General features: G+C 51.8%; 100 protein-coding genes and 1 tRNA gene (2 of these 101 running past the window's edge). 51 read left to right on the forward strand and 50 right to left on the reverse strand.

Annotated elements, in window-relative coordinates; translation table 11 throughout:
- The 3 genes from CWI71_RS02350 to CWI71_RS02360 all read left to right on the forward strand — a co-directional run.
- Nucleotides 1-133: the 3' portion of a sugar MFS transporter gene (locus CWI71_RS02350; protein ID WP_126753653.1), read on the forward strand. The gene continues 1,145 nt to the left of window position 1, outside the view; only the last 133 of its 1,278 coding nucleotides appear in the window; its start codon lies off the left edge, out of view; it ends in the stop codon at nt 131-133.
- A gap of 94 nt (nt 134-227) precedes the next feature.
- The gene (locus CWI71_RS02355) at nt 228-1,370 is read left to right on the forward strand and encodes a GGDEF domain-containing protein (protein ID WP_241967600.1); all 1,143 of its coding nucleotides are present in this window, start codon (nt 228-230) and stop codon (nt 1,368-1,370) included.
- A 9-nt stretch (nt 1,371-1,379) separates the two neighbouring features.
- Nucleotides 1,380-2,936 carry a serine hydrolase gene (locus CWI71_RS02360; RefSeq protein ID WP_241967582.1) on the forward strand — a complete coding sequence of 519 codons (1,557 nt, stop codon included), beginning with the start codon at nt 1,380-1,382 and terminating at the stop codon, nt 2,934-2,936.
- Nucleotides 2,937-2,941: 5 nt separating this feature from the next.
- Here CWI71_RS02360 and CWI71_RS02365 read toward each other — a convergent pair whose 3' ends face one another.
- Together CWI71_RS02365 and CWI71_RS02370 are read right to left on the reverse strand one after the other, a co-directional pair.
- The gene (locus CWI71_RS02365; RefSeq protein ID WP_126753655.1) at nt 2,942-3,406 is read right to left on the reverse strand and encodes an ion channel; all 465 of its coding nucleotides are present in this window, start codon (nt 3,404-3,406) and stop codon (nt 2,942-2,944) included.
- An 11-nt stretch (nt 3,407-3,417) separates the two neighbouring features.
- Nucleotides 3,418-5,001 (reverse strand): leucyl aminopeptidase family protein, encoded by a 1,584-nt coding sequence (locus tag CWI71_RS02370; protein ID WP_241967583.1) that lies wholly within the window; start codon nt 4,999-5,001, stop codon nt 3,418-3,420.
- 162 nt (nt 5,002-5,163) lie between these two features.
- On the opposite strand from CWI71_RS02370, the gene CWI71_RS02375 reads away from it, so the two are divergent.
- The 6 genes from CWI71_RS02375 (at nt 5,164) to CWI71_RS02400 (ending at nt 10,284) form a co-directional block, all read left to right on the forward strand.
- Nucleotides 5,164-5,240 (forward strand) — tRNA-Arg (locus CWI71_RS02375).
- A gap of 332 nt (nt 5,241-5,572) precedes the next feature.
- Nucleotides 5,573-5,827: a helix-turn-helix domain-containing protein gene (locus CWI71_RS02380; RefSeq protein WP_126753656.1), complete on the forward strand. Its 255-nt coding sequence runs from the start codon at nt 5,573-5,575 to the stop codon at nt 5,825-5,827.
- Nucleotides 5,828-5,830: 3 nt separating this feature from the next.
- Nucleotides 5,831-7,018 carry a type II toxin-antitoxin system HipA family toxin gene (locus tag CWI71_RS02385; protein WP_126753657.1) on the forward strand — a complete coding sequence of 396 codons (1,188 nt, stop codon included), beginning with the start codon at nt 5,831-5,833 and terminating at the stop codon, nt 7,016-7,018.
- 127 nt (nt 7,019-7,145) lie between these two features.
- Nucleotides 7,146-8,645 (forward strand): IS21 family transposase, encoded by a 1,500-nt coding sequence (istA, locus tag CWI71_RS02390; protein WP_241967584.1) that lies wholly within the window; start codon nt 7,146-7,148, stop codon nt 8,643-8,645.
- Nucleotides 8,642-9,385 carry an IS21-like element helper ATPase IstB gene (gene istB / locus CWI71_RS02395; protein WP_126753658.1) on the forward strand — a complete coding sequence of 248 codons (744 nt, stop codon included), beginning with the start codon at nt 8,642-8,644 and terminating at the stop codon, nt 9,383-9,385. The genes istA and istB overlap by 4 nt, the downstream gene beginning before the upstream one ends.
- Before the next feature lie 365 nt (nt 9,386-9,750).
- Nucleotides 9,751-10,284, forward strand: a complete 534-nt coding sequence (locus CWI71_RS02400; RefSeq protein WP_126753659.1) for a PepSY-associated TM helix domain-containing protein — start codon at nt 9,751-9,753, stop codon at nt 10,282-10,284.
- On the opposite strand, the gene CWI71_RS02405 is transcribed toward CWI71_RS02400, so the two are convergent.
- Nucleotides 10,267-12,216 carry a TonB-dependent receptor domain-containing protein gene (locus CWI71_RS02405; protein WP_126753660.1) on the reverse strand — a complete coding sequence of 650 codons (1,950 nt, stop codon included), beginning with the start codon at nt 12,214-12,216 and terminating at the stop codon, nt 10,267-10,269. The two genes, CWI71_RS02400 and CWI71_RS02405, sit on opposite strands and share 18 nt — an antisense overlap.
- Nucleotides 12,217-12,247: 31 nt before the next feature.
- Nucleotides 12,248-15,514, reverse strand: coding sequence for a VPS10 domain-containing protein (locus CWI71_RS02410; RefSeq protein WP_126753661.1), 3,267 nt, complete (start codon nt 15,512-15,514; stop codon nt 12,248-12,250).
- A gap of 670 nt (nt 15,515-16,184) precedes the next feature.
- On the opposite strand from CWI71_RS02410, the gene CWI71_RS02415 reads away from it, so the two are divergent.
- Complete coding sequence (locus CWI71_RS02415; protein ID WP_126753662.1) at nt 16,185-18,281, forward strand: TonB-dependent receptor; 2,097 nt, start codon at nt 16,185-16,187, stop codon at nt 18,279-18,281.
- A gap of 56 nt (nt 18,282-18,337) precedes the next feature.
- Here CWI71_RS02415 and CWI71_RS02420 read toward each other — a convergent pair whose 3' ends face one another.
- The 4 genes from CWI71_RS02420 to coxB form a co-directional block, all read right to left on the reverse strand.
- Complete coding sequence (locus CWI71_RS02420; RefSeq protein WP_126753663.1) at nt 18,338-19,387, reverse strand: isopenicillin N synthase family dioxygenase; 1,050 nt, start codon at nt 19,385-19,387, stop codon at nt 18,338-18,340.
- Between the two features lie 90 nt (nt 19,388-19,477).
- A complete protein-coding gene (locus CWI71_RS02425; RefSeq protein ID WP_241967585.1) occupies nt 19,478-20,281 on the reverse strand; it encodes a cytochrome c oxidase assembly protein in 804 nt (267 codons plus the stop codon).
- Nucleotides 20,278-22,779 carry a cytochrome c oxidase subunit I gene (ctaD, locus tag CWI71_RS02430; protein ID WP_126753664.1) on the reverse strand — a complete coding sequence of 834 codons (2,502 nt, stop codon included), beginning with the start codon at nt 22,777-22,779 and terminating at the stop codon, nt 20,278-20,280. Before ctaD ends, CWI71_RS02425 begins: the two co-directional genes overlap by 4 nt.
- Nucleotides 22,772-23,482 carry a cytochrome c oxidase subunit II gene (gene coxB / locus CWI71_RS02435; protein ID WP_126753665.1) on the reverse strand — a complete coding sequence of 237 codons (711 nt, stop codon included), beginning with the start codon at nt 23,480-23,482 and terminating at the stop codon, nt 22,772-22,774. The genes ctaD and coxB overlap by 8 nt, the downstream gene beginning before the upstream one ends.
- A gap of 333 nt (nt 23,483-23,815) precedes the next feature.
- Here coxB and CWI71_RS02440 point away from each other — a divergent pair, with 333 nt between their 5' ends.
- Together CWI71_RS02440 and katG are read left to right on the forward strand one after the other, a co-directional pair.
- Complete coding sequence (locus CWI71_RS02440; RefSeq protein WP_126753666.1) at nt 23,816-25,087, forward strand: sensor domain-containing diguanylate cyclase; 1,272 nt, start codon at nt 23,816-23,818, stop codon at nt 25,085-25,087.
- 99 nt (nt 25,088-25,186) lie between these two features.
- Nucleotides 25,187-27,385, forward strand: coding sequence for a catalase/peroxidase HPI (gene katG, locus CWI71_RS02445; RefSeq protein ID WP_126753667.1), 2,199 nt, complete (start codon nt 25,187-25,189; stop codon nt 27,383-27,385).
- A gap of 43 nt (nt 27,386-27,428) precedes the next feature.
- Here katG and CWI71_RS12050 read toward each other — a convergent pair whose 3' ends face one another.
- Together CWI71_RS12050 and CWI71_RS12055 are read right to left on the reverse strand one after the other, a co-directional pair.
- The gene (locus tag CWI71_RS12050) at nt 27,429-28,250 is read right to left on the reverse strand and encodes a putative bifunctional diguanylate cyclase/phosphodiesterase (RefSeq protein ID WP_198678710.1); all 822 of its coding nucleotides are present in this window, start codon (nt 28,248-28,250) and stop codon (nt 27,429-27,431) included.
- A gap of 90 nt (nt 28,251-28,340) precedes the next feature.
- On the reverse strand, nt 28,341-29,177 hold the full coding sequence (locus tag CWI71_RS12055; RefSeq protein WP_198678711.1) for a GAF domain-containing protein: 837 nt from the start codon (nt 29,175-29,177) through the stop codon (nt 28,341-28,343).
- 152 nt (nt 29,178-29,329) lie between these two features.
- Between CWI71_RS12055 and CWI71_RS02455 the strand changes: the two genes are divergently transcribed.
- On the forward strand, nt 29,330-30,343 hold the full coding sequence (locus CWI71_RS02455) for a zinc-dependent alcohol dehydrogenase family protein (protein WP_126753668.1): 1,014 nt from the start codon (nt 29,330-29,332) through the stop codon (nt 30,341-30,343).
- Nucleotides 30,344-30,491: 148 nt separating this feature from the next.
- Nucleotides 30,492-32,285, forward strand: a complete 1,794-nt coding sequence (locus CWI71_RS02460) for a bifunctional diguanylate cyclase/phosphodiesterase (protein ID WP_126753669.1) — start codon at nt 30,492-30,494, stop codon at nt 32,283-32,285.
- On the opposite strand, the gene CWI71_RS02465 is transcribed toward CWI71_RS02460, so the two are convergent.
- Nucleotides 32,209-33,798 carry an ABC-F family ATPase gene (locus tag CWI71_RS02465; protein WP_126753670.1) on the reverse strand — a complete coding sequence of 530 codons (1,590 nt, stop codon included), beginning with the start codon at nt 33,796-33,798 and terminating at the stop codon, nt 32,209-32,211. The genes CWI71_RS02460 and CWI71_RS02465 overlap by 77 nt on opposite strands.
- Before the next feature lie 264 nt (nt 33,799-34,062).
- On the opposite strand from CWI71_RS02465, the gene CWI71_RS02470 reads away from it, so the two are divergent.
- Nucleotides 34,063-35,469, forward strand: a complete 1,407-nt coding sequence (locus tag CWI71_RS02470) for an alpha/beta hydrolase (RefSeq protein WP_126753671.1) — start codon at nt 34,063-34,065, stop codon at nt 35,467-35,469.
- Here CWI71_RS02470 and CWI71_RS02475 read toward each other — a convergent pair.
- The 4 genes from CWI71_RS02475 to CWI71_RS02490 all read right to left on the reverse strand — a co-directional run bounded on the left by CWI71_RS02475 (nt 35,435) and on the right by CWI71_RS02490 (nt 39,874).
- Entirely contained in the window at nt 35,435-36,661 is a 1,227-nt protein-coding gene (locus tag CWI71_RS02475) for a PepSY-associated TM helix domain-containing protein (protein WP_126753672.1), read from the reverse strand. The two genes, CWI71_RS02470 and CWI71_RS02475, sit on opposite strands and share 35 nt — an antisense overlap.
- Nucleotides 36,662-36,673: 12 nt before the next feature.
- Nucleotides 36,674-38,821, reverse strand: coding sequence for a TonB-dependent siderophore receptor (locus tag CWI71_RS02480; RefSeq protein WP_126753673.1), 2,148 nt, complete (start codon nt 38,819-38,821; stop codon nt 36,674-36,676).
- A 172-nt stretch (nt 38,822-38,993) separates the two neighbouring features.
- Nucleotides 38,994-39,191, reverse strand: a complete 198-nt coding sequence (locus tag CWI71_RS02485) for a hypothetical protein (RefSeq protein ID WP_126753674.1) — start codon at nt 39,189-39,191, stop codon at nt 38,994-38,996.
- Between the two features lie 92 nt (nt 39,192-39,283).
- Nucleotides 39,284-39,874, reverse strand: a complete 591-nt coding sequence (locus CWI71_RS02490) for a membrane-associated protein (protein WP_126753675.1) — start codon at nt 39,872-39,874, stop codon at nt 39,284-39,286.
- A gap of 122 nt (nt 39,875-39,996) precedes the next feature.
- Here CWI71_RS02490 and CWI71_RS02495 point away from each other — a divergent pair, with 122 nt between their 5' ends.
- Together CWI71_RS02495 and CWI71_RS02500 are read left to right on the forward strand one after the other, a co-directional pair.
- Nucleotides 39,997-42,006, forward strand: a complete 2,010-nt coding sequence (locus CWI71_RS02495; RefSeq protein WP_126753676.1) for an acetyl-CoA hydrolase/transferase C-terminal domain-containing protein — start codon at nt 39,997-39,999, stop codon at nt 42,004-42,006.
- Nucleotides 42,007-42,099: 93 nt separating this feature from the next.
- A complete protein-coding gene (locus tag CWI71_RS02500; RefSeq protein ID WP_126753677.1) occupies nt 42,100-42,387 on the forward strand; it encodes a sll1863 family stress response protein in 288 nt (95 codons plus the stop codon).
- 36 nt (nt 42,388-42,423) lie between these two features.
- Here CWI71_RS02500 and CWI71_RS02505 read toward each other — a convergent pair whose 3' ends face one another.
- A complete protein-coding gene (locus CWI71_RS02505; protein ID WP_126753678.1) occupies nt 42,424-42,777 on the reverse strand; it encodes a SpoIIAA family protein in 354 nt (117 codons plus the stop codon).
- Between the two features lie 169 nt (nt 42,778-42,946).
- Between CWI71_RS02505 and egtB the strand changes: the two genes are divergently transcribed.
- The 8 genes from egtB to ligD (CWI71_RS02545) all read left to right on the forward strand — a co-directional run bounded on the left by egtB (nt 42,947) and on the right by ligD (CWI71_RS02545) (nt 50,107).
- Nucleotides 42,947-44,227: an ergothioneine biosynthesis protein EgtB gene (egtB, locus tag CWI71_RS02510; RefSeq protein WP_126753679.1), complete on the forward strand. Its 1,281-nt coding sequence runs from the start codon at nt 42,947-42,949 to the stop codon at nt 44,225-44,227.
- A 19-nt stretch (nt 44,228-44,246) separates the two neighbouring features.
- Complete coding sequence (gene egtD, locus CWI71_RS02515) at nt 44,247-45,185, forward strand: L-histidine N(alpha)-methyltransferase (protein WP_157981032.1); 939 nt, start codon at nt 44,247-44,249, stop codon at nt 45,183-45,185.
- Between the two features lies 1 nt (nt 45,186).
- Nucleotides 45,187-46,521: a mechanosensitive ion channel family protein gene (locus tag CWI71_RS02520; protein ID WP_126753681.1), complete on the forward strand. Its 1,335-nt coding sequence runs from the start codon at nt 45,187-45,189 to the stop codon at nt 46,519-46,521.
- A 56-nt stretch (nt 46,522-46,577) separates the two neighbouring features.
- Nucleotides 46,578-46,907, forward strand: a complete 330-nt coding sequence (locus CWI71_RS02525) for a zinc ribbon domain-containing protein (protein WP_126753682.1) — start codon at nt 46,578-46,580, stop codon at nt 46,905-46,907.
- A 123-nt stretch (nt 46,908-47,030) separates the two neighbouring features.
- Nucleotides 47,031-47,453: a CBS domain-containing protein gene (locus CWI71_RS02530; protein WP_126753683.1), complete on the forward strand. Its 423-nt coding sequence runs from the start codon at nt 47,031-47,033 to the stop codon at nt 47,451-47,453.
- A gap of 88 nt (nt 47,454-47,541) precedes the next feature.
- A complete protein-coding gene (locus tag CWI71_RS02535) occupies nt 47,542-48,156 on the forward strand; it encodes a DNA polymerase ligase N-terminal domain-containing protein (protein WP_126753684.1) in 615 nt (204 codons plus the stop codon).
- Nucleotides 48,149-49,174: a non-homologous end-joining DNA ligase gene (gene ligD, locus CWI71_RS02540; protein ID WP_126753685.1), complete on the forward strand. Its 1,026-nt coding sequence runs from the start codon at nt 48,149-48,151 to the stop codon at nt 49,172-49,174. Before CWI71_RS02535 ends, ligD (CWI71_RS02540) begins: the two co-directional genes overlap by 8 nt.
- A gap of 15 nt (nt 49,175-49,189) precedes the next feature.
- Nucleotides 49,190-50,107, forward strand: coding sequence for a non-homologous end-joining DNA ligase (gene ligD, locus CWI71_RS02545; protein ID WP_126753686.1), 918 nt, complete (start codon nt 49,190-49,192; stop codon nt 50,105-50,107).
- Here ligD (CWI71_RS02545) and CWI71_RS02550 read toward each other — a convergent pair.
- Nucleotides 50,081-51,025 (reverse strand): DMT family transporter, encoded by a 945-nt coding sequence (locus CWI71_RS02550; RefSeq protein ID WP_126753687.1) that lies wholly within the window; start codon nt 51,023-51,025, stop codon nt 50,081-50,083. The genes ligD (CWI71_RS02545) and CWI71_RS02550 overlap by 27 nt on opposite strands.
- A 60-nt stretch (nt 51,026-51,085) precedes the next feature.
- Here CWI71_RS02550 and CWI71_RS02555 point away from each other — a divergent pair, with 60 nt between their 5' ends.
- Complete coding sequence (locus tag CWI71_RS02555; RefSeq protein WP_126753688.1) at nt 51,086-51,601, forward strand: macro domain-containing protein; 516 nt, start codon at nt 51,086-51,088, stop codon at nt 51,599-51,601.
- On the opposite strand, the gene CWI71_RS02560 is transcribed toward CWI71_RS02555, so the two are convergent.
- Nucleotides 51,593-52,702, reverse strand: coding sequence for a threonine aldolase family protein (locus CWI71_RS02560; protein ID WP_126753689.1), 1,110 nt, complete (start codon nt 52,700-52,702; stop codon nt 51,593-51,595). The two genes, CWI71_RS02555 and CWI71_RS02560, sit on opposite strands and share 9 nt — an antisense overlap.
- Nucleotides 52,703-52,818: 116 nt before the next feature.
- Between CWI71_RS02560 and CWI71_RS02565 the strand changes: the two genes are divergently transcribed.
- Complete coding sequence (locus CWI71_RS02565; protein WP_126753690.1) at nt 52,819-53,463, forward strand: hypothetical protein; 645 nt, start codon at nt 52,819-52,821, stop codon at nt 53,461-53,463.
- Nucleotides 53,464-53,619: 156 nt separating this feature from the next.
- Nucleotides 53,620-54,615, forward strand: coding sequence for a branched-chain amino acid aminotransferase (locus CWI71_RS02570; RefSeq protein WP_126753691.1), 996 nt, complete (start codon nt 53,620-53,622; stop codon nt 54,613-54,615).
- 3 nt (nt 54,616-54,618) lie between these two features.
- On the opposite strand, the gene CWI71_RS02575 is transcribed toward CWI71_RS02570, so the two are convergent.
- The 3 genes from CWI71_RS02575 to CWI71_RS02585 all read right to left on the reverse strand — a co-directional run bounded on the left by CWI71_RS02575 (nt 54,619) and on the right by CWI71_RS02585 (nt 56,658).
- The gene (locus tag CWI71_RS02575) at nt 54,619-54,876 is read right to left on the reverse strand and encodes a TFIIB-type zinc ribbon-containing protein (protein ID WP_126753692.1); all 258 of its coding nucleotides are present in this window, start codon (nt 54,874-54,876) and stop codon (nt 54,619-54,621) included.
- Between the two features lie 77 nt (nt 54,877-54,953).
- Nucleotides 54,954-56,327, reverse strand: a complete 1,374-nt coding sequence (locus CWI71_RS02580) for a permease prefix domain 1-containing protein (protein WP_126753693.1) — start codon at nt 56,325-56,327, stop codon at nt 54,954-54,956.
- A complete protein-coding gene (locus tag CWI71_RS02585) occupies nt 56,308-56,658 on the reverse strand; it encodes a PadR family transcriptional regulator (RefSeq protein WP_126753694.1) in 351 nt (116 codons plus the stop codon). Before CWI71_RS02585 ends, CWI71_RS02580 begins: the two co-directional genes overlap by 20 nt.
- 114 nt (nt 56,659-56,772) lie before the next feature.
- Between CWI71_RS02585 and CWI71_RS02590 the strand changes: the two genes are divergently transcribed.
- Nucleotides 56,773-57,027 carry a hypothetical protein gene (locus CWI71_RS02590; protein ID WP_126753695.1) on the forward strand — a complete coding sequence of 85 codons (255 nt, stop codon included), beginning with the start codon at nt 56,773-56,775 and terminating at the stop codon, nt 57,025-57,027.
- The gene (locus CWI71_RS02595) at nt 57,024-57,689 is read left to right on the forward strand and encodes a class I SAM-dependent methyltransferase (RefSeq protein ID WP_126753696.1); all 666 of its coding nucleotides are present in this window, start codon (nt 57,024-57,026) and stop codon (nt 57,687-57,689) included. The genes CWI71_RS02590 and CWI71_RS02595 overlap by 4 nt, the downstream gene beginning before the upstream one ends.
- Here the strand turns inward: CWI71_RS02595 and CWI71_RS02600 are convergent.
- Nucleotides 57,649-58,920 carry a winged helix-turn-helix domain-containing protein gene (locus CWI71_RS02600; RefSeq protein ID WP_126753697.1) on the reverse strand — a complete coding sequence of 424 codons (1,272 nt, stop codon included), beginning with the start codon at nt 58,918-58,920 and terminating at the stop codon, nt 57,649-57,651. The two genes, CWI71_RS02595 and CWI71_RS02600, sit on opposite strands and share 41 nt — an antisense overlap.
- A 117-nt stretch (nt 58,921-59,037) precedes the next feature.
- Here CWI71_RS02600 and CWI71_RS02605 point away from each other — a divergent pair, with 117 nt between their 5' ends.
- On the forward strand, nt 59,038-60,336 hold the full coding sequence (locus CWI71_RS02605; protein ID WP_157981033.1) for a S41 family peptidase: 1,299 nt from the start codon (nt 59,038-59,040) through the stop codon (nt 60,334-60,336).
- Here the strand turns inward: CWI71_RS02605 and CWI71_RS02610 are convergent.
- The 3 genes from CWI71_RS02610 to CWI71_RS12020 all read right to left on the reverse strand — a co-directional run bounded on the left by CWI71_RS02610 (nt 60,333) and on the right by CWI71_RS12020 (nt 63,269).
- Complete coding sequence (locus CWI71_RS02610) at nt 60,333-61,547, reverse strand: alginate export family protein (RefSeq protein ID WP_126753699.1); 1,215 nt, start codon at nt 61,545-61,547, stop codon at nt 60,333-60,335. The two genes, CWI71_RS02605 and CWI71_RS02610, sit on opposite strands and share 4 nt — an antisense overlap.
- A gap of 90 nt (nt 61,548-61,637) precedes the next feature.
- Nucleotides 61,638-63,014 (reverse strand): peptidoglycan DD-metalloendopeptidase family protein, encoded by a 1,377-nt coding sequence (locus CWI71_RS02615; RefSeq protein ID WP_157981034.1) that lies wholly within the window; start codon nt 63,012-63,014, stop codon nt 61,638-61,640.
- A 78-nt stretch (nt 63,015-63,092) separates the two neighbouring features.
- A complete protein-coding gene (locus CWI71_RS12020) occupies nt 63,093-63,269 on the reverse strand; it encodes a hypothetical protein (RefSeq protein ID WP_157981035.1) in 177 nt (58 codons plus the stop codon).
- A 196-nt stretch (nt 63,270-63,465) separates the two neighbouring features.
- On the opposite strand from CWI71_RS12020, the gene CWI71_RS02620 reads away from it, so the two are divergent.
- Together CWI71_RS02620 and CWI71_RS02625 are read left to right on the forward strand one after the other, a co-directional pair.
- Nucleotides 63,466-64,038 (forward strand): SOUL family heme-binding protein, encoded by a 573-nt coding sequence (locus CWI71_RS02620; RefSeq protein ID WP_241967590.1) that lies wholly within the window; start codon nt 63,466-63,468, stop codon nt 64,036-64,038.
- 12 nt (nt 64,039-64,050) lie between these two features.
- Nucleotides 64,051-64,857, forward strand: a complete 807-nt coding sequence (locus CWI71_RS02625) for an SDR family oxidoreductase (RefSeq protein WP_126753702.1) — start codon at nt 64,051-64,053, stop codon at nt 64,855-64,857.
- 2 nt (nt 64,858-64,859) lie between these two features.
- Here CWI71_RS02625 and CWI71_RS02630 read toward each other — a convergent pair whose 3' ends face one another.
- On the reverse strand, nt 64,860-65,567 hold the full coding sequence (locus CWI71_RS02630) for an SGNH/GDSL hydrolase family protein (protein ID WP_126753703.1): 708 nt from the start codon (nt 65,565-65,567) through the stop codon (nt 64,860-64,862).
- A gap of 61 nt (nt 65,568-65,628) precedes the next feature.
- Between CWI71_RS02630 and CWI71_RS02635 the strand changes: the two genes are divergently transcribed.
- Both CWI71_RS02635 and CWI71_RS02640 read left to right on the forward strand, forming a co-directional pair.
- Nucleotides 65,629-66,075, forward strand: a complete 447-nt coding sequence (locus CWI71_RS02635) for a YaiI/YqxD family protein (RefSeq protein WP_126753704.1) — start codon at nt 65,629-65,631, stop codon at nt 66,073-66,075.
- A 36-nt stretch (nt 66,076-66,111) separates the two neighbouring features.
- The gene (locus CWI71_RS02640; RefSeq protein ID WP_126753705.1) at nt 66,112-66,762 is read left to right on the forward strand and encodes a DUF3047 domain-containing protein; all 651 of its coding nucleotides are present in this window, start codon (nt 66,112-66,114) and stop codon (nt 66,760-66,762) included.
- A gap of 30 nt (nt 66,763-66,792) precedes the next feature.
- On the opposite strand, the gene CWI71_RS02645 is transcribed toward CWI71_RS02640, so the two are convergent.
- A complete protein-coding gene (locus CWI71_RS02645; RefSeq protein ID WP_241967592.1) occupies nt 66,793-69,222 on the reverse strand; it encodes a S9 family peptidase in 2,430 nt (809 codons plus the stop codon).
- A gap of 138 nt (nt 69,223-69,360) precedes the next feature.
- Between CWI71_RS02645 and CWI71_RS02650 the strand changes: the two genes are divergently transcribed.
- Both CWI71_RS02650 and CWI71_RS02655 read left to right on the forward strand, forming a co-directional pair.
- Nucleotides 69,361-70,758: an amidase gene (locus CWI71_RS02650; RefSeq protein WP_126753706.1), complete on the forward strand. Its 1,398-nt coding sequence runs from the start codon at nt 69,361-69,363 to the stop codon at nt 70,756-70,758.
- Nucleotides 70,759-70,815: 57 nt separating this feature from the next.
- Nucleotides 70,816-71,511 carry an SDR family oxidoreductase gene (locus CWI71_RS02655; RefSeq protein ID WP_126753707.1) on the forward strand — a complete coding sequence of 232 codons (696 nt, stop codon included), beginning with the start codon at nt 70,816-70,818 and terminating at the stop codon, nt 71,509-71,511.
- On the opposite strand, the gene CWI71_RS02660 is transcribed toward CWI71_RS02655, so the two are convergent.
- Nucleotides 71,508-72,194: a dUTP diphosphatase gene (locus CWI71_RS02660; RefSeq protein ID WP_126753708.1), complete on the reverse strand. Its 687-nt coding sequence runs from the start codon at nt 72,192-72,194 to the stop codon at nt 71,508-71,510. The genes CWI71_RS02655 and CWI71_RS02660 overlap by 4 nt on opposite strands.
- 167 nt (nt 72,195-72,361) lie before the next feature.
- Here CWI71_RS02660 and trxC point away from each other — a divergent pair, with 167 nt between their 5' ends.
- Entirely contained in the window at nt 72,362-72,793 is a 432-nt protein-coding gene (trxC, locus tag CWI71_RS02665; protein ID WP_126753709.1) for a thioredoxin TrxC, read from the forward strand.
- Between the two features lie 9 nt (nt 72,794-72,802).
- On the opposite strand, the gene CWI71_RS02670 is transcribed toward trxC, so the two are convergent.
- Nucleotides 72,803-73,561: a DsbA family protein gene (locus tag CWI71_RS02670; RefSeq protein WP_157981036.1), complete on the reverse strand. Its 759-nt coding sequence runs from the start codon at nt 73,559-73,561 to the stop codon at nt 72,803-72,805.
- A gap of 147 nt (nt 73,562-73,708) precedes the next feature.
- Between CWI71_RS02670 and CWI71_RS02675 the strand changes: the two genes are divergently transcribed.
- From CWI71_RS02675 to CWI71_RS02685, 3 genes are read left to right on the forward strand one after another with little or no spacing between them, the layout of a single operon-like run.
- Nucleotides 73,709-74,464: a hypothetical protein gene (locus tag CWI71_RS02675; RefSeq protein WP_126753711.1), complete on the forward strand. Its 756-nt coding sequence runs from the start codon at nt 73,709-73,711 to the stop codon at nt 74,462-74,464.
- A 30-nt stretch (nt 74,465-74,494) separates the two neighbouring features.
- Nucleotides 74,495-75,496 (forward strand): META domain-containing protein, encoded by a 1,002-nt coding sequence (locus CWI71_RS02680; RefSeq protein ID WP_126753712.1) that lies wholly within the window; start codon nt 74,495-74,497, stop codon nt 75,494-75,496.
- Between the two features lie 10 nt (nt 75,497-75,506).
- The gene (locus tag CWI71_RS02685) at nt 75,507-76,124 is read left to right on the forward strand and encodes a glutathione S-transferase family protein (protein ID WP_126753713.1); all 618 of its coding nucleotides are present in this window, start codon (nt 75,507-75,509) and stop codon (nt 76,122-76,124) included.
- Between the two features lie 6 nt (nt 76,125-76,130).
- Here the strand turns inward: CWI71_RS02685 and CWI71_RS02690 are convergent, their stop codons facing one another.
- From CWI71_RS02690 to CWI71_RS02715, 6 genes are all read right to left on the reverse strand, one after another.
- Nucleotides 76,131-76,997 carry a DUF4434 domain-containing protein gene (locus tag CWI71_RS02690; protein ID WP_157981038.1) on the reverse strand — a complete coding sequence of 289 codons (867 nt, stop codon included), beginning with the start codon at nt 76,995-76,997 and terminating at the stop codon, nt 76,131-76,133.
- Between the two features lie 35 nt (nt 76,998-77,032).
- Nucleotides 77,033-80,053, reverse strand: a complete 3,021-nt coding sequence (locus tag CWI71_RS02695; protein WP_126753715.1) for an NfrA family protein — start codon at nt 80,051-80,053, stop codon at nt 77,033-77,035.
- Entirely contained in the window at nt 80,041-82,254 is a 2,214-nt protein-coding gene (locus CWI71_RS02700) for a glycosyl transferase family protein (protein ID WP_126753716.1), read from the reverse strand. The genes CWI71_RS02695 and CWI71_RS02700 overlap by 13 nt, the downstream gene beginning before the upstream one ends.
- Before the next feature lie 116 nt (nt 82,255-82,370).
- On the reverse strand, nt 82,371-83,150 hold the full coding sequence (locus CWI71_RS02705) for an EAL domain-containing protein (protein ID WP_126753717.1): 780 nt from the start codon (nt 83,148-83,150) through the stop codon (nt 82,371-82,373).
- Between the two features lie 21 nt (nt 83,151-83,171).
- The gene (locus CWI71_RS02710; protein WP_126753718.1) at nt 83,172-84,098 is read right to left on the reverse strand and encodes a YeiH family protein; all 927 of its coding nucleotides are present in this window, start codon (nt 84,096-84,098) and stop codon (nt 83,172-83,174) included.
- 7 nt (nt 84,099-84,105) lie between these two features.
- On the reverse strand, nt 84,106-84,981 hold the full coding sequence (locus CWI71_RS02715) for an MBL fold metallo-hydrolase (protein ID WP_126753719.1): 876 nt from the start codon (nt 84,979-84,981) through the stop codon (nt 84,106-84,108).
- Nucleotides 84,982-85,112: 131 nt separating this feature from the next.
- Between CWI71_RS02715 and CWI71_RS02720 the strand changes: the two genes are divergently transcribed.
- Nucleotides 85,113-85,829, forward strand: coding sequence for a YebC/PmpR family DNA-binding transcriptional regulator (locus CWI71_RS02720; RefSeq protein ID WP_126753720.1), 717 nt, complete (start codon nt 85,113-85,115; stop codon nt 85,827-85,829).
- 38 nt (nt 85,830-85,867) lie between these two features.
- Here CWI71_RS02720 and CWI71_RS02725 read toward each other — a convergent pair whose 3' ends face one another.
- Nucleotides 85,868-88,030, reverse strand: coding sequence for a S9 family peptidase (locus tag CWI71_RS02725; protein ID WP_126753721.1), 2,163 nt, complete (start codon nt 88,028-88,030; stop codon nt 85,868-85,870).
- Between the two features lie 319 nt (nt 88,031-88,349).
- Here CWI71_RS02725 and CWI71_RS02730 point away from each other — a divergent pair, with 319 nt between their 5' ends.
- Complete coding sequence (locus CWI71_RS02730; RefSeq protein ID WP_198678712.1) at nt 88,350-90,347, forward strand: tetratricopeptide repeat-containing diguanylate cyclase; 1,998 nt, start codon at nt 88,350-88,352, stop codon at nt 90,345-90,347.
- A gap of 71 nt (nt 90,348-90,418) precedes the next feature.
- Nucleotides 90,419-91,894, forward strand: coding sequence for a tetratricopeptide repeat protein (locus CWI71_RS02735; protein ID WP_126753723.1), 1,476 nt, complete (start codon nt 90,419-90,421; stop codon nt 91,892-91,894).
- On the opposite strand, the gene CWI71_RS02740 is transcribed toward CWI71_RS02735, so the two are convergent.
- The 5 genes from CWI71_RS02740 to CWI71_RS02760 all read right to left on the reverse strand — a co-directional run bounded on the left by CWI71_RS02740 (nt 91,891) and on the right by CWI71_RS02760 (nt 100,195).
- Nucleotides 91,891-93,078, reverse strand: coding sequence for an amidohydrolase family protein (locus CWI71_RS02740; protein ID WP_126753724.1), 1,188 nt, complete (start codon nt 93,076-93,078; stop codon nt 91,891-91,893). The genes CWI71_RS02735 and CWI71_RS02740 overlap by 4 nt on opposite strands.
- 11 nt (nt 93,079-93,089) lie before the next feature.
- Nucleotides 93,090-94,175: an efflux RND transporter periplasmic adaptor subunit gene (locus tag CWI71_RS02745; RefSeq protein ID WP_126753725.1), complete on the reverse strand. Its 1,086-nt coding sequence runs from the start codon at nt 94,173-94,175 to the stop codon at nt 93,090-93,092.
- Nucleotides 94,162-97,266, reverse strand: coding sequence for an efflux RND transporter permease subunit (locus CWI71_RS02750; RefSeq protein WP_126753726.1), 3,105 nt, complete (start codon nt 97,264-97,266; stop codon nt 94,162-94,164). The genes CWI71_RS02745 and CWI71_RS02750 overlap by 14 nt, the downstream gene beginning before the upstream one ends.
- A gap of 179 nt (nt 97,267-97,445) precedes the next feature.
- Entirely contained in the window at nt 97,446-99,611 is a 2,166-nt protein-coding gene (locus tag CWI71_RS02755) for a prolyl oligopeptidase family serine peptidase (RefSeq protein ID WP_126753727.1), read from the reverse strand.
- A 23-nt stretch (nt 99,612-99,634) separates the two neighbouring features.
- A complete protein-coding gene (locus tag CWI71_RS02760) occupies nt 99,635-100,195 on the reverse strand; it encodes a glutathione S-transferase family protein (protein WP_126753728.1) in 561 nt (186 codons plus the stop codon).
- Nucleotides 100,196-100,246: 51 nt separating this feature from the next.
- Here CWI71_RS02760 and CWI71_RS02765 point away from each other — a divergent pair, with 51 nt between their 5' ends.
- Nucleotides 100,247-100,855: a DUF502 domain-containing protein gene (locus CWI71_RS02765; protein ID WP_126753729.1), complete on the forward strand. Its 609-nt coding sequence runs from the start codon at nt 100,247-100,249 to the stop codon at nt 100,853-100,855.
- Nucleotides 100,856-101,512 carry an alpha/beta hydrolase gene (locus CWI71_RS02770; RefSeq protein WP_126753730.1) on the forward strand — a complete coding sequence of 219 codons (657 nt, stop codon included), beginning with the start codon at nt 100,856-100,858 and terminating at the stop codon, nt 101,510-101,512.
- Here CWI71_RS02770 and CWI71_RS02775 read toward each other — a convergent pair.
- Genes CWI71_RS02775 through CWI71_RS02790 form a run of 4 tightly spaced genes read right to left on the reverse strand, consistent with a single transcriptional unit; the run spans nt 101,495 to nt 105,284 of the window.
- Entirely contained in the window at nt 101,495-102,580 is a 1,086-nt protein-coding gene (locus tag CWI71_RS02775) for an ATP-grasp domain-containing protein (RefSeq protein ID WP_126753731.1), read from the reverse strand. The two genes, CWI71_RS02770 and CWI71_RS02775, sit on opposite strands and share 18 nt — an antisense overlap.
- The gene (gene purE / locus CWI71_RS02780) at nt 102,577-103,071 is read right to left on the reverse strand and encodes a 5-(carboxyamino)imidazole ribonucleotide mutase (protein WP_126753732.1); all 495 of its coding nucleotides are present in this window, start codon (nt 103,069-103,071) and stop codon (nt 102,577-102,579) included. The genes CWI71_RS02775 and purE overlap by 4 nt, the downstream gene beginning before the upstream one ends.
- 57 nt (nt 103,072-103,128) lie before the next feature.
- Nucleotides 103,129-104,142, reverse strand: a complete 1,014-nt coding sequence (locus tag CWI71_RS02785) for a GGDEF domain-containing protein (protein ID WP_126753733.1) — start codon at nt 104,140-104,142, stop codon at nt 103,129-103,131.
- A 56-nt stretch (nt 104,143-104,198) separates the two neighbouring features.
- Nucleotides 104,199-105,284, reverse strand: coding sequence for a GGDEF domain-containing protein (locus CWI71_RS02790; protein ID WP_157981039.1), 1,086 nt, complete (start codon nt 105,282-105,284; stop codon nt 104,199-104,201).
- A gap of 111 nt (nt 105,285-105,395) precedes the next feature.
- Between CWI71_RS02790 and CWI71_RS02795 the strand changes: the two genes are divergently transcribed.
- A complete protein-coding gene (locus tag CWI71_RS02795) occupies nt 105,396-105,944 on the forward strand; it encodes a hydrolase (protein WP_126753735.1) in 549 nt (182 codons plus the stop codon).
- 198 nt (nt 105,945-106,142) lie between these two features.
- On the forward strand, nt 106,143-106,349 hold the full coding sequence (locus tag CWI71_RS02800; protein WP_026861200.1) for a cold-shock protein: 207 nt from the start codon (nt 106,143-106,145) through the stop codon (nt 106,347-106,349).
- Nucleotides 106,350-106,418: 69 nt separating this feature from the next.
- On the opposite strand, the gene cysE is transcribed toward CWI71_RS02800, so the two are convergent.
- A complete protein-coding gene (cysE, locus tag CWI71_RS02805) occupies nt 106,419-107,216 on the reverse strand; it encodes a serine O-acetyltransferase (protein ID WP_126753736.1) in 798 nt (265 codons plus the stop codon).
- 165 nt (nt 107,217-107,381) lie between these two features.
- Between cysE and CWI71_RS02810 the strand changes: the two genes are divergently transcribed.
- On the forward strand, nt 107,382-108,689 hold the full coding sequence (locus tag CWI71_RS02810) for a metal-dependent hydrolase family protein (protein ID WP_126753737.1): 1,308 nt from the start codon (nt 107,382-107,384) through the stop codon (nt 108,687-108,689).
- Here CWI71_RS02810 and CWI71_RS02815 read toward each other — a convergent pair.
- From CWI71_RS02815 to CWI71_RS02825, 3 genes are all read right to left on the reverse strand, one after another.
- Nucleotides 108,682-109,140, reverse strand: a complete 459-nt coding sequence (locus CWI71_RS02815; protein WP_241967595.1) for a DUF2489 domain-containing protein — start codon at nt 109,138-109,140, stop codon at nt 108,682-108,684. The two genes, CWI71_RS02810 and CWI71_RS02815, sit on opposite strands and share 8 nt — an antisense overlap.
- A complete protein-coding gene (yihI, locus tag CWI71_RS02820; RefSeq protein WP_126753739.1) occupies nt 109,133-109,618 on the reverse strand; it encodes a Der GTPase-activating protein YihI in 486 nt (161 codons plus the stop codon). The genes CWI71_RS02815 and yihI overlap by 8 nt, the downstream gene beginning before the upstream one ends.
- 527 nt (nt 109,619-110,145) lie before the next feature.
- Entirely contained in the window at nt 110,146-110,772 is a 627-nt protein-coding gene (locus CWI71_RS02825; protein ID WP_126753740.1) for a c-type cytochrome, read from the reverse strand.
- Nucleotides 110,773-110,885: 113 nt separating this feature from the next.
- Between CWI71_RS02825 and yihA the strand changes: the two genes are divergently transcribed.
- Together yihA and CWI71_RS02835 are read left to right on the forward strand one after the other, a co-directional pair.
- Nucleotides 110,886-111,500: a ribosome biogenesis GTP-binding protein YihA/YsxC gene (gene yihA / locus CWI71_RS02830; protein WP_126753741.1), complete on the forward strand. Its 615-nt coding sequence runs from the start codon at nt 110,886-110,888 to the stop codon at nt 111,498-111,500.
- The gene (locus CWI71_RS02835; protein WP_126753742.1) at nt 111,490-112,392 is read left to right on the forward strand and encodes a DMT family transporter; all 903 of its coding nucleotides are present in this window, start codon (nt 111,490-111,492) and stop codon (nt 112,390-112,392) included. The genes yihA and CWI71_RS02835 overlap by 11 nt, the downstream gene beginning before the upstream one ends.
- Nucleotides 112,393-112,579: 187 nt before the next feature.
- On the opposite strand, the gene polA is transcribed toward CWI71_RS02835, so the two are convergent.
- Nucleotides 112,580-115,343, reverse strand: the 3' portion of a protein-coding gene (gene polA, locus CWI71_RS02840) for a DNA polymerase I (RefSeq protein WP_126753743.1). The gene runs 20 nt beyond the window's last position; the window shows 2,764 of its 2,784 coding nt (coding positions 21-2,784); the start codon falls outside the window, past its right edge; it ends in the stop codon at nt 112,580-112,582.

Raw genomic sequence — 115,343 nt, forward strand, 5'->3', positions numbered from 1 at the left:
CGCGATTTTACCCCTGGTTTATGGTGCTTTGGCGGACGCTTTCAGCAGCAAAAGTGCCTACGCATTCTTGCTGGTCGGTTATGTCATCATCGGCTGGTATGGCTTGCAGGGACACAAGAAACGGAGCTGGTAAAAAGATCTTCCGTGGTAGGCTTTGTGCTATCCGGCGTTTCAGGCTATCCTGAATAAAAAATAAGAAGTAGAACAAGAGTCCGTGCGCCGTGGAAATGCATCTTCCCACCCTGATTATTACGATCATTGCACTCAACTTAATGTTGTGTGGGGTGATGTTGATCATTTATCAGGTCCGGCGTACCCAGAAAAGCTTTCTGACCTGGGCGTTATCATGTGTGATATTCGCCATGGCTATCATGTTTTCCAGCGCACGGATCCTGGTCGAAGACCAGTTATGGCTGACTATTTTTGTTGCCAATCTTGCCTTTATTTTTGCGCCGTTACTGGCATTGCATGGTCTGCGACAGTATCAGGTACAGGGGCCCGTTTCCTTAAAGCTGGTCGCCTTGGTCATGAGCTATAGTGCGCTGCCACTGGTCTACCTTTACACGTCGCCCTTGCATGCACATACCTTAACCGCCGTTATCTGCGCCGCCATTTATTTATTTGCCGCGGCCTTTATGCTGACCATACGTCAGGCTCCGGCGCTCTCGCGCAATGTATTGTTTCTACTCTTCTTACTACATGGGGCGCTGATGCTCGGTATGGCCGGCATGCTGGTTGAGAATCTGGGGGCAAGCCAGTTTATTACTGTGCAGCCTATTCTTAAACTAATGCTGATCACGCATCTGTTACTCACCACCGGTACTGTGACGTTATTCCCGGTGTTTGCATTCGCCATGAGCGAGCGACGCTTGCTCGAGCTCGTCAACTTTGACGAGCTGACACGCTTGTTGAACCGACGCGCGTTCTTTGAGCGCGCGAGTATGATGCTGGCAAAAAACCGTGTTTTACGACGGCCTTTTTGTGTACTGGTGGTCGATCTCGACGAATTAAAGCGCATCAACGATCGCTATGGCTATGAAGCCGGCGACGCTTGTCTAAAAGCCGTCGCTGACGTTATCCGCGACACAATTCGCGACCAGGACGTGGCAGCGCGCATCGGGGGTGAGGAGTTTGCCGTGGCACTGAGCGATGCCGACCGTAATCAGGTTGAACTGCTTAGTTATCGCTTATGTCAGCGGGTCGAGCAGCAAGCATTTAGCTTTCAGGGTGAGCCGATTGAGCTGACGGTGAGTATTGGCGGTATTTTCAGTATTGCCAGCCGCCGCGAGCTAAATGACCTGCTTAACGCTGCGGACACCGCACTTAACCAGGCCAAAACCAGTGGCCGTAATCAGTTCAAATTCGCTTAGGGACTACTTATGATGTTGCATCACTACTTTGCTAAAGGCCTGCTCGTTAGCGCCTGCATTAGCGCGGCACTGACGTTCTCCAACCCGGTGCAGGCACAGACCGCCGACTCCATCCGTAATACCGCCACCGAAGTACTCGACGCTTTTAATATTCCCGGCCTGGCGGTGGTTGCCGTAAAAGACGGTGAAATTATTCTGGCGGAAGGCTTTGGCGTTCGCGATATTGCCACCCAAGCTCCGGTGAACGCTGACACCCTGTTTGGCATCGCCTCAAACACCAAAGCGTTTACCAGCGCGGCGATCGGCACCTTGGTTGAGCAGGGAAAACTGCACTGGGACGATAAAGTCATCGAGTATATCCCCGAGTTCCGTCTGGCCGACGCGCAGCTTACCCGTGAGCTGACGATACGCGACCTGCTGAGCCACCGCTCAGGGCTTGGCCTTGGCGCCGGCGACCTGATGATCTGGCCGAATACCGATAAGGACATCCACTCGTTACTGGCCGGGCTGGCTTATGTACCGGTGCAACGCGGATTACGCGAACGCTTTGCCTACAACAACCTGATGTTTGTGACCGCCGGAGAGGTCATCGCTCGCGTTAGCGGCATGCCGTACGCTGACTATATCGCGCAGACCTTTCTTGAGCCTCTCAATATGAGCAATACGCGTGTGGGTTTTTCTACTATTCCGGAAAGCACCACGAATCTGGCGACAGGCACCATTGAAAAAGAGGGTGAGCTGTACCGTTTTCCTCTTGATTATCTGGAGGATTTCAGCGCAGCAGGCGCGATGGCCAGCAGCGTCAATGACTTAAGCCAGTGGCTGCTCACCCAATTACAAGGTGGCGTAGCGCCCTCAGGTGAGCGCGTCTTCAGCGAAGCCACGCAACATGAAGTCTGGCAGGTGGCAATGCCACTGGGCGTACCTGCGGACGCGGCGAAAACCGGAACACACTTTCGCGGTGTGGGTATGGGCTGGTTCCTGAAAGACTATTATGGTGTAAAACATATTTCGCACAGCGGTGGTATTTTAGGCATGCTGTCGTTGACCACACTCATACCGGAGAAGAACTTTGGTATGGTGGTTTTAAGCAATCAGCAGGCCTTTGGTGGCCTGACCGCCATTACCGAAGAAGCATTGGAAGACCTGTTGGACTTACCTGATCGGGACTGGGTGGCCGAAGAACAGGCTGAATACCAGGCCTTTATGCAGCGCAAAGCCGAGTTTCAGCTCAGCCAGCCCGAACTGGTACGCGACGCATTGCCGCTCCTTGCCTACAGCGGCACCTACAATGACCCATGGTATGGCGACATTAAGGTGACCTTTGCGGACGATCAGTTACGCCTTGATTTTACGCATACTGAGCTGCTGAAAGGTCGGCTTGAGCATTACAACGGCGATACTTTTGTCGTGCGCTGGGACGAGGCATTACTTGAAGCCGATGCCTTTATTGAATTTAACGTGACGCGTGACAACGAAGTGCAAGGCGCCCGTATGGAAGCCGTGGCACCTTTTACCGATTTCAGCTTTGACTTTCACAACTTGCGTCTGCTGAAATTGCGGTGAAGCAGCTACTTCTCCTGCTCCATGTTCTGCCAGTGATGCTGCATTTCAAGAAAGGATAACGACGCTGACCAGGTGATCATCATAAAGCCCAACAGGCCCTCGGTGCCGTATAAAAAGCGCAGAGGGCCCATCGGGTAGGCGTCAGCAAAGCCGACGGTGGTGTAGCTGGCAAGGGATAAAAATACAAAATCAAATAAATCAGGATTCGCCAGCGCACCAATACCACCCGAGGGCGCCAGATCCGCATAATTAAATAATAACCACCCGCCCACACCAAATAACCACACTTCCCCAATGTGGGCGAAGAACAGTCCGATGAGCAGAACCATGATACGCGCCGGACGCCGTAGCGAACGATTTCGCTGCAGCATCCGACGCAACCGGAACGACGCTTCGTAATGCATAAGAATAACAAGCAGCACCAGCACTAAGGTGGCTGCTGCGACAATCCAATGATCACCAACCAGCATCGTTCCCCACCTTAGTTACTGCCTGCCGCGCTTGCTGACGTCGTTGCGTTGTAGTTTTCCACCCACTCACTCAGCAAGCGCACGCCATAACCGTTGCCCCCTGCCGGGTGGATACCACTGGCACTGGTAGCGTAGGCGTTGCCCGCCATGTCGATGTGGATCCAGGGCGTGTCTTTGGCGAAGTGCTGCAGCAAACGGGCACCCGCTTGCGCGCCCGGTGAACCGACGTTCTGAATATCGGCCAGCCAGCTATCGATAATGCCATCATAGGGCCCCAGCGGTAACTGCCAGACCAGTTCGCCAGTGGTTTCTCCGGCCGCTTTCATGGTGCTAATCAGGGCGTCATCGTCTGAAAAGATAGCGGCATAATCGGTACCAACTGCCCGCACTTTCGAGCCTGTTAGCGTCGCGATATCGGCAATAGCCCGTGCTTTTAACTTATCCCGCGCGTACCAAATGCCGTCCGCCAGAATCAGGCGGCCTTCAGCGTCAGTGTTGACCACTTCAATGCGAGTACCATCTGCCGCATGCAGAACGTCGCCCGGTAAAATTGCGCTGCCTGAGATCAGGTTATGCGATAACGGCACGACGCCGGCCACATTAAGCTCTGCCTCTTTACCGGCAAGCGCCATAACGGCACCCAACACAGCCGCACCGCCGGCTTTGTCGGTTTGCATACGCACAATGGAGCTGCCTGAGGTTTTCAGGTTATAACCACCGGTGTCAAAGGTATTGCCTTTTCCCACCAGCGCAATTGGCGCTTCATCGCCGCCACCTTGATACTCGACCACTAACAGGTGGGCCTTATGCTGGCTACCCTGGCTTACACCGTAAAGCGCGCCCATGCCCATCTCTTTTACTTGCTCGGGGGTGTAAACCGTCGCTTTAATGTCGTAATTACTTACCGCAGTTTGGGCAAGTTCTGCGATTGCTTTGGGATAGCCGTCACTACCAGGTAGGTTAATGATGTCCCGCGCCACAAATACGCCATGCGCTAAAGGCTGTGTGTCAGCATAAGTGTCGGCCGCGGCGTTGCTATTATCGCTATGCCAGTTAATCGTATAGTCAGGTCGTGCGGCGGGCTCGCTCTTATAGCGGTCAAAGCGATAATTGCGTAAGTCCATACCATGTGCCATTGCAGCGACCTGCTTAGCACTCAATCCCTTCGCGTGCATAACGACAGTTTCTGTCGCCTCGCCTAACTGCGCCGCTACCTGGGCGCCCAGCTTCTCGGCGTCGGCGCGCGTCATATCAATACCGGTGCCGACCACCCATAAACGTTTCGCGTAAAAACCAGGTAGTGCCAGCAGCTCGACCTGTTGCCCGTGTTTACCGGTGAAATCTTCCATTGCCAGAGCATTCTGAACAATATTGCGTACTTGAGCGTCCCACATTTGTGGCAACGCAACCGTGCCGTCTTCCGTTTCGGAAGCAAGGAACACCAGCACGTCGGCATTATTTTTGTGTTCATGCGCAAACTGATGCTGGGTCTTTACGTAATCACTAAACGCGGCTTGCGCCTGAACATCTGTGCTGAGCGCCGCGCCACCTGCCAAAACAGTAGTCAACAGCACCGCCATTATGTTTTTTTTCATCTTCGGGTTTACTCCATTTTTTTACCTATTTACTAAGTGTAAACATCCAGCAGCGAGAATGCTAAAACAAGTGATTAATCGTTGAAGTGGGTAGACAATGCGGCGGTTTTTCCCTAGAATTCCCGCCTGCTTGTTTGCAAGCAAACACTTCTTAGTAAATGCGCACCCGTAGCTCAGCTGGATAGAGCGCTGCCCTCCGGAGGCAGAGGTCACAGGTTCGACTCCTGTCGGGTGCGCCATATCTAGCGTGTTCCAGCGAAAGTATTTACGTACTAACATTTTCTTTGTGCCCAAATTGGGAGCAAAATTTACGTTACCCTGCTTTTTTACTTCAGTCTTGATCTTTAGCTGCATCGCCACTTCGCAGAACGATTGACCGACGCTTCGTTGTAGCTCGCCTGAACATCCCAGCTTGAAGAAACCTAAATTACGTCGTGGCGTAAAATTATTGCTTTTGCGCCAAAGCGTATATTGACATCTTTTCCGCTCTAGCGTATATTGCGAAATATTACGCTATGGCGTATAGTCATCAGATTCGCTATGGAACGAAACATTTCGGAGCAATCGAATCATGAATATCACCCGACCCGAGCAGCTGAGTGCATTAGTTAAAGACTACCGAAATAAACAAGGTCTCACGCAGGCAAATATTGCTGAGCTTGTCGGCATCCGTACTGCTACTGTTTCGAACTTCGAAAATAACCCTGAGACGTGTAAGTTAGAAACCGTTTTCAAAATTCTGGCGGCTCTCAATCTAAAAATTGATATAACGACCCGTAACCAAGTACAAAACGAAAACGCCTCCCAATGGAATGAAGGATGGTAGCCCATGGACAAGCTTGATGTTTATATGAACGGCATTAAGGTTGGCGAATATACCCGAACGCGAAGCGGAGCGAATCAGTTCACCTATGACAAAAACTGGTTGGTATCACCCGGACGACGCAGCATTTCCATGTCATTACCACTTCAAAGCACCCGGCACGAGGGGCCAGAAGTTTATAACTTTTTTGACAATCTTATTCCTGACTCTCGTGAAATTCGTGAGCGCATTGTCGCGCGTTTCCAGGCTAATTCGACCGAGCCATTTGATATCCTGGCACAAATCGGACGTGATTGCGTTGGCGCCATTCAGCTGATTCCCCACCACTCTCCAGCACCCAATATTAAACGTATTGAAGCCAGCCCACTCAGCGACAAACAAGTTGGCAAAATCCTGAGGGGATATCAATCTAAAACCCCGCTAGGCATGTTAAAGGACGAGCGGGACTTCCGTATATCACTTGCCGGGGCGCAAGAAAAAACGGCATTAATGTTTCGCGACGGACAATGGCATTTACCGCATAACGCGACGCCAACAACTCATATTATCAAGTTACCCATTGGCGAAATTCAGTCCCATGACCGCGTCATCGACATGAAGCACAGCGTTGAAAATGAATATTTGTGCTTAAAAATCGCCAAAGCCTACGGATTTGACGCGGCAAATTGCGAGATCATCACACCCGACGGCATGAAAGCACTCGCCGTGGAACGCTTTGACCGCAAGCTCAGCGCAGATGGCTCTTGGATTATGCGCCTTCCCCAAGAAGACTTCTGCCAGGTCATAGGTACCTCGCCAGCCAGAAAATATGAAACCGATGGCGGCCCAGCAATCGCAACAATCATGAAGGAACTGCTGGGCTCAGCGAATCCCATGGAAGGCCGCCATGTGTTTATGCGCGCCCAGGTTTTATTTTTGTTATTGGGTGCTACGGACGGTCATGCGAAGAACTTTTCAATTTTTATCGAGCGAGGAAGCCAATATCGTCTCACACCTCTCTATGACATCTTGTCAGCCTTTCCCGCCATTAGTAAAAAGGGCTTACACGAAAAAGATCTCAAGCTGGCCATGTCTCTCAAAGGTCGTCGGGGAAGAAAGTACGAATGTCGTATGATTCGTCGCGAGCACTTTCTGGCAACAGCTAAAGACGTCGACTTCAGTGAAGATTCCATGAATGGAATATTGGATTGTTAATGGCCAACTAAACTGACCCACTTTCGGCCATTAATTTTGATCCACTTCTCGTGGCTTCGGCCACATTTTTCTGTACCGTTTCCCGTTCAACTAGAAACGCGGGGGCGGCACATTGAAGGAGTGGACAGTGATACACAAAATAAAATCGATGTACGACAACGGCCAGGGACTCTCGATCCGCGCCATTAGCCGAGAGTTGAACATCTCGCGAAACACCGTGAAAAAATACTTAACGATGGACGTTCAAGGCATCAGCGTTATGATGGAAGATACCTCGCGACAAAAGTGGCTTGATGGCTATCGCGATTACCTGATTAACCAGCTCAAAGACTACCCCAAGTTGTCCGCAGTGAAGCTCATGCGCCGATTATGTCGCAAGGTAGGCAAGCTGCCCATCTCCGAGCGCAGCATGCGCCGTTACGTGCAAAACTTAAAAGCAGAGGTTGCTGTCGGACAGTATCGGTATTATGAACCCATCATCGAAACTGTTCCCGGTGTGCAGTGCCAGGTCGATCCCGGCGAGCTTCGTGGCGTACTTATAAATGGTAAGCCACACACGGTTTACTTTGTTGCATTCGTGCTCTCATACAGCCGCCTCATTTATGTAGGCTTTTCCTTGCAGCCCCTGAATACGCAGCGCTTTATTGAGATGCATGACGAAGCGTTTCGCTACTTCGGAGGCGTGACTGAAGAGTGCGTTTATGACCAAACCAAGTTGGTCGTACTGAGCGAAGAATATCGCGAGCTCAAACTCAATCAACGCTTTGCGCAATACGCTACGGCGGCATCATTTCATATTCATGCTTGCGAAGGCTTTGATCCGGAGAGCAAAGGCAAGGTTGAAGCAGCAGTTAAGTACGTCAAACAAGACTGCCTGTATGGTGAGTCGTTCCGCAGTGAAGCAGAGCTTCGTGCTTACACGCTTGATTGGCTAAATGACGTCGCCAACATCCGAGTGCATGGCACCACCAAAGAGCAGCCGCAGAGCCATTATGACCGCTCGGAGCGGTCACACATGAACCACTATAACGTAGCGATGGGCAGTTTAGACAACACGCCCATGCAAACACGTAAAGTCGACAAAACGGGGTTGATATCCTGGGCCTCGAACAAGTACTCAGTGCCTATGGAATGGCAACAAAGCCGGGTTGGTGTCAGTGAGGCCAATGGCCAATTACTCTTACTCGCCCCTGCCACCGGTGAGCTTATTGGTCAACACACGGTCAGTCTTGATAAAGGCCTTATTATCAAAAACCGCGACCATTACCGCGACAAAACTCAGGCGGTAGAAGCGCTTGAAACATGCCTCAATGAGCGTCTTGGTGTCGATGTTGGCCGTGCGATTGCGGCACAGTTCAAAGTAACCATGCCCCGGTTTTATAAAGACCAACTGCGCGGAGCTCTGGATGTATTAAAGCACTACGGTGAGCTACCAGCGGCACTTACAGGCCACTTGCTTGAGCGAGAAGAGTTAACGGCGAGCAAGATGCGTGAGCATATCGATGCATGGTTCAGTGCCGAGCAGCGCGGACGTAGGGTCGATGACGAGGATGATAGATCGGTAACCATCGATTTAAGCATGTACCGCCGTATCAGTCACGTTAACGCGCAACGGAGCCTATCATGAACCAGTTAGACAATGTCGCTAAACAGCTTCGCACCTTACGCTTAGGTGCAACCGCGAGCCAGTTGGCCACTCTGGTGGCCACGGCTGAAGCCAATGAAGAATCCTACTTAAGCTTCGCTGAATCGTTGGTGTCACATGAAATCACTCAACGCAACGTGAACCGAATAAAACGCCACTACAAACAGGCACAGTTCCCAAATGAAAAACGTCTCGACTTGTTCGATTATCGCCACCAGACCACGGTAACTAAGCGCCAAATCAATGGGTTACTCGATTTTAGTTTTATCGATGAACGCCAAAATGTGATTTTTATCGGCCCGCCGGGCGTGGGCAAGACCCACCTGGCCATTGGGATCGGTCATGAAGCAGTCCAGGCCGGATACAAAGTTCTGTTCAGAAACGCATTGACGCTCGTTGAGGAACTAGAGCTTGCCGAAATGAAGGGAGAGCTGAAAAAACGGCTCACACAGCTAAGCAAATACGACCTCATTATCATTGATGAGTTGGGTTACTTACCCATGTCGCGGCAGTCTCGTTACAACTTGTTCCAGCTTATCAATAACCTGTACGAATATCGGTCTATCATCCTGACCACGAACAAGGATTTTACCAGTTGGGGTGAGTTCTTCCATGATGACAATGTGGCGGTACCGATCATCGATCGTATCATCCATCACTCACACATATTTATGCTCGGAGGAGAAAGCTATCGACTGAAGGAAAAAGTTAGCAAAACCTGATCGCAGGTGGGTCAATTTTATTGGCCAAAAGTGGATCAATTTTAATGGCCATTGACATGGATGAAATGGCTACGCGAACGGAAGATGTCATACAAACAGTTGCGAGTGAATTACCCGCTACGTTCCCCAGCTTTATTGCTGATCCGATCTTCGATGGCATGCGCAGATATGCACAGCGGCTTGCGCGGTAGGTGTACTGCGTAGACAGCGCTGCAGCGGTCAAGAATTCACTTCCTTTAAGGCCTCAATTCATTCTGCGATTGGTTCTAAAAATGGGGGGATTACAATCTAAGCTTAGTCGCACTTTACCGTTTATTGTGATGTGATTTTTTAGTATCTTCGCTTCTCAACTGGGAGTTTTTAGAATGTCAGCATCACTTCGTAGAGTAAGCCGCTCACTTCATTTGTGGATATCGCTAGGTATCTTCATTCCTGTGGTTATCGTTATTGGTAGCGGGTTATTGCTGCAAGTTAAAAAAGAAGTGGACTGGATCCAACCTCCCACACAAAAAATGGCAAAAGGCGCACCGACACTTAGTTTTGCTGAAATTATCGACGCAGTTGCCCAAGTCCCTCAGGCAGAGGTTAGCAGCTGGGATGATATCGATAGGCTTGATGTAAGACCAAGCAAAGGGATTGTTAAAGTCCGCGGGAATAACCACTGGGAAGTACAGCTAGACGCAAAGAGCGGTGATGTATTACAAGTCGCCTACCGCCGCGCCGACACGATTGAAGCCATTCATGATGGCAGTTGGTTCTTTGAAGGTGCCAAGCTGTACGTTTTCTTACCCGCTGCTATTTTGCTGTTCGTGTTATGGATAACCGGGCTGGTCATGTTAGTCACAACCCTGAAAAGCAAATACCGTAAACACTATTATCAATCAAAGCGCCATAGATAAGTTGAGTTGCACACTCCTGCCGTGGGCAAACGCCGCTTGTTCATCTGCGCTCACATAATAGAGTTCATCGGTTACATTACGAATGCTCGTGCTCAACACGGTGTGCTCAGTCAGTTGCCACGAAGCGCCAGCATCAACGAGAAACACACTCTCTAATGCACGCTCACCAGCCGCCGAGCGTGTTTTGTCTGCCCGGTACTGCAAGGTAGAAAACAAGCGCATGGCATCAAATTGGTAGGTAAGCTCCATGCGTTGCGTATTGGCGGGGATATCAGCAACGGTATTTCCCTCCTCGTCTACGCCCCTTACCCAGGCACCACTTAAGGCAAAATTGAAGTGACTGTGGCGAGGTTGCCAGCTGAAATGATAAGTCGCGCCTTTCACTGTAGCGCGATCGAGATTGGCATACTGCAACAGGTCATTACTGAGCGATACCCGTTCAATGTAGTTATCAATGCGTTGATAAAACACACTGATATCGCCACTGAATTGCGTACTGTTATAAGCTACTCCACCTTGTAGGTTCATGGCTTGTTCAGTAGCTAAGTTTACGTCACCCCGCACGGTTCCGCGTGGTGTTTCGCCCGAGAAGAAACGCTCGGTCAATGTAGGGTTTCTATACGCACTCGAAATATACAGGTTAGCTGACCAATGTGGCGTGAACGCATAGTTAGCTCCGGCAAAGCCACTGATATTGGTGTTGGTGCTATGTTGGCCCTTATTCTCTTGTCGCAGCCAGTCGAGTCGCACACCAGCTGCGAGCGCAACATTTCCAATGCGACGTGATGTATCCACGACACCCGCCAACCCCAGTTCATCTGCAGTAAGCGATTGCACACGATACACCTCTTGTGCTGCCAGGGTTAATTCGCGTTCATCAATGACGACATTTTCGCGACCGTTCAGTTGCAGTTGCCAATTCATTTGCCATTGGGCTAGTTGTGCTTTACTGCCCATATCTGCACCAAAGTTGAGGGCTTGATTGCTGCTTTGATTAATGCGACGACCGGGGCGCAGCGTGTTGCTATCTAATTGCGATTGATGCCACCACAAATTACCGGTAACCGCAGCGCCGTTATCGCTTGCCAATACATTATCGAAGGCAAAATTGAGCTTGCCAAGCCAGTGTCGATTGGTTGGGTACGTGGTGATTTTACTCTGAGGAAAGTCGCTACTTGATTTACCCACATCTTGACTGTCTGAGTAGAGTGTCCACGCTTCTTTCAGACCCGCTTTTTCTGGTCGATGACGTACAAAAAATGCCGTCTGCTCGTATTGGTCGAAGAGCGCCCTGCCGTTTGCATCCTTACCATTACCTGCGTTGCGATACGCGACTTTCCAATCGGTATTTCGATGAAAGCCGGTATAGCTGTAATCTTGACCTCCCTGATTACTATTCCAGCCGACTTGTAGCTGGTGTCCAAATGGCTCTTTCATGCGCAAATTCACCGCGCCACCAATAGCGCCTGAGCCTAAGTAGGTCGAGGCAGCGCCTGGAATAACCGCTACCGAGCTAATAAACGAAGGGGGAATAAAATCGACACTCGCCCCCGCTCGGCGATCACTTAGAATCGGGACACCGTCGATCAAGGACTGAATCCGCCAGCGAGAAAACCCGCGGATACTGATGTTCTGTAGTTGTCCGCCCTGACCATTGAGGCTGATTAATGGCGACTGTGTGAGCAAATCATTTAGATGTGTGGGGGCCACCAAGTTTGCTTGATCATAGTCGTATTGTGTGAAGATTCGTGACAGTGTTTCGTGATAATACGGATGCTGCCCAGTTACCGTAACCCGCTCTACTTGCTGTGCAGTCGAGCTCGGCACTAGCACGCAGCCGAATGCGAGGAAGCCAGAAACTCTCAGTAGCAATGAAGAATTGAAATTCATGATATCCAGCAGCAAAAATAAAAACGGCAGTGCAAGCAGCACCGCCGTTTGAACTGAAATAAAAGCCGTACGTTTATTCCGTAATCACAGGTAACCCTGGTGTCCATGGGCCACCAGCATCAACCACTTGCCGTTGTAGGCTAGGCACTTTCGTTTCCTGTAACGCTTTCACGCGTTGGCTCACGTCATCCAAGCCTTCATTGGCATAACCTAACTGGTCGCGGTGCTGCTGCGTAGGGCCATAAGAAGAGCCCACGGCAGAGCTTGCATAGCCCAAACGACTCATGATGTTCGCTGGCTTAGCACCTTTGCGATCACGCGACGCTAGTCCATAAAGCGCTTGATTTACCGCATTAATCTCGGCTTGAAGTTCACCATAGTGCGTTTCAAGTTGCGCTATATCTCCCGGCGTGCGATCAATTGCCTGACGTAATAACGTCATGGTCTCTTTCACGTTATTGAGTACCGTTGTGGTCGTCGTTGCTTGCTTCCGCGCTGCGACGACTGCTCTGTCATACTCAGCACGCACCTCTGCAGAGGCTCCTTCGAGTGCGCCCTCGTAGATAGATTCCAAGACAAAGTCTACCGGTTCGGTAAGTTGTGTAACGGTGGTTCCTTCGCGCTTAAATAAAGTTGCCGAGTACGCGCCGGGCAATGCCAGCAATGTGCCTCGCGAACGTCGGCTTTCTTGACCAACAATCGCTGCGGTGTTCGCGTAGTTCATATCCCAAGTGACACGGTGAAGTCCTTTTTTCGTGCTTCCCTCAACTCGGTCAACGAACTCACCATTAGCATCTGTGATTTCAAGATACACAGCAGGCGCAGGCTCTTGGTTTTCTGCCTCCACCGCTTCCCAACTTGGATATTTAGGATACTCGTTGTTCTCCTCAAGCGCTTTTTTCTCAGCTGCCTGACGCTGCTCTTTACTGGTTAACAAGCTATCTTTTAGATAATAAGTGAGCGTGGCGCCATGAGCTGGGTTGTTAGCGATGAACGCATCATTACCATCAGTATCACTGTGGTTGCCATCAAGCTGGAACCACTTGACTGGGCGACTCGGCGCAAATAGCAATGCGTCTTCCTGCATGCTGCGCTCGGTCAAACCTCGCAGCGGTGCATAGTCATCGAGTATGTAGATTCCGCGACCAAATGTTCCGGCCACTAAGTCGTTCTCACGACGCTGAATTTTCACGTCACGGGTAGAAATCGTTGGAATCCCACCATCAAGTTCAACCCACTCTTTACCACCATCAACGGTAAAGAAGACGCCAAACTCGGTACCGATGAACATAAGGTTCTTGTTAACGTGATCTTGTACAAAACGCCAAACAAGATGTTTTTCAGGTAAGTCACCGGCTAACGACGTCCAACTCCGACCTAAATTCGTCGACTTGATCAGGTAAGGTTTGTAATCACCGTATTTGTGGTTATCCAGTGCGACATAAACCGTATTGGCGTCAAAGAGGTCAGCGCGAATATCATTTACGTAGGCGGTTGCTGGCACACCTTGGATGTCATTTAGATCGATTTCTTTCCAGTTTTTACCACCATCAGTAGTAACTTGGATTAAACCGTCATCGGTCCCAGCCCAAAGAATATCTTCATCTACCGGACTCTCCGCAAAGTTGGCAATAGTGTGGTATTCCGACATGGCATAGAGATCCCATCCCGCTTCTACCGACCAAGTACGGCCCATCATGGGCATATGCATGCGGTTGCCATCTTTGGTTAAATCACCAGATATCGGCGTCCAGCTATCACCCCGGTCATCTGAACGCCAGACACGTTGCGAGGCAAAGTAGATACGCTTCGGATCGTGGGCTGAGACGTTAATTGGGGCGTCCCAGTTAAAACGCTCTGCTGGATCGCCAGGTAAAGGTTGTGGCTTGATATAAACGCCTTCTTTGGTGGTCATATCAACTCGAGTTAGATTACCCTGCTGCCACTGAGAATAGACGATATCCGGATTGCCAGGCTCAACCGCTGGTTGGTGGCCATCGCCGCCCAGCGTTAAGAACCAATCCTTATTTTTGATTCCATCTTTACGAGCAGTACGCGATGGACCGCCCTGCGTGGAGTTATCTTGCGACCCGCCATAAACGTTATAAAACGGTTTCGAATCATCTGGCGCTACTTTATAGAACTGAGTGATCGGCAGATTCGCCATAAACCGCCAAGTTTCCATGCGGTCGTGCGACATATAGATACCGCCATCAGACCCGATTAACACAAAGTCGGGGTCAGTGGGATGAAAGGCCATGGCGTGGTCATCGACATGCTTATGAGTGGTATCGATCGGCGTCCAGGTTTTGCCACCATCATCAGACACCTTGCTGTAATTACTTGCGATGTAGACCCGGTCGAATTGATGCTGATCGACAAAAATTTCCTGATAATAATGAGGTCCTGTTCCGCCACCGACTTCATCTGACATCTTCTTCCAGCTCGCGCCTTGATCTGCTGAACGATAGAAGCCGCCTTCACGGTTGTCGATTTCGACTGTGGCGTATAAAACATCAGGGTTCATAGGTGAGATGGCCATACCTATCTTACCCATATTACCGGTTGGCAAGCCGGTTTTTAATTCGGTCCAGGTATCACCGCCATCGTCTGAGGTATAGATGCCAGCGCCAGGTCCTGTGCCTACATACGCAGCCACCGTGCGCTGGCGCGACCACGTCGCCGCATACAGTTTATCTGGGTTCCGCGGGTCAATCAGTAGCGAGGTAACCCCCGTCCATTCATCCTCTGGGGTCAGGACTTGTTTCCAGCTCGTACCGCCATCGGTAGTTTTATATAAACCGCGTTCACCACCCTTGGTCCATAAAGGACCTTGCGCAGAGACCCAGACAATATCAGGATTCGTTGGGTGAATGATGATGTCAGAAATATGCTCCGACTGCTCCAACCCCATATTTTTCCACGTTTTACCGCCATCTAGCGATTTGTAGACGCCGTCGCCGAAGCTGATATGGCGACCACCGTTGTTTTCGCCAGTACCGACCCAAATGATATTTGAGTTGCTTGGCGCAATGGTCACGTCACCGGTCGAGTAAACCGCTTGATTATCGAATATAGGGGTCCATGTAGTGCCCGCGTTAGTTGTTTTCCACACACCACCAGAGCCGACGGCGGTGTACCAAGTCGATGGATTATTTTGGTCGACAGCAATATCTGCTATGCGCCCTGACATGTAGGCTGGGCCTATGCCTCGTAACGCCATGGTCTTGAAGGTATTGCTATTAAAGATACCCTCGTCGTTATCTGACTGATCCGCGAGAGCCGGCGCGCAAGAAAGCGCCATAGTGACAGCTACTGCAGCTTTTAGGATTGTTCTCATTATTATTACCTAGGTTGAGGTCGTTAATTTGTCTAAACTATAGATTAGCGTGTCGCGATTCAATGGAATAAGCGACTAATGCACAAGTTTAGGAGGCCAATGCGGCCATAAACAACACAGGTAAAAAGCGATCAGATTCAAGCGCTTAATTGACCTTGGTGTCAGCTGAGCTATGGCTTGATTTGCTGTCGAGCGGCACAGTGGTGCTTTTGCGTCACGTGTGGATGCGAACGCAAGCGCCCTTTCAAGACGTTAGTGCCAACGTCGGTCCGGATGCCCGCCCGCATCAAGCCGGCCGGCAGTCCTTTCACTGCCCACGGCTTTATAGCCACGAAAATGAAAAGCCAACTTCACTTGCCGCGTAACGCAACCCTGCCCATACAGAAGCCACAATGTAAGGAATACCGCCCAGCAGAACCAGATCATAAAGCCATGTAAGTAGGCGCAAACCATCGGGTAGCGCTAAAAATAGCGGGTTCTCACTATCCCAACACAACCAAATAGCTAATGGCCCATCTCTAATTCAGGTATTTTTGAATCCCACCTATTGCAATTACGAATGATTCGCATTAACCTTGCCGTGATTCGCTGACCCGTGGTCAACCGACTGACCCGGCCCTGCTCAAAAGTTTTTGAAATCTTTAAGATTAACTCAATTGGAGATCCTAACGTGAAATTCAGACTTACAACGATCGCCGCTGCGATTTTACTAAGCCAAACAGCAACAGCGCAAAACAGTGAAGAAGTTGAACTAATCAAGGTAAAAGGCCAGCATTTGTCGGTTAGTGAGTCGAACTCAGTAAAAACGCCTACTCCAATTATTGATGTGCCACAAAGTTTGACAATTGTCACCGCTGAAGAGATTTCTGCGCGCGGTATCACAAGTATTGGTGAGATTATTGACTACACGCCCGGAGTGAACACAACTCAGGGCGAAGGCCATCGCGATGCAGTCGTCTTCCGCGGTGTTCGCTCGACAGCTGACTTCTACCTCGATGGTAACCGGGATGACGTGCAATACTATCGTGCGCTTTATAACATTGAACAAGTCGAAATTTTGCGTGGCCCTAACGCTTTACTGTTCGGCCGTGGCGGCACCGGCGGCATTTTAAACCGAGTCTCAAAGAAAGCTGATATTGGCGGTGAATTTACCGACTATACGGCATCACTCAATTCTTTCGGTGGCTTGTACACCGCCATCGATACTAATGTTACCGCAAGCCACAAATCTGCGGTTCGCATTAACGCCATGTATGAGCGCTTAGATAACCACCGCGACTTTTACGACGGCGAACGCTACGGCTTTAACCCTACTGCACGGATTGAATTGACCGACGACACTACTTTGGATCTCTCTTATGAATACATAAATCATGAGCGCTTCATTGACCGGGGTATTCCAACGGATGCCGATGGCCGACCAGTTGAAGCATTCGAAGATATCGTATTCGCCGATCCTCAGAACAACTATAGCGAAATTGAAGCTCATGTCTTCCGCGTGGCAGCAGAACATAAGTTCAGTGCAGCGGTAAAAGGTAACTTTAGTGCGTTTTACGGCGATTATGACAAAGTCTACTCAAACTTCTATGCCAGCGACTACGACCCTGCTAATGACCTTGTAGAGCTCGACGGTTATATTGATCATACGTTGCGCGATAACTTGATCCTCTCAGGTAACATTGTCGGAGAATTTGAAACCGGTAGTATTGGTCATACACTGATTGTCGGCACAGAGTTGATTTCTACGAATTCTGATCAAAACCGTTATAACCCAGTTTTTAGCACCAGTGGAGCTGATCGCGAACTCTTTACTGTGCAGCGCCCCATTCGCCTTAACGGTCTTTCTGGTGTGAATGCTAACGGCGAGAATTTCACTGTAAGCTTTAGCGACTTGAATGATGACACGCGCGTCAATTTAGAAGTCTTCTCGTTTTATGTACAAGATGAAATTGCGTTGTCAGAACACTTCGATGTCGTGCTTGGTGCTCGTTTTGATCAGTTTGACATCGAAGTCTTTAACGCCGACCCCGCGGTATTAGAAACCCGCAGTCGCACCGATAACGAGATTTCCCCGCGCGCAGGTATCATCTACAAGCCGATGGAAAATATCTCGTTGTACGCAAGCTACAGCCGTTCATTTTTACCGCGCAGTGGCGAGCAATATGCAGATATTAATGGAGCCAATGATAAGCTCGATCCAAACACATTCAGCAACCGTGAAATCGGTCTGAAATGGGACTTAGCTCCGCGCATGAGTTTCACCGCAGCGGTTTTTGAGAACGAACAAAGCTCGCCTCAGGTCGCGGATAACGACCCATCAACACTGGACGTCATCGACTCTGACATCAGCGGTTTCGAGCTTCAGTTTAAAGGTGAACTCACCCGCGATTGGCATTTCATGGCTAACTACAGCAATCTGGATGGTGAGATTGTGAGCCGGACAGGCCCTACTGGCCGCACTCCACGGGAATTACCGGAGCAAACTTTCTCGGCCTGGAACACGTATCAGCTAAGCGATAACTTCGGGGTTGGGCTGGGTGTTACCTATCAAGATGAAAGCTTTATCAACAACAGTAATACCGCTGTCTTGCCAAGTTATACACGCGTAGATGCATCTGCGTATTACGAGATTTCTGACACTATGCGAGTGCAGGTAAATATTGACAACCTGACCAATGAGCTTTACTTCCCAAATGCTCATTCGACTCATCAGGTAACAGTGGGAGCACCACTTAATGCATCGGTGTCGTTAGTAGGAACGTTCTAATACGTTTAGCAGAAAAATGAGAAAGGCCGAGTCGGATAACGCCTCGGCCTTTTTTATTAAACCCGACACTCATCACACATGTCTGCCGTTAACATGTGTGCGAAGTTTTTCGCTAACAGAGACCTTAACGAATTATCGCAGTAATGCTTCTTAGTTACATGCGGATGCGAGCGCAAGCGTCCCTTGAGTACATTGTTGCCAACATCGTTTAGTAAAGGGTTATTGGGGTCAGTTGATGGTCCTGTTGCGCGCGCTTTCAGCTCTGGCGGCAAAGCCAATACCGGCACGGTTGCTGACAATTGGGCTGCCATGAAGAACGCAATCGAATAGCGTTCTATGCCATTTGTGGGGCTTTCCACTTTGTGGTTTGTGGCTTTTAACAAGCCGTTGGAGGCCAGCTCTAACAGCTCACCAATGTTCACGACCAGTGCGCCCGGAATCGGCTCAACGTCCACCCACTCGCTACCACGCTCAACTTTAAGTCCGCTTTGTTGGTCCTGCATTACCAAAGTGAGGTAGCCTGGGTCTTTATGCGCTCCGACGCCTTGCTGCACGGCATCTTGCGCGGGGTAACGGATGAGTTTGGCATGGGTATAAGGCTGCTCGCCAATAGTCGCATCAAGCGCATTGCGCTCAACACCCAAAGACTGACAGAGCTTCTGCAACAGAGTAACCGTTATGTCACTCAACTCGCGTTGCAAGGTCAAAAGAGCGGGCTTCAGGCTCGGCATCGCAGTCGGCCACAAATTTGGACCGATGAGTTTTTGCCAAGGCTGTTGCAGTTGTTCTGGAGCGAGCGAGAGTTCTTCATTCATCCAGTCAAATTGCTCGCGCGCATCAAGCAGGCCGGCAGTCATTTCATTGCCGACGGCGTTATAACCACGAAAATGAGGCGAATGACTCATATCCACTTCTTGCTTATCTTCAGCAGATAGCTGAAAGAAGTGCTTACTTAGGGCTAAATAATGTCGCTGCGCGTCGCTTTCTATGCCATGGTCGACAAGATAGAAAAAGCCGACTTCACTTGCCGCATAACGCAACTGCGCTAGGCCTTCGTTGGTATTAAGCGATGTCATAGAAATGATCGGTAGTGTCGCAGCGTTCATAGGCGCTCCATAAATCGTATAACGAAGCTGACTATAAGTCGCTGCGTATAATTTATGAACGAACCAATCTGTCTAAGTTAGATTGTTTCGCTATAGCCAACGCCGATTCAGATGCTTGTACCAACGGTTTCCGGCCCACATGGAAGCGACGATATAGGGAATACCACCCAGCACCCACATGATCAGGCCCGCAAGCTGCTGATCCTGCAAGTGACGGGCTTCGCCGTACAAAGGTTCACCGGCGAAGGTAAGCAGGGCGCCTAAAAAGCCGGTGTGCATCAAGGTGAAAAGCAGCGCCAGCAGCGCGAAGGGAACATTACGTGCGTTTGCGTGCAGCACCGCCCACCAGAACCAGACTGCAGTAATTAAGAAGCAGGCATGTTCGAACACATGCACCCAGGGGTCATCCACTGCCAGCATATAAAAGACTGGTACGTGCCAGAACCAGATCATAAAGCCATGCAAATAAGCGCAGAGCATGGGATAGCGGGTGATTTTGAACGCGTAACTCCAGAAACTGCGGCCGTAACGGCCAAACGCCACAAAAAGTTGTGGCAGCGGCTTACACAGCGCGAAAAATGGCGCGATGACCACCATCATAAACATGTGCTGGGTCATATGCGCCGCGGCACTTGTTTCCGCCCATTCATCCAGCGGCCCTAAAATAGTAAAAAGGGTAATCACTGCGGTGCCATGAAACAGCCAGCGCCGCCATACCCGGGTCGGGCTGCGCCTGGCGCCTATCACATACATCAGCCAGAAGGCCGCCACCACCAGCGCTGTGAGACCTGAAGCAAGCCTGTCCTGGCCATCACTGGTAATGGGGTTGTGCGCCTCAGCGGCAGCAGTCCAGAGTGCTGCCAGCAAAAGCCCCAGGACTTTCCACGCCCTCACGCAACGCCCCACGCCATGGGTAATAATAAGAACGAAGCTACGCTGCACCAGAATATGGCCAGACTAAACAGCCACAGAGGTTTTAATACTACCGGCTCATAAGGCAAACGTTCGCTGACATAACCATAGCGCACTCGTAATGCTTGCAGTGCAGTTGCGATCACGCTCAGACCGCTATGGAAAATAAGAAACGCGAGCATGACAAATAGCACCGCATCGTGAGCCGTTTCGGTTACTTTCAGTGGCGAAGTAACGATGATTGCTATCAGCACCCCGAGGTGTATCGCACCGAGCAGCGTGACGATCCAGAATTCCTCCTGCAGCCTGGCAACGTTACCTCGTTTTAGTTTTTTCACCGAGCCAGCAAACCACCAGGTTGCGCCCGTTAAGAAAAGTCCACTTAACGCCATGGCAGGCAGTGAAATAACAAGTTCTTCCGGCAGCGTCCAATTGGGTGCTACCGCCCATAAGTACAGCCAACCAAATAACAGCGCCAGATAGAGCGCACCGTCTGCGAGCAAAGTAACCACCATGCCCCAAAGGCCAGAACCGTCCGTAGTGCGTGAATGCAACAGTGCCTCTTCGGGTTCTTTGTCACCTAGTGGGGCGGCTTTTGGGTGGCCGCCGTTTTCCCAGCTCCAGCGAAACAGCACAATCGCAGCCAAAACGGCCGCCACCACGGCTATCGAATAACTGCGTACCAGCAGGCTCACACACACCACTGCAAGGAAACTTGCGGCAATAAGCGGTAGCCATGAATTGGTCGGCAGCAACATCACTTCTTTTAGCTTGCCGGTCACAGGGTCACTACCAAAGGTTTCTCGCCTACCGTGCTCAATTTGCGTTAAGCCATGCTCCCCTGCGGGAATGGTTTTCATCAGCTCGGGCTGGTCCCACAGCGGGTGACGGCTTTTAATTTCAGGTAAGCTGGCGAAATTATACATACGCGGCGGCATACCCGCGGCCCACTCCAATGTATCGGCGTTCCAGGGGTTGTCAGGCGCCTTACGGCCAAAACGAAAGTGCAGCACCACGTCAATAATAATAATCGCAACACCAGCAGCAATGATGAAACTTCCTACCGAAGAAAGCAGATTGAGGCCGTCCCAGCCGACACCCTCGCTAAAGGTATACACGCGCCGCGGCATACCTAGCAGCCCAGTCAGATGCATCAGGAAAAACGTGGCGTTAAACCCAATGAAGACCAGCCAGAAACCCCAGCGGCCCAGACGCTCTGAGGACATACGCCCGGAAATAAGGGGCAACCAGTAATACAAGCCGCCAATGAGCGGAAATAACATACCGCCAATCAACACATAATGCAGATGAGCCACCACAAAGTGAGTGTCATGGACCTGCCAGTTAAACGGCACCAACGCCAGCATTACGCCAGTCAAACCGCCCAGGACGAAGACAAACAGAAAGCCAAACACCCATAACATTGGCAGACTGAATACGACGCGCCCGACCCATAAAGTGGCCAGCCAGGCAAACACCTGAATGGCGGTGGGAATAGCCACCAACATACTTGCCAGCGAGAAGAACGCCTGCGCCATGCCTGGAATACCGACGGTAAACATGTGGTGCGCCCAGAGTCCAAAGCTAATGAAGCCGGTCAGAATCACTGCCATCACAATCCATCGGTAGCCGACAATCGGGCGGCCGGTAAACACCGGCAGCAGCGTCGAGACAATGCCCGCTGCGGGCAGAAATATAATGTACACTTCGGGGTGCCCGAACAGCCAGAACAAGTGTTGCCATAAAATCGGATCGCCACCAGCGGCCACGTCAAAAAACGGCATGCCGGCAGCACGTTCCAGTTCCAGTAAAATACTACCCAGAATAAGCGGCGGAAAGCCGAACACGATCATGAATGCGGTAACCAGAATATACCAACACAGAATGGGCATTTTGCTGAGTGTCATTCCCGGAGTACGCGATCGTAATATGGCCACCACCAGCTCGATGCCCGCTGAAACCGACGATATTTCCACGAAGGTAATACCCAGCAGCCAGAAGTCAGAGCCTGGCCCCGGTGAATAATCAGCGCTGCTTAGCGGGGTATACATGAACCAGCCGGCACTCGGCGCTATTCCCATAAACAGACTTGAAAGTACGATAATGCCGCCAAAAAGATAGCAGTAGTAACCGAAGGCACTGAGGCGCGGGAAAATCAGATCCCGCGCGCCAATCATTTTAGGAATCAGATAGACAGCCGCGCCTTCCAGAATAGGGATGGCGAACAGGAACATCATCACCGTGCCATGCATGGTAAATACCTGACTATATAAATCAGGATTTAAGATTTCTTGGTCCGGTAGCGCTAACTGCGTACGAATAAGAAGCGCCAGCAACCCGCCTATCAAGAAGAAAATAGCGCCGGTCACCATAAACCGGCGCCCTACCGTCGTATGATTTACTGCCGCCAAAGTGCCCCAGCCTGGCAGATTCGACCAGACCTTCATAAAGCGCTGATGTAATGTCTGCGATTCAGTCATTATTTTGCCCGCCCTCCTTTTGCAGCCATTGTTCAAAGTCTTCAGCGCTATGCGCAATGACTTTGAACTGCATTATGGTATGCCCTTGCCCGCAGTATTCGGTGCATAGCCCCCGGTACTCACCCGCTTCGTCGGCCTCAAGCCTCAATACGTTGGTATGCCCGGGAATCGCGTCGATCTTGCCGCCCAGCCGAGGCAACCAGAACGAGTGAATGACATCCTGACTGGTAATATGGAAATCAATGGGTGTGTTAATTGGAATATGAATTTCATCGACCAGTTGAATGCTGGTATCGGGGTAAGAAATACGCCAAAACCACTGATAGGCTTTCACGTCGACTCTCATTGCTTCGCCTTCATCAAGAGGCAAAGGTAACATCTTATGGCCCACCGGGGCGCCAAACAAGAGCAGCAGCGCCAGAGCTACCGTGGGTAGTACAATTCCACCGCCAATGATCCATTTATTCTGCAGCCGCTGCGCGTCTTCATCACTCAGGTCTTGCCGGTTACGGCGTATTGCATACAACCAAAGCAGAATAAGTCCGAAGAAAATTGCCAGAGCGACGCTGACCATGGTCCAGGTTAGCGGCAGAACCGAACGCGCTGCGGGCCCGGCAGGGTCGAGCGTTGAAAATGGACCGCTGCAACCGCTTATCAGCAACGAGGTGGCAGCGACTGTTACTCCTGCTATTCTAATTCTCATAACATGTCCCAATCTGAACAGAAGGATAGATTTGCGCTATGCCCACTGCGAAAATTGAAAGTCGCGCAGCCCAGTATAAAACCGCTATGATATGAAGCATTAACAACCATATCACGTCCGACTACTCCTTTCGCTTGAGCCCTTGTTATCGTTTTTTCTTATGATGACGCAGCGAATTGACATTGCACAAGCCAGTAATCAGCTTTGCAGGCAGAGCCTATTTTTGCAAGGTAACGCTCTGGTTTATCGTTTATTTTTTTGACTTTATATATCATTATCCATCTTCATCACCTCGTGCTAGAGTGTAAATATTCCAACTTCTGGGGGGGCAAAATGGATTCTCAGGTAAGCCAAAGGTTGTTTGAACTAGCGGTCGAACAAGCGTATGACTCCGTTTTGATCACGACCGCTGAACTTGATTTGCCCGGCCCTCAAATAGTCTACGCCAACGATGCTTTCTGTAGAACAACAGGCTACTCTCGAGACGAGGTGATTGGTAAGACCCCCCGTATTCTGCAAGGTCCATTAACCGACCGCGCTGTTTTGAGCCGGCTTCGTCACAACCTCGAGCATGGCACCCGCTTTGAGGATGCCGCGGTGAACTATCGCAAGGATGGCTCAACCTATGTCGTGCATTGGAGTATCAGTCCTATGCGTAATAACGAGGGCGTCATTACGCACTTTGTGTCGGTACAACGTGACATCACTCACGAGACGCAGCTGGAACACTTTAACCAACGGCTGTTAGAGCACTTGGCAGATGGCGTGATCGGTATCGATCATAAGGGACAATGCACCTTTGTGAATCCATCTGCGCTTTCTATTCTGGGTTATTCAAACGACACTGAGTTGATTGGTCGCTGTAGCCACAGCTTAATTCACCATTCCCATGCTGACGGCGAGGCTTATCCCAGGGACGACTGCCCGATTCACCAGATGCTGAAAACAGGCGAGGCGCCTGAGCCCTGGCGTGACTATTTCTGGACCAAAGCAGGCAATTCTATTCCCGTTGAAGTATCGGCTACTCCCATGCGGTACAGCAGTGACCCGGTATTTGGCGGCGTATTTATATTCCGTGATATTTCTGAACAACTTGAGCTTGAGCGCCAGCTCCACAAAGCGGCCAGCCATGACCAGTTAACCGGCGCCTATAACCGCCGTTTCGGTGACCATGTTCTGAAAAAAGAGCATGCGAAAGTCAAACGTAAGGAAAGTGGAGTCGCATTAATTCTGGCTGATATTGATCACTTTAAAGCCATCAATGATGAACTCGGCCATCTGGTAGGCGACCAGGTCTTAAAAGAGTTCGTCGAAGTACTGCAGTCGCGTTTACGCGAAATGGACTCGCTTATTCGCTGGGGCGGCGAGGAATTTTTGATCGTACTGCCGGATACCGATCTTAAAGGCGCACAAAAACTTGCAGAAGACTTATGTCTGGCTACTGAGCATCACCCTTTCGACGCCGAAATTGACCGGCTGACTGCCTCGTTCGGTGTCAGCATTTTGCGCTCTGCAGAGTCCATTGAGGCGGCAATCAAACATACCGACGACGCGCTGTATGATGCTAAACAAAGCGGCCGCAATTGTGTCATTAGTCAATTCTAATGGCGTGATTGGCCAGCGATCTGATCTCTGTCTATAGTTAGTTGCGTATCTGTTTCGACTACATACTTACCACAAGACTTTAAGTCCAAGGAGGCAACTGTGTCTGATCCAAAGCCGAAAAGACAAGAATGGGGCGCACGCACCACACATCGTTTACAAGGTAACGAACATTGGTGGCCCGACCAACTTAACCTCAGCATTTTGCGTCAGAAACACCCCGACGCCAGCCCTTTTGGTCCCGACTTCAGTTATGCCGATGCTTTTTCGCAAATTGATGTTGATGAGCTCTCTGCCGACGTCGATGCACTGATGACCGACTCGAAAGACTGGTGGCCTGCTGACTGGGGTCATTATGGTCCATTTTTTATTCGCATGTCATGGCATGCCGCAGGTACTTACCGTGCGGTGGACGGCCGCGGCGGCGGTGGCACTGGTGCGCAACGCTTCGCGCCGCTCAACAGTTGGCCCGACAATGGCAACCTGGACAAGGCACGCCGTCTGCTATGGCCGATTAAGCAAAAGTACGGTGAAAAAATATCCTGGGCTGATCTGATGGTCTTTGCCGGCAACCGGGCACTGGAAACCATGGGCTTTCGTACCTTTGGCTTCGGCTTTGGCCGCGCGGATATCTGGGCGCCCGAGGACGATATTTACTGGGGTCCTGAAACCGAGTGGCTGGCCACCAAAGACGAGCGTTATACCGGCAGCTTTGAAGACGGCAACCGCATCTTAGATAACCCGCTGGCAGCGGTGCAAATGGGTCTGATTTATGTTAACCCGGAAGGTCCAAACGGTGTACCTGACGCACTGAAATCAGCGCAAGACGTGCGCGAAACCTTTGCCCGTATGGGTATGAATGATCGTGAAACCGTGGCGCTGACCGTTGGCGGTCACACCTTCGGTAAAATGCACGGCAGAGGCAAGGCAGAGTTGGTGGGTGAAGCTCCCGAGGGTGCGAAAATTCACGAACAGGGGTTTGGCTGGGCCAACAAGAACGAAACAGGCCTTGGTGAATACACGGTAACGTCAGGACTTGAAGGTGCCTGGACGCCCACCCCGACCAAGTGGGATAACTCTTACCTTGAGACAATTTTTGCGCATCAGTGGGAGGTGAAGAAGTCTCCTGCCGGCGCGAATCAGTGGGAGCCTGTCAAGGTGAAAGACGGCTTTTGGGTGCCCGATGCTCATGTCAAAGGCAAGAAAAATCCGCCAGTGATGACGACGGCCGATATGGCAATGATCACTGATCCCGACTATCTGGAAATCTCGAAAGAGTATCATGAGAATCCAGACGTGCTCGCCGATGAGTTTGCGCGCGCATGGTTTAAGTTACTGCATCGCGATATGGGTCCACGCGATCGTTACCTCGGGCCGCAGGTGCCCGACGAAGTGCTGATCTGGCAGGACCCGGTGCCTGAACACGAGGGTCCACGGGTCAATGATGAGCAAATTTCCAAACTTAAACAGCAAATAGCGGATTCAGGGTTGAGTGCTAAGCAACTGGTAACTACCGCCTGGGCCTCAGCAGTGACCTACCGACAGACCGATCATCGCGGTGGCGCCAACGGTGCACGTATTCGGCTTGAGCCGCAAACCGGTTGGGACGTAAACCAAAAGTCAGGCGTGGCCGAGGTCATTGACCGCCTGAACGAACTGAAGGATGCATCCGACGCCAATATTTCACTTGCCGACATGATCGTATTAGCCGGCAGTGTAGGTATTGAAATGGCAGCCAAAGCAGCCGGTCATGACCTCGAAGTGCCGTTTACGCCCGGTCGCACTGACGCCAGTCAGGATATGACTGAAGTTGACACCCATGCTTACCTGGAACCACGCCACGATGCGTTTCGTAACTATATTCAAGAGCAAACCACTTCAATTCCAGCCGAACACTTAATGGTCGACCGCGCTTTCTTGCTGAATTTGAGTGTGCCGCAAATGACCGCACTACTTGGCGGTATGCGCGCCATTGGTGCCAACGCTGGCAACAATGAAGACGGCATTCTCACCGATCGGGTGGGTCAATTAACCAATGACTTTTTCGTCAACCTGGTCGACATGGGCACCGTGTGGGAACCTTTAGACAACAGCGAAGCCCGCTTTGAAGGGCGGGAACGCGCCTCCGGTGAGAAAAAGTGGACGGCGACGCGAGTCGATTTGGTTTTCGGCTCGAACTCACAGCTACGCGCGATTGCCGAAGAGTTTGCGGCCAATGGCGGTGAAGAAAAGATGCTCGACCATTTCGTTAAAGGCTGGGTCAAGGTCATGGAAAACGACCGCTTTGACTTACACCGTTAAATTGCAAAGCAACGGCGAGGCTTTCGGGCCTCGCCCTTACCCTTCAGGCACCCTCTAACCAGCGCTCGAACTCTTTTTGCTTCATGGGTCGTCCAAACAAGTACCCTTGCACCTCGTCACAGCCAAAATTTTTCAGTAAACGATGGGCAGCCTCAGTTTCAATGCCCTCGGCCACCACTCGATAGCCAAGCTCCTGGGTCATCGAGATCATGGCGCGCACCAGCACCTGTTTGCGATCATTGTTTTCAATGCCATCTATAAATGCGCGATCAATTTTCACCACTCGTGCAGGAATGTTTTGCAAGTAGGCCAAGCTACTATAGCCAGTACCAAAGTCGTCGATGGCTAGCGAGAGGCCACTGCTCGCAATACAGTGTAATTGCTCCGATGCGGCTTTGTTATTGTTCATCAAGCTGCTCTCGGTAAGCTCTAATTCAACGGCATTGCGCTGCAGACCTGCCTGCTTGAGATAATGCAGCAAGCGATCACAAAAGTTTTCCTCTTCAAGGTTTGCTGCCGCTATATTAACGGATATCTGTAACTCATTGCCTTGCTCTCGCCATTGGGCTGCCTGCCTGACTGCATTCCTTATTACCCAGTCGGTAAGTTCGCGAGCAAGCGGTGTTCTTTCAATCAGCGGCACGAACTCCATCGGCGATACTGCACCCAAGGTTGGATGATTCCAGCGTATGAGAGCCTCAGCGCCAATGTACTCACCAGACACCATGTCGAGACGTGGCTGATAGACCAAATACAGTTCATCATTTGCCTGCAGTGCGTCAGTGAAATTCGCGATAAGACCAAACCGCCGCTGATGCGACTGGTCAGAAGCCTCGTTATACCAGCCCACCGCCTGCTCGTTCATACGAGCATCCCGCGACGCGCTATGTGCTGTTCGCAAGACATTTCCTGGCGGATTCACCCCCAGCTGAAACGCAGCGACGCCGACCACCGGTCACAGCATAAAAGGCGAACTCTCTTTTAGACGAATTTTCATCAGCGCGCCGTGTAGCTCATGCGCCTGTTGCATAACGCTTTGCTGCGAGCCCGTCACAATATGCGTAAACTGACAGGGGCCAATATGGTAAATCCGCTTTTTCTCGCCAAGCACACTTTGCATCACCTGGCTTCCGATCCCAGACAGGTCCTCAAGATAAGAAGGTCCCATAACCCGTTGCAGCGTGCTGGCTTCACTCAAGTCCACCAGTTCAGTGCTTAATGCATAGTAGGTTTCTTCAGGGTGATCGCGGGCGAGGTCTTCTAAATCTTCTACAAACTGCAAGTAATTTGGCAAGCCAGTGCCAGAATCAAGACGGCCTACAGCGTGTTGTAACTCAATCTGTGACATGACCATTTTTGAGAGGTCTTGCAGCGCGGCAAGCTCTTGTTCGGTCGCTTCACGTGGTTCGGTCCCTAACACGCACATAGCGCCCAGAGAGTAGCCATCCCGGGTCATCAGCGGCGCTCCGGCATAGAAACGTATGCCCGACTCGGCTAATAAGCTATCTTTGTAAAAATCAGACGCCAGCAGATCATTAACCACTAATACGCCGGCGGTATCTGCCACTCCACCACAACAAGCTTTTTCCCGCGGTATTTCCCAATGTTCGACGCCGACACGCGACTTGAACCATTGCCGGTCTTCATCAGTCAATGAAACTGCAGCAATAGGCAGATCAAAAATTTGACTGGCCATACGCGTTATACGGTCAAAACTTTCATTTGGCGGCGTATCGAGCAAGTCTAATCCACGTAGTCGTTTAAGACGCGCCTTTTCATATTCAGTTGTCATTCGCTATCCCTCAGCTGACTTACTACACTACTTAGTCTAGTCAATCATATGCTGCGTGCCATTACCATGTAGCGCAGTTTATCGACGGCTCAGAAACGTTCAACCGATATAAAACGAACCGGTTAACAGGTTTTTTCGATGGAGGTGCAACAATGAAAGCGATAACTCTGAAAGCTCCCGGTGGACTGGAGACTATCGAGGTCTCGGAGATCAGCGATCCGGGGAAACCGGGGAAAGGCGAGATCCGCGTTGCCATCAAAGCGGGATCGCTTAACTTTCACGACCTGATGATTGCCTCTGGCAAGTCGGACACCGAAGATGGCCGTATCCTACTTTCCGATGGTGCTGGCATTGTTGAGGAGGTTGGCGAAGGCGTGGACGACTTTAAAGTGGGGGACCACGTCGTCTCCACGTTCTTTCCGCTTTGGACCTCGGGTAAACCCGCAGCGGTGGCCGGTAACTTCTCACATACCCCAGGCGATGGTATTGACGGCATGGCGTGTGAGTTTGTGGTACGCCAGCAAAGTGCCTTTACCCATGCACCGCAAGGCTGGAAGCATACCGAGTCAGCGACCATCCCGACAGCGGGGTTGACGGCTTGGCGCACACTAGTGACCGACGGTCAGTTGAAGGCCGGTGAAACCGTTCTGGTACAGGGCACCGGCGGTGTTTCGATTGCCGCACTGCAAATTGCCAAGGCGATGGGCGCGAAGGTGATTGCCACTTCATCATCCGATGATAAGCTTGCCCTCGTTAAAGATCTCGGCGCCGATGAAATGATTAACTACAAAGCCACCCCAGAATGGGGTGACAAAGTGCTGGAGCTGACCGATGGAGAGGGCGTTGATCACGTTATCGAAGTGGGCGGACCTGACACCATTAACGAATCACTGAAAGCGGTGAAAGTTGGAGGACACATTGCCCAGATTGGGGTACTGTCAGGCACCAAAGCATCGCTCTCTATTCCCTCTATTCTCGGTAAGCAAGTCACAATAAAGGGCGTTATTGTTGCCAGTCGACAAGATCAGATCGACTATGTAAAAGCACTCGAAACTACCGGAATTCGGCCGGTGATTGATAAGGTTTTCCACTATGACGACCTAGCCGCTGCATTTGAACGCGAGCAGGAAGGCGCGCACATCGGAAAGATTTGTGTCGAGTTCTAAGCTTACTTTTATCTGCTTTTAGGCATAAACTAGCCGGCATCATAAGTATCTTTCCTCTTATTGACGCCGGCTACGGCGAGCATTCGCAGTCATAAAGCTGTCATAAGATGTCGATATAGTCCTTGTATTCTCCGCAAGGTCTATTGGCATGTCATTAATTGAGCTTTTGAATAATCACGCGCTAACGTCCGTTTTTCAACCCATTGTCGATACGTATCGCTCGAGCCTTATTGGCTATGAGAGCCTGATCCGCGGCCCTGAAGGTCATCCTCTTGAGCGCCCACTTCAGCTTTTTGCAGAAGCTGAAGCATTGCAGCTCAGGCAGGTCCTTGAACAGTACTGTATAAGGATCGCCGCAAAAAGTTTTGATATGCGCCAGTTTGCAGGCGCGCTCTTCATCAATATCGACCCCAATTTGCTTTCGTGCTCAAACTGCCTGAATGAACTCACGAACTTGCCTACCACTACAGCAGCAACTGTGGTGCTGGAACTTAGTGAACATTATGAAATTTCCGATATTTCGCAGTTAAAGACACAGATGCACCGCCTTCGCGCTATTGGCTATCGTTTTGCCATTGATGACTTAGGCGCCGGCCACTCCAGCTTTAAGTTATGGGCAGAAGTGCGGCCCGACTTTGTTAAACTCGATCGTTATTTTATCAGTGATATCAACAATAGCCCTTACAAGCGCGAGTTTGTACAACACATTGTGACGTTGGCAAAAAATCTGCATGCCACGGTCATAGCCGAAGGTATTGAGACGCAGGAGGAACTGCGCCAGTTACAGAAGCTCGGCGTTTTTGCTATGCAGGGCTTTCTTATTGGCAAGCCATCGAGAACCCCTCTTCCGCGGCACGCATTAACCGAGCTATTTGGCGCTGAAACCGGCCGTGAGCGTTACGACTCTTTGGGTAGTCTACTTGAGGACACCACGGTGGTAAGCAGTGATAGAAACGTTTCTGACGTGCTTGATTACTTTCAACAAAATAAACGCCTGATTGCTATTCCGGTCGTTGACGATCAGAGTGTAGTAGGAATTATCCGCCGCGGTCAGTTCATGGAGTTAATGTCGACTCCTTTCGGTCGACCGCTTTTTGCCGCTAAGCCAGCACGTATGGTCATGCAGACAAATTTTCTGGATATTGATGTAAGAGCGCCACTGGAACAAGCTAGTGCTTTACTGACTGAACATGAAGACACCATTGAGCAGCAAATTCTACTCATCGTCGATAAAGACAAGTATGCCGGTGTCATTGCGGTACCGAGTTTGCTGCGCCGTATTACCGAATTGAAAATTCAAAATGCCCGCTACGCCAATCCACTTACGTTGTTACCCGGTAACGTACCTATCAATCAGACGATCGACCAGCACGTAAGTGATGGCGAGGCGTTTTCCGTAATGTATTTTGACTTAAATTACTTCAAGCCTTTCAACGACGAGTACGGGTATCATCGTGGTGATGCCGTATTGCAGTGGTTTGCCAGTCTGCTGGAGGAGTATTTTCCGAAAAGCTCGCATTTTGTTGGCCACGTTGGCGGTGACGATTTCATTGTTATTTGCCGCGGACAACAAAATGATCTTTCCACTTTAAAGCAGTTAAAACGTGCCTTTAAAGAAGGAATTCGGTCGTTTTATAAAGCTGAACATCTGAACGAAAACGGTATTCTCGGGCGCGCGCGGGATGGCCGCTATCAACGTTTTCCCTTGCTCGACTTCTGTGTCGCGATTCTTGCTGTACCTCCTGGCGCTACTTTCTCTCATCAGGACATTGCGAGCGCCGCCACCAAGCTAAAAGGTAAGGCGAAGCAAGCCAACGACGGCATTGCGCTTCACCCTACCCTGAATTACGACCAAATGTTCAAAATTATGCCGACTGTTGACGCAAGTAATCGTCGTATGACCCGGCAAAATCGCGCATGCCAGTGTCAGTCAGCTCAATAATGCGTGAGGCCAGCGACGAGACAAACTCACGGTCATGACTGACAAAAATCAACGTGCCGTCGTAGTGCTCAAGGGCAAGGTTGAGTGCTTCAATGGACTCCATATCCAGGTGGTTGGTCGGTTCATCCATGATGAGTACGTTTGGACGTTGCATAATCAGCTTGCCGAAAATCATGCGGCCTTTCTCGCCACCTGACAAAATAGTTACTGGCTTTTTAATATCATCCTGCGAAAACAACAGGCGACCTAACACACCGCGCACTGCTTGTTCATCGTGATGCGGCTGTTTCCACTGGCTCATCCACTCAAACACGCTAATTTTTTCTTTAAACCAATCGGCATGGTCTTGCGCATAGTAACCAATATTCACATTTTCGGACCATTTGATCAGACCACTGTCGAGCTGGTGCTGGTCCATCAGGCATTTCAACAAGGTTGTTTTGCCGATACCGTTGGCACCAAGTATTGCCACTTTCTCGCCGACTTCAATCATTCCGCGCAGATTTTTGAGTACCTGTAATTCGTCGAAAGATTTATGCACACCTTCCATCTCGAGCGCCAGGCGATAAAGCTTTTTCTCTTGCTCGAAACGAATGTAAGGACTCACTCGGCTTGAGGCCTTTACTTCGGCTAACTGAATTTTTTCAATTTGTTTAGCGCGCGAAGTTGCTTGTTTGGCTTTTGAGGCATTGGCAGAAAAGCGACTGACAAATTGCTGTAATTCAGCGATTTTTTCTTTCTTCTTAGCGTTTTCATGCAGCAGTTGCTCGCGCGCCTGCGTGGCCGCAAACATGTACTGGTCATAATTACCCGGATAAACCCGCAGCTCGCCGTAGTCAATATCAGCCATGTGGGTACATACGCTGTTCAGGAAGTGGCGGTCATGCGAAATAATAATCATGGTGGCCTGGCGCTCGTTCAGCACGTTCTCCAGCCAGCGTATAGTGTTAATGTCGAGGTTGTTGGTTGGCTCATCAAGCAGCATGATGTCTGGATCAGAAAACAGTACCTGTGCCAGCAGCACCCGCAATTTCAAACCAGGCGCCAGCTCGCTCATTAAGCCAAAATGGGCTTCCAGCGGAATACCCACGCCAAGTAACAGTTCACCGGCCCGCGACTCCGCGGTATAGCCATCCATTTCGGCAAAAGCGACCTCCAGATCAGCAACGCGCATGCCCTCTTCTTCGCTCATTTCGGCTAAAGCATAAATGCGATCACGTTCAGCCTTTACCTGCCACAGCTCTTCATGGCCCATAAGTACTGTATCGACCACACTGTACTGCTCGTAAGCAAACTGGTCCTGACGCAATTTACCGACGCGCATGTTCGGCTCAATTGAGACGTTGCCCGCAGAGGGCTCTTGCTCCCCGCCCAGAATTCGCATAAAGGTCGACTTGCCGCAGCCATTCGCTCCAATCAGACCGTAGCGATTGCCCTCACCGAACTTAACCGAAATATTTTCAAACAGAGGTTTTGCACCAAATTGCATGGTGACGTTTGCAGCAGAAATCACGATAGTACACCCGACTAAAAAATAGGCGCGTAATCTACGCTTTCTGGCGTCAAATTACAAAGGAAGTTAGTACTATTTTTCACCGGTTAGACGCGAGGCGTTGCCGTTATTGGCTAAAAGTTAGTGTAAACACGCAACCTCTTAAAACATGATGACCTCTGATACCGCCGTTTTTGGCGCTGAAAGGCTTGGCACAGTTTTTGCTTTATTGCTTGTAAACGTCAGGTATTCACAGCAAATAGTCATCAGCCACTGGAAATTACTATGAAATCACGCTTTAGCTTTGCCTTACTGTTAGTTGTACTCTGCAGCACCCTTTCCTTGTCTGCCGCGGCCACCCCTTCTCGTGAGACCTGGGCAGGCTCGGCAACTTTGCCAGACGGTGGTAGCTTACCGCTGGAGCTGGAGGTCTTCACCGAGCCCTATGGTAAGACCGCGAATGTTCGCAGCCCGGCGCAAGGCGTGCAAAATATACCGGTGACAGAATTAACGTCCGATGGGCAGCACATTGCAATGACACTACCTACTTTAGGTGCGCAACTGACACTTAACCATGACGGCCGCGGGTGCCTGAAGGGTGAACTTAAACAAGGCATTGCTTTGCCTGTCGAGCTTTGCCCGGTAGCAGGGTTAAGTACAGATGATTACCTGGCTGACCTGTCCGATAGTATTGAGGCGCAACCCGATTTAGCATTCAGATCAGCTGATGGCACCTGGTTGTCAGGCACTCTTTATCGCAACATGACGAAGCCCCTGCAAACAGTGGCGATTATCGCGCAAGGCAGCGGACCAGTCGATCGTGACGGTTCCTTTGGCCCCCACAAACTTTACCGAAATTTTGCGCTGAATATGGCAACGCAAGGCATTGCAGTATTTGTCTTCGATAAGCGCGGCGTTCGTCGCTCAGGTGGTGATTACGCGTCGGCGCAGGTTGAAGACTTTGCTGCGGATCTGACTGCTGCCTATGACTATATTCAGCAACAGCTCAGCCCAGCCCATCTTGGCCTGATTGGACACAGTGAAGGTGCCACCGTGGTCGCTATCACCGCAAGCGAGACACAGCCAGCGTTCGTTATCGCCCTTGGAGGGGTCGGACTTAACGGCATTGACGCCATTGTGCTGCAGGATAAAACTGAGTCACTGGCAAAAGGCGCATCGCCCACCGAAGCGGCTCAGCTTCAAGCGATAGCCCGCGACTATTATCGCATCGTAGTGGAGTCGGAAAGTGCCGATCAGCGCCGCAAGCGTGGTGAGCAACTTCTTGCCAGCCTTTCACCAGAGCAACAGGAAGTTTATCAACGCTTCGGTGCAGCCACTTATACCTTAGCGCTCGAAAACATTAATGATGCCACGCTCTACTCGATTTTAGCGACGGATCCAACGTTATACTGGCAATCCGTTTGTGCGCCCGCTTTAATTCTAAACGGTGATCAGGACGTACAAGTTCCTGCCGCTGAAAATACGGGCGGCTTGGCCGTCGCTATCGATGCGTGTGAGCACCCGCTCTCAAAAGTTCAGGTGCTCAAGAACTACAATCATATGTTTCAGCGTACCGACGACGGTAATGTCGAACTCTACCATCAATTACCTGATGGTTTAGGTCAGGATGTCAGCGAGATCATCGCACGCTGGATTTTCAGCCTTCAGCCTCAGAGTTCTGTGTCTCACTAAGTTGCGGTGAGAGCGAGGTTGACGTGTTACTGTAGTCAGCAAACACCATGGTCGTATAAATCAGCGCCACAATACTAATTAGCACAGAGAAGCTCCCGGATAGCCCCAGCCATCTGGCAAGGTTCGGGTCGCGTTTTTGTGTACGCAAATAATGCATTCGCATGCCGGTTGCGACCAGCGCTGTCAGCATTAACCCAAAAATACCGTAGATAAGCTTGACCGTCAGACCTGAGAAGTTACCAAAGTGAAGCGGGTCTGCGGTATCTGCGATACGTGCCACGACATCGAGCTCAGCTGCGTACTGTGTCGCCAGAACTTTCCCGGAAACAGGATCGATATAAACCCGGTTGGCGCGGTCCCTGACCAGCACTGAATTATTCTGCCCCACAAATGACATCGGTTGATGGTGGCGATGCGGATAAAAAAACCCAGTAATATCCATATCAGGGCGAGCTGCCTGCGCCCTTGCAACGAGATGTGACAATGGTAAGGCGCGTTGCGTTTGCTCTATCTCGGTATGCTCCAGGGCTGGCGCGGACGGATAATGTTTCACGTCGAAACTGAACATGGTCTGTTCTATCAGGTACCATAACCCCGTCACTGTCATAATCGCCACGAACCACCAAGCCCAAAGCCCCATCCACTTATGCCAGGCGGACCAGTCAATACGCTTTTTCCAGTGCAGTATGCCGGGGTTAGCCAAGAATCCTTGCCACCATTTACGGTAGACATAAAAGCTTGAGACCAACGAGATCAGTAACAGAATACTGGTAAGCGTCACAAGGTATTTGCCCACGCCACCGATTGACAAGTACATATGGATGTCACGCAAAAAACGAGATACTTGGCCCCAGCCACCCTCGCCAAGCAAACTACCCGTTGCAGGATCGAAATAAACGAAACGGAAACCTTGCGGCGTCATTAAACGTACTTCGCCTGCCAGATAATCCTGCTGATGGACCTTACCGCCAAGAATGTGGCTCTCAGGATAATCAGCAGCAAGGTTAGACTCAAGCTGCGACCAGGCAACGGGCCCCTCACGGTCATTTAGCGCCCGGTACTTTTTATCACTCAAATATTGAATTTCGTAGCTTAATGTCGCCAAAACACCAGTGGCACAAATCAGCAGCAAGAGACCGGCAAAGGCGAACCCAGCCCAAGAGTGAAGTGTGAACCACTGGCGATTTGTCATCGGCTAAATCCCTTAAAAACGATATTTGATAGAGGTATAGATACGACGTGGCTCGCCCGGAAAGTGTCCGGTACGACTTAAGAAACCACTCGTCGCATAAACTTTGTCAAAGACATTTTTGACATTTATTTGGAACAACCACTGCTCAAACTCCGTCTGCCAGCTTAGATCAAAGACAGTGTATGGCTTTACACGCTGTCCGGAGAAGCTAATTTGGTCACTGACATAGTCCATTCCACCGCTGATAGACGAATTAATCGCGGCGAGTTCGAAGCGAGTCCAGATACCCAGCTGGTGCAACGGAGCATTGACAAACCGATCACCCACGGCATTGGTAATGCCCTGACCAGGAGCTGTTTCCACAACGCGAGCATCATTGTACGCGTAATTTGCGTTGATCACCCAACGGTCGGTCAAATCACCTAACACGTCGATCTCAAAACCGCGGCTACGCACTTTACCGACGTTGCCCAAAATGGTCCGGCCGTCATCTGAAATTTCATCGGTTGCCTGCAAGATATTCTCACGATTAATTTCATAAACGGCTGTGTTAATCCGAATCGCATCATCTGCCAGTGACCAGCGCGCACCGAGTTCGATAATGTCAGACTGCTCAGGTTCAAATGGACCACCTACCGCAGGATCTTGTTGCGAGGCTGACTGCGGAAGAAAGCCTGTCCCGTACAAGGCGTAGGCGCGAACCCAATCCGTAAATTGGTAAGTGCCGCCAACCCGATAAGTTACGTCGCCATCGTCAAACTGCGTGGCTCCCGATTCGTCGTCAAACTGGTCGTAACGAACACCGACAAGAATATTCGCTTTTTCATTCAGAGATATTTGATCCTGAATGTAAAAACCGTCACGTTGGGTATCTGACGTACGAGGCGTCGCAGTCTCAAGGTCGGTTGAGTATGGACCAGACGTCAAGCCGTAGACCGGATTTACAATCTCCAGGAAGGGTACTTCCCCGGGGTTGGCATTGCTGCCGATAAAGGTATTTTCTGCACTATAGGTTTCGGCACCGACTAGAAGGGTATGTTCGATACCACCGACAGTAACATCGCCAATGAGATTGGCTGTCACACTCGTCGCTTGGTTGTCGCGATACTGATTACGGAACTGACGAGCCGTATAAACAGCGTCTGCCGGATTACTTACCAAATTGTAATTGGCATCCACCAGGCCACGCGGTTCGTGATAATTCTGGCGCTCAATATTATCGTAGTGACGCATCGTCAGGTCACCACGCCAATTTAATGAAAACTCATGATTGATGCGCGCTTGATATACCTTGGCATTTAATGTCTGGAAGTCTGACGCTTCATTGTGATTCCATTCTCGCTCAGTAACGAAGTTACCGTCATTATCGACAGGTACACCCCGTAAACGTGCGCCTTGGTAATCTTGTTCATAATCAGTGAACTGAAGTATAACTTCGGTCAAATCACCGACGTCAAAAGCGTATCCTAAGTCGAGAATTTTGTTGGTTTGCTCAGTGTTGTAACGGAAAGGTTTTTCGTTATCGTAATAGTAAGCAGCGCGATAACGCTGTGACGCAGCGTCATTAAGCGGACCGCTCAACTCAACTGAGCCTTGCAGATAATCATAATTACCGGCGCCAAGTTTAATAGCGCGCTCGGCTACAGCAGTAGGTTTCTTAGTGACGTAATTAATGATCCCGCCAGGTTGGCCACTACCGAACATTGCACCACTTGGGCCTTTTAACACCTGTATTTGTTCAATGTTAAACAGTTGCGGAACAGCAAAACCGTTAAAGGGGTCACCACGCACGCCATCATATAAAATTTCATCCTGACGGAATCCGCGGAAAGTGACGCCGGAATAACTGAATGAATTTACGCCACTAATGCTACGATAAAGATCGGTTATTTGACGCGCCGCCTGGTCATTAATCAGTTCTTCGTTCAGAATCTGAACGCTCTGCGGAATCTCTTCGATAGGCGTGTTAGTTCGCGTTGCGACACCGCTTTCACGCTCACGGTAGAGCGTCTGTGCGCGGCCATGAATAACGATACGCTCGACAGCTTCCTCAGCTTCTTGCGTGTTCTCGTTGGCGGTTTGCTGCGGTAATAAAGCGAAGGCAGGTGCACTGCTGATCCCAGCGAATGCTAAAGCGATACAACATTTTGTCAGCTTCATTTTGTGATCCCCACGGTAAAAGATGGCGGGATCCTAAATGATAACAATTCGCATTTCAATATTGCTTCGACGAATTCTGCCGGTAATGGCTAATAAACGCGCTCAACCGAGGATATCGGCGCGGTTAAGCGCGTTTACAGGCTGTTTGCCAGAAGTTAGCAAACGAGTTTAATTATCTATCGTCTTGCCCGCGTTGCTCGGGTGCAATCTGCTTGTCTTTTTGTGAATGATGGCCGTGGCTGGAGTCAGGGCGACTCTGATCTTCGCGGCGCTGATTTTCTTTATCTTGCTGCGATTGCAGCTTACGCTTTTCTTCTTCGCTCAGGTTCTGGCCTTGCTTGTTCACTTTCGGATTTTTTGGCCCAGTCATAAAGCCTCCTACATCGTTCAAAGTGTTTAGGCGTACTCATTTTCTTGTCACTACTAAGTGTAGCAAAGATGGCGCATTTCTAAAGGTGCGTTTTAGTGCGGCGGGAAAAACCGCTTAAATACAAAGTGCGATGGGGTATAGACCAACACGATAAAGCCGACCAGAAGCAAGGTCAAATACAGTAACGGTGGCAAAGTGGTGCGCTCGTCAGCCAGTCCATAAACCCAGTTGATGTTCTTTTCCGGCTCTGTGATGAGATAGGTGACTGGCACTACTACCAGTGCAATAGCAATCTGTAACGGATAGGCGCGTTTATCGTAGCCGTATTTATACAACATAAGCAGTAGAATCGGGGGCAAGGCCAGATGGAAAAGGCCGGACAACAAATTGACCGGCCATTCATTCTCATCAGTGAACATGTAAAGCGCAACCTCGGTCAGGTTACCGCCGGAGAGAAAGTCCGCGATCCAGGCCAGCTCCAGGAAGAGCACGGCGACCGCCATTGTACTGGCAGTTAAGCGATGCTCAAGCCATAGTGCCGGTACCATTAAAATCAGCGCAATATCAGAAAACCATAAGAAATTTTTGGGCCCTAACTCCACCCAGTAGACGGGCAGAATGACCGCCACCATGATTGTATAGGCGATTTTCAGCCACAATGGAATGCGCTTTTCAAGCTTCAAGGTTCGCTCTCCTCCTTGACGGTTTGCGTCATTGCTATCCGATAACTATCTTTATAATTACTAGTCAGCCGCGATGCAGATTGCAAGCGAAGCAGGAAACCTTGCTGAGGAGACAATGACTTATGGCAACCACGGACCGGCCACGACGCGTGTCAACCGCCAGTGTTAGCGTAGATGAGGTCATTCAGCGGGTCGGTAAAGACATTGTCCTGGGTTTGCCCTTGGGCCTGGGTAAGCCTATCCACTTTACCAATGCGTTGTACCAACGCGCGATGAAAGATCCGTCTATTCAGTTGCATATCGTCACGGCGCTGTCTCTGGTACCACCTAAGTTAAAAAAGGGCGCGGCAACAGAGCTGGAGTACCGTTTCAAATTACCAATTATCGAACGTTTGTACGCGGACATTCCGGAGCTCGATTATGCCCGCGATGTTCGTGACCGCGCCTTACCTGATAACGTAAAGGTTTCGGAATTTTTCTTTCAGGCAGGCGACTTTTTGCATCATGACGAGCAGCAGCGCCGCTACATCTGTACCAATTACACCCATGCTTTGCGCGACTTACAGGCGCTTGGCATTAATGTCGTCGCACAACTGCTAGCAAGCCCGGAAGCGCACCCCAGTGAGGAGCCACCGGCGCAGTTCAGTCTCAGTTGCAATCCTGATCTGTCGCTTGACCTGTTCCGTGCGTTGCGTGCTGCGGAAACTAAAGGTAATCCCGTCGCGCTGGTAGGCGAAGTCAACCAACACTTACCGTTTTTTGGTCATGACGCAGCGCTGCCTGCAGAGACATTTGATGTAGTGCTGCAACAGCCAGAAGACGACTATGCGCTGTTCCCAGTGCCACAGAATGCGATTAGCGCGCAGGATCATCTGATTGGTTTTTACGCCAGCACCCTGCTTAAAGATGGTGGCACATTGCAGGTCGGTATTGGCTCGCTGGGGTCAGCGCTTATTTATAGCACCTGCCTGCGCCACCAGGATAATCACGCCTGGCAGACATTGTTTCGCGCCCTTCGGGTTGATGAACGGTTTCCGGTGGTAGGTCGTATCGGTGGTAACAAGCCTTTCAAAAACGGCCTTTATGGCTGTAGCGAAATGATGGTTGATGGTTTTATCTACCTGCTTGAAGCGGGCATTTTAAAGCGCAAAGTCTACCCTGATGCGGTGCTCCAGGAGCAGATAAATGCGGGTGAACTTGAACCCCAGTCAGACGATGACCCACGCCTGCAACAAGGTGTGGTGATGCATGGCGGTTTTTTTCTTGGGCCCGCGCGCTTTTACGAGAAGTTAAACGAGCTCAGTGACGAACAGCGCCAGCTGATTTGCATGACCAGCGTTAATTTTATCAATAACCTTACCAATCATCGCTTTGGTGACCAGCGCCTGAAAGTGGCACAGCGTCAACATAGCCGCTTTATTAATTCTGCCATGCAGTGCACTTTAAATGGCGCCGTCGTTTCTGACGGACTTGAAGATGGCCGGGTACTCAGCGGCGTGGGCGGTCAATATAATTTTGTATCAATGGCGCATGAACTGCCTGGCGCGCGCTCGATCATTACCCTGCGCGCAACCCGAACCTCGCATGGTAAAACCCGCTCGACAATTGTATTCTCTTACGGACATTGCACAATTCCACGGCACCTGCGCGACATCGTTATTACAGAATATGGCATTGCCGATCTGCGTGGTAAAAATGATGAGCAGGTTTATCTTGAGCTCATCCGTATTGCTGACTCCAGGTTTCAGTCCGACCTGCTGAAGCAGGCTCAGGATGCGGGCAAGGTCGCACCTGATTTTCGCTTGCCACAGGATTGGCAAAACAATACACCGCAAGCGGTACAAGGCGCGCTGCAAGCGCTGCAAACAAAAGGCTTATTCCCGGCGTTCCCTTATGGTACCGAGCTGAACGATACCGAGCGTACGCTCAAACCCGCCTTAGAGTATGTACAATCCCTTGCCGCGACAATCAGGGGTAAGCTTAAATTGCTAGGCCAGGCTTTGTTAGCAGGTGGCGCTCGTCCTGCCGATAGGGTATTGCTGCAGCGCATGCAACTGGAACATCCGCGCAGTCCGGCTTCGTGGTTTGCCCGACGGCTATTACGCGCTGCTTTAAAACACACCGGCCACTAAACTGGTTACGCTACAACGCAGCTTGATTGTTTTCTGGTTCTTGACCATGCTTTTAATTCCGCTGTTTTTAACACGACGTAAGGAGTATGGAAAATGGCCAGTAAAGAAGCAGTCGAAAAGAAACAGGAAGCTAAAATTGAAGAAATGAAGGCCGAAATTGATCGTCTGAAAGCTAAAGCCAAGCAGTCAGGCGCTGAGTCGCAGATCAAATACGAAGAGAAAATGGAAGAAATAGAGGCGCTGAAAGATTCAGCCGAGGACAAACTCGATAAGCTTAAAAGCGCCAGCGGGGACGCCTGGTCCGACATACAGACCGGACTTGAGTCGGCAACCCAATCGTTGTCGACAGCGTTAAAGTCGGCGAAGCAGGAGTTCGATTAAGAGCGAAGCACTTCTCTTGCTACTTTGTTGTGCAGGTCAAATGCCTATCCAGGCTTTGGCCTGCACAATCTCTTCAAGGGGAAAGTACTTTACCTCTGAGTCGGTCACCAGATCCGTCGCTTGCGCAACCTTCTCCAGCCATTCCTTATCACCAACAAACGCCATTTTGCCATAATCAGAATGGTGTTTGGCGTCGACTTTTATATCCTCCCACAAACCTTTTGGCGTGTAGCCTTCAAATTCGTGGAATTCGAAGTAAAAATCTACCTGGTCATGGTGTTCTAAAATTTCGTCCATCCGCTCATGAAGCGTTTCAATGTCAGACTGTGACAGTTTATCGGTCAGACGTAGTGCGATTAAATTGTCTTTGGTTGTCTCGAGAAAATCCATTTGTGACGAACCTCCGCAGGTGAATGGAGCTGAGTTGTCGCATCATTTTTGAACGTAGCGTTAAGGTTAGTTCATCCGTCGGGTTTTGCCAAAAGGTGAATCACCTCTTCAAAAGTGCCATACTGGACAAGTAACCAACCCACTACTTGAGTAACAGGAGACCCAGCACATGCCGAGTGTCGCACTGTCAAACGAGAGTGAAAGTCAGGCCAGTGAACCTTTGTCGCAGCAGTACCGGCAGGTACGTTCGCAAACCATGGCGTTAGTAGCGCCATTAACCGCCGAGGATATGCTGCTGCAATCAATGCCCGATGCCAGCCCGACCAAATGGCATCTGGCTCATACTACCTGGTTTTTTGAGACCTTTTTGTTGCAGCCGCATCTGAGCGGTTATCAGCCCTTTGATAAAGCTTATCAGTACCTTTTCAATTCCTACTATGACACCGTGGGCGAGCGTCATCCACGTCCACAGCGTGGATTACTATCCCGCCCTGCACTGACCGAGGTGATCGCTTACCGTGAGCACGTTGATGCGGCGATGCTGCAACTTTTGAGCGAGCCCGCGCCCGACATTGCCGCGGCGGTTACCATTGGGCTGCATCACGAAATGCAGCATCAGGAGCTGATCCAAACCGATATCAAGCATGCGTTATCGCTGAATAGCTACGCACAGCCGAAAGCCTCGCCAGACCGACCCGACGCCGCCAACACCGCGACTCATGACGAACCAGAGTTTGTTTGTTTCGCCGGCGGACTCGTTGAGGTAGGCACCAATGCCGAAAATGGGTTTGCCTATGACTGTGAGCAACCGCGCCATAAAGTTTTTGTTCCGGAGTTCAGTCTTTGTGAGCGCCTGGTCACCAACGCTGAATGGTTGGAGTTTATTGAAGATGATGGTTATAAGCGTCCGGAATTCTGGCTTTCTGATGGCTGGGCGACCGTCCAGGAAGAACATTGGCGGGCCCCGCTTTATTGGCACCGTGAAGGTCGCCAGTGGTTTACCCGCACGCAGAGCCAGCGACTGCCAGTCGATCCAAATGCGCCGGTTTGTCATATTAGTTACTACGAAGCCGATGCGTTTGCTCGCTGGCGCGGCTGTCGCTTACCTACCGAATTTGAGTGGGAACACGCCGCGTCGAAGCTGCCCCTGGAGGGCAACTTTCTTGAGTCTGGCGTGGCCTTGCCGCAGTCCGCGCAAGGAGCTGAAGGTAGTTTAAAGCAAATGTTTGGCGATGCATGGGAATGGACGCAAAGCCCGTTCCTACCCTACCCTGGCTTTACCCCGCCGGAGGGAGCGCTGAGTGAATACAACGGCAAGTTTATGGCCAATCAATGGGTATTGCGGGGCGGCTCTTGTGCAACCGCGAAACAGCAGATGCGCGTCTCGTACCGTAATTTTTTCTATGCACACCAGCGCTGGCAGTTCAGCAGTCTGCGCCTGGCAAAATAACAATAAAAAAGGATGCAAAATGGACAACGAGTTCAAAGAGGACGTTCTGGCAGGGCTTCGACTAACGCAAAAAGCGCTGTCACCGAAATATTTCTACGACGCACAGGGTTCGAAATACTTCGACCAGATCTGTCAGCTAGAGGAGTATTACCCTTATCGTACTGAGCTAAGTCTGCTGCCGGAAGTGGCGCGTGAGCTGCAGGATTACTTCCACCAGCAATCTGTTGACAGTATTCAGCTGGTCGAGTTTGGCGCCGGCTCGCTACACAAGGTAAAGCCGGTGTTGCAAGAGCTGAAAATGGTAAAAGAGTTCATCGCTATCGACATTTCGGGCGCGCATTTGCAGGCGGCGTCAGAGGAGCTGGCCGAAGCATTTCCTGATCTTCCCATTAAAGCGGCGCAGGGTGATTTCACCAAGCCGATTGAGCTCGCGCCGAGCGACGCCACGCCAATGGGTTTTTTCCCCGGCTCCACCATTGGCAACTTCGACCCCGGGGAAGCGCTGGATTTTCTACGCAACGCCCGCACAACCCTGGGCAAAGACAGTTACCTGTTGCTCGGTGTGGACACCAAAAAAGATCAGCAAATGCTTGAAGATGCCTACGACGATAGCAGCAATGTCACCGCCCGTTTTAATAAAAATATTCTGACGCGTATTAACCGTGAGCTGAACGGCAACTTTGACCTTAGCCAGTTTGAACATGTCGCCATTTACAACGAAGAACTGGGCCGCATTGAGATGCATTTGCGCAGCCTTGTTGATCAGCAAGTGACGGTTGCGGGTGAGACATTTCAGTTTAAGCAAGGTGAAACGATTCATACCGAAAACTCTTACAAATATCACCCTGATGAGTTTGACGAACTCGTAACAGCAGCGGGCTGGAAGCGTGAATGTTTATGGTTGGCCCCGGACGCTATTTTTTCAGTGATGCTACTGCATAGCAAAGAGGATAATTAGTATGACCCGATGGCTGTCTATACTGCTCGTTGTCGCTGCCCTTTTAGGTGCCCTTCCGGTCGCCAATGCAGTACAGGACACAGCGACAGCCGAGCCCGCCGTAAAGGTTATTGATGCGCCGCAGGATGCGGCCATTCAGACCAGGCTAAACGAGATAAAAGCTGCGATCGGTGGCCTGGAAGGGATCACTATTTCGGTCACTGCGGGCGTGGTCACCCTAAGTGGTGAATTTGAAAACGGTAATGCAGCAAATTCACTTATTGCGATTGCCGAGCGTACCGAAGGGGTGGTTTATGTTGAGAACCAACTGACCGAGAGTGTGCAGGTGAGCGCGCGGTTACAACCGCTGACCGACAAGTTTCAGGAACTCGGCGCGACCGCCTTGCAACTGATGCCGCTGTTACTGATTGCAGTTGCTGTGGTGGTCGTGTTCTGGCTGCTCGGCGGCTGGCTCAGCCGGCGTAGCGGTTGGCTGCAACGCTTTGGTCTGTCTGAGCTCGGCGCCCTACTTGGCAAACGCGCGATCCGGCTGCTGGTGACATTAATCGGCCTTATCATTGCGCTCGAAATACTCAATGCCACGACTCTATTCAGCGCCGTACTCGGGGTTGCCGGGGTATTTGGTATTGCGTTGGGTTTTGCATTTCGTAATATCGTTGAGAACTACCTTGCCGGTATTCTGCTAAGCGCGCGTAATCCCTTTCGTATCGGCGATTTGATTCAAATCGGCGAGTTTACCGGAAACGTCGTACGGCTGACATCACGCGACACCGTCCTGATGACGCTTGATGGCAACCATCTGCGCATTCCCAACAGCGTGATTATAACCTCGTCGATGACCAACTTTTCGCTCAATCCACTGCGGCGTTTTGAGTTCCTCGTCGATATTACACCCGATGCTGACTTAGCTGATGCCCGCCAAATCGCACGCAACGTTCTGCAGCAGATGAAAGGCATTCTTGATGAGCCTGCACCGCAGTGCCTGATTCAGGAGCTGGGAGCCAGCACTATCGTGTTGAAAGTACTTGGGTGGGTAGATCAGCGCGAGACCGATGTCTTTAAAGCCCGCAGCGAAGCCATCCGCTTCGTCAAACAGGCCTTTGATGAGGCGGCTATTGAGATGCCCGAACCGACTTATCGACTGCGTATGGGAGCTCCGTTGGCCGAGCAGCTCACCTCTGCGCAGGAGCCCACCGAGGCCCCCAAACAAGCCGTCGAGCCCCATGAAACGCTCGAAGATATCGAGCAAACCGACGTCAGTGCTGACCGCACAATCGATAAGCAGGTGACCGAGGAACTGGAAAGCTCGGATGAGCAAAATCTGCTGAAGCGTTAGCTTTTTCGACTACACTTACTAAGTGTCATTCACCCACAAATCAGATAGGTGCTTCAATGGCTATTGAAAAATGTCCGCAATGTGAAGACCAGGTACTGGATAACAAATACAGTTGCCCTGCTTGTGGCTTTGTAAAGCGCGATAAACCTGAAATACAGCGACACCCTGAAAGAAGCAAGATTACCACTAAAACTACTTCAAAGAGCTTACAAATTCAGGGGGTGGTTTCGTTGCTCCTGTTTATTGCAGGCCTGGTGTGGTTTTACATCAGCGGTGACGAATACGCGCAACGCAATGAACTGAACGTAGTTGCCCTGGTGATGTTCGTCGTCGGTTTTATCTGGTACATATTAGTGCGCTTCTTTATCTGGCGATCGCATGACTGAATTTGCAAGATCGCCACTCAGCTTCTACACTTAATAGTTGCAGTACAGCGAATCTGGCTGCAGTTTCAGACTGCATGTGCAGCCTTAGTTTTGCATTTTTAAGCAACGAAAGGAGGCGTAAGTATGCAAGTTAAAGAAGTTATGACAACGCAACCGCAATATCTGAAAAATGATGTGACGATCCGTGAAGCCGCGCGCACGATGCGCAATAACAAAACCGGCTTCGAGCCTCTCACCGATGCGAATAAAGTCACGGGCGTGATTACTGACCGCGACATTGCTGTTCGTGCCGTCGCTGAAGGTAAAAGCCTTGATGACAAGGCCAGCAGTATTGCCTCCGAGCGTGTTCTTTATACCTATCAGGATGAAGACATTGAATCGGTGGTTCAGAATATGACTGAACAGAAGGTTCAGCGCTTGTTGGTATTAAACAACAGCGAAAACAAGGACTTGGTTGGCATCATCACCTTAGGTGATATCGCTAATCATTGCAAAGATCCTCAGTTGGCCCAGAAAATCGTCAACGCATCACGTACTTATAACTAAGGTACGTACCATTTAGAAAGTCAATCTCCCCTTGAAGCCAGCAGAAATGCTGGCTTTTTTCTCGGTGGTTACTTTCCGGTGGTGAATTATGACATCTGATACGAGTGACTATGAAAGCAAACGCGACTTTCGCAAAACGGATGAGCCAAAGGGAGGCAATGTGAGCTTTGACTGGGCCTCGTCACGCCCTATCTTTGTTATTCAAAAACACGATGCATCAAACCTGCATTATGACTTCCGCATTGAAGTCGATGGTGTGCTCAAGTCATGGGCGGTACCCAAGGGCCCATCGACCGACCCGTCCGAGAAGCGCCTGGCATTACCAACCGAAGATCACCCCATGGATTATGCCGACTTTGAGGGTACGATTCCCGAAAATGAGTATGGCGCCGGAACCGTAATGATTTGGGATCGCGGTTGTTATCGCAACTTAAAAACTGACGACGAAGGCGAGTCTGACAAATCAGTTGCAAAGCAGCTTGAAGACGGGCATGTCAATATTTGGCTGGAAGGTGAGAAACTGGTCGGTGGCTATGCACTCATCCGTACTGACAGTGGCGATGATGAGCGCTGGTTGTTAGTAAAAATGGATGACGATGCGGCCGATGCACGGCGTAATCCTGTTTCCACCGAGACCAAGTCGGTGGCAAGCGATCGCAGCCTGGACGAAATCGCCAAGCAAGCGGATGAAAAGGATGACTGATTTACTGCAGCAGTTGAGCGACGATGATCGTGAACAAGCTAAAGAGTGCAGCATGCCAGACTGGCTTGATCCAATGCTGGCGAAGCTGACCCATGACGCTTTTGCCAGCGAAGACTGGCTTTATGAACGCAAACTTGATGGCGAACGCGTCATTGCTTATATCGATGATGACGGCGAGGTGAGGCTGTGCTCGCGGAATCAAAAACTTCTCAATGACAGTTATCCCGAACTTGAGACGGCACTTGCAGAGCAAGCGCCGCCGGGAAGTATTTTCGATGGCGAAGTCGTGGCGCTGAACGATGACGACGTCAGCGACTTTCAACGCCTGCAGGCCCGCATGAATGTCAGTAATCGCGAGGAGGCCTGCAACAGTAATGTCGCGGTTTACTTTTATCTGTTTGACTGCCTCTACATTGCGGGTCATGACCTTTGCCAATGCACCCTGCGTGGCAGAAAAAAAGTGCTACGCGAGGCTTTGGCGTGGAATGAACCTCTACGTTTTACCCAGCACCGCAACGAACACGGCATCGACTATTTTAAAGACGCCTGCGATAAAGGTTGGGAGGGGCTGATCGCTAAGAAGGCCGATAGCAACTACGCCCACAGTCGTTCCCCGAACTGGTTAAAGTTTAAGTGCTTAATGCAACAGGAGTTTGTCATTTGTGGTTTTACCGAGCCGGAAGGCGAGCGTATTGGCTTTGGCGCGCTGCTGCTGGGCTTTTACCGCGATGACGCGTTAGTTTATGCCGGTCAGGTAGGCACCGGGTTCGACGATGACATGCTCGAGCAGCTCGAGCAAAAATTAACATCTATCGAGCGCAAAAGTTCACCCTTTGATGACGCCGAGCCTGACGATTCCCGGATCACCTTCGTTACGCCGAAATTAGTCTGCGAGGTGGCGTTTACTGAATGGACCTCTGAAGAGAAATTGCGTCACCCACGATTTCAGGGCCTGCGCCGTGATAAAGAGCCAAAAGACGTTCATAAAGAGATTGCCGAGCAAGTCGCCGATCTCTAACGGGAGGAAGCCACCATGCAGCTGGATGGACATGACATCGATATTTCAAAACGCGACAAAGTGTTTTTCCCCGAGGCCGACCTGACCAAGGGCGATCTGATAGATTATTACCAAAACGTAGCACCGGTGATGCTACCGCACATGCGCCATTATGGCGTTAGCATGGAGCGCTTTCCCGACGGCGTGCAGGGCGATAGCTTTTTCAATAAAGATACCCCCGATTATTTTCCCGACTGGATCCCCCGGGTAACTGTCAAAAAGCGGGAAGGCGGTGAATTCAAAGCACCCGTGGTCGACAGCGCCGCCAGTCTGGTTTACCTGGCTGATCAGGGGGTCATTACACCCCATCTGTATCTGGCGCGGACCGACGATTTAGAGCACCCGGACAAGTTAGTCTTTGACCTTGACCCGCCAAGCACCGGCGGCTCTGCCGCTGCTTTACGTCAGGCGGCGCTTGACGTACGCGACTTACTTGCGGAGCTTGATCTAAATGCCTGGGTGCAGACCTCGGGCGCCAACGGCTTTCATATTTTTGTACCGTTGGATCGCAGTGCTGACTTTGATACTACCCGTGACTTTGCCAATGATTGCGCGCGCGTCCTGGTCGAGCGCAAACCTGAACACTACACGCTTGAGCAACGCAAAGAAAAACGTGGCGATAAAATCTTTCTGGACACGCTGCGCAATGCCTACGGCGCCACCTCAGTCGCGCCTTATGCCGTGCGCGCGCAACCAACGGCATCGGTCGCGACGCCTATTGAATGGCAGGAGCTCGAAGACGGTGCCGGCCCGCAGGACTGGACCATTAAGACCCTCCCCCGTCGATTAGCGCAAAAAAAAGACCCATGGCAAAACATGATGCGCCATGCCTATAAGCTGGCAAGTCATCAGCGCCAGCTAAAAAAATTAACGGCGTCGAGCGACGCGTCGTAAACTACTTACCCAGCCGGAATTGGTGAAAACGCTCAGACCGGTGACCGTGATAAGAATCAGCACCATACCGGTTAGTTGCATGGCGTTAAGCCGCTCATTCAGTAATGCGACACCGAAAAGCGAGGCGGTGACCGGTTCAATCATGGCAACGACCGAGGCCACTGCCGGTGCGGTAACGTTCAGGCCTATCACATAGATAACAAATGAAATACCGGCGCCCAGTACGCCCAGTGCAGCAAATAAGAGCCAGTCATTGCTGTTGACGACTTGCACCACTTGCTGTGTATCGGCAAGACCAACCAACAGCAAGGCCAACACCGCGAAAGCTACCACCAGCACCGCTTGCGGGCTGCCGTGCGGCGCGGCATATTTAAAACCAAAAATAAAGAGCGCATAGGAAAGCCCGGATAGCAGACCGGCGACAATACCCCAGGTACTGATCGCGCTTGTTAGCCCTTGATAAACCCCGGTCAGCAAGACAATACCTATCATCACTACCGCAATGGCAAACCACTTGATCCAGGTCGACTTTTCCAGACCGAGTAAAAACGAGACAAGATACACAAAAATGGGTGCGCAATACATCAGTGTTGCCGCTACTGCAACACTGCCGTGTCTGATGCTAATGAAGTAAAAAACAAAGTTTCCGGTCACACCAATGCCCGCCAGCGCCGACCATAGCCATAAGCGTGGATTGACCAGCCCACGTTTTGAGGACGTTAGCGCCAGCCATAGCGCCACAAAGAATAAGCCAATAACGCCGCGATAAAATGCGACCACAAAAGGCTCCCAGCCAGCGGCCAGTAATAGGCCGCCAATGCCCCCTGAAATACCCCAACAAAGCGCTGCCAGGGCAACCAGTAGGGTGCCAAATCGCGTGAGAGGCGCTTGCTGGTCAAGCGTCGAATCTGGCAGCATCAGTTCCACTCATTCTTGCAAGGTGATGGCTAGAGTCTAGACTAAATCTGGAGGTCTTTTATGAACTACGAATGTGTTCAGGGTGATATCACCCAACAAGATGATATTGATGCTATTGTCAATGCCGCCAACGCGCAGCTGAAAAGCGGTGGCGGCGTGGCCGGCGCGATTCATCGCGCGGCCGGTGAGCAGCTTGAGCAAGCGACCCGCTCGCTGGCGCCGATCGAGCCAGGCGAGGCAGTCATTACCAAGGCTTTTGACTTGCCTAACCGCTACGTTATCCATTGCCTCGGACCCGTTTATGGTGAGGACGAACCCAGCGATGAGCTGCTGGCAGACTGTTATCGCAATGCACTGAATGTCGCCGACGAACATGAGCTCGCATCAATTGCCTTTCCGGCATTATCCACCGGTGCCTTCGGCTATCCGTTCGCCGACGCCACCAGGGTTGCCCTGCAGACCGTGAAAGCGCACAGCTCTAAGCTCAAACACGTCGAAACAATACGTTTTGTTTTATTCAGCGACAGTGATTACGAGCACTACCAAAAAGCGCTCAGCGAACACGAGCTAATCTGACGCTTTTAGCGTTGCCAGGCAGGCTGCCAGATGCTCGCGCCAAAACGCCACTGGTTGCGCTAAGGCGTTGCGACCAACACTGATCTCACATACGCTTCGACCTTTCGCGTCGGTGTCTCGCGGCTTTGCCAGTACCAGCACATTGTGTTGACCGGCGTATCTGGTAATGGCGTCCGTCAGATGTTCCGGCCCATGCGCAATATGCAAGTGAAACATGGCGGCTTGCGGTGTGGTCGGAACTAGCTCAACACCTGGCAAGTCAGCCAGCGCCAGCCCTAACTCGCGCGCGTAAACAACTGCCGCGTCCATGCTCGCAAGGTTGTCATCCAGTCCTTGCTCGGCCGCCAGCAGATACGGATAAAATGAAATCAAGTTGCCACCAGCGCGGCGGTTCCAGATTCTTGCCTTGGCGATAAAGTCAGACTCGCCTGCCAATACCGCGCCCGCAATGCCTGCCATATCTTTGTACAGGCTTACATAAACCGAGTCGGCCAATGCGCTGATCTCGGCCAGACTGCGCTGGTAATAGGCCGGACAGTGCCACAGTCGGGCACCATCAAAATGAACGGCGATACCTCGCTCCCGCGCCCAGGCCACCTGTGCTTTTAAGTCATCCCATGACGGCAACTGCCCGCCGATTTCACGCATTGGCAGCTCCAGCAGTAGCGCGCCGAGCGCGTCAGCATTCACGTTGCGCAAGTCCGCGTGGCTAAGTACCCGGTCACGAACACCTAGTAACTGCCCTTTTAGCTGCCACAGTTGCTCATAGCCGTCATGCTCGTGCAATACCAGATGCGACGTCGGGTGTAACCCAACCCCCCACTTCTCTCGTTGATCACAGTGAATGCGTAATGCCATCGGCTGAGCCAGGGTTCCACTGGGCAAAAACAGCGCGGCCGGCTTGCCCAATAAGGTGGCCATGCGCTGCTCAAAGCGCTCAATCAGGTCACCTTTGCCGTACACGTCGGGAGCCGTCTCCTGCTCCGCGCGCGTGGCTAGCAGGCGTAAAGTTTCGGCCATGGTTCGTTGCGGGTGGCGCAGAATTGACCAGCGTGCGTTGCGAGCCGCCCTCTGATAAGCGCTATCTGAATTCGTTGTCATTGCAGTACCCTGTGAAAAGGCGATGGATTCGGTGTTCAACTCATTTGCATTAGTTCGAGCTAATACTATATTTAAGAGTGTCGTATCTATATCTCTCTGACACATAAGGAGGAAATATGTTACGCACTACTTTACTCGCATCAAGTATTATTTTTGCGCTGTCTGGCGCAGCACAAGCGCAAGACGTTAAGTCAATGCCAGACGAAACCTGGGTGTCGATGAGTGGTGAAGTTGCCTCAACTACACCAACCTCATTTATTCTCGATTACGGGAAAGGCCTGATTACCGTCGAAATCGGTAGCTGGCGATGGTTCCAACTCGAAGGACATGCCCTCCTTCCTGGTGATGATGTCACCGTTTACGGCGAAATTGATGATGACTTCGCCGAACGCGCCACGCTCGACGCAACAAGCGTCTATGTCGATAGCCTGGACAGTTACTTTTATGCCGGCACGATCGATGAGGCAAGTGACGAAATAAAAGCTGATTTCGACGTTCTCGCCATGGATACCCTAAGCCCGGTCGATGTCAACGGCACCGTGACCGAGGTGCGCGAGGCAGAACGTGAATTTGTCATCGACAGCGGCATGCAAGCGGTCACTGTCGACACTTCAGATATGTCGGCGAATTTACTCGACGACGAAGGCTTCCAGCAAATTGAAGTTGGCGACTATGTCTCCGTTGCCGGTGAATGGAGTAGCGAGATTGTCGGCTCCCTTGAAATAAAGGCCGATCGCATTGTGTCGGCTGAGGTTTATTAACATCCTATTTTTGGGACTGATGATTTAGCTACGATGATGCAGCTACGATGATTCAGCTACAAGGGGGAGCTCATGCTCCCCTTTTTCATGAAATTGCGCCAGTGCCGCTGGCAACGTAAACTCAGTAGGCACCTACAGATAATTTAAGGTTCAGATATGGCAGCTTTTGGTAGTGTTTTTATGCCGCAGATGGCACTCAGTGAGTTCAGCGGAACCCGCTGGAGTGAACCCGAAATGGTCACCACCGATGCGATCACGTTACATCCCGGCGCGCATGTCTTACATTATGCAAGCACCTGCTTTGAAGGACTTAAAGCATTTCGTCATGACGACGGCTCAATCAATATTTTTCGTATGGACGCGAATATCGCACGCATGCTGCAGAGCAGCCGCTTGCTGGAACTACCGCCTTTTGCGCCTGAGTTGTTACAGGAAATGATTTTACGCACAGTGCGCCTTTTTGCCGACGAAGTGCCACAGCCACCAGGCTCAATGTATATTCGCCCGACACATATTGGTACTGAAGCCGCTATCGGAAAAGCAGCCTCGCCAAGTCTGACCTCCATGCTTTATATTTTATTGTCGCCCGTGGGCGACTACTTTGAAGGTGGTGTGCGCCCGTTGCGACTGCTTTTAGAGGAGCATGGTGCACGCTGTGCGCCACACATGGGCATGGTGAAAAGCGGTGGTAACTATGCCAGCGCATTGCAACCCATTCTGAACGCCCGCAAATCAGTGCAGGCCGATCAGGTATTGTTTTGTCCAAATGGCGACGTGCAGGAAACCGGCGCGGCTAATTTCTTACTCATTGATGGTGACGAGATTATCACCAAAGCCCTGGATAGCTCGTTTTTGCACGGCATTACACGCAGCTCTATTCTTACCCTGGCGCGTGATATGGGTATGACCGTCAGTGAACGCGATCTTACCGTGGACGAGTTGCTTGAGCGGGCCGCGAAACCTACGGCCGAGGCCGCGCTTTCTGGCACTGCCGCAGTACTGACTCCGGTGGGTACACTTATCCATAACGGCAAAGAGCACCGCGTAGGCCAAGGCGAACAAGGCCCGGTGACGGAGCGACTACGCAGTGCACTAAACGCCGTCCAGTGGGGCCGGGAAGCAGACCGTCACGGCTGGTTAACGCGCATTTAACTGCTAAAAATCAAACAGCTCGCCGAGTAGGCTCTTTTTCTTATATTTCTTATGCCCGTAGCCAGAGCCATAGCCCTGACTTCGCACTTGCTCGCTCTGAGGGGGCTGCTGCACAGGCTGCTGAGGCACAGTTCGCTCAATGATTTTATCGAGCTCACCGCGGTCCAGCCAGACACCACGACAACTCGGACAATAATCAATTTCGATGCCTTGGCGATCTGCCATAACCAAGCTTTCATCTTTACACACCGGACATTTCATAACCTAGTATCCTCTTTTGTCAGACAAAGTTCTGTCGCTTTACTTTAGTATAAACTCGCTACTAACTCTCGCTTTCATCAAGAGAAATTAAAAAGAGGCGGAAAGATGAGCACCACCACCGCTGCCCAAAGCGCGTAAACCGGCACGTAACCAGTCTGCCAGCGTTCCAGCGCATAAAAGCCACGTTTATGCGTCACAAACTGATAGTAAAACCAGGCGTAGCCGCTAAGACTGACGAATAAAATGAGGTTTTCACCCAACGCCGCCACCCGGTTGGGGCTTAAGCCCATACTCAAAATGCGATCAGATATTGCCACCAATGCGACCAGGTCGACTATCAGAGCGACAATGATGAGTGCCAGTTGTAAGTAGTCAAACACGCCTACCGGCATTACGGTATCGCGCGAAGATACCGAGTAAAGCACTAGCCCCAGCACCAGAACCAACATCAGATCTAACAGAATCAGTGCCTCACGTTGCACCGCGAACGTCTGCGCACCGAACAGCATAGTCAGCAGGTAAACCATTAAGATAAAGGCGACCAGCGGTGTGAAAATACGTGCCAGCACGGGCGCAATGTTCTCAATCGCACTTTGTTTGGCTTCCACCAGAAACGCCGCGACCACAACTGCGCCCGCCGCACCGCAGGGGATCATCCAGGCTTGCGCTAACCATTCCACGTCATAGCCGATAAAAGCATAAAGCCCCAGGGTAAGACCGGTTAAGGCTGCGCCGCCTAGCGCGATCAACACGTAGTAGATAGCGAACTCACCGGAAAAACGAATGAAGTCCATACGCCGGCTTAGTGAGCGCCAATAGTCGCCGGTGTAAAGCACACCGACAATAAACCACAGCACCAGTGGCAGATGGAGCACGGCTAACACGCCAGTATCACTTTCCGGCACAAGCGGATAGAGATTCAGTAGCAGGCTCACAACCAGCACCGTACCCAGCACCAGCGTCACGCCATAGCCACCTAATTCACGCTTCCAGACCCAGTAAATACCAATAAACGGAAAGGCGAACAGGGTCAGATTGCGCGCATAGAACCAGCCATCACTATCGTCAGTAAGTGACCAGCCGCCGAGCTCGGGTAGTTTCACCATGAGCGCGGCCGCCAGCGCCAGCAGCATTACCATCAGCAGCTCACGATACCCCAGCCAACCAGTACCTGAGCTACCGCTGGCGTCGCTGAACACCAGATGCCGCCACAGACGCTGTGAATGCACTTCGGCGTATTCGCGCGAAACATCGTGCAAACGCCCTAACCGTTTGGTCGCAATTAAAAATGCTTCATCTTGCTGCAATCCACTTTGTGTCAGCGCATCAATGTGATCGCGCAAATGCGACTCCAACTCGTCATGATCGTCGCTATCAAACGCGGCGTGCTTCGCCAAAAAGGCCCGCCACTCAGCAATACGGGCATCCATGTCAAACGAACTGGTAGTCATTTCGATCTCCCCATACCTGACGCAGCGCCTGCGTGATCACCTGCCACTGCTGTTGCTGTTGTTGCAGGGCCTTTTGGCCTTGCTCGGTAATGCGATAGTATTTGCGCTTGCGCTTAGTTTCTTCGGCAACGCGCCAGCGCGAACTTAATAACTGCTGCTGCTCGAGGCGATGCAATAACGGATAAAGCATGCCGTCGGTCCATTCCAGTTGCCCGTTTGACAGTTCGGCAACGCGCTTGACGATTTCATAGCCGTAAGTTTCACCCTCGGCAATGACGCTTAACACCAGCGGCGTCGACGATGCCGCCATTAAATCTTTGGATAAATTCATTCCTACCCCTCATACCTAGCACCATTAGGTATAAGTTATATACCTAGTAGTTCTAGGTAGTCAAGGGACTTTAATCTTAGCTACACTAAGAACTCACTGAAGGAGCCCATGGTTATGCCTTTCGTTATTCAGCAACTTAACTGGCATAAGCGCCGCAAACCCGGTGCCGAGCCGCAGCCGATACACGTTGAAATTGATAATTTTAAAAAAGAGAAAAACCATTTCTGCGCCGTCAGAGTGCTTTTTGACAATGGTGAAGAAGCGGTTTTACAAGGTCGCGTGACCCAAAACCCGGTCACCGGCGAGTGGGCGGTAAATGGCATTAATGCCAAAGGACAAAGCGTTTCGGCGCGCTACGAGGAACCATGATTAACATTGCTACCTGCCCGCTGTGCCATGCTGCCGCGGGTCATTTTGTTGCCGACACGCGGCGCGACTACTATCAGTGCAGCCAATGTGAGCTTGTATTTGCCGACCCCACCGGCCACCTGGAAGCCGATGCCGAGCGCGCTGTATATGATTTGCATGAGAATTTGCCGGACGATGCCGGTTATCGTAACTTTCTGGAGCAGCTAACCGTCCCTTTACTTGCCCGCCTGACACCTGGCATGCAAGGGCTGGATTTTGGCTGCGGTCCTGGTCCCACTTTGCATCTGATGCTCGAAGAACGCGGCATGAACATGCAGCTGTACGACATCTTCTACCAGCCAAACAAACAGCAGCTTCAACGCCAGTACGACTTTGTGACCAGTACCGAGGTTGTTGAGCACTTTTATCAACCAGCGGCTACCTGGCGGCAACTGGTTGACTTAGTAAAGCCTGGCGGCACGTTGGCGATTATGACCTCGCTGTTCACGCGCCAAACACCGGCTGCTTTTTTGGCCTGGCAATATAAAAATGATCCGACCCATGTGAGTTTTTATACGCCATGGACGATGAAATGGCTGGCGCAGGAATACGCGCTGAACTGTGACATTTTAAGCCAGCGCGTTATTTTCTTTCAGCGATTGCCTGTTCACAGTCATAGCTAGCCTGCAGGCGCTGCTGCAGGTCTTCACAGAGGCGCAAGGCACCAGCTTTATCACCAGTTTGCTGAAGTACCACCGCCAAACCCAGCGTCGCCTGTTCATGTAAGGGTGCGAACGTTAATACTCGGCGGTACCAGCTTTCAGCCTGCTGCAAGTCCTGCCGCTGCAGGTACTTGTCGCCGAGCAAGTTGCCAACTTCGGCGTACCACGGGCGGATCTGCACCTCGTGCTCCGTATAACGCGCCGACATTGCCGTAAATGCCCGCTGATAGGCGTCAAGTGCAAGCTCGGTCGCCCCCAAAGCCTCGTGCAATTCGGCTTTATTTAACCAGACCTGCCAGGCGTTCTCGTCAGCCTGCAAGGCACGCTCGTACACTATGATAGCCTCGGCATAATTGCCTTGTGCCGACAAAACAAAACCCAGCGCCTTTAGTGTCGCTGCATTTTCAGGTGCCAGTGAGACAGCCTTTTCAGCCAACACCCGCGCCCGTTGTAATTGCTGCTGCTTCTCAGCGCTTGCCAATTCGCCGGAGCTGACCCGCTGTGTCAGCGTCACCTGCCCGCCCGGCTCAGCATCTGACCAACGTACCACCCGCTGCACCAAAGAGTTAGCCAACCCAGCATACGCGATCGCGGCATCTGGAGTGAGCTCAATCTGTTGTTCATAAAGTGCAATTGCCATCTCGTTATCAGCGAGGCGCATCTGGTGATAATAATCGTCAGCACGTGCCAGTAAATCGGCAGTCGGCTCCGGCTGCGAATTCTCGGGTGTCCACCACCAGAACAAGCTCAGCAGGGCCACCGCCGTTAGTGCGGCGATGCCGAAAAAAAGTACGTGCCTCGAACCTGTTTGACGTTGCCCGACATCTGCTGGTGGTGGCTGCACTGAGTTGACTGTGGCAAGCAATCGGTAACCGCGCTTCGGCAGGGTTTCGATAAGGTTTGGAGCACGCGGGTCATCACCTAAGCTGGCGCGCAACCGCGACAAGGTACGCGCCAGCGTATCATCGCTGGCGTAACTATCGGGCCAGACCGAGGCAATGATCTCTTCTTTGCTCACCAATTGCCCCTGGCGTGCCACGAGTAAAGCCAGCAACTGACATGATTTCGGCTCAAGACGTACCGCCGTCGTCTCCGAAAGCTTGTCGTTAGTCTCCACTGGCGTACAGATGCCGCTGTTAAAATCGACTCGCCAAGGTCCTATCTGCTGAATACCCAACTCTGTTTCATCCATACTTCAACCACTTACGCTTTGTCAGGAATTTGTCAGAACAATCATTTAAGATTGTCAGGACAATTCGCATAGTACTTTTTAGGATTCGGCTCGATGTTATTTCACGGAGCTATTGAAATGTCTTTTAACACTCTTTTTGCGAGCCTGCTCTTACTGGTTAGTCTAAATTGTAGCTATGCCCAGCAGTCGACAACCACCTTCACTCCTGCGCAACTGCGCGAGGATTTCTCACAACTTTACCAGAATCTGCAAAGCGGCAGTTATGATCTTTTTGCTCATTATCCACAAGTCCACTACGACAGGGACTATCAAAACTTCCTCGCCGCCCTGGAGCAACCACTGACAAAGCTTGAGGCGCAGAAATTATTCATGCGTTTCGTCGCGCTGGCCCGCATTGCGCATACGCGTATCGATTTTCCGGTAGCAGATTATCGCAGCTTCCTTGAAAACAGTGGCAAGACACTGCCCTTCGACCTCAGAATTCACACCGAGGGCGTTTTTATTTATGAGGGTGAGCAAGCGGTTTACCGGATGACCCTGCGGGACGCGCAAAGCCAAGAGATCTACACTGTTACCCAACCTACATTAGCACAGAAAGATCAGCTGCAGAGCGTTACGGATGCCAGCACCGCAGAGCGTAAACTACGCGACTATGAAGTCCGCGCTGACGGCATCGGCTATTTGAAACCTGGACCGTTTTACAATATCTACGCCAGCTCTGACGCCGAGGTTTGGGACACGACTGAGTTTCACAGTTTCATTGACGAGGCATTCACCGCATTAAAGCAAGCTGAAGTTACCCGCGTGCTTATCGATTTACGTGGCAACCCTGGTGGAACCAACAGTTTTAGCGACCATATGCTGGCCTGGATTGCAGATCAGCCATTTAAGTTTGCTTCCGACTTTCGCGTGAAAGTCTCGCCTTTAGCTCGGCAGGCCAATCAACAACGCCTACAGGGCAACCCGACAGCGGGTGATACCTCATTACAGCTGGAAGACTTTTACGCCCGGCACCAGGAGGGTGATATTATCTCGTTTCCATTAGCTGACACCCCACCCCATGGCGCGACGAAGTCAATGGCCGGAACCGAAGTTTTTATACTCGTTGACCGTTACTCATTCAGTAATGCCGTGTCAGTCGCTAGTATTGCTCAGGACTACGGCTTTGCCACCGTCATTGGCGAAAAAACGGCAGATTTGGCAACAACTTATGCTGCCATGGAGCACTTTACCTTGCGCCACACAGGCATTGAGGTGGGCTTTCCTAAAGCGCACATCATTCGTCCGAATGGTGATCTGAAAGCTGATGGCGTAACACCCGATATTTCGTTTTCATTCGGCACCGCCAAAAACGGTGCCAAAACCGAGCTGGAGCGTGTGATCGATCTTATCCAGCAAGAGACGCTTAATCATTAGTGTTTATAGCTAAGCATGAACCAAGCCTTATTAGTGTCGACAGCCAGGCTGTCGGCCTGATAGCTGGCCAGTTTCAGTAATAATGAGAGTTGGTGGCTAAAGACATACTGAGCTGTCAGATCCAATTCATCGCCGTAGTCATGCGCGCCGTGGTCGGCACGAAAATCGTGATACGCCAGGCGCCACTTCCACTTATGGTGTTGACCCTTTAGCGCCAGCCAATCGTCGCGTAGACCGTCAGCTGGTGTGTTCAGAAAAATATCGGCAAAACCGTTAAATGCATGCAAAGTCGCCAGCGGTGTCTGCAAGGCTGAGTCACCGTTGCCCGCCAGACGCTCCTGACCCACAGTCAAGGTTGCCGGACCGAAATCCCAATCGATGCTGAGGCGATGGTAGCTATGCGTAAAATTCTGCGTATTTTGATGGGCGTCATCTTGCCGGGCTAAAGTCATCTGGGCCTTCAAGGCCCATGGCGCGGCAAAGGCCAGGCTGTAATCAATTCCGTAAGTACGGCTGCTGCGCTCCTGCCAATCACTGAACTCGAAGTCATAATAAAATGCAGCAGCCTGATGACCGGCCGCGGGCTGCAAGGTAAATAAGGAGGTGTAGAAATTGCCTTTATGATCGGCGCTGCTCCCGTCTGGACCGAAGATACGATTGACATTGTGAAAGTAGCCTACATCGAGCGAGCTGATATTGCTCAGAGCGTGCTGGTACCGGTAGCCGTCAAAAGTTTGCTCGTTCTGACGCCAGCCTACACCACCTAAAAAGCGCTGGTTCAAATAATTCACGCGCTGACGCCCGGCGGTTATGCTGCTTTGCTGGCTAAAGCGGTAACTCAAAAACGCCTGATTGACATCAGTTCCCTCAGGATCGGCAACAACGCTGTAGTCATTATGACCGTTTACTGTGCTGTTAAAACGCTGGCCACCGATGTTGCTCACGTTATCGATCTCCACCAGCGCACTCAGGCCTGACATTGGCGCTACCTGAAACAGGCGCGCGATATCAGTATTAACGGTCATGCGACTACGCAGAGTAGAAGCAAGCGCCCTCTGAAGCGGATTTTCCTGATCGACGTACTCAAGGCGGTATCGGAAATCAAAAGCTACTTCCGTCGCTTGCGGCTCGCTGGCATAAGCTCCAAAAAAGGGTGCGGCGGCAAACCAGGTCAACAGGGTGACAGTAGTTTTCAAACTGGCAGAAGACATTAGCAGAGCTCCATCAATAGTGATGGAGCTTAGTTTACGGCCTGTGTCGGCAAAGAGAATTCCAATGAGGGGTTACCCCAAAGCAGGTACTTAGCGACTCTCGGCCGTGGCTTCGCGGGCTGAGTAGACCGAACTGTCACCGCTGGCTAAGCGCGACAGACGCAGCGTTCGTGCTTCCAGGCCACTGACGTAAGCGTCGAACTGTGCCAATAGCTCCCCGTCCAGACGTACAGTGGATAACTTTTTGAGCGCCAATGGATTGACGCTCTTGCCGTGTTGATAGACTTCGTAGTGAAGATGACGCGCTTGCGATAACCCGGTATTACCCAAAAAGCCAATGATCTGACCCTGGGCGACCTTTACCCCTGGTTGAATGCCGGGCGCGAACCCTTTCAAATGCGCATACAGGGTCTCATAGCCGTCATCATGCTGCAGCACTACGGCATTACCGTACGAGCCGTACCAATCCGCCCGTTTTACCGTGGCGTTGCCTGCGGCCATAATCGGAGTGCCGGCCGGCGCACTAAAGTCGATACCTTTATGCATGCGGGTATAACCAAGCAGCGGGTGCTTACGCTGACCATAATGGGAAGATAAGCGCGCCCCGTTGAGCGGTGTCTTTAACAGAAAGCTCTCTGCCAGACGTCCATCCTCGAGGTAAAAAGAATCGGCAAATCGGTACAGGCGCAGGTCATCCTCTGAGTTTTTAAAGCGCAGATAGGTTGGTTGCAGTGGCGTTTGCTGATGGGCAAATAAGGCTTCATCAGCGGTTACCAATGTGCGTTCAAATACCACCTCAAAGCGGTTGCCCTCATAGACCTGGCGTTGAAAATCGATAAAGTGCGACAGCGCCAGCAACGCACTGTTAATCACGTCACCGGGTACACCCGCGTTGGCAGCGTCGCCGTAAAGGCTGTGGCTGATGGTTACCGCATGCTCTGCAATTTCAGTACGAGTGGGAACATAGCTTTTCGTGACGCGCCAGGTGTCGCCCTCAAGCGTGGCATCAACGCGCTCAGCATACTCACCGGCCAGGCTGATTTGCTTTTGCCCGTCCACCTGATCAAGTGCGAGTACACTTCCGGCTTGCAGCTTATTCAGCGGCACGACGCTTTTTAACGCCAAGGCTAAGGTTGCGATTTCACGGGAGCTAAAGCCCTGACGGGAAAGTAGCGCCGATACCGTCTGTCCACGTTTTAAGGTGATCAGCTGTGCCGCCTCAGACAGCGGCCGAAACGGCTGCTCAGCAGTTGCTTCGGTAGTCTCAGGTCGTAATTTGGGTACCAGCTCACTGGCCAACTGCGTTGGCGCGCTCTTTTGCGGCTTGGCCTCCACCCGTTCTGGTTTTTCGCTGGTCGACGGCGTTGCTTGCTCGGCCGGCTCGGTAGCGGGCACTGCGGTTTGCTCACTGCAACCTTGTTGCAGCAGTGCTGCCACACAGATCAGCGCCCATAGCGTATACTTCATTCGATATCCTGACTGGCATTCGTTAAGCGCCATTCTACCGAAAAAAGTCAGGCTGGCAAAAGTAGGGTTTACCTGAGTTTAACTTTTGTCTACTTTTTGCTCTGCTGTCGATTCCTCTTCTTGCTCTACTTCGCGTGCCGTACTGTAGCTGTAATCAGGACGCCCGGTTTCATTGTCGAGCTCGGCACCGGCACAGGGAGGTTGCGGACCCAGCTCTTCATGCGTGTCCCAGTTGCTTTGTTTTTTCTCACCCACGTTGGTTCCTCCATTACAAAAATGTACTTTATTTAAACGGCAAAACCCCTAATTTGGATCTAGATTAAGCAATAGGATGATCGTGTCAGCAGCGCATGCGTATCTGTAACAAACGGTATAAGGAGAGTTTAGGATGCGTAACTTGACCCGGCCATTTCAATTTCTCTTTTTTCTTTTTGTTTTTACAGGTAGCGCTATGGCAACTGAACAACCCGAATATGAAGTTCTTAAGCAACAGGACGACTTCGAGCTGCGTCGGTATGCGCCCATGATTGTCGCCGAAGTAACGGTCAGTGGTTCTATGGAGCAGGCTTCAAGCCGTGGCTTTCGGGTATTAGCCGATTATATTTTTGGCAATAATCGTGTCGACGGCGCCACCAACACCGAAATAGCCATGACAGCCCCGGTCACCATGGCGCCACGCTCGGAAACGATCGATATGACCACGGCGACCACCATGGAAGCAGATGACGGGCGCTGGCGGGTGCAGTTTGTCATGCCAAGCGAATACTCCATGGCAACGCTGCCAAAGCCCAATAACCCAGATATTGAAATCTTAGACTATGATGAACGTTATTATGCGGTCGTGCGATTCTCCGGGCTTGCCGGTAGTAAGAAAGTAGCCAGCAAAACTGCTGAGCTTCGCACCTGGATGGAACAACAGGGCCTTGAGCCACGAGGCGTGCCCGAGCTGTCGCGTTACGATCCGCCCTGGACGTTACCCTTTTTTCGCCGTAATGAGGTAAAGTTAATCTACCGCGCTGAGTAACAAGGAAAAATCATGGCCAGACTGCAAGATAAAGTTATCGTCATCACCGGCGCCGCTCGTGGTATCGGTGAGGGGGTGGCGCGCACTTTTCATCAGGAAGGCGCCACTGTTATTCTCACAGATATTCTGACCGATGAAGGTAAAGCGGTGGTCGCAGAGCTTGGCGAGCGCGCGCATTTTTACGAGCTTGATGTCTGCCAGGAAAAGCAGTGGCAGGATCTCATGACCTGGATCGAAGAAAAATTTGGCAACCTAAACGGGCTGGTCAATAACGCTGGCATTACCGGTCTGGAAACCACCTCCAATCCACATGATCCGGAACATGCTTCACTCGAAGACTGGCGTCGCGTGCATGAAGTGAATCTTGATGGCACCTTTTTAGGTTGTAAGTACGCAATTCAACTGATGCGACGTACCAAAAGCGCAGGCAGCATCATTAACATGTCGTCACGCTCGGGTCTGGTCGGCATTCCAGCTGCCGCAGCCTATGCTTCATCGAAAGCCGCCATGCGCAACCACACCAAGTCAGTTGCGCTGTACTGTGCGCAGCAAGAACTGCCTATTCGTTGCAACTCGGTGCATCCGGCCGCAATCATGACACATATCTGGGAGCCCATGCTCGGCACCGGCGAACAGCGGGAGCGCAATATTCAAAAAATTGTCGCGGATTGCCCCATGCATCGGTTCGGCGAAGTCAGCGAAGTTGCGGCGGTTTGTGTTCTGCTCGCCTCTGACGAAGCTAATTACATGAACGCTTCAGAGATTACCATTGACGGAGGTGTGCTGGCTGGCAGCTTCAGTGCGGCGCCCACCGAATAATGTTAATCGCGTCGCTGCTGCAGCAATGCTGCGGCCCGCTGCGCCCAAAGTTCTGCAGCAACATGTGACGGGTGATAACCGTCACGCGCGACGAAGCGCGCTTCAAACGGAAAGTCCGGCAGTAACAACTCAGTAGACTGCTGCTGATCGCAGTGCGCCGCCAGCTCGCGGTTTAAGTCGTGGGCCTGGCGCCCTAAAAACCAGCGTAGCGGCTGCGGCAACGCCGGAAAGCGCTCCATTGGCGGTAGCGCCGTATAAAGAATATGCTTGGCGCCAAGACTCTGTAAATAGTCAGTCAGCGCTTCCAGATCGCGTCGCCACTGCACTAATGAAGTACGTTGCGTAACATCGTTGACGCCTACCGAAATCACCACCGTATCCACCTGCGTCAGGCGCAGATCCGTCTCTTTGAGCATAGCCAGAACCTGAGCACAGGTCAGGCTTGAACGCGCCATCAATTGCCAGTGCAACTGATACTTTTCTGCCAGCAACCCAATCAGCCGCCCGCTAAACGCATCCTCCTGAGTTTCACACCCCACCCCAGCGATCGCCGAGTCGCCAATCAGCAATAACCCAAGGGGGGCTGCCCCCCCTTGAGGAATGTTATGGCGGCGGCCTGGCGGCTCAGGTAAGCGTGGGGTTCGCGCGCGTACGACTTTTCCCTGCAGCAGTAACAGGGGGGCGCTAAGGGCGAATAAAAGTTTGCGCATGGGAGTCGGTTCCTGTCGGTGGCATGCTAAGCTTAGTGTAAAACCATAATACGAGTTGCGTATGAAAATCTACGTGGATGCTGACGCCTGCCCCACGGTTATCAAAGACATCTTATTTCGGGCGGCGGAACGTAAGCAGATTCCGCTGTTGCTGGTCGCCAACCAGCCACTGCGCACGCCGCCGTCGAAGTGGATCCGCGCGATGACGGTGGCTTCAGGATTTGACGTGGCCGATGATGAAATTGTCAAACAATGTGAGCTCGGTGACCTGGTGATCACCGCCGACATTCCGCTGGCCGCAGAGATCATCGCAAAAGGCGGCCGGGCCCTTAGTCCGCGCGGCGAGCTTTTTACGCAAGATACCATTCGCGAGCGCTTAAATGTGCGTGACTTCATGGAGACCATGCGCGCCAGCGGTGTACAAAGCGGTGGTCCACCGCCTTTACATCAACGTGATCGGATGGCGTTTGCAAACCAACTGGATCGCTTGCTGGCACAAGTGAAGTAACGACGTTACTGATTCAAATTCAAGGAGGCCAATTGCATGCACCGCCCGCTTCTGGTTGCCTTAGCTATTAGCTGTAGCCTGTTAATGAACAGCAAGGCCCAGCCACAAGAACATGAAAAAACCTTCAGCGCTGCTGAGGTTCTAAAGTGGCAAGAGCGCGAATTTGCAGCGCCGTCCAGCTACCGGCTGTCGGACAATGGCGACTATCTGATTGCCAGTTGCCAACCCGGCCAGGCTTCGGCGCTGTACCTGGAGCAAGCTCTGAAAATCGACGAGACTCCCTACCTGAACTGGCGCTGGCGTATTCCCAAGTCACCACCAAAGCTCGCAGCAGAGCGTAGCAAGCAAGGCGACGATTTCATGGCGCGCATTTACGCCGTCAGCGAACAGGGCATTTTCGGTCTGGCTACCAAGGCGGTGAATTTTGTCTGGGCAGCCGAGCCTGCCATCGGAAGCGCCTGGCCCAACCCATTTACTGATCAGGCGATGATGGTAGTACAACGCAACAGCGAAAGCGCTACCGCCACCTGGCTCACCGAGCAGGTAAACCTGGCGGAGCAGTTTCAGCGTCACTACGATCTGACTCTGGACCATATTGACGGTCTGGCACTGATGGTCGATTGTGATAACTCCGGTGGCCATCGTGAGTTTCACCTTGAACGTATATGGTTTAGTGCACAGCCATAAAAAAACCCGCCGGATGGCGGGTTTTTAACATTACTCGTCAGTTTTCAGGTAAGTGTCCAGCCAGCGGGTTTGTTCCCACAGCATGTGCAACACAGACTCGCGTGCACGGTACCCATGCGACTCGTGTGGCAGCATGACCAATCGCGCGGTGCCGCCTAAGCCCTTAATTGCCTGATAAAGCCGCTCTGACTGCATCGGGAAGGTGCCCGAGTTATTGTCATTACTGCCGTGAATCATCAGCAACGGCTCATCAATTTTGTGCGCATGGAAGAACGGCGACATACCGATGTAGAGATCAGTATCATCCCACACGGTGCGCTCTTCACGCTGGAAACCAAACGGCGTCAGACTGCGGTTATAGGCACCACTGCGTGCAATACCGGTGGTGAAAAGGTCGCTGTGCGCCAGCATATTCGCCGTCATGAACGCACCATAAGAGTGACCGCCTAAAGCGACACGCTCGGGGTCAGTCACACCTAAATCAACGCCTGCCTTAATTGCCGCGCGGCCGTTCATGACCAACTGTTCGATAAAGGTATCATTAGGACGCGCCTCACCCTCACCGACAATCGGCATGGTCGCATTGGCGAGTACCGCGTAGCCCTGGGTCGCCAGGTACTGCGGTCCCCAGTAACTGATACGGACAAACTCGTATGGCGAACCGGACACCTGTGCCGCAGCAGATGAACTCTTATACTCGCGCGGGTAGGCCCAGACCATGGTCGGCAATGGACCATCGCGTTCTTTATCGTAGCCCGCTGGCAAATAAAGCTCGGCCGACATTGCCAGGCCATCTTCACGCGCGTAACTGATCATCTCACGGGTAATGCCTTTGGTATGCGGCATTGGGTGTGGGGTGTCAGTCAGGGCGTTGAGCTCTGCATCATCAAGGTCACGGACAAAGAAATCGGCCGGATCATCGACACTCTCACGCTGGGTAAGGAAGGTCATCGCGTCAGGATCGATCAACGCCAGTGGCCGCTCAAAGTAAGGTGCCTCACTGCGCCATAACCGCTCAGCTTCGTTACTGCCAAGATCAAAGCGGTCGATAAACGGACGGTCTCCATCAGGTGACGCACCAGTGCCGGTCAGCAACATTGCGCCGTCATCAACGTGCAACAGGCGACGTCCATCCACCTGCACGGTGAACGGCTGGCCCGGATCATTGTAGCGATCTTCCCATGAGCGGTCCCAGACCAACTGAGGCGCGCGCTCACCGGTACCATCGACCAGCCAGAGTTTCTCGTCACGGTCCGCCCACCAGCGCTCCCACACCAGAATGGTCTGCTCGTCTGCGGCCAGTACGCGACCCATACGCTTGGTCAGTTCAATGAGTTTTTGTGGAGCGGCGTCAAACGGCGCTGCTTGTTGGAACACCTGGTCACGGATCTTCGCATCGACAGCCGGATCACCTTGGTCGGTGGCTTCGGCCCAGACCAGCGTGGCATCGGCATCATTGCGCCATTGCACCGAACGACGTCCCTGCACCACTGCATCAAAGGCGATCGGTAGGTTATCGGCAAGACCTTGCTCGACGACGGTATATACCGTTTCACCGGCCGGATTCCAGACCATAGTGGTTTCCGGGAAGCGATAATGGGGCACGGCATACGAATATGGGCGCTTAATTTCGCTGACCAGCAAGTAGGCGTCATTGGGTGCCACACTGACACCATTGTAAATGGCCTGCGGACCTACTTTTTGCGCGTTGCCATCGACATCAAAAAAGCGGATCTGGCTGGTAAAGTAATAGTCAAATAATGCCTCGTCGGCTTTGTTTTGCAGCAAATCCTGATAGGTACGGGCTGGCGCATTGCGGCCAGAACTTTCGGTAATTACCGGGCCAGTGGGAACACTGACAAGCTTTGGTTTTTGCAAGCCTTCGGCAACGGTGTAGCTATACAGGCCGCTACTGTCGTGACGCCACTCCAAACGCGGGCCCCAGACGGCATTTAACGGTGTGCTGGTCCATTTTTTGGCACTGCGGGAAGCCACATCAACCAGCCACAGCTCGACCGCATCAGTCGTCTGCTGGGCCACGGCAATGTAGTTACCATTAGGAGACCAGCTGGTACCAAGCGCTTTGAGTTCAGTTGGCAAACCATCAATGGCAATGCTTTCGCCTGAAGTTACGTCAACCAGACTCAGTTCGCTGATATAGCGTGCCTGACTGACAGTGTAATTGGCCGGGTTAATGCGGCGGCCGGCAAGTTTCAACTGCTCGGCGGCAACATCGGCAATGGTCGGCAGTGCCGGGTATCCGGTCACCAGCAACAAATCACCGTCTGGACTTAAACTACCGCCGGGTGACGGCGCTGCGTCCACGATATCGATAATCGCCTGTGCCGGCTCCTGATAGTTCAGCTTCACCGGGTTGGCTTGCGCAGATTGTGCGGTCATCAGCACAGCTGTGGCACCCAGTGCCATAGCGATTGCGCTGACTTTTAACGCTTTGATCATAATGCTTGTCCTTGTTCGATAGCAAAGGTTGTCTAATTATGGTTAGCTTAAACTAGCATAGAAACGTCCTGCTTAACCCCCATAGGCGGGACAGCAATCGCAGGATTCAGGGCGTTAACCGCATAGCGAGAGCGAAACATGAAGAGTGTGGAACATATCAAGCAGCGCCTGGCCCACTGTCAGGCGCTCAACCCGCGGCTAAACGCTTTTGTCGACATGTTTAGCGAGCAGGCAATGGCGCAGGCACACGCCTGTGATGCCGCTTTGGCTCGCGGGGAAAGTCTCGGTCCGCTGCATGGTACTGCGGTTTCAGTCAAAGAGTGTTTTCAGTTACGTGGCAGCAAAAGCACGGTTAATTACCCGCCACTTCGCAACTATCAGGCCGAGGTGACTTCGCCGTTAATTCAGCGATTGTTTGACGCCGGCGCCGTAGTGCTGGGTAAAACCAATGTTCCCGCCCTACTTGCTGACGCACAGACCTTCGGGCCTCTGTATGCCACAGCCAATAACCCCTACGATCTGAGTTGCACGCCTGGCGGCAGCACCGGCGGTGGTGCCGCTGCTGTTGCAGCACAACTGGTTGATATTGAGCTGGGCAGTGACATTGGCGGCTCGATACGCAACCCGGCAAGCTTTTGTGGCTTATTCGGGCTCAAGCCCACCGAGAACGGCCACGCTGGCGACGGTCACATCCCGCCTTTGCCTGGCTCTCAGACCGGTATTTCGGTAATGAACAGCACCGGTCCGTTGACGCGCACTGCCAGCGATCTGACCCGCGCTTACAAGGTACTGTTTCAGCCCGACTGGCAGCAGGGTACTTACCTTCCGGTTGCGCGCTCACAGGTCAAACCCGCAACGCTGGCGGGATATCGCTTTGGCTACCTCGACACTATTATGGGCCTGCAACCCGGAAGTGAAGTTCAGCGGGCTATGGACACAACCGTTGCCGATTTAACCGCGCGCGGCGCCAGCGTGAAGAAGCTCTCACTCGATCCGCAATTGGCAAGAGAGCTGCTGAGTTTATGGGCAGAGCTATTTGGCTTTATGATGGGGCAGTCGCTCAGCTGGCCGGTGCGCAAAGTGCTGTACTGGCGCTTTAGTAAGTTATTAAAAAGCTCAAGCTTGCCGGCCGGTAAAGCCCTGCGGGCCGGGTTAGGGCTTGATCTGAAACGCTTCAGCCGCGCACTGTCGCGCCGGCAGGAAATAATTGCCGAAATCAATCGTTGCTATGCCGGCGTTGATTGCGTTATCAACCCCACGGCGTTGGGCCCCGCGTTCCCGCATAACCCGGGTCACAAGCCGATACTGCTCGATGGTGTGCCGGTGCCTTATGTCGACTACTGTTTTCCTTTTGTCATGCTTTACAACCTGACTGGCCAGCCGGTGCTGACGGTCCCGGCTGGCCAGACCCAAAGCGGGTTGCCGATCGGGTTATCCTTTGCCGCGGGGCATCATCAGGAACCGACACTACTACACCTGGCGCAGTTGTTAGAGTCAGCCGGGTATCGCTACCATGCGCCCGACATCATAACTTAAGCCAGCTGTTATACTTACTGGCGCTAACATCATTTTTTTAAACCAACAGGAGGGACTATGTCGAATCCCCTTGAAGATCGCGTGTTACTTATCACTGGCGCCTCAAGCGGTATTGGCCGTGTGACTGCGCGCCGCGCTGCAGAGGCCGGCTTTAAAGTTATTCTTACCGCGCGCCGTAAAGAGCTGCTCGATGAACTGGTAGAAGAGCTTGGCAGCGATAAAGCATTAAGTGTTTCTGCCGATGTCAGTGATTATAAGTCGCTCGAACAGGCGGTGGTGAAAGGCGTCGACAAATTTGGCAAACTCGACGCGGTGTTTGCGAACGCGGGAACCGGGTTAAATAAAGCCGGCACGGAGCAAGGCGACCCTGAGGAGTGGAAGGCGATGATTGATGTTAACGTCAATGGTCTGCTTTATACAGCGCGCCTCACCCTGCCGCACTTGCGGCAAACCACGGGACACTTTCTGATGACCGGCTCGGCTGCGGGACGCAATACCATTAAAGGCTCAGTCTATGGCGCCAGCAAATGGTTCGTGCACGGATTTTCTCAGAATCTGGCTGAGGAAATGAAAGAGTGGAACGGTCGTTGCACGACCATTGCACCGGGAATGGTGAATACACCTTTCTTTGACGAGCCGAAACCCGATAAGCTTGATCCCGAAGATGTTGCCGACGCAGTGCTCTATGCACTTAACGCGCATCCGCGCAGCTGCGTCCGCGAAGTTTACTTAATGCCCGCTTATAAAAATTAAGCGCGCGCGACATTTTTGTCGTAATGGTCGAGCAGCACCGTCTGGGCATGCACCAGCGGTTGCTCGGCCCCGATAATCGCACTTTGATGCTCGCCCAGTAGCCGCATCATTACCTCATTGTCTTCTTCGCCGCCCCACATTTTCACGTAGGTGCCTTGCTTATAGCCACGTTGCTGGCGCAAATTATTGAGTGCGTTCTTACCAATGTAGGTCAGATAGACGGTGTCAGCATCGCCGTATGCGTCAACCAGCATACTTAGTAGTTTATCGAAGAAGACTTCACCGCAGGCAAGTGGCGCCTGGCTATTACCATCTGCTGCCAAGGCACTGACGAGCTCTTTGCCGTCGCGAACATTAGCCTCATTGGCAAAACTTTTTAGCACCAACTGCGCGACAGATTCTGTCGCCGACGCTGTATCCTGACCCTTGCGGCAGGCATGCTCGACCGCATCGGAAATGGCAAAATGCAATATATCGATCAGCTCCATATTGGCCTGCGACCAGTCAGCCTCTTGCTTTTTCCACCACTTGTACGCGGTATGCTCAAAATACTCACCCAGCTCGACCAGTATCGCTTTTACATCGTCACGCTGCACCTTTGGCGCTTCGGGATAGTCGGGATCAATGACCTGGTTAAAAGCAATCTGCATGGCCACAAGTTGGCGTGCTTGCGTGGGCGTCATCAGCAATTCCTCTTGATTTTTTTATTGGCTTTTCGATGCCTGCCAAAATAGCACAGGAAAGCGAGGTTAGGCGAGTTCTGGTAGGCGTAATTACACGCTACAACTTGAAATTAGCTGTAATACCTACATAGTTTAGAAAGTGATCATCAACTACTGTCGAGGTTCGCATGTCAGCATCAACTATCGCAGCCTGCCCGGCCTGTCATAAAAAAAACCGCGTACCGGAGCAGCGCAAACGTGCTGAAGCAAAATGCGGTGCATGTGGTACGCCGTTATTCGGTCAGGGCGCTTTTAGCGTCAATGCCGATCAGTTCCGCGCGCATCGCGATGCTGATCTGCCACTGGTGGTTGACTTCTGGGCAAGCTGGTGTGGTCCTTGCAAGCAATTTGCGCCTATTTTCGATGAAGTTGCCCGCCACTACAGCGAAAGAGCAAGATTCTTAAAAGTCAGCACCGAAACAGAACCGCATTTAGCCCAACACTTTGCGATTCGCAGCATTCCAACGCTAATGATCGTGAAAAACGGTCAGGAGGTGGTACGCCAGGCGGGCGCCCTGCCCGCCCAGCAGTTTCGCCAGTGGTTGCAACACCACCTGTAAACGACGGCGTTAATCCAGTTGTAATTCCAGCAGGTAGTTTATCAGCGCAAAATAGCGCTTGGACTCTTCCTGAGAATGCGGTGCCGGCGCGGTGACCACATACTTACCATTCACCACAAGCATCGGCACACTGGTAATCTCGGCGTCCATCATATCTTCCATCACCAGCCGTAACTTATCGGTTTGCACACTGTCTTCAAAGGCTGTCGCAAAGGCCTCAGCATCAATGCCGTGCTCGGCGAGAAATGCCTGGATGTCTTCGGGCGTTGGCAACCGGTTCTCGTTTACCCGTACGCGCTCATAAAACTCTATTAGTTCGTCATCGAGATTCGTTTCAGCAACGTCACGGAGCGTATAGAAAACGCGTGCATCGTAAGCCCAACGCTCATTCGCCGGTGCGGCACGCTTAATCAATGCGACATCGGTGTACTCCAGCGCAAAGGCATTGACAGTCGGGTTCAGGTCCTGGCAATGAGGACAGCCGGGCCATAAAAACTCAATGACGAAACCGCGCTCACCAGGGGCTTTCTCGAAGTCACCCAGGGTTAGAGCCGTATCCAGTACGCGATAATCCCTGCCCTCGATAAAATCTGTCGTATCTTCCATTAATGGCTGTGTCAGTTGTTCGACATTCTCTGTCGAGCGTTGCTCCTCACCGACCTCAGGTGTCGCATTGTCGCTGGTTTCAGAGGCCGGCTGGCAGCCAAGCAGTACCAGAGTCGAGAGGGCTATCAAAAACCCCTGCGTCAGTTGCTTACTATAAGTCATAGTGTTCCTCGTTGATTCTTTTAATAATGTCACTCCCATTTCAACCCAGACTAGGCCAAAAGTCACGTTTTTGATAGTGACCCGAGGCACTGACGTGCTTTGCAACCTCTGCGTACACTTACCGTTACCAAAGTCTGGAGGTGTCCGATGAGCATGTTTTATCAATTTCTTTTTTATCTTCATGTCAGTGCCGGGGTCATGGCGATTCTGGTGTTTTGGGTGCCGGTTCTGACGCGCAAAGGCGGCCTGAATCACCAGCGTTTTGGTCGCTACTACCGACGACTCATGTACACGGTTGCTGGTGCTGCAATCATTATGTCATTGCTTTTGCTGACGATACCTACTCAGGTGAAGCCGGAGTTATTAAATGCAGATAATCTGCGTACGACATTGCTGAATGTACGCGCCTTCGCCTTGTTCTTGCTTTTGCTTGGCTATATTACTTTTATTTCGGTGCTACATGGACAACTGGCATTAAGCGCCCAACAGGACCGCCGCGTCTTTCGTCAGGCCCGCTTTTTATTTCTGGTGGCAGGGCTTAATGTATTGAGTCTGCTGGTGCTGTATGTTGGCTGGACACTGTCACAGCCATTAATGCTGGTGTTTGGCGGTTTAGGTCTGTTTGACTCCATCAATACCTGGCGCTATATCTATAAATCGCAAGTCTCTGCACGGGCCTGGCTGTGCGAACATCTGAGCGGTTATATCGGTTCTGGCATTGCCGCTTATACTGCTTTTATCACCTTTGGCGCCCGTCATCTTCTGACCCTGCCCGGCTACTGGCAGCTGTTATTTTGGGTGCTTCCGGGCGTTATTGGCTCCGTGTTTATCTTCCAACTGAGTCGTAAGTACGATCCGCAACGCGCGCCCGCCACTCGTAAAGTCACCAGAAAAGCGCAATAATGACCGTACCGATAGCTTACGGAGCAAGTTATGTCGTTATTGTACAGTCGCACCGCCAGCATGCTCAGCTCGCGCACTCGCGGCGTCCTCAGGGTAGTAACCTTGTCTGGCGCGGCACTGGTGTTTGCCGCCTGTAGCCCCGCCCCCGAGACGGCACAAGTCACGCGTTATCACTGCGGCGCATTACCGTTAATATCGGAACGACAAGGTCAGCAACTCACCTTGTCATTTGGCGACACTCCGGCGGCGCAAACCATGACGTTGCAGGCCACCACCAGCTCCTCAGGTGAACGTTACGTCAACGCCGAAAAGGGCGCTGAGTTTTGGCGTAAAGGCAATGAAGCTCAGTTCAGTACCGCCGGCTTCTCGCTTCCCTTATGTTTACAAGAGGGCACCTTGCCGCAGCAATTCAGCGCGCGTGGCAATGAACCTTTCTGGCTGGTAGCGGTAGATGGTACCGAGGCTACCCTGCGTACCCCGGGGAATGAGAAACCTTACCCCGATATCCATCTTAGTAGCCTGGTTAGTATCGATAGCACCACCTTCACCCTGCGCCTTGATGATGCCACCGAGCTCCAGCTGGTCGATACTATCTGCTATGACAGTATGAGCGGGCACAGTTACCCTTACACCGCGACCCTGAAGACCGTCAGCGGCGATCTGCCAGGCTGTGCCGGTGACACGAATATGCTTATAAGTGGCGCCAGCTGGCAATTGCATACGACTGGTATCGAGTTTAGCGAAGCACCATCGCTGACATTCCACTCCGATCAACGGGTCAGCGGTTTCGCCGGATGTAATTATCTGACGGGTAGTTATCAGTTGTCCGGCGAAGGGATACGATTTTCACCCCTGGCAGTCACCAAGCGCATGTGTGGGCCGCAAGTCATGGCCTTTGAAAATGAGTTCTTGCGGCAGCTAAGCCAGGCGTCAGGTCTTAAAGTCTTTCCGGATAATACCTTGCAACTGCGTCTGCGTAACGGTGACTTCGTCCACCTTTACCAGACTGATTTAAAACTGTGGCGTGAATAGGAAAAAAACAATGAAGCTTTATGAGACAAAAACCGCACCTAACCCACGACGGGTAAGAATGTTCCTTGCGGAAAAAAGCCTGCTGGATAAGGTTGAGTGCATTGAAGTTGATCTACAAAAGGGCGAAAACCTTACCCCGGAGTTTGTCGCTAAGAACCCGATGAAGAAAGTTCCCGTGCTGGAACTTGATGATGGCACGACCATTGCCGAAACTATGGCGATCTGTCGCTATTTTGAAGTGAACTACCCCGATACGCCGCGACTATTAGGAGAGTCAGCGCTTGAGCAGGCTTTAATAGAGCAGTGGCTGCGCTGGCTTGATTACTACTACTTTGTGCCCTGCGGGATGGGTTTTCAGCACACCAGTGGATTCTTTAAAGATCGGATGACACCAGTGCCTGAATGGGGTGCATCCTGTATTGAAGACACGAAAAAGTTTATGCAGTTCTTAGATCAGCATCTGGCCGGCAAAGAGTATATTTGCTGTGACAAGCTGACCGCGGCTGATCTCACTGCATTTGCGGTGACCGCCTTCGCCCGCGTGATCAAGTTACGGGTTGATGACAGTTTGCCGAACTTGCTGGCTTGGTATGAACGCATACAGGCGCGCCCGTCGGCGCAGGTCTGATTCCGATCAGTCACCCGTGTGCGCGTCGTCTCGCGTTACGTCAGTGAGGTACAGTAGCCCTGCGGTGTGCGACAGATAGCGTAATGAAAATAAAATGCGGCGATGACAATCGCCGTTTTGTTCTAAGGTTTTGCGCAGCTCATCATCACGTTTCGGCCGTGCCTCAAAAGGTTGTTCCGACGTCTGGATAAAGGCTTCGTTAATGAATACTACATCACAGTTTAGTTTCTCGTAGTAAGCCTGCCGCTGATTCAACGGCAGCGCCTGAGTTCCCGAGCCATCCTGTAGCCAAACCTCATAGCCTAGTTGCTGAATCTCATTCACCCATTCACCAAAAAGCTGCGGCGAAATCGTCGCGCTCATAAAGACGCTAATTGCCAGGGGCGTCGTTCCCAGGCGCTCTCGCAGCTGGCGCAAAAACTGATGCAACTGCGCCTGTTTTTCTGCTGTCGCGAAATAGGCGTCGCTGAGTTCAAGCGGAATGTACCAGCCAAGAAACTGCTGTTGGTGTTCAAACTGCCACGCCTGCCAACGCGCCACTGTGCCGTTGACGGAGCGCAGATAATTATTGAAAAAGGCTTGCTGAGCGGCTTCACCTTCAGCCATTTGGGCAAAATAGTCTGGTTCAGAGTGCAGGCCGATCCACAGTGGCATATGCTGTTGCCAGGCGGTCAGCGCCTGGCGCAACCAGTTGCGCGGTTGCGCAAAATATTCATTGCCATACTGCACCCACTGCACCACACCAAAGTCAATGTCCTCGGTAGCGAGCTGTTGAAACAAGTAACGCCAACCATAAACACCTAGTTCCGCGTCCCGGTTTAACGGCTGATACATTACACCAAGGTCGAGCGACGATTTAGCCTGCGTCGCCATTGGCGCGGCCGTTAGCATCACGGCACAGCATATGCTTAAAAATACAGCTCGAAACGCACGAGAACTGCATTGTCGCCATCCTCGGCAAAATCGCTGGAGACGACGTGTTGCCATTCGATACCTAACTCCATTCGCAAGTTATAACTGTTGTAGTCCGACTGCAGCCACTCTGACATCCAGCCTACCCCGAGACCGGTGCGAGCATCGTCAGCGTCACCCAGAGCAGCCAAGTCATGCGAGGTGTCGCCTTGTAAGAAGCCGTAGACTCGTAAAGTCTGTAAATGGTTGCGGGTTATCGCAACTACCGGTCCCATCTCCAGACGACTATAGAACGCCGATTGCTGATCGTCGGGAAAATAAATTCCGTCCACAAAAAAGGTACTGTACCAAATGCGTTCATGTTGCGGCTCCCACCATTTACCCTCGCTCCATGGACTTAGCAAATCAATGGAGGCCCGCAGATATGGCTTGAGTTCCTCATCGCCATCAAGTTGCTGTCGTAGTCCCAGCGCCAGCACCGAGTTAAAGGTCTTTGACGGCTTCCAGGTCAGCCCGACATCGAGCTCCTGCGTTTCGAAAAAGTCATCTTCGCCGCCTTGTAACAGGCTGATCTGCGCGCCCAGGCCACCGATAGATGCTTGCGCTTCGGTAAATTCATAAGCGGCCTGCAGCTGCATAAAGTAGTCGCCCTGGGCGTCTACCCCCTGGCCTACGTTAGCGCGACTGCTGTCACCGGCCCAACCTGCGATAGTGAAGGACCACTGGCTCTCAACCTCGCGATGCAAGCGTTGTGCTTTGAGCAACTGAATCTCATCCGCTTGCGGATCGGCCAGCATCTTGTCGATGGCCGCAGCGGCATAATGCTGCGTTTTTTCATTATTGTCGCGGTAATTAAACGCATAAGCTGCTTGATGCAGGTGTTTAACCTGCGCCCCAGCTTCATTACCCTGCAGGGCAGTATCAAAATCGTCGGCTGACTCTACCGGGTCACGCTCATAAATGGTATAGGCCAGTTCAGCCTGAAAATGGCGATTGTCGGGAAAGCTTGCCACAGCATCCCGATACAGTGCTTCCAGGGCGTCGCGGTCATTGCGTTTGCGATATAAATCAGCACGTTTCTCAACCAGTAAAGGCGAGTCAAACCGATCATCGGCGCGCTCAAGTATCAGTAAGGTCCGGTCATCATCTTTTTGTGCCTGTGCAATATCGACCCCCAACAACCACCAGTCCAGGTCATCCTCTTGACGCGCTGTCTGCCAGGCACTTTGTGCTGCAGGAAGATCGCCCTGCATAAACGTCATGCGGGCGATGGCGAGTTCATCCGAAGACACCCGTTCAGCGGGGGGTATGTTGCGTAAATAACTGACCGCAGCCTGGTGATCGCCCACGCGTTCAGCCAACGCCGCAAGTGAGCGCAAATCGCCTGCACTGGGCTCAGCACCAAGCGCCAGTTGCAGTGCCTCATAAGCCGCGACCGGGTCACGATCGATTAAGCATTCGGCACGGGTACGGATGCCCCGTTCCTGACTGACCTGTGTCAGCGCCGCGAGGGCTGCGTCACAGTCACCGTACAGTCGCCATAGCTCGGCGACATCCACCGGGTCAGCATTACTGCGGGCGAGTAACTTAATGCGGTCGGCATCAATCTCGTCAGGCCGCCCGTAGAGAATATTCACGTAGCGCGATAGCAATGCTCGGCCCGGGGCGCTTGCCAGGTTAAGTTCGCTGAAAGCTTCCTGCAGTAACGTAAGGGTCTGTTCGGCTTCTCCACGCTGCCATAGCAGATAGGTCGCTTTCTCGAGTGCGGCAGGGTCGCGATAATCACGCCAGATTCGCAGCCAGGTCTGCTCGGCGTTGCGAGCATCGCCGATGCGATCATACGCCATCGCTAAATAAGTGAGCTCCGCTTCATTGGTCGCATTATTAGCCAACAGCTCAATTTGCTGCTGCCAGGCTTGCTCATTATGGTAATAATTCATCAGCAAGCGACGGCGCTGAGCCTGCAATGCACCCGCGGTAAACTGGGTGCGCTGAATCGCGTCGTAAAGCTGAAGCTGCTCAGCAAAAGAAAGCCAGACCACAGGGTTTTCCTGCACCGAACAGTTTACAAACCGCTCGCGCGCGGCGGCTTCGTTGTCCATTTTCAGCAGTATCTCAACCTGCTCCAGGCAGCTCGTCTGAGCGGCATCCGCTAAAGCCATGGCCGCCTCTAACTGGCCATCTTCTTCAAGCAGGAAATAATACTGCCGGGCGTCCGCTGAACTCAGGTAGTTACGTTGGTGCAGCCAGGCAAAATAATCTCTGGCGCTTTCGTGGTCACCCCGGCCTAGCGCTTTGTAAGCGAGCTCTCTGATAACCCCGCCGGCAGCTTGCGGATAACGTTGTGCCAGCGCATAGGCGCCGGCGTCATCGTTCGCTTCAACCAGAATATAACCGAATTCGGCGATTTGCTCCGGTGCCAGTTCGGCGTATTTTGCGTAGCGGGCAAATTGCTGAGCAGCAGCATCAAAGGCGCCGACATCAGCCGCAGTCCTGGCCGCAATCAAATGTAGCTCCGGCGTCCACAGCTGCTCTGGCAACGCATTTAACCAAGCCCAGGCGACTGATTTCCCCTGTTCTTGTTGCAATTGATACAGCCCTTGCTGAATCAACTCAAGCTGCTGGCGGGCATTCAGCCCCGCCAGAAACTCGGGCATGTCAGAAGCCTGCGGTACCTTGGCGGCCATTGCTGTACGCAGCATCCGCTGCTGCATTTCAGCGCGCCGGTCAGTGGGAATTGCGTTCAGGTACGCTTTGGCGCGGGCAAGATCCTGATTTAACATGGCCAGCTCAAACGCGTACTGGTAAAAAGCGACGTGGTCAGGCGCAATGGCGATGGCACGTTCCAGCTCCTCCAGTGCAGCCTGATAGCGCTCCTCCTGCTGCAGACGATAGGCTTTGTCAACATAAGGATAGGTGCGGAATTCCTGATAGTCAGACAGACCGACGAAAATGGAGTCATCCATGGCCTGTGGTGCGATTGCAGTCAGCGCTGCTATGAAACTTAAAACACGCATGTGATACCCGGCTGCCCAGCAACCGCCTCTGATAATAGTTCTTTCATTTCAATCTGATGTCGCTGTTGATAGGCAGCGGCTTGCTCGCGTTGCTCATCAGTAATGATGCTCTGACTGACAAGGTAATCTCCCAGACGTTTTTCTTCGCGCCGATCGTAAGACAGCATTACCTGTGCCATCACCGCCGGGTCGATGACCCTTGACTGCACCAGGGCGGCGCCAAAAGGTAATTGACGAATGAAATAAGCATCACGCAAGAGTTGTACCTGCTGCTCTGTGAGCTGACTGTTTTCGCGCGCTTGTGTGAGAAATTCGCGTGGGTCGGCTTCTTCGTCGTTCATGTACCAGTAGCGTAAGCCTAATGTCACCGCACCCTGGGTCGTGACACAGCCGCGCACTGGCCGTTTAAGTTTACGACTGAGTGCGGCTTCAGCGACAGGGCTAAGGGCGTACTCGCGACCGACAATAAGCGTGCGTCCCTCTTCGGCCAAAGGCAGTATGGAATATTTAAAGGCTAACTCAGCAGGCAGCTGATCAATCAGTTGCTTGTCCAACTCGAAAGGATCACAGGCCTGAAACGAGCTGTATTCCTGTACCGCGATGGCTTCACTTAACTGATCCAACGTGACGAAGCCCGCAGTCACTAAATAAACACCCAGACGAATGCCCAGTGGGCGTTCCAGCAGTGCCTGCTCAAGTTGCGCCTCGGTCAAATGACCATTAGCAATCAAAATTGATCCCAGCGGTTGCTTGCGAGGGGGGGCGACGACCGGGAAGATATGGGAGGTTTTATCCCAGGCAACCTTACGCGGATCACCATGTTGTAATACTTGCTTAATGGCGCGTAGGCTGGCAGCAAAATTAATAACAGTGCCCCAAAAAATTCGCACGATGGACATAAAACCCTGAAACCAACCGTAATATTGCTTGGCAAAATAAAAGCGTTGAAATAAGCGGTTAGCCAGGAAGAACAAGTTGGCCATCAATAAAGCGATAAAAACCGGCTGATCTTCAAAAATCGACAGTACCCTATAGCTGTTGGGTATAAACTGTTCGATGATCCAGATAGCCAACAGCTGAATGAAAACGGCCATGGCTAAGAAGCTGACGATATTAGCCAGGGCGCCGCGCCGATCGCGCCAGAGGAAGTAATTGATGCGCCAGTCTTTGGTCCATTTCAGTTTCCGTGAGCCCTGAAAGATGATACCGATAATCCAGCGTGTTTTTTGTCGGACCGAAGTCTTAAAAGTGGTAGGAAAATATTCGCGGACACAGACCACGTTGCCATCACGTTCATCAACGCCGGCATGCTTCTCACGCAGTTGTGCCTGCTCGAGCTTGACCGGATAACGGACAAAAATTTCTTCCATACCCCAAGCCTTGAGGCGAAAGCCAATATCATAATCTTCAGTCAGTGAACGCACGTCAAAGGGTAAGCCGTCACCCTCTTTGAGCAGCCGTAGCATCGCGCGGCGGCTAAAACAGGTGCCTACTCCAGCGCTAGGGACCTGTCCGGCGATCGATTCGCGCACCACAATGTCTTTACCATGTAGCTCGGCAAACTCATCAAGATAATGTGCGGCGGTAAAGTCGTACCAGTTTTGTGGAAATGGGTAAACCGGTAGCTGGACCATGTCCTTGCGACCGACCAGGTAATTAAAAAGTCGAAGCTCCATACTGGAAATGACGTCCTCAGCGTCATGCAGAATGAAGCCGTCAAACTCAATTTTGGTCTTTTTCTCAAATTCAATAATAGAGGCAATGATATTATTTAAGCAGTCCGCTTTACTGGTGGGACCGGGTTCAGCACAGATGACTTTGTGAACATTAGGGTAATGCTCTACCACATGATCCACTTCGGCCTGAGTTTCAGGATCATTTGGGTAAGTTCCTACAAAGATCTGATAGTTTTCGTAGTCTAATGAGGCAGCAGTGGTGGCCGCCATTTTGTCCACTACGCCCACTTCTCGCCAGGCGGGGATCATAATTGCCAGGGGTTTTTCTGGTTCTGCCAGCAGTTTATCGGGGTCCGAATAGTCATATTTCCGATAAACGGTAAGTTTCCGATAAAGGTGCCGGACCCAGTAGTAACAGTCGATAAAAAAGTCATCTAAACCGAAAATAAACAGAATGACCACTACGACAATGGCTAACCACTTGAGACCATAAAGGTAGAGGACAAAGACGTCAAACCAGGTCATAAGTGCCTCCGCACTGGAATTGCTGCCCGCTTTAAACGGTTAACTTATCAGCTAACTCTAGTACAACATTACATTTCTTCCATCGCCCGGTAAAAAAAAATAAACGAGTATCACCTTTAACTTACTTTTAAATCTTGTGCCAGCTCGACAATATCCGGCAACGATCGAAATGCGGGTTTGGCGAAATAGTACCCTTGCATAAAGCGAACTTTTAATTCGAGCAAGGTTTCAACCTCAGCCAGGGTCTCAACACCTTCGGCCAGCAGTTGTGTTCCTTGCAGTTCACATTGTGACCAGATTTCTTTGACTTGTTCCTGTTTCTCAGGATGTTTATCAATATCACTCACTAGTGTACGGTCAAGTTTCAGAATATGTGGCCGCAGCTCAACCAGCCAACGGTGACTGGCGTAACCAGCGCCATAATCATCAATCGCCGTTCTGAACCCTCTGGCAGCATAGCTGGAAAAGATCCGTTGCAAATGCGACTTACTGATAATTTCTTCACCTTCTGTTACCTCAAATACCAGCTTGGTTAAATCAAACTCATAATGATCGGCAGCCTCAATGGTGGCGCGAATGCAAGTATCGGGATTGTAGACAGCATTGGGCAGGAAGTTTATATGTAAAAAGTTATTGCAGCCTAAACTTGCGGCGGTTTCAATAGCTTTCACCCGGCAGGCTTGGTCGAAATAATAGCGATTGTCATGTGTCACACGCTCAAACACCCAGCCCGCCCCTTCGCCATTCGGCCCCCGAACCAGGGCTTCATAAGCACATATCTTTTGTATCTGCATATCGACAATCGGCTGGAATGCCATTTCAATCTGAAAACCCAGGTCTTTACCTTCCAGGCAATCTTTACACGTCTGTTGTCTAATATGCTCAGGTATAGTCATTTGATCCCTTTTTTAGTTGGGCTAATTGAGCAGCCAGATAAGGCTTCCTGCCGCAATGAATAACCAAAGAATAACCGCTAATAACAGTGGCTTAAACCCCGCAGCGCGAATTCTTTGTAAGGTTAAGCTTAGTCCAATCAGGAACAAACAAAAAACCAGGATCCGTTTTCCCAACACGAACAACCAGCTGTAGGCAACCTCGCCTTGCGGGAAATAACTGGCGATAACGGCGGCAATCACAAACCCGCCAATGAACCACGGCAGCGTCCATTTTCGCGCTCCCTCTTTGGCGTTATAACGCGCGGCAATGAGCGCCGACAGTACAGCTAAGGGCACAATCCACAACGCCCTGGCAAGCTTGGCGGTCGTTGCCACCAACAACGCCTCGTCACCGTAAGCTTCTGCTGCGCCGACCACCGACGAAGTATCATGAATGGCTACGGCCGCCCAAATACCAAAGGTATACTGGTCAAGTTCAAGAAAATGGCCGATAAGCGGGAAAATCAGTAACGCGATGGAGTTAAGAATAAAGACAACCGCCAGCGCCAACGCCATTTGATCGCTACGGGCGCCAATCGCCGGGCCTACCGCGGCAATGGCACTGCCCCCGCAAATTGCGGTGCCTGAGCCAATTAAGTGTGCGGTGCTTAATTCCAGACGCAACGCGCGGCCAATGAGCAACGCCAGACTCAGGGTCACAACAATCGAGGCAACGATGAGTCCCAATGCGTCACCAGTTACCTGAAGCGCGGTTTGTAAATGGATACCGAAGCCCAGCATAACGATTGCCACTGCCAGCAGTCGCTTTGCCAGTTGCGCCGGATTCAGTCGTGCCGGCACCCAGCCAATCCCTGCCAGAATAAAGCCTAGCACCAGCGCCAGTGGCGATGAAATAAAGCCGCTTAGCGCAAGAGCTCCGACGACAACAAATGCTAAGATAGCCAACATTGCCGTGCTACAGCTGGTTAATGGGTAATTTCAGATACACTTTGCCCTGCTCGTCAGCGGGCGGCATTTCACCGGCGCGAATATTGACCTGAATAGATGGCAGGATAAGTCGCGGCATCTCGAGTGTAGCGTCGCGGTCATTGCGCATGGTCACAAACACCTGCTCAGATATCCCGTCGTGGACATGCTTGCTGGACTGCCGTTGCGCCGCCACAGTCGTGCAAAACTCATAGTCACGGCCGGCTGGCGGATAATCGTGACAGATGTAAATTTCAGTATCGGCTGGCAATGCCAGCAGCTTCTTAATCGAGCGAAATAAGGTCGTGGCGCTGCCACCCGGGAAGTCGCAACGGGCGGTGCCCACATCAGGCATAAATAAGGTATCACCGACAAACGCCTTTGCACCATCAATCAGGTAGGTGACGTCGGCCGGTGTATGGCCAGGGGTATGTAGCACCTCAAATTGCATGCTGCCGACTTTGAACGATTCGCCGTCAGTAAATAAATGGTCAAATTGTGCCCCATTCGGTAAAAATTCTTTCTCGAGATCGAACACCTCTTTAAAGATTTTCTGGACCTCACGTATGTGCTCGCCGATACCAATTTTTCCGCCGAGTTGCTGTTTCACAAAAGGTGCGGCCGAAAGATGATCGGCGTGGGCATGGGTTTCCAACGTCCACTCGAGGGTAAGTTCCTGTTCGCTGACGAAGTCAATCAGGCGCTGTACCCCGTCAGTGGCGGTGCGTCCCGACTTGTAATCAAAATCAAGCACCGGGTCAATAATCACCGCTTTGCCGGTGGTCTCGTCCCATACGACATAGCTGTAGGTCTCGCTTTCCGGATCGAGAAATGCGGCCACCTGGGCATGGCTTGCTGCAGTCATGGGTTACTTCCTCCCTTACACGCGAATTAGTTATCTCTAAAATACGTGATCGTGGGGCATAGTTAAACTGGATTCGTTTTCATTGTGCGTATAAAATTGCGCCTTTCGTTTACCAGTAGTGAGAGTTCATCATGGGTCGCGCCTTTCAAAACCGTAAAGAATCGATCGCCAAAACCGCGGCGGCGAAGAGCAAAGTTTATAGTAAGTATGGCCGGGAAATTTACGTAGTCGCCAAGCAAGGCGGCCTTGAACCTGAGTCAAATTTACAGCTGCGCAGCCTGATCGACCGTGCGAAAAAAGATCAGGTGCCTGCACATGTTATCGAAAAGGCCATTGATAAAGCGCGCGGCGGCGCCGGTGAGGACTATGCACCGGCCGTATACGAAGGCTTTGGTCCCGGTAACTGCATGGTCATGGTGGAATGCCTGACCGATAACCCGGCACGCACCTTCGGCGAAGTGCGTAATTGCTTTACCAAAACCAAATCAAAGATCGGCGCTCCGGGTAGTGTCGCGCACATGTTTGATCACTGTGCCATTTTGAAGTTTGCCGGTAGCGATGAAGATGCAGTGCTGGAAGCGCTCATGATGGCCGATGTCGATGTGACCGATATTGAAGCCGAGGAAGGTCAGATTACAGTATTCGCGCCAAACACTGAATGGCATAAAGCGAAAGTGGCATTACAGGAAAATTTTGGTGACATTGAATTTGAAGTAGACGAGATTCAGTACCTACCGCAAGTCATGACGGATATCGCCGGTGACGACGTTGCCATGATGGAGAAGTTTCTGGACATGCTCAATGACTGCGACGATGTCCAGAATATTTATCACAACGCTAATACCTAACCACGCAGTTTAGCTGGCATAGCGGCCCGTAGCATGCGCTACGGGCTTGCTTCCTCTCCTAGCAGATTCAGAATAAACGCATATTCCTCAGCAGTTTCCTTCAAGCGCGCGAAACGTCCTGACGCGCCCCCATGTCCGGCTTCCATGTTCGTTTTGAACATCAGCGGATTATCATCCGTTTTCATGTGTCGTAGCTTCGCCACCCACTTCGCAGGCTCAAAGTACTGGACTTGCGAGTCATGCAGCCCGGTCGTAACCAACATTGCCGGATAGGCTTGCTTCATCACCTGGTCATAAGGTGAGTACGACAACATATAGTCATAATACGGTTGGCTCTGCGGGTTACCCCACTCATCGAACTCGTTGGTGGTCAGCGGAATGGTTTCATCGAGCATGGTGGTTACCACGTCGACAAAAGGCACATGGGCAACGAGGCCCCGGTACTTCTCCGGTGCCATATTTGCCACCGCACCCATTAACAGACCACCGGCACTGCCTCCCATGCCAAATACTTTACCCGGGTGCGCATATTCTTCAGCGATCAGATGCTCGGTAACATCAATGTAATCGGTGAAAGTATTCTTTTTATTTTCCAGTTTGCCTTCTTCATACCAGTGACGGCCCATTTCCTGGCCGCCGCGGATATGCGCGATGGCATAGACAAAGCCACGATCGACCAATGAGAACACCGACGAGCGGAAGCTAGGCTCTGAGGTTGAGCCGTAAGAGCCATAGGCGTACTGGTACAATGGGGCGCTACCATCCTGTTTGAAGTCTTTCTGGTAAAGCAGCGACACCGGAATCCGGCTACCATCGTCGGCGGTCGCCCACGTCCGCTCGGTGGCATACCGTGAAGCATCATAGTTCGGAACGTCCGTGGCTTTCAGTACCTCGCGTTCACGAGTGGCCATGTTGTAGGCGTAGGTTACTGTTGGCGTAATCAGTGACGTGTAACGGTAACGTAATACCGCGGTGTCCTGCTCAACGTTGGTGCCAAAGTACATGACATAGGTCGGCTCATCAGCGTTAATGACATAACTTTGCTCAGGATTGCTCCAGGGCACCACGCGAATCTGACGCAAGCCTTCACGTCTCTCATTCAGCACCAGGTAGTCGGTAAATACTGCAAAATCCTGAATGAATACAGCGGCATCATGTTCGACCAGCGGTTGCCAGCGAGCTTTATCGCCCAACTCATCATGGCTGACCTGCATCACCTGATAATTCGGCGCATTATAATCAGTAAGGATGATCCAACGCCCGTTCAGGTGCTCAACGCTGTACTTCAGGTCGCGCTCGCGTGGCGCGACGACCTGAAACTCACCATCCGGCGTATCGGCGTCGAGTACATGTACTTCATCAGAGACGGTCGCATCGAGCGAGATCGTCACGTATTCATCGTCAGTGGTGTTTGACACCCACATGTAGAAGGTCTCGTCCTGCTCTTCATAAACAACTTCGGCGGTGGCAATTGGCTGACCTAACTGATATTTAATAACCCGCTTCGATAATAAGGTTTGCGGATCATTTTCAATCACAAATAAGGTTTCATTGTCTTTCGCCCAGGCAATGGCCGCTGAAATGCCAGTGATACCAGTTTCAGTTATCTCACCGCTGACCAGATTTTTGACGTGCAGCTCGTACTGGCGACGACCCACATTATCGACCACGTAGGCGAGTTTGCTCTGATCCGGACTGACCTGCAAATTGGACACCTGCATGAAAGGCTCACCTTCAGCTAGCGCATTGACGTCAAGCATCACCTGAGTTTCACCGGTTTCCAGGTGCGTACGGGTATAAATGGGGTATTCTTGGCCCGCTTCATACGCGGTCTGGTAACTGTAATCACCGCGCTGATAAGGAACTGAGGTGTCTTCCTGCTTTACCCGCCCCAGCAACTCTTTTTCTAATTCATTGGTGAGTTCCTGATAATCAGCGCGATAAGTATCGTAGTAAGTATTTTCCGCGTTCAGATAGCCCAGAATTTCAGGATCTTTACGCTCATCATCGCGCAGCCAGTAATAATAATCGACCCGCTCACCATGCGGTGATACAACCGTATAGGGTTGACGCTTGGCAACCGGCGCTTGACCCTGTGTACTGTCCTTATTGGTTTGCTCCGTTGGCTGGCAGGCAACCAGCACCGACAGTGCTGCAGCACCCAGCCAGTAACGCGTGTTAGCAAATGGTTTTAATTTCATTGTTCACGTCTCAGTTATTGCAAAGGTAAGAAGCAACTTTTAGCTATATCTTGCGCAAGGTCAAGATGGTCAGCCAATAAATCTTCCCCACCGGTTTGCAAAACATGGGAAAATTTACAGTATGACAACACTTAAACATGTCAACGCTAATAAATGCCATTGGTCGATTATTTATTGAACTGATCCGACCAGAGATGTATGCTCTTCCGCTGAAATTTTTAGGGGAACGTCTTTCTTGTACGCTTTTTATTGGCAACTTACTGATTACCGAGTCATTTTTTGTTCGGTTGTCAAGCTTCTTTTTGGCTTGCTGCTCATTATGGGTGGCGGGCTTGCGCATGCGCAACAGACAGAAGACCTGCCAGCCATGGATCAGGCCATTGAAAAGACGCTTGACGACCTACTCAGTAGCGCCGGTTCCGAAAGCGAGATGCTGGCCGCCATGGAGCAACTGCAAGCGAAGATGAAGCCCGATGCACCCGCGATGACGCGGGTGCGACTGCAATCCTACATGGCGCTCTCACATGCCTATCTCGGGCGGGAAGATTACGCCTATCAATTACTTGATGAAACCCAGCAGCTTGCGCAGCAAAGTGGTTTGGCGGATGCTCTGGCGGAAGTCGCGGCAACGCGCATCTTGTTTAAAACCATCGAAGGCAAACTGACGGAAGCCTATACCCTGATCAATGACGCACAGATGCCGTTAGAACAGGCCCGCCTACCCCGAGTGCGCTACTTCGCTCACAACCTGATTGCCAATGTCTATCAAGCTAAAAATTTACCGGAAAGAGCACTGGAGCATTTGATCGCTGCAGCAACGGCGGTTGATGAAACAGCCGATGAACGGACACCGATCCGTCGTATCTTCCTGAAGTTACGCGTTGCCGATATTTATCAAAAGCAAACACAGTACGCCGCCGCCCTCAGTGAGATCGAAGAAGCTGAACAGCTGATGCATTCTGCGGGCTTAACTGCGATGTATGCGCCGGAGATTGCCTTTCAGCGTGCTGTCATTGCAACTTCGCAAGGCAATTACGACCGTGCCTTTGAAATCTACACGCAGTTAGAACGGGACATTCAGAACGATCCGCAGTGGGCGTCCCTAGAGCCAACCGTTCTGAATAATCTTGGTGACCTAGCGATTCGCACCGAGCGTTATGAAACGGGTATCGCAGTTCTGCAGGATGCACTGCAGATTGCCCGGCAACAAGGCGATGTCATTACCGAACAAATGATCCGTTTCAATTTAGGGTTCATTGATGTGCACCTTGGTAAATTTGAGCAAGGCCTTGCCACTATGTCCGAAATTGTGTCTGGTGCGCGCGGTGAATGGATCAGTAGTTCGTTCGAGCCAATGTTAGGTGAATACGCGCAAGCACTAGAGATGGCGGGCCGCCACCGAGAGTCGAATGGCATTTTGCTGGAGCAACGGGACTTACGTGAGCAAATTTTTGACACTGAATTACAGAAAAATGTGACCGAGTTACAAAACCTCTATGACTCGAAAGACAAAGCCCAACAAATTGAGTTGTTGCAACAACAGAACCAGTTAAGCGATCAACTGCTCCGCAATGAGCGTCAGCGGCAACTCATTCTTACGCTTGGAGTCGTCGTGGCAGCCCTGTTGTCGGTCCTGGCGTTTTACCTTTATCGCAGCGCACAGCGCTCGAATAAAGCGTTGGTATTTGCCAACGCGCAGTTGGCCGATCAGTCGGTCCGCGACCCGCTTACCGGTCTATTAAACCGTCGCGCCATGCAACAGGAACTGCAACGCCAGGCGCAAGAGCTGGCAGATAGTAATGATGCCATGGTCCTGCTGGATATAGATCACTTTAAGCGCATTAATGACCGCCATGGCCATAATGCCGGTGACGACGTCATCCGTACGATTGCTCGCCGGTTGTCGGAAATTTGTCGTGACGAGGACAAAGTCATTCGCTGGGGCGGTGAAGAGTTTCTCATTTATTTACATAATACCAGTAAAGAGGCGCTGCCCCGCTTTGTACTGCGAATGCTGAAGACCATTGCCAGCGACCCGGTACAAACCGAACGTGCCGAGATTGGCGTCACCGCCACCGCCGGTTTTATAAGCTACCCGTTCACCGACTCCCGGCAGCAGACGATTGACTGGGAAGCCACCCTGCAATTGGTCGACAAGGCCCTATACGCCGGTAAAGTACATGGTCGCAATCAGGCCTGGGGAATCACCAGTCTCAATCTACCTTACGCAGAGGCCGATAAAGTACTCGATACCGACTTAGCCAGAGCTATCGACGCCAACTATGTTTCTGCGGTCACCTTGCACGGCCCGGAGTAAACTCCTGCATTTACATTGTTAATCGAAGTCGCTAGTCTTAGTTAACTTGTGAATGGAAAACCTGAACCCCCGTGTCTTATTATCAATTTAAAGAATTTGAATTTGATCCCATGCACGCCATGCTGCGTGGCCCAGAGGGCGAGCAAAGTCTGGAACATCGCGTTGCCAGTCTGCTGGAGTACTTTTGCCAGCACCCACAACAAGTACTATCAAAAGAAAGCCTTTTAGAAGCTGTCTGGGCGGGACGCATCGTCAATGAAGACAGCCTTTCGGTTGCAGTCAGTAAACTACGTAAAATTCTGCAGGATAGTCGCGGCGAGCCGACGTTTATCAAAACCGTGCCCGGCGTTGGCTATTGCTGGCTACCCGATACTGAAGTGAAGTCTCACACCAACCCAACGCCCGACGTTGGGTCTGCGCCGCAGCAGTTGCGCCGCGTCCAGCGGCGTAAATCCTATCGTTTCGGTATCGCCGCACTCGTATTCCTGATCGTGTCGGCAATCGCTTACGGTATCTGGAGCGATCGCAGCAAGCCAGAAACCCCTGCTAGCTCTACCATGGCTGACATCAGCGGTCTGAGCCCGGAACTTCAGCGCAAGTTTAAAGAGGCACAGGCGACTGTTGAGCATGCGGTGTACCACGAAATTACCATCGAAGACTATCGCCAGGCAATTGAGTTATTCCGCGACATTTTGCGCGAACACCCCGATTATATTCCGGCTCACCTGGGTATTGGTGAGGCTAAATTCGAGATGAGTGGTCAGCAAGGCTACCAGGACTTGCAGCTCTATATTGATGAGCTCACCACCATCGCTAATTTGGCATTGGCAGCCGATCCAAATAACGGCGATGCGCTTGAACTCAAAGCGAAGATTGCTTTTTTGGGCACCTGGGAACTTGATCGCGCCGCTGAATATTATCAGCGAGCCATCGAAGCAATGCCCGACGACCCGGGCATTTACCTTGGCTACTCAGAGTTTTTGATTACCCGCGGCAACATTGCCGAGGCAAAAAATATGCTGCGTCAGTTGCGACAGAAAGATCCGGATTTCTTTCGTTATACCAACCTGTCGCTGGTGTACATGTTCCAGGGCGACTACAACAAAGCAAAAGCCGAAACACAGCGTCTGATTAATTCAGAGGCTGCCTCTGTGGTTCATAATGCCATTTTGCACCGACTTGGCGTGGTGAGCGGTGACGATGCCCTGGCCATGGAGCATCTGGAAATCCTTATGCGACAGCTGCAGAACTACCCGGAACAACGCGTCGCGGATTATCAGGCTTTATTCGCCGGCGGTGGTATTAAAGCCGTCTATCAACAGTTGCTTGACGAGCGAAATAGCGACAATCTGGGCCAGTATTTACCACCTCTCTCCTGGGCGCGCTATGCAATTGTCGCAGGGGAAACCGAACAAGCCTTGTTCCACTTACGCAATGCCATTAAGCAAAAACAGCCGCAGGTTCTGTTACTCCACCAGGATCCGCACTACGACCCATTGCGCCCCCTGATAGAGTTTCAGGCGCTCGCAGCACAGGTGCCCAATTAATTCGACCACATTAGCGCGCCCTGCCTGACCACGCGGGTGGGCTGCTTTAGCTCAGTCAGGTCGCGCAAAGGATTGTGTTCAAATGCGAGAAAACTTGCCTCAAACCCTTCCTGTAAACGACCAATGTCGCGCTGCGGCAATAGCACCCGCGGAGTGGTATAGGTCGCCATCTCCAGTAACTCGGCCGCGGTGAAGTCAAACTGTTGCAGGTAAATAAGTTCATCCACCACGCTGCCCATAAACAAATCCGAGCCGCTGAGTAAGGTGACGCCCGCATTTCGCAGCGCGGCAATGTTCTCATGCTGCAACTGCTGCACCCGGGCTTTTTGTTCCTCACTCATGCTCTTGAAGAGCTCAACGACACTTGCCGTAAGAATCACTTTCGTCTTTTGCGCTGCCGCAGCGTCGATCACTTCTGCTGTCAGGCGGTAATCAACAGCAGACTTACCTTCATGCCAGTGATAACCCGGTAAATGGCCGATCCAATCAACGCCCGCAGTCACCGCCAGTGCAAAGTCAGCAGCTGACTCTGTGTGCACCACTACGGTCTGGCCACGCTCCTGTAAGGTGCGGGTTAAGGGCGCGACGACCTCCGGCTGCAAGCCGTTTAAACCAAAGTAATCATTGTTATCGCGACGGGCAATGTCCTCATGATGAACAAGGATAAGCTTAGTCAAGTCGCCGCCAGCACGCTCGAATAACCCGGCTTTCGCATCAATATCAGTACGCTCGTCGATAACGATATAACTTTTGTCGTAGATCTCCTCTGGTGACCGCTCGCCGGCGGCCATTGCCATGCGTAGCGGATGGCCATCGGAGCTTGAAACGCACGCTCCGGCTACGCGCATATCCAGTTGCGCCTGGCTCAGAATAAGGCGCGTTTCAGCCGCGCTCGCCGGGTCACCGCATAACATGGCGCCATATAAAACCCCCTGTTGAATGTAACGCTGCTGAAAGCGTTGTGCCAGCGCAGGGTTCTGCAGGTTATGATTATGCGCATCGGCCAGTGGTGGAATGATGAACTGACCATTCAAGTCAACTGTCGCATCGACCGCCTGCTCCGTCTCATCGCTAAAGTGGGTATTGGTCACATAACGATCGCCAAAGACAAACTCATTACCGTTCCACCAATAAGCATTGCTGTATAAAGTGACCGTGATCGCGATCAGATAGAGGCTACGCATACATTGACTCCTTAGCTACCGATGGTGGTTAAGGGGAATTCCCGGGTGCTCAGAACTTTTACCATCTGCCCATGGCGTAACGTGTCAGCACCGCGCACCACCACCCGCTGACCATTCTGCAATTTACCCACCACGTTGACATAGTCGCCGGAGCCACCGGCGATACTGACTTTAACTTCCTGCGCTTTGTTCTCGCTATCGATCACATAAACGCTGGTGGTGCCTTTACCAATCACCAGTGCATCGCGCGGCACAACAAAGTGTTCAGCAGGTAAAGCCGCCGGAACCGCAACCGTCACCAACTCACCGACGCGAAAAGCGCCCTGCATATCTGCAGGTATTTTCAGTACGCCGGTAAATGTCTGTGATCGCGCGTCACTGACTGGAATCACGGTACGTAGTGGCATACGCGTGTCACCACCTGAGTAGTAGACACTCACCTGCGCCGCCTGGCGCGTAAAGTCGCTGTACGCCAGTGGGCCGTGAAAGCGGATTTCAAGGTGTTCGACATCGACCAATCCTAACAATGGCGCCGTACCGGTGACATCCTCACCAGCCCGCTGCAGACGCTCGGTCACCACACCAGCAAAGGGCGCGCGGACGGTGGTTTTTTTCAAGTCGTCCTGCGCCTGCTCTAACTGTAGCTGCAACAGTTCCTCGTCAGATTGCAGTAACGCCAGGTCAGCCTGCATATTGTCAATTTCGCGTGCTGAGATGGCCTGCTTCTGATACAGGTCACTTAATCGCTCGAGATCGCGTTTGGTACGCTCAATCTCAATATTTTTGCGCTTCAACTGGGCTTCGAGCTGGCGTACCGCCAGTTCGTAGGGACGTGCGTCAACTTCAGCCAACACCCCGCCCTCTGCTACGGCCGTGCCCGGCTCTGCTATCCATACCAGCTTGCCGTTTACCCCGGCACTTAACTCACTGGCGTGGCGGCTTTGCACCTGCCCACTAACCATCGCCGTCGGGCTGATAACTTCTTTACTGACCGGTACCACCGATACCACCGGATTCGCTTGCAAGGCACTAAAACTCGTCAGCGCCAGTGTTGCACTCAGAAACAGAGCCTGGAAAAAACGATTATTCACACACATGGTCACTCTCCTTGGTTTTCAGACGCTGCGCTAACGCAAAATGTTTAACGCGCGTTTGCACTGCAGCAATGGCCCGCATCGCAGCAGGAATATAAATCAACATGAATAAGGTGCTCACTAACATACCGCCGACAATCACCATCGCCAGTCCGCGGTAGATCTCACTACCGGCTCCGGGTACCAGTACCAGCGGCAACATGCCAAATACCGAAGTGAGCGAACTCATATAAACCGGGCGTACCCGCGTCGCGATGGCATAGTGAATCGCGGCGTGGATTTGCATGCCTTCGCTCTGTGCCCGACGCGTCTGATCAATAAGCAAGATTGCGTTGTTGACCATCAGGCCGAGCAGGATAACGAAGCCGATCATGGTCAGTAAGTCGAGCGCCTGGAAAGTAAACACGTTGAGTAACTGCAGACCTAGTACCCCTCCTGCCAAAGCCATCGGAACCGTAGTAAGCACTAACAAACTATCTTTCACTGAGCGGAATACCGCCGTCATAATTAAAAACAGAATGACAACTGCGTACACGAAGTTATCTGTCATGCTGGTGATGGTGTCGGACAAATCATCGGCACCGCCGGACAGCGTCATATAAACGCCCGGGCTCAACTCGGTTTCCACTTCGTCCATTACCTGGCGCGTGACCTCTACCGCTTCATCAAGCGTGATAGTTGGCGGTGGCATGATCATCAGTGTCAACGTGCGGCTACCATCAAGGCGCTGAATCCGCACCGGACCGGTCATACGCTCAATATCAGCCAGTTGCCCGATGGTCTGCACGCCCGCGTGCGGGGTATAAAGCGGTGTAGCTGCCAGCGCTTCGGGGGTCTTCCACGGCTTCGCCTCGACAATGATGTCGCGGCGGTTAAAGCCATCGAACAACTCACCCACCCATAAGCCATTGGTTACTGCCCGAACATTGGCCGCTACTGTGCTGCGATCAATGCCGGCCTGCGCTAACTGATGATCGCGCGGCGTCACCAGCAGTTCGGGTTTTGCATCATAAATACTCGGTACCGGGCGAAGGACAGTGTTTGGTAAGCGGTCGCTTAATAAGCCGATAGTGCGCTCAATAACCAGACGCGACGCGTCATCCAGAGCACCGTTAAAGTTCAGGCGAATGGCACGATTGGTACTGCCAACACTGACGTTGAGCAATGACGCCTGTTGCGCATATGCCATGGTTTCGGGTAAGTCAGCCAACACATCCTGCCGCAGCGCGCGAATCATTTCTGGCGCCGCATCAGGCTCTTGCGGGTACACGAATAACACATTACCGCCGGCGCTTGCAGACAAATTATAATCACGGACCTGGGGCAGCTTTTCGCCGCTAAGGTAAGGCTCCAGCCGACGTACAATGGTCGCCGCAATTTCATCTTCAATGACTGAATAATTAGCACCGGGTGGTACCTGCATCGCGACGAAAATACCCTCCCACTTTGCTTCTGGCAGAAAGTCCGGACGTGGCGTTAAGGTCATCAGCACAATGGCGGCACCGGCCAGAATGAACAGCAGCCAGGAGGCTGCGCGTCGGGGGGTGCGCGTCAGCCGCGCATAAAGGTTCGCCAGTTGCGTCCATAGCGCTAAAGGTTCCTTGTCTTCGTCGCGGTTCTTCAGCAGTTTGGTGGCCAGCACAGGAATAAGAAACATGGCAGCCAACATCGACATGACTACGGCCACCGACATGGTCACTGCCAGATCGTAGAACAACTGGCCAGCCAGCCCCTGCATAAATAGTACCGGCATAAAGATAGCAACGGTGGTCGCGGTTGAGGCAAATAATGCTGGCGCTACTTGTGCGGCGCTTTTTATCGCTGCATCGCTAACGCTCAGACCCTGATGACGCAGGCGCAGAAAGTTTTCCTGCACGACAATGGCGGCGTCCAGTACCAGGCCTACGGCAAAGGCGAGCCCCGCCAGCGAGATAATATTCAGACTGCGGCCCAGCAACGACATCACCAGTAATGCACTGGCCAGGCTTACCGGGATAGTCACCGCAATCAATAAGGTGGCGCGAAAGCCACGAATCATCCAGTACAACAGGCCGAGTACCAGAGCGATACCGATACCTATACTGCTTTGTACTAAATCGATGGCGCGCTTAATGTGCACGGAAGGATCAAAGCTAAGTTCAATTTTCAGATCTTTTTTCGCCAGCACGCCTTCATTCAGATCGGCAATCGCAACTTTCAGGTCCTCAACCACCGCAACCGTATTGGCGTCATTGGTGCCGTTAAGAACAATATAAAATGCTGGCTTACCACTGCGATAAGCGAAGCTCCGTTGATCAGCAAAACCTTCGCTAACGGTGGCAATTTCACGCAGGTAAACCGGGCGCCCCTCGTTATACGCGACAATCATGTCGCCGTAATTCTCAGCGTTGTACTGGCCGTTGTAGCGCACCGTGTATTCGCGCCGCCCTACTTCAGCAAAACCGCCGGACATATTCGCTGAGCGTTGAATGGCATTGGTCAGGGTGCCAATTTGCACCCCTAAGGCAGCCATCTTGTAAGGGTCGACCTGAATTTTAAGTTGATGGTCGACACTGCTGGCCAGGTCGACCCGCGCCACTCCGTCAATACGCTGTAGCACGGGTTTCACACTTGCTTCAATCAGATCCTGATAGGCGCTGAAGTCAGAGCTTTGTTGCTCGCCGGTCTGGGTAATTAACAAGGTGGCGATACTTTCTTCCAGGCCACCGAGCATGACATGCGGCTCGCCTGCCTCGCGGGGCCGAGGCGGTGTCTGGTTGAGCGCATTCACCACGTCAATGAAGGTTTGCTGCATGTCGGTGCCAATGGCAAATTCGAGCATGGTAATGCTCATACCCGCACGCACCGATGAATACAGACGCTCAATCCCGCTCAGCCCCTGCAGAATCTCTTCCTGGGGCTCTACGATCTCGCTCTCCAGCTCGGCCGGAGCGGCCGCACGCCAGGTATTAATAATGGCTATCTGTGGTCGATTCAGATTAGGGGTCAGTTGCACCGGCATCTGGCTGACGCTGGCAAAACCGATCAGCGTCACAATCAAAAAAGCGATGACCGTGGCCACTGGATTGTAATGACTTAAACGAAACATACTCATAAGGGTCCTCCCGTACCAACCATCTGGCGGCTGATGTAGTGAACACTATGAGCTTTACTTTCTTAAACCTCCTGAAGGTTGCCTGAACGCTTCTTAAGAAATCTTAAATATCTGTTGTATAACTAAAAAAGGGGCCCCAAATTGGAGCCCCTGAGATTCTTAAGGTTGCGCTACGGTGGTTATTTCAGCTGCGAAAGCTCTTTGATACCCATATTGTAAAGCGTAAAACCGTAGATATCCGCGTACTGCTCAATGGTTTTTGAGACCGGTGTTCCGGCACCATGTCCGGCATTGGTTTCAATGCGGATCAGTTGCGGATTCGGGCCGGTATTTTTCGCCTGCAGCTCTGCCGCAAACTTAAACGAGTGCGCAGGCACCACACGGTCATCGTGATCACCTGTAGTGATTAAGGTCGCCGGATAGCTCTCGCCCTGCTCAACGTTATGCACCGGTGAGTAACCGTACAGGTACTCAAACATTTCTTTGCTGTCTTCCGCGGTACCATAATCGTAGGCCCAGCCAGCGCCTGCGGTAAAGGTATGGTAACGCAGCATATCTAGCACGCCCACGGCCGGTAAGGCAACTTGCATCAGATCAGGACGCTGTGTCATGACCGCACCCACCAGCAGGCCACCATTTGAACCACCACGTACGGCCAGACGCTCATTGGAGGTATAGCCCTCAGCAATCAGGTATTCACCCGCAGCAATAAAATCATCAAACACATTCTGTTTATTCATTTTAGTGCCAGCAATGTGCCATTCTTTACCGTACTCACCGCCACCACGGAGGTTAGCAACGGCGTAGACGCCACCCATCTCCAACCACAGCGCATTGGTAATGCTAAACGACGGGGTCAGGCTGACATTAAAGCCACCATAGCCATACAGCATTGTAGGATTGCTGCCATCAAGTTCCATGCCTTTTTTATGAGTGATGATCATCGGTACCTGAGTACCGTCTTTCGAGGTATAAAAAACCTGTTTGGAGACATAAGCATCACTGTCAAAGTCGGCTTTCGACTTCTCATAGACCGTTGACTCACCGGTTTCCGGTGCAAAGCGGTAGATAGTGCCCGGCGTGTTGTAATTGGTAAAGGTGTAGTAAATTTCTTCGGCTTCTTCCTTACCGCCAAAGCTACTGACACTGCCCACGCCCGGTAACTCGACATTTCGAACTTTGGTGCCGTCATAAGCATACTGTTCGACTTTTGAAATGGCATCCACCATGTATTCTGCGAACAGATAGCCAGCGCCGGTAGCAATACTCAGTACATGCTCAGTTTCAGGGATAAAGTTCTCCCAGTTTTCCGGCGTTGGATTCGCCGCGTCAACGGTCACCACACGCTTATTCGGCGCTTCCAGATCGGTTACCAGATACAGTTTCGAACCTTTGTTATCAAGCACGTAGGTGTCGGAATCTGTGTGATCAAGAATAGTGACCAACTCGCTGTCAGGCGCGGTCAGATCTTTCATGAACAATTTATTGCCCGAGGTCGAAATCGCTGCGCTGATGAACAGATAGTTGTCATCTTCAGAGACAGAACCACCCACGTAGCGGTGTTTTTGGGCCTCGGTACCGCCGAAAATCACCGGATCGTCCGCCTGTGCAGTGCCCAGTTCGTGGTAATACAATTTGTGCTGGTCGGTTTTGGCCGATAGCTCGCTACCTTCAGGTTTGTCGTAACTTGAATAATAGAAGCCTTCATTGCCATACCAGGAGATACCGCTGAATTTCACATCAACCAGCGCTGGCTCCAGCTGCTCTTTGGTCTCGGCGTCAATAATAATGATTTTACGCCAGTCACTACCGCCCTCTGAAATTGCATAAGCGGCCAGTGAGCCGTCTTTCGAAAAGCTCAGGCTGGCCAGCGACGTAGTGCCGTCTTCACTAAAGGTATTCGGGTCAAGGAATACTTCAGTGTTGCCTTCGGCGTCGGTACGGTAAACCACGTACTGGTCCTGCAGGCCGTCGTTCTTATAAAAATAGGTGTAATCACCTTCTTTAAACGGTGCGCTCACTTTCTCATAGTTCCACATCGCGCTTAAACGGTCTTCAATTTCTTCGCGGTACGGAATCTGTTCCAGGTAGCTGAAAGTGACTTCATTCTGAGCTTTCACCCAGGCTTCGGTCTCTTCGCTGCGGTCGTCCTCAAGCCAACGATAGGGGTCAGCTACGACAGTGTCGAAATAAGTGTCGGTCACATTACCGCGAAAGGTCACCGGATAGTTAATTTGAGTATTCACGGTCGTTGTTTTTTCTGCCACGTCAGTGTCACTCGACTCTTGTTGCGGCGAGCAGGCGGCTAACACCGCAACGCTCGCCAGGGTAATCAGATGGCGCATAGGTCGCTTCCTTTTTTTAATTATTAACTCAATGCCGGATGGGTATTGGCAAACCATGGTTGTTGGTTCACACTTGCCAGAAATGCCTGTAACTTAGGCCACTGATGAATATCCAGACGCTCACGGAATTGTGCCCAGCTTAGAAAACATGCCAGCCGCAAATGGGCATCGTTGTGCGCGTCGGCTTCAGGCCAGTCTCGCTGATTCAGCTCATCAAGAATGGCTTCTACCCGCGATTGCTGACGCTGTAGATAGCCCACGTCTTCCAGACGCACGCCGTCGCGATCAAGCAAGAACAAGTTGATCGTGGTATCGAGCGCGGTATTGACCAGGCAATACAGGTCAAAATCTTCAATGGAGTCACAAAATGACTGCCCTGCTACACTGCGGAGATGACGGATGATCGATGACGAATCGTGTAATTTAACCTCATTATCGCTAAAGAAAGGCACACGTTTCGCCGGCGACTGCTGCGCGCTCTGCGCATAATCGGTCGGCACAAACTCAAATTTTACGTCATTTTGCGCCAGTACAATTCGACAATGGCGCACAAATGGCGAGGTATAACTGCCAAATAGTTTCATGTTGGGTCCTGAAAAAGCTAAGCTAGAACAAACTCACAAGAGAGTAGCATAATGAAAAAAGCCATACATTATTTACTTAAAGGACTCGCAATTTTACTGCCAATTGTCGTCACTATTGCGGTGGTGCGGTGGTTGCTCGTTACCGTAGAAGCCTGGCTACGCCCGATATGGGTAGCCATTGTGGGCGAAAATTTCTACTTCCCGGGCCTCGCTTTCCTGAGCTTCCTCGGCCTTGCCTTGCTTATCGGCTTCAGCTCGCGCTGGCTTATTTTAAACAGAATCTGGCAGCTACCGGGCAGGCTCATCAATAAGATGCCATTACTGAACAGTGTCTACGGCACTATCACTGACATTTTTGACATGATGTCAGGCAAAAACTTTGCTGATGAATCTGTTGTCTTGGTCACTTTACCCGGTGGTGAGTTGCGGTTGATCGGCATCGTTACCAAAAAAAGCGGAGATCCCACCGATCGCCTCTCACGCTGTCTTGACGATGACCAGGTCGCGGTGTTTTTACCTATGAGTTACAATGTCGGCGGCTACATGGTGATGGTGCCACGTAGCTGTATTGAGCCTATTGACATGAGTCCCTCAGACGCCCTGCAACTGACCATCAGCGCTGGGCTAGGGAAAAAACTAGCGCAAGCCAAGGAGTATTAAATGGCCTACCTGCCGTGCGTCGAAATTGCACCTGATCAACCCGCTAACCGCAGTATTATCTGGCTGCATGGGTTAGGTGCCGACGGCAACGATTTCGCACCTATTGTGCCGCACCTGAAGGCGCCCGAAGATGTTCATATTCGTTTCGTCTTTCCCCATGCGCCGCAAATTCCGGTAACCATTAACGGCGGTATGCGCATGCCTGCCTGGTACGACATTATGGATATGTCGATTGCCCGCAAGGTAGACACCACGCAGTTACAGCAGTCCGCAGCAGCCATCCGGCAACTGATAGCACGCGAGAAAGAGCGCGGAATTGCACCTGAACATATTGTTCTGGCGGGATTTTCACAAGGTGGCGCCGTGGCTTATGAAGCGGCATTAAGCCATCACGAACGTCTGGGGGGGCTAATAGCGCTATCAACCTATCTGGCGACGCATGAAACGCTTGAACTTGCGGAAGCTAACCGCGAGCTTCCTATTTTAATGCAACATGGCAGCCAGGATCCGGTAGTACCGGAGGCTTTAGGTCAGCATGCGTACCAATGGTTAGCTGAGCGGGGTTACCGCGTCGATTATCAGACGTTCCCGATGCAACATCAGGTCTGTGCCGAGCAAATCGACGCGATCAATAAGTGGTTAAGCCAACACCTGTAGGCGCTCGCGCCACTGTTTTACCCAGGTTTTAGCGGTCGCCAGGTTGGCGGTGCGGATATTCACATGACCGACCTTGCGACCCGGCCGTGGGTCCTTATTATACCAATGGCATTGCGCGTCCTGGTGATGCCAGAGGCCGACCGGTATCTGTTGGGCACCGATGACATTTAGCATTAATGTCGGCTCGATACGTAGTTGGGGAAACGGCATACCGGTTAAAGCCCGCATGTGCAGGTCAAACTGACTGCAGTTGGCGCCATTCATGCTCCAGTGGCCGGAGTTGTGCACCCGCGGGGCGACTTCGTTGATCAGCAATTCGGCCTCGTCGCCTTCACCCACCACGAAAAACTCAATGGCAAAAACGCCAACATAATTCAGCGCGTCGCTCAGACGATGAAAGGCCGCTTCGGCTTGCTGTTGCATGGCTATCGGCACCTCATCAATGCCCGCCATGCTGTAGCTCAGAATGCCCCGGGTATGCACGTTGGTGACCAGCGGGTAGCAGCAAACACTGCCATCTTTACCACGCGCGCCGACCAGCGAGACTTCCTTGTTAAAAGGGATCAGATGCTCGGCAATACCCGGAGCTTTGCCCGCTTCGGCCACCAGCTCCGCAACGGCATCGCCCGGCTTGAAACGCCACTGTCCTTTACCATCATAGCCGCCTTGCGCCGCTTTCAGCACTAAAGGCTGCTGCGCCGCTTCAAGCAGCTTTTGCAGCTCTTCGGCGTTGCTGTAGCTTTGCCAGGGCGAGGTCGCCACGCGGCAATCATCAAACAGCTTTTTTTCAGCGCGGCGGTCGGTCAGACTTTTGATCCGCGCCGGGTCCATCAGAAACTTGTCATGCGCAGCGGCGATGATATCTGCCGGAATCGCCTCATGTTCCCAACTGACCACATCAGCCCACTGAATCGCCTCAGTCAGGTTCCAGGGCAGCGCAACATGCGCTGACAATGGTTTTACTTCGTGACTACGGGTGCTGTAGAGAAGACACTCATGGCCATGGCTGATACCACTGGCACCGAGCATTTGTCCTAATTGTCCATCACCTACGAACAACACTTTCATGCGTCAGGTAACTCCAGTTTCGGGCCGTTCATTACTTTTTCGCGCTGCGTGCTACGGAAGTTTTTCACGCTTTCGCGTACCTTAGCATCGGTGACGCCGATCATCTGTGCAGCCAACAAGCCAGCATTTGCCGCGCCAGCCTGACCAATCGCCAAAGTGCCAACCGCGACGCCTTTTGGCATTTGTACGATAGATAATAAGCTATCGAGGCCTTTCAGTTGCTTGCTTGGCACCGGTACGCCAAGTACCGGAATAGCGGTATATGCGGCTAACATACCCGGCAAGTGCGCGGCGCCGCCAGCACCGGCAATCACCACAGGAACGCCGTCCTGCTCAGCCTGTTCCATTGAAGATTTGAGTAAATCGGGGGTTCGGTGCGCAGACACCACCTCAGCGCGCCATGCAACGCCCAGGTCTTTTAACATTTGTGCGGCATGCTGCATCACGGGCCAGTCTGACTGCGAGCCCATAAGAATTAGTACGGGTGCCATGAGCTGCTCCTTTTTGAAAGGAGCGAATTGTAGCTAGGCACGCCGTCGGGTGCAAATTTATTGTGCAACTTTAAGGCGGTTGCGGCCCTGGCTTTTCGCCTGATACAGCGCAGAGTCCGCAGCTTCAAGCCACTCGCCCCAATGCTGACCGGGCTTATATTCTGCCAGGCCACCACTGGCGGTAACCGTAACCGCCAGCGACTTCACCGAAAACGGATCATTGCGAATACGATCTAAGATCTCATTGGCAACATCGGCCGCCTGCTGGCCTGACGTATTGGGCATGATCACCACAAACTCAGCGCCACTACTGCGGATGACGGTGTCGTAAGTACGTGTTGCGCTGCGAATGCGGCGCGCTGTTTCTTCCAGCACTTTATCACCAAACAAATACCCATAGCGGTCATTGACGCTCTGAAACGAGTCCATATCGAGCTGCAACAATGACACCGGTTGCTTCGCGCGGTCGGCTTTATGCATGGCCTGCTGCACCATGTCACTTAAGTACTCGCGTTTTATGCAACCTGTTAGCGAATCGGTGGCGGCAGCAGCGAACAGCTTACGTTGCATGCTGCTCATCATGATTAGGAAGGCCGCGCCAACGCCAATCAAAACTAACATCGACACGGCAACACGCCAGGCATAATCAAACGGCAGTACCTGATAAATGACCGCTGCAAATAAGGCGTAAATAAGCATGATAACGAGCACGAAAATGGTCTTATCGAACATGAAAAAGACCATCGCCAGAATAGGGTACATCCAGTATACGCCAAGAATCCCGGCCGACTTCATCGACACACTGACCAGGGTGCCAAGGCTGCAGATTACCAGGAAGTTGATCCATTGCGGCGCCAGTTCATTACGGTACAGATAACCGATCAAAAAGAAGCCCAGCGCGACGCAAATGAGTGCTGCCGCTGCGGCCCAGCTACCGGTCACCGCCGAGTAAATGGCTGTGCCTGCAATAACGATGCCTGAACCAAAATAAATGGTGCGCATGGCCAGCAAACGGAAATGCTGCCATAAATCGAAGGTGGCTGACGATTGTGCTGTAGATACTGGCGTCATAATTCAATCCGTACTGGTTCGTGAAATTTCACTTTACTTGTTTTCGGGCGTCTTGCCTAGTTGGCCTCGCTGTTTGCTTCTATGATTGCCCCGATGCCACTTTGTGCGCTTTTTTCGGGTTTAGTTTCACTGGCGCGGCGCACTTGATTGCGTCCCAGACGTTTGGCATTAAGTAAAGCAGTATCCACGGCATTGAGCCACTCGACCCAGGTATGGCGAGGACTCAGCTCCGCCACGCCCAACGACAAGGTCACCGAAACCTCGGCGGTTTTCCCCTTAAACGTTTGATCCGCAATTAAGCTGCGTAATTTTTCGGCGACCGTCGCGGCATCCGCCTCGGACGCTTCTGCAAGCACAATTAGAAACTCCTCGCCGCCGACCCGGAATAGCTGGTCGTCCTGACGCAGCACGGTATGCATGCGCTCTGCGACCTGTTTAAGAATTTGATCACCGAACAAGTGTCCATGGGTGTCATTGAGGCGCTTAAAGTGATCAAGGTCGGCCATGATCAGGCTTGCCGGGCGCTGGTAGCGCTGCAGCCGGTAGATCGCACGTTCCAGTACCTGCTGCACTAAATGACGATTTTGTAAGCCGGTTAAAGTGTCAGTGACCACAAGCTTACGTAACAGTTTTTGCAGTTCGTCCAGTAACACCACGAATACCGAGCCTAACGCGCAGATAATGAGTAGGGTTACCGTGAGGCGCCAACTCTCATCGAGGGGAATGCTATAAAACGCAGTGACTGCAAACAGCAAGGCCAGCATGAGCGTCGCGACAATACTGACGGCACCGCTAAACAGGAAAAAACACGCAACCAGGATCGGGTAGGTCCAATAGACCCCGATATGCCCGTTCAGGACCATCGACATCATGGTAATGGCGGTAAGCAACGTAATAAACGCCACTCTCACCAGCACCGGAATTCGTTGGCCGTGGTAGAACCAGGCGACCGCGCTAAAGAAGACGCCGGCACTGAGAATCAGCCAGGCCTGTACCACATTCCCTAACACAAACTGCGCGCCCGAGAGAATTAACTGAGTAATGCCACCCGCCCAGATGATATTGCCGGTGACCTTGATTTTAAACTTTCGTAGCAGCGTATCGGCTGACTGCGTCAGTTGCGTAGGTTCGGTCCGTTGCATAAGGAGTCTTTTTTCATTCCGTTGCATCAAAGCTATCGCCAAGTTGTAGGAATAGCAAGCAGATTACGGCACAATGTGACTTTATCAATTTGTTAAACCAAGAGGCCGGCCATGTTGCTTAATGCCGCAGATTCACTCGTCGTTTTTATTGACGTTCAGGAAAAACTCGCACCTGTTATCCACCAACGCGACCAGGTCATCGGCCGTATGCGCTGGCTGGGTGAAATTGCTCATGAGCTGACGGTGCCAACAGTTGTCACCGAGCAGTACCCCAAAGGCCTGGGCATAAGTGTAGACGATCTATCCGCAATTATTGAAAACTCCCGGGTCATCGAAAAACTGCATTTCAGTGCCTGGCAGGAGCCACAGTTTGTCGATGCACTGAAAGAAAGCAATAAACACCAAGTAGTGCTCATGGGCATTGAAGCCCATGTTTGCATTTTGCAGACCGCAGTGGATCTGCTGCAGGCTGGGTATAGGGTTTTTGTGGTGGAAGACGCTATTGGCTCACGCCGCGAAACTGACAAACAGGCTGCGTTAGCCCGCATGCGTGCCCATGGCGTGGAAGTGATTACCTCCGAAATGGCGGCGTACGAATGGCTGCATAAAAGTGGCACGGATACGTTTCGCACGATCACCAAAAATTGGATTCGCGGCTAAATTTTAGCGCTCACTGAAAAACTTAATTTGACAGGTGATGAGATGAGCGTATACTTGGGGTCGCTAGAAAAATTCGGCTGTCTAATTGTGGCCTGTTACGAAGTCTATCGCTGTACCTCGTTTTGTAAGTCCCAAGTAATACACGTATTTTTTAGCAATACCCTAGATTTTTCACATGCATTACGAGGAATATTCAGCATGTCTACAGTAACTGGTAAAGTAAAATTCTTTAACGAAGCTAAAGGTTTCGGTTTCATCGAGCAAGAGCAAGGCGCAGACGTATTCGTACATTTCAGCGCTATCCAGGCTGACGGTTTCAAAACCTTAGCAGAAGGTCAAACTGTTCAGTTCACTATCGCTCAAGGCCCTAAAGGTCCACAAGCTGAAAACGTAGTACCTATGTAAGACGTTGCTTTTGCAACGCGCTTTTAGCGAAACGAATTTAAAAAAAGCCGCTCAGTGAGCGGCTTTTTTTTATGTCTCGTCTTTCTGCCGTCGCTTCGCGGCAGCCTGTTCTTCAGTGAAAAAATCCATGTCGTCCAGCTCTACCTCTGGCAACTCCTCACAGACACTACCGCCGAGCTTGTTCACCGCCGCACAGAGATCGGAGACTTTCTGGTCCAACACATGCACATGATCAAGCATACGCCCGATGGCCGTTGCGACCGGATCGGGGTTATCAGGTGAGATGGCGTAGGCATCAAAACCATACTGCTTGGCCATAGCGGCACGCCGCTCGCTGACCTGCTTGTCAACTTTGCCACTACTGGCGACACGGGCCGGAATACCGACAACTGTCGTGTGCTCGGCAACATCCTTCACTACTACAGCATTTGAACCAATTCGCGCTGAACGACCTACCTGAATGGGACCCAGAACTTTCGCGCCGGCACCAATGACCACGCCATCAGCCAACGTCGGATGACGTTTGCCATGATCCCAGCTAGTGCCACCCAGGGTCACGCCATGATAAATCGTCACATCGTCGCCAATCTCTGCGGTTTCGCCAATCACCACGCCCATACCATGGTCAATGAAGAAACGGCGGCCGATACGGGCACCAGGGTGAATTTCAATTCCGGTAAACCAGCGCGCCAGGTTAGAGGTAAAGCGTGCCAGCCAATACAGCCGCCACCGCCATAGCCGGTGGCTGAGACGGTGCCACCAAATGGCATGCAGGCCCGGATAGGTGGTTAAAACCTCGAACCAGTTGCGCGCCGCCGGGTCGCGGGCGTAAACGCTGCGTATGTCTTCGCGGATGCGTTTGAACATGTCTCTTTCAATCCCATGGTTGCGTAATGCCCCTAGTATATCAATTTCCGACGGCTTGCGTTAACCGCGCCGTTTTCTGCGGTGTGTTTGTAGCGCAGTGCTTGATTTGTTTTACCAGCCGGGCGTAAGGTGGTGTTTTACGCAATAAAACCGACAGAGGATCCCATGACCCTGAGAAAATCTCCTTTAGCTGCTGCGATGACTGCGGCGAGCTTACTTCTTGCTGGCACCGCAGCGCATGCGGATACCCTGCTTTATGCGGGCAAGTTGATTGATGGTACCGGGGCGGTACCACAAAGCAATCAGACTATTGTTATCGCTGACGGCCGCATTAAAGCCATTGTCGCTGGCTTTCAGCAAGCGGATGCTGACGATACCGTCATCGACCGCCGTCATGGTACGGTGATGCCTGGCTTTATCGACATGCATACGCACCTGACCTCAGAAATGGCGGCGGGCAGCTATATTCATAAATTCACCAAGAGCGCGGCAGATGTCACGCTCGACTCAGTCAACTACGCGCAAAGGACCCTTGATGCTGGCTTCACGACAGTGCGTGATCTGGGCGACTCCTATAATGCGAGTATTGCCCTGCGCAACGCTATTAACGCAGGTAAAGTGACCGGCCCACGTATCTTTACGTCCGGTAAATCCATTGCTACGACCGGCGGACACGCTGACCCAACCAATGGCGCCAAAGAAGGTCTGTACGAGAGTCCTACCCCTGCAGATGGCGTTGTTAACGGGCCCTACGAGGCGCGTGAAGCCGTGCGTGCACGCTATCAGGACGGTGCCGACTTAATTAAGCTGACGGTAACCGGCGGTGTGCTAAGTGTCGCTAAAAGTGGTCAGAACCCGCAGTTTATGATGGACGAGCTAAAGGCGGTGGTCGATACCGCGCGCGATTACGAGATGAAAGTGACCGTCCACGCCCACGGTAAAGAAGGTATGCTGCGCGCCATTGAAGCCGGCGTGGACTCGATTGAGCATGGCACCTATATGGACGACGAAGTTATGGCCGCAATGAAGGCTAAAGGCGTGTACTACGTCCCAACCATTACCGCAGGCAAGTCTGTTGCCGAGCGCGCAGAGATCCCGGGCTTCTTCCCCGAGCTAGTGCAACCGAAGGCGAAAGCCATCGGGCCTAAGATTCAGGGCACCTTTGCCGAAGCTTATAAACAAGGCGTTAAGATCGCTTTTGGTACCGATGCCGGTGTCTTTGATCACGGCGAGAACTATCGTGAGTTCGGTTACATGGTAGAAGCAGGCATGCCTGCACTGGAGGCGATTAAAGCGGCCACTTTTGAAGCCGCGACCCTGTTAGGCACCATTGATGATTTTGGTACCCTGGAAGTGGGCAAGCGCGCGGATATCGTTGCTACCAGCGGTGACCCGCTAACCGATATCGACGCGCTTGGCGCAATCAACCTGGTCATGAAAGACGGTCAGGTTTATAAAAACACGCTTAATTAAAGTCTTTCAGCAGTTGGCGGACGTCAGCGAGAATGGCGTCCTCCAGCTCTTTCTCATAGCCCTCGCGCTCATCATCCATTTTGCGAATTTCTGCCTTAGGATATTCTTTTCGCGCGCCGTGCGTGGGCATATGCTTTATACGCTCATACATGTCATGCAAGGCCGGGTAACGCTCACTGTATGCGCGCGGACCCCGCTCTACCCGCAGATCAAGCAGTACAACCAGACGCAAGGCACCTTCTGATAGCGGACACTGGCCCTGATCCATCGATTTGGCAATGGTCACAATACTTTCCTGCAAACGTTCATTGCGTTGACCAATGGCCACGTCGCGGCGTTCGTTCTGGCTCTTCAGCTGACTCAATAAGCGTCCGGCAATGAAAGCCAGCGCGGCAATGACGATAGCGCCTAACGCTATCAGCAGCCACAACCACCATGGCATGTCAGTCATCATCATCCTCCCAGTCGTCGTCTTCGTAGTCGCCATCAAGCGACAGGCCTAACTGTTGTGCCAGCTGCTCAAAACGTTCCGTACGTTCATCTACATACGCTTCTTCTTCAGCAGTCAGATCGGTGCCGGCTTCAATTGCCGCCAGTAACTGCTGCAAACGTACGTCATTCTCCAACGCTTGTAACTCGGCTTCGGCAGCCGCACGGTTAAATGCGGACTGACTAACAGTCGTCGCGGTGGTCGCCGCTGCGCTCACCAACTGGATGGGCTTTTTGCTGCCCTTGCGCGGATCTTGTGCAGCAGAGCTGCCGCTGGAACTGCGCTGCGCCGGTCGTTCAACATTAAAGCGGGAGCCCGGACGCTTGCCCTTGCCTTTATGCTTGCGCGTCGTTTCCGGTGCTTTACGTTGCTGTTCTTCTCTGGGCTTTTTTGCCGGCGCCAAAGGGCCTGTTTTGCGGGTCTTCTTCTTACGCGTCATAGACTCTGATTTTCCAATGAGGGAGATAGGTGTAGTTTAACTTACAGTGCGGGAAAATAAAAAGGCGATGCCGAAGCATCGCCTAGGGTATTCTCTCTTTGTCACACAGCGCACGTGCGATTCATGAGAACGGTTGTCAATTCATCCTTGATTGTTAATTATAACTTCCATGCAGTTTATTATTATTATTGTTATTTTTTCGCGCATTAACCGAGCTTTTGATTTTATTATAAGTAGCTTGGTCAGCAACGGCCTCCTGGCCTGTTGTTATTCCCTGGATTAAATCCGTAAGTTGACTCAGCAACCGGTGGGTGACGCTTGCGCAGCGATTCCCGTCATTTGGAATGGCATTCAGACTACTGAATCGAAAATTTTTATCAATGATTTTTATGATCTAAAAAATATGTTTTTTATGCTCTATAGGTTTATAGCTTGGTTTTTATGGGCTTTCTGAGCGCTGACTTGTAACATAAAAATAAAAAAGCAGCACCTGGATGCTGCTTTTTTGACCGTTCGCTATTCTGTTCTTAATACAATCCAGAGATGTATTGAGACAAAATTTCGATGTCTTGGTCGGTTAATTTACTTGCCACGTCGCGCATCATACCGTTCATATCATTGGCGCGTTCACCGCTACGGAACATTTCCAATTGGGTCTTCAAGTAACTTGAATATTGGCCTGAAACGTCAGGAAAAGCTGCCAGACCCATACCATCACCACGCGGACCATGACAGGCTACACAAGCAGCAATCTTGCGTTCTTCGTCACCACCCATATAAAGGGCCTGCCCCGGCTCTACCACGTCTTCAGGAGCGGTGCCTTGCATCGGATCCTGGCTGGCAAAGTATGCTGCCAGATCAGCAATATCCTGATCATTCAGGTTGGCCGCCTGGCCCTGCATGATTGCGTTCACGCGCCCCTCTTCGCCACCGGTCTCGCTTGCCAGCTGATAATCATGTAGCTGTTTCTTCAGATACGAGGCATGCTGTCCGTTCAGTTTCGGATACATGTCGGAAGGCGAGCTACCGGTTTGACCATGGCATGCGGCGCAAACTGTTGATTTTTGCTTTCCGGCTTCAGCATCACCTGTGGCCGCCATAACGGCGCCAGTGAAACCTAAATAAAGCCCAACGAACAATGCGATTTTTTTCATGATCGATTTCTCTGCTCTGGATGTTGTAACAGTCGCTATTTTACACAAAAGTTGTAAGGATTAAACGCCTAATCGTGTTAGCATACGCATTCCTTCGAAGCATTTTGAAAATCATGGAATCAACAAGCCTTAACTTTCAACCCACAGTGTTTATCACAAGTGCCGCCGATATTCGCCAGTTACCCGCTGACGATGGCGTCGAAATAGCCTTTGCCGGTCGCTCCAATGCCGGTAAGTCGAGCGCGCTCAATACACTGACACGGCAGCGCAACCTGGCCCGTACCAGTAAAACCCCTGGCCGCACCCAGCTGATTAATGTGTTTGAAGTAGCACCGGGTAAGCGCCTGATTGATTTGCCCGGCTATGGCTACGCGAAAGTGCCGATTGCGGTGAAAGAGAAGTGGCAGCGCGCGCTGAGCGAGTACCTGCAAAAGCGTGAGTCGCTGAAAGGGCTGGTGTTGTTAATGGATATTCGTCACCCTTACCGCGATGTCGACCAGGAACTTTTGCACTGGGCCACTGACTGTGACATTCCGGTACTGGTGCTACTGACGAAAGCCGATAAGCTCAAGCCCGGCGCGCGTAAGTCAACGCTGCTGCAGGCACGGGAAGCGGCATTAGTTTTTGGCGGTGACGTGACCGTCGAAATGTTTTCCTCTCTGAATAAGCTTGGACTACCATTGGTCGAGGCCAAGTTGACCGAATGGTTAACGCAAGATGGAGAATGAAGCGCCTCCTTTAAAAGCCTGGCTGTTATTAGGCTTACTGGCGCTGATCTGGGGCAGTTCGTTTTTGCTGATTAAAAAAGGGCTGCTGGGCTTTGCTCCAGACCAACTGGCGGCCATTCGTATCGCCTCGGCGGGCTTCGTTCTGCTGCCTTTTATTTTACACCGCTTTAAGACCGTGCATCGCCACCATTGGTGGAAACTGATCTGTGTCGGTCTGGTCGGCAGCTTTATTCCGGCCTTCTTGTTTGCCTTTGCGCAGACCGATTTGCCATCGGGGGTGACCGGAGTTCTCAATACTTTTACGCCGCTGGCGACCCTGATCATCGGCGTGATGTTATTTCGCCAGACCGTGCGGGTGCAACAATGGCTGGGGATTATCATAGGCCTTGTCGGTACGCTACTGCTGGTCACCGCGTCCGCGAACGGCGCATTTGAGTTTAACCGCTATGGGCTGTTAATTATCGCGGCGACCATTTGCTATGGCCTGAATCTCAACCTGATAAAACATCATATTCCCGATCTCGGTGCGTTGACCATTACCGGCGTATCGCTATTTTTGGTTGCTCCGGCAGCACTTATTTATTTGCTCATCGCTACGCCGTTTACTGCGCAGCTACAACAACCTGAGGCCTGGTTTCCGTTGGGTGCCATTTTGCTGTTGGGCATTGTCGGTACCGCGATGGCGCTGGTGATTTTTAATACGGTAGTGAAATTGACCGACACCACCTTTACCAGCTCGGTCACTTACCTGATCCCAATCGTTGCCTTAATTCTGGGCATCCTTGATGGCGAACCATTTTACCTGCAGCAAGGTGCGGGGCTGGCGGCGATTCTGACCGGGGTCTGGATTGCCAATAAGCGCAAGCGTCCGCCAGTGAATACACCGCGATAAAAACGCGCCAAGCAGAAAAGAAAAAGCCCGGCTGGGAGCCGGGCAAAAAACTTACAATCCAGGGAGAGAACATCTCTGAAAGGACTTCGCAAACGGAACAAAATTTCTCGTTTAATGCGCCTTTCACTAACTCTGACCCGGCCCCTTTTAATAAGTTCAAAAAAAATAAAAAAACTTTTTAGCGCGCTTAATGCGCCTCATCCCAGTTGGCGCCTACACCAGCTTCGGCAATAAGTGGTACGTCGAGTTCAACCGCACTTTCCATAACTTCGACGAGCGCTTTTTGCAGTCGCTCAACCTGATCATCGCGCACTTCAAAAACCAGTTCATCGTGCACCTGCATAATCATCCAGGCCTGCGCGTCCGTAACTTCTTTTCGCATGAACTCAGCGACCTTAATCATCGCATATTTAATGATATCTGCTGCAGTTCCCTGCATCGGGGCGTTAATCGCAGCGCGCTCCGCCGCTTTTCGCCGCGCCGCATTCTGCGCGCGAATTTCAGGTAAATGCAGACGTCGGCCGAACAGCGTCTCAACAAAGCCATCACGCTTAGCTTGTTGGCGCTTGCTTTCCATATAATCATGCACGCCGGGGAAGCGCTCGAAATACTTATCCATATAGTCCTGCGCCTCATTACGGGAGATATCGAGCTGGCGGGCGAGCCCAAACGCCGACATACCGTAAATTAAGCCAAAGTTAACCGCTTTCGCACGACGACGTTGCTCGGCAGTCACGTCGTCAAGCTTCACGCCAAAGACTTCTGCAGCCGTCGCCTTATGGATATCGCGGCCTTTCGAGAAGGCTTCCAGCAGGTTCTTGTCCTGTGACAAGTGCGCCATAATGCGCAGTTCGATCTGACTGTAGTCAATCGCCATAATCTGATAACCCGCAGGTGCGGTAAATGCCTGACGGACGCGCCGTCCGGCCTCCGTGCGGATGGGGATATTCTGCAAGTTCGGGTCACTTGAAGACAACCTGCCGGTCGCGGTAACGGCCTGATGATAGGAGGTATGAATACGCCCGGTGCGCGGATTCACCATCTTCGGTAATTTGTCGGTATAAGTTGACTTCAGCTTGCTCAGGCCCCGATGGCGCATAATCACATCAGGTAAGGGGTAATCTAACGCCAGCTCCTGTAATACTTCTTCTGCGGTAGATGGGGCGCCTTTGGGCGTTTTCTTACGGACTGGCAGTTCGAGCTTTTCAAACAATATGGCCTGTAGCTGCTTGGGCGAGCCCAGATTAAATTCTTCACCGGCAATGGTGTAAGCCTGCTCTTCAAGCTTGGCAAGCTCCAGCGCAATTTCATTGCTCTGTTTGGCCAATAACTGCGCGTCAATCTGCACGCCTCGCTGCTCCATATCCACCAGCACCGGTACCAGAGGTAATTCGATCTCGGTCAGCACACTGATGAGCGAGCCTTCCTGACTTACTTCGTGCCAGAGCTTTTCGTGCAGTTGGAAAGTGACATCGGCATCTTCGGCAGCATAAGGCGCTGCCTGATCCAGGCCGATCTGATTAAAGGTGAGTTGTTTAGCTCCCTTACCAGCAATGTCGGTAAACGCAATCGGGCGGTGTCCAAGGTATTGCAGACTCAAACTGTCCATATCATGGCGCGACGCAACACTGTTAAATACGTAGGAAGCGAGCATGGTATCGTTTTTAATACCCGCCAGGCGGATACCATAGCGCCGTAAGATATGGCTATCGTATTTTAGATTCTGCCCGACCTTGGTTGCCCGCGCGTCTTCGAGCAAGGGTTTTAGTTGGTTCAATACCCAGTCACGCGGCAGTTGATCGGGCGCGCCGGGGTAGTCATGTGCGACCGGAACGTACGCGGCCTGACCTGGCGCCAGCGCGAACGAAACACCCACCAGCTCGGCTTCCATGTAATTTAAACTGGTGGTTTCTGTATCAAACGCGAACACCTCGGCTTGTTTTAACTTCTCAAGCCACTGGCTAAAGGCTTGTTCCGTGTAAATAACTTCATAATCATCGGCACTGATGGCTGTCAGCGATTCACTTTGCGTCGCGTCCGCAGCCTTTTCTGAGCGCGCGGTTACCGGCCCTTCCTGCAGCACTTCGTCGAGCCAGCGGCGGAACTCGCATTCCTTGTAAAGCTCAATGAGCTTTTCTTTATCAGCCGGTTGAATCTCAAGGTCCGCCGGTTTAATGCCATCAAGATCGACGTCGAGCTTAATGGTGGCAAGTTCACGCGAGAGCATCAGCAGCTCTTTATTCTCGGCCAGTTTCTGCGGCATGGTTTTAGCGCCGCGAAACCCTAAACCGGTAATCTTTTCCGGATCGTCATACATGGCGTCAATCGACTGCATCCCCTGCAGCATCGCCAGTGCGGTTTTCTCGCCAACTTTCGGTAGTCCCGGAATGTTATCGGAGCTATCGCCCATCAGGGCCAGAAAATCAATAATTTGCGCCGGTGTCACGCCAAACTTCTCGACTACACCCTGCTCGTCAAGCAAAGTATCGGTCATTGTATTGATCAACATGACGTGCTCATTAACCAACTGCGCCATGTCCTTATCGCCGGTGCTGATCAGGGTAAAGCGGCCCTGCTCACCCGCCTCACGCGCCAACGTACCTATGACATCGTCGGCCTCGACATTATCGATGCAGAGTAGCGGTAACCCCAGCGCCTTCACAATTGCATGCAGGGGCGCGATCTGTGAGCGCAGATCATCCGGCATCGGTGGCCGGTTGGCTTTGTAATCCTCAAACATATCGTTACGGAAGGTTTTGCCCTTTGCGTCAAACACCACCGCCATATGCGAAGGCTGGTATTTCTTGATCAGACTGCGCAGCATATTCACCACACCATAAATGGCGCCGGTCGGCTCACCAGCGGAATTGGTCAGGTGTGGCGGCGCATAAAACGCGCGAAATAAATAGGATGAACCATCCACCAAAATAAAGGGGTTTTCGGGAACCTGG

Origin of the sequence: Pseudidiomarina insulisalsae, assembly GCF_003987065.1 — a bacterium.
In the GTDB taxonomy this organism is placed as follows: Bacteria; Pseudomonadota; Gammaproteobacteria; order Enterobacterales; family Alteromonadaceae; genus Pseudidiomarina; species Pseudidiomarina insulisalsae.

What these genes read in the sequence shown, in the direction of transcription:
- CWI71_RS02480 (WP_126753673.1), bottom strand. Translation starts at nt 38,821, where the DNA reads ATGAAGCTGACAAAATGTTGTATCGCTTTAGCATTCGCTGGGATCAGC.
- CWI71_RS02460 (WP_126753669.1), top strand. Translation starts at nt 30,492, where the DNA reads ATGTCATTAATTGAGCTTTTGAATAATCACGCGCTAACGTCCGTTTTT.
- CWI71_RS02365 (WP_126753655.1), bottom strand. Translation starts at nt 3,406, where the DNA reads ATGCTGGTTGGTGATCATTGGATTGTCGCAGCAGCCACCTTAGTGCTG.
- CWI71_RS02475 (WP_126753672.1), bottom strand. Translation starts at nt 36,661, where the DNA reads ATGACAAATCGCCAGTGGTTCACACTTCACTCTTGGGCTGGGTTCGCC.
- CWI71_RS02560 (WP_126753689.1), bottom strand. Translation starts at nt 52,702, where the DNA reads ATGACAACGAATTCAGATAGCGCTTATCAGAGGGCGGCTCGCAACGCA.
- CWI71_RS02715 (WP_126753719.1), bottom strand. Translation starts at nt 84,981, where the DNA reads ATGACTGCAGCAAGCCATGCCCAGGTGGCCGCATTTCTCGATCCGGAA.
- istB (WP_126753658.1), top strand. Translation starts at nt 8,642, where the DNA reads ATGAACCAGTTAGACAATGTCGCTAAACAGCTTCGCACCTTACGCTTA.
- ligD (WP_126753685.1), top strand. Translation starts at nt 48,149, where the DNA reads ATGACTGATTTACTGCAGCAGTTGAGCGACGATGATCGTGAACAAGCT.
- CWI71_RS02815 (WP_241967595.1), bottom strand. Translation starts at nt 109,140, where the DNA reads ATGACTGACATGCCATGGTGGTTGTGGCTGCTGATAGCGTTAGGCGCT.
- CWI71_RS02660 (WP_126753708.1), bottom strand. Translation starts at nt 72,194, where the DNA reads ATGACGCCCACGCAAGCACGCCAACTTGTGGCCATGCAGATTGCTTTT.
- CWI71_RS02675 (WP_126753711.1), top strand. Translation starts at nt 73,709, where the DNA reads ATGAGCATGTTTTATCAATTTCTTTTTTATCTTCATGTCAGTGCCGGG.
- CWI71_RS02410 (WP_126753661.1), bottom strand. Translation starts at nt 15,514, where the DNA reads ATGAGAACAATCCTAAAAGCTGCAGTAGCTGTCACTATGGCGCTTTCT.
- CWI71_RS02585 (WP_126753694.1), bottom strand. Translation starts at nt 56,658, where the DNA reads ATGAATTTATCCAAAGATTTAATGGCGGCATCGTCGACGCCGCTGGTG.
- CWI71_RS02485 (WP_126753674.1), bottom strand. Translation starts at nt 39,191, where the DNA reads ATGACTGGGCCAAAAAATCCGAAAGTGAACAAGCAAGGCCAGAACCTG.
- CWI71_RS02385 (WP_126753657.1), top strand. Translation starts at nt 5,831, where the DNA reads ATGGACAAGCTTGATGTTTATATGAACGGCATTAAGGTTGGCGAATAT.
- CWI71_RS02620 (WP_241967590.1), top strand. Translation starts at nt 63,466, where the DNA reads ATGGCAACTGAACAACCCGAATATGAAGTTCTTAAGCAACAGGACGAC.
- CWI71_RS02440 (WP_126753666.1), top strand. Translation starts at nt 23,816, where the DNA reads ATGGATTCTCAGGTAAGCCAAAGGTTGTTTGAACTAGCGGTCGAACAA.
- CWI71_RS02750 (WP_126753726.1), bottom strand. Translation starts at nt 97,266, where the DNA reads ATGAGTATGTTTCGTTTAAGTCATTACAATCCAGTGGCCACGGTCATC.
- CWI71_RS02595 (WP_126753696.1), top strand. Translation starts at nt 57,024, where the DNA reads ATGATTAACATTGCTACCTGCCCGCTGTGCCATGCTGCCGCGGGTCAT.
- CWI71_RS02640 (WP_126753705.1), top strand. Translation starts at nt 66,112, where the DNA reads ATGCACCGCCCGCTTCTGGTTGCCTTAGCTATTAGCTGTAGCCTGTTA.
- CWI71_RS02770 (WP_126753730.1), top strand. Translation starts at nt 100,856, where the DNA reads ATGGCCTACCTGCCGTGCGTCGAAATTGCACCTGATCAACCCGCTAAC.
- CWI71_RS02600 (WP_126753697.1), bottom strand. Translation starts at nt 58,920, where the DNA reads ATGGATGAAACAGAGTTGGGTATTCAGCAGATAGGACCTTGGCGAGTC.
- trxC (WP_126753709.1), top strand. Translation starts at nt 72,362, where the DNA reads ATGTCAGCATCAACTATCGCAGCCTGCCCGGCCTGTCATAAAAAAAAC.
- CWI71_RS02825 (WP_126753740.1), bottom strand. Translation starts at nt 110,772, where the DNA reads ATGAAAAAAATCGCATTGTTCGTTGGGCTTTATTTAGGTTTCACTGGC.
- CWI71_RS02400 (WP_126753659.1), top strand. Translation starts at nt 9,751, where the DNA reads ATGTCAGCATCACTTCGTAGAGTAAGCCGCTCACTTCATTTGTGGATA.
- CWI71_RS02795 (WP_126753735.1), top strand. Translation starts at nt 105,396, where the DNA reads ATGTTGCTTAATGCCGCAGATTCACTCGTCGTTTTTATTGACGTTCAG.
- CWI71_RS02725 (WP_126753721.1), bottom strand. Translation starts at nt 88,030, where the DNA reads ATGAAATTAAAACCATTTGCTAACACGCGTTACTGGCTGGGTGCTGCA.
- yihI (WP_126753739.1), bottom strand. Translation starts at nt 109,618, where the DNA reads ATGACGCGTAAGAAGAAGACCCGCAAAACAGGCCCTTTGGCGCCGGCA.
- CWI71_RS02810 (WP_126753737.1), top strand. Translation starts at nt 107,382, where the DNA reads ATGACCCTGAGAAAATCTCCTTTAGCTGCTGCGATGACTGCGGCGAGC.
- CWI71_RS02370 (WP_241967583.1), bottom strand. Translation starts at nt 5,001, where the DNA reads ATGAAAAAAAACATAATGGCGGTGCTGTTGACTACTGTTTTGGCAGGT.
- CWI71_RS02800 (WP_026861200.1), top strand. Translation starts at nt 106,143, where the DNA reads ATGTCTACAGTAACTGGTAAAGTAAAATTCTTTAACGAAGCTAAAGGT.
- CWI71_RS02495 (WP_126753676.1), top strand. Translation starts at nt 39,997, where the DNA reads ATGGCAACCACGGACCGGCCACGACGCGTGTCAACCGCCAGTGTTAGC.
- CWI71_RS02520 (WP_126753681.1), top strand. Translation starts at nt 45,187, where the DNA reads ATGACCCGATGGCTGTCTATACTGCTCGTTGTCGCTGCCCTTTTAGGT.
- CWI71_RS02525 (WP_126753682.1), top strand. Translation starts at nt 46,578, where the DNA reads ATGGCTATTGAAAAATGTCCGCAATGTGAAGACCAGGTACTGGATAAC.
- CWI71_RS02695 (WP_126753715.1), bottom strand. Translation starts at nt 80,053, where the DNA reads ATGCGTGTTTTAAGTTTCATAGCAGCGCTGACTGCAATCGCACCACAG.
- CWI71_RS02745 (WP_126753725.1), bottom strand. Translation starts at nt 94,175, where the DNA reads ATGTGTGTGAATAATCGTTTTTTCCAGGCTCTGTTTCTGAGTGCAACA.
- CWI71_RS02685 (WP_126753713.1), top strand. Translation starts at nt 75,507, where the DNA reads ATGAAGCTTTATGAGACAAAAACCGCACCTAACCCACGACGGGTAAGA.
- CWI71_RS02670 (WP_157981036.1), bottom strand. Translation starts at nt 73,561, where the DNA reads ATGACTTATAGTAAGCAACTGACGCAGGGGTTTTTGATAGCCCTCTCG.
- CWI71_RS02580 (WP_126753693.1), bottom strand. Translation starts at nt 56,327, where the DNA reads ATGACTACCAGTTCGTTTGACATGGATGCCCGTATTGCTGAGTGGCGG.
- CWI71_RS12055 (WP_198678711.1), bottom strand. Translation starts at nt 29,177, where the DNA reads ATGACAACTGAATATGAAAAGGCGCGTCTTAAACGACTACGTGGATTA.
- CWI71_RS02565 (WP_126753690.1), top strand. Translation starts at nt 52,819, where the DNA reads ATGTTACGCACTACTTTACTCGCATCAAGTATTATTTTTGCGCTGTCT.
- ctaD (WP_126753664.1), bottom strand. Translation starts at nt 22,779, where the DNA reads ATGACTGAATCGCAGACATTACATCAGCGCTTTATGAAGGTCTGGTCG.
- CWI71_RS02645 (WP_241967592.1), bottom strand. Translation starts at nt 69,222, where the DNA reads ATGATCAAAGCGTTAAAAGTCAGCGCAATCGCTATGGCACTGGGTGCC.
- CWI71_RS02605 (WP_157981033.1), top strand. Translation starts at nt 59,038, where the DNA reads ATGTCTTTTAACACTCTTTTTGCGAGCCTGCTCTTACTGGTTAGTCTA.
- CWI71_RS02625 (WP_126753702.1), top strand. Translation starts at nt 64,051, where the DNA reads ATGGCCAGACTGCAAGATAAAGTTATCGTCATCACCGGCGCCGCTCGT.
- CWI71_RS02790 (WP_157981039.1), bottom strand. Translation starts at nt 105,284, where the DNA reads ATGCAACGGACCGAACCTACGCAACTGACGCAGTCAGCCGATACGCTG.
- CWI71_RS02630 (WP_126753703.1), bottom strand. Translation starts at nt 65,567, where the DNA reads ATGCGCAAACTTTTATTCGCCCTTAGCGCCCCCCTGTTACTGCTGCAG.
- CWI71_RS02680 (WP_126753712.1), top strand. Translation starts at nt 74,495, where the DNA reads ATGTCGTTATTGTACAGTCGCACCGCCAGCATGCTCAGCTCGCGCACT.
- CWI71_RS12050 (WP_198678710.1), bottom strand. Translation starts at nt 28,250, where the DNA reads ATGAACGAGCAGGCGGTGGGCTGGTATAACGAGGCTTCTGACCAGTCG.
- CWI71_RS02710 (WP_126753718.1), bottom strand. Translation starts at nt 84,098, where the DNA reads ATGTTGGCTATCTTAGCATTTGTTGTCGTCGGAGCTCTTGCGCTAAGC.
- CWI71_RS02470 (WP_126753671.1), top strand. Translation starts at nt 34,063, where the DNA reads ATGAAATCACGCTTTAGCTTTGCCTTACTGTTAGTTGTACTCTGCAGC.
- CWI71_RS02530 (WP_126753683.1), top strand. Translation starts at nt 47,031, where the DNA reads ATGCAAGTTAAAGAAGTTATGACAACGCAACCGCAATATCTGAAAAAT.
- CWI71_RS02535 (WP_126753684.1), top strand. Translation starts at nt 47,542, where the DNA reads ATGACATCTGATACGAGTGACTATGAAAGCAAACGCGACTTTCGCAAA.
- CWI71_RS02655 (WP_126753707.1), top strand. Translation starts at nt 70,816, where the DNA reads ATGTCGAATCCCCTTGAAGATCGCGTGTTACTTATCACTGGCGCCTCA.
- CWI71_RS02730 (WP_198678712.1), top strand. Translation starts at nt 88,350, where the DNA reads ATGGGTGGCGGGCTTGCGCATGCGCAACAGACAGAAGACCTGCCAGCC.
- CWI71_RS02500 (WP_126753677.1), top strand. Translation starts at nt 42,100, where the DNA reads ATGGCCAGTAAAGAAGCAGTCGAAAAGAAACAGGAAGCTAAAATTGAA.
- yihA (WP_126753741.1), top strand. Translation starts at nt 110,886, where the DNA reads ATGGAATCAACAAGCCTTAACTTTCAACCCACAGTGTTTATCACAAGT.
- CWI71_RS02555 (WP_126753688.1), top strand. Translation starts at nt 51,086, where the DNA reads ATGAACTACGAATGTGTTCAGGGTGATATCACCCAACAAGATGATATT.
- CWI71_RS02360 (WP_241967582.1), top strand. Translation starts at nt 1,380, where the DNA reads ATGATGTTGCATCACTACTTTGCTAAAGGCCTGCTCGTTAGCGCCTGC.
- cysE (WP_126753736.1), bottom strand. Translation starts at nt 107,216, where the DNA reads ATGTTCAAACGCATCCGCGAAGACATACGCAGCGTTTACGCCCGCGAC.
- CWI71_RS02760 (WP_126753728.1), bottom strand. Translation starts at nt 100,195, where the DNA reads ATGAAACTATTTGGCAGTTATACCTCGCCATTTGTGCGCCATTGTCGA.
- CWI71_RS02650 (WP_126753706.1), top strand. Translation starts at nt 69,361, where the DNA reads ATGAAGAGTGTGGAACATATCAAGCAGCGCCTGGCCCACTGTCAGGCG.
- CWI71_RS02690 (WP_157981038.1), bottom strand. Translation starts at nt 76,997, where the DNA reads ATGGCGACGCAGGCTAAATCGTCGCTCGACCTTGGTGTAATGTATCAG.
- CWI71_RS02570 (WP_126753691.1), top strand. Translation starts at nt 53,620, where the DNA reads ATGGCAGCTTTTGGTAGTGTTTTTATGCCGCAGATGGCACTCAGTGAG.
- CWI71_RS02610 (WP_126753699.1), bottom strand. Translation starts at nt 61,547, where the DNA reads ATGTCTTCTGCCAGTTTGAAAACTACTGTCACCCTGTTGACCTGGTTT.
- CWI71_RS02700 (WP_126753716.1), bottom strand. Translation starts at nt 82,254, where the DNA reads ATGACCTGGTTTGACGTCTTTGTCCTCTACCTTTATGGTCTCAAGTGG.
- CWI71_RS02740 (WP_126753724.1), bottom strand. Translation starts at nt 93,078, where the DNA reads ATGCGTAGCCTCTATCTGATCGCGATCACGGTCACTTTATACAGCAAT.
- CWI71_RS02575 (WP_126753692.1), bottom strand. Translation starts at nt 54,876, where the DNA reads ATGAAATGTCCGGTGTGTAAAGATGAAAGCTTGGTTATGGCAGATCGC.
- CWI71_RS02420 (WP_126753663.1), bottom strand. Translation starts at nt 19,387, where the DNA reads ATGAACGCTGCGACACTACCGATCATTTCTATGACATCGCTTAATACC.
- CWI71_RS02705 (WP_126753717.1), bottom strand. Translation starts at nt 83,150, where the DNA reads ATGACTATACCTGAGCATATTAGACAACAGACGTGTAAAGATTGCCTG.
- egtB (WP_126753679.1), top strand. Translation starts at nt 42,947, where the DNA reads ATGCCGAGTGTCGCACTGTCAAACGAGAGTGAAAGTCAGGCCAGTGAA.
- egtD (WP_157981032.1), top strand. Translation starts at nt 44,247, where the DNA reads ATGGACAACGAGTTCAAAGAGGACGTTCTGGCAGGGCTTCGACTAACG.
- CWI71_RS02755 (WP_126753727.1), bottom strand. Translation starts at nt 99,611, where the DNA reads ATGCGCCATCTGATTACCCTGGCGAGCGTTGCGGTGTTAGCCGCCTGC.
- coxB (WP_126753665.1), bottom strand. Translation starts at nt 23,482, where the DNA reads ATGAGAATTAGAATAGCAGGAGTAACAGTCGCTGCCACCTCGTTGCTG.
- CWI71_RS02765 (WP_126753729.1), top strand. Translation starts at nt 100,247, where the DNA reads ATGAAAAAAGCCATACATTATTTACTTAAAGGACTCGCAATTTTACTG.
- CWI71_RS02720 (WP_126753720.1), top strand. Translation starts at nt 85,113, where the DNA reads ATGGGTCGCGCCTTTCAAAACCGTAAAGAATCGATCGCCAAAACCGCG.
- purE (WP_126753732.1), bottom strand. Translation starts at nt 103,071, where the DNA reads ATGGCACCCGTACTAATTCTTATGGGCTCGCAGTCAGACTGGCCCGTG.
- CWI71_RS02505 (WP_126753678.1), bottom strand. Translation starts at nt 42,777, where the DNA reads ATGGATTTTCTCGAGACAACCAAAGACAATTTAATCGCACTACGTCTG.
- CWI71_RS02455 (WP_126753668.1), top strand. Translation starts at nt 29,330, where the DNA reads ATGAAAGCGATAACTCTGAAAGCTCCCGGTGGACTGGAGACTATCGAG.
- CWI71_RS02615 (WP_157981034.1), bottom strand. Translation starts at nt 63,014, where the DNA reads ATGAAGTATACGCTATGGGCGCTGATCTGTGTGGCAGCACTGCTGCAA.
- ligD (WP_126753686.1), top strand. Translation starts at nt 49,190, where the DNA reads ATGCAGCTGGATGGACATGACATCGATATTTCAAAACGCGACAAAGTG.
- CWI71_RS02835 (WP_126753742.1), top strand. Translation starts at nt 111,490, where the DNA reads ATGGAGAATGAAGCGCCTCCTTTAAAAGCCTGGCTGTTATTAGGCTTA.
- CWI71_RS02590 (WP_126753695.1), top strand. Translation starts at nt 56,773, where the DNA reads ATGCCTTTCGTTATTCAGCAACTTAACTGGCATAAGCGCCGCAAACCC.
- CWI71_RS02355 (WP_241967600.1), top strand. Translation starts at nt 228, where the DNA reads ATGCATCTTCCCACCCTGATTATTACGATCATTGCACTCAACTTAATG.
- CWI71_RS02380 (WP_126753656.1), top strand. Translation starts at nt 5,573, where the DNA reads ATGAATATCACCCGACCCGAGCAGCTGAGTGCATTAGTTAAAGACTAC.
- CWI71_RS02550 (WP_126753687.1), bottom strand. Translation starts at nt 51,025, where the DNA reads ATGCTGCCAGATTCGACGCTTGACCAGCAAGCGCCTCTCACGCGATTT.
- CWI71_RS02635 (WP_126753704.1), top strand. Translation starts at nt 65,629, where the DNA reads ATGAAAATCTACGTGGATGCTGACGCCTGCCCCACGGTTATCAAAGAC.
- CWI71_RS02785 (WP_126753733.1), bottom strand. Translation starts at nt 104,142, where the DNA reads ATGACGCCAGTATCTACAGCACAATCGTCAGCCACCTTCGATTTATGG.
- CWI71_RS02775 (WP_126753731.1), bottom strand. Translation starts at nt 102,580, where the DNA reads ATGAAAGTGTTGTTCGTAGGTGATGGACAATTAGGACAAATGCTCGGT.